This window comes from Microbacterium sp. AK031, from assembly GCF_024807145.1.
Classification (GTDB): Bacteria; Actinomycetota; Actinomycetes; order Actinomycetales; family Microbacteriaceae; genus Microbacterium.
Genome location: NZ_JANUCA010000003.1, coordinates 170772 through 286114, shown reverse-complemented (window position 1 = coordinate 286114; position 115343 = coordinate 170772). Strand labels below are relative to the sequence as shown.

Genomic DNA, 115343 nt, shown 5'->3' with positions numbered 1-115343 from the left:
GATGTACACGGCACGAACCGTCGCGAGAGCCAGGACGGCGGCGTCGACGGTCAGCAGTGGCTCTCGACCCTCGGCGATCGCCGCGAGAAGGTCGTCGTACTGACGGACATGTCCGAGCGTGAATCGGGTGGCGTCGACTCCGTCTGCGGTTTCAGTATCGCCATAGCGATCCGCCTGATTGCCACCCCCCTGCAGCCCCATATCGGCAGAGCCGTTCTCGTCGGAGATATGGATGTACTCCAGCTTGTCGGCGTCGATGACCGCCGAGCCGCGCGAGCCGAGGATCTGCAGCCGAACCGTGAGTCCGGGATATCCCGCAGTGGTCGCGTGCAGCACGGCGAGCGCACCGCTTTCGAAGGTCAGGGTTGCCACGGCGGTGTCTTCGACCTCGACGCCCTCGTGCGCCAGCAACGCGATCTCGGCGGCGACCGTGACGGGCCGGCCGAGGAACCACAGCAGCAGGTCGACCGTGTGCACGCCCTGGTTCATCAGCGCACCGCCACCGTCGAGCGCCCAGGTACCGCGCCAGTCACCGGAGTCGTAGTAGTCCTGAGAACGCCACCACGGCACGGTTGCGACCCCGGAGGTCACGCGGCCGAACGAACCATCCGCGACTGCGGCGTGGACGATCTGGCTCGACGGATCGAAGCGGTGCTGGCTGATGATGCTGCAGACCTGCCCGTTGGATGCTGCGACCGTGGCGGCGTCTGCCAGACGACGGGCGCGAACGAGATCGACGTCGAGCGGCTTCTCGATGAGGACGTGCGCGCCTGCCTCGAGCGCGACAACGGCCTGCTCGACATGCAGACCGCTGGGGGTGGCGACGACCACCAGCTGCGGAGCATCGACCACGACGAGGTCCTGGACACTGGCGAAGATCGCCGGACGGACACCGGTGCGCTCCTCGACCACTGCGGCGAGCGCTTCGGCACGGTCCGCGCTCACGTCCACGAGAGCGGTCAGGGTGAGCTTGTCGCTCAGGTGGAGGACGGCATCGACATGGGTGCGGCCGATGACGCCGCATCCGACGATGGCGGTGGTGAGGGGAAGGGCGGACGAGGTCATGCGAGTATCACTCCAGCGTGGTCGGTGAGGGTTCGGAAGGCGCGGGCCGCACGGCCGTAACCGGCGGGACCGGTGAACCCGCCCAGCGGATTCGCATCGGTCAGGTGAGGTTCAAGGGAGGCGAAGCCGCGGAACCCGCGATCGCGAAGGGCGGTCACCGTCTGCTGCAGCTCCCCATCACCCTCACCCGCCGGCACGACCTCGCCGGTGGAGAAGGTCGCGTCTTTCACCTGCAGATAGTCGATGTAGGGAGCCAGCGCGGCGAAACCGTCGGCGAACGGCTTGACGCCCACCTGCACGAAGTTCGCGTTGTCCCATGCCAGTCGAAGGCTGGGCGAGTCGACGGACTGCACGATGTCGAGCACACGCTCAGGGGTGTCGCCGTAGATGTCCTTCTCGTTCTCATGCAGTAGAACGACGCCGGCCTTCTCCGCACGTTCGGCGAGCTGCCGCATCCGACTGATCACCTCGTCCCGGATGTCCTCGATCGGCGTTCCTTCGACCTGCCAGAACGAGAAGATCCGGATGTATTTCGCGCCGAGGACGTCGGCGGCCACGATCGCCCGCTCCAGCCGGGCGAGCTCGAACTCGATCGGCTGAGTGAGATCGCTCTTGCCGACCGGTGAAGCGATTGCCGAGACACCGAGGCCCGCGGCACGAATGATCCCGTCGAGTTCGGCGAGCCGTGCATCGTCGAGCTCGACGACGTTGATGTCCCAGGCCGACCTGACCTCGATGTGACTGGCGCCGAGCGCCAGCAGGACAGCGCACTGCAGTCGCGGATCCGGGTCGACTTCGTCGCCGAATCCTGATAGTTCCCAGGTCAGCGTCTCGGTGGAGGCAAGCGTCATCGCAGTCCTTATCTGGTGACCGGGTCGTTCCGGTGGTGACCACGGTAGCGATGCGGCAAACAAATGACAACCGTTTGCCGAAGATTGCCACAAGTCGATGAATGCGGATAGGCTCGCTCGAAAACAGCCCGAGAGCAGGCCGCACCATGACCGACACCGACGTCGTACCTCCCGGTGATGATCGTCCCCGAGGACGCGCCGCGACGATCACCGACGTCGCCCGCCTGGCCGGCGTCGCCGCATCGACCGTTTCGCGCGCGCTCAGCAATCCCGGCAGGGTGAACGTCGTCACCCGCGAGCGCATCGAGGAGGCCGCGGCTTCTCTCTCGTACGTGCCGAGCGCCCATGCGCAGTCGCTCACCTCCGGTCGCACGGGATCGGTCGCACTCCTCGTTCCCGACATCGCGAACCCGTTCTACTTCGACCTGATCCGTGGCTCCCAGCGGCAACTCCGCGCCGCCGGATACACGCAGCTGCTGGTCGACACCGAGGAGTCGCACGACGTCGAAGCCGAGACTCTCGACGCGATGCTGAAGTCGGCGGATGGCGTGATCCTCGCCGCCTCCCGCCTGGATGATGCCCGGCTCACTGCTGCGGCAGGACGCCAGCCGCTGGTCACCGTGAACCGCGACATTCCCGGCGTTCCCAGTGTGATCATCGACACGCCGACCGGTGTGCGCCAGGCGCTCACCCACCTGCACTCGCTCGGTCACCGTCGAGTCGCCTTCGTCGCCGGCCCTTCCGACTCCTGGTCGAGCGCCAGGCGCTGGGAAGCGCTGCAATCCGCCGCTGAGGATCTCGGTGTCGACCTGAGCTTCATCGGGCCGTGGGCACCGAACGCCGCTGCCGGCGGAGCGGCGGCCGACGCGGTCGCCGCGAGCTCGGTCACCGCCTGTGTCGTGTTCAACGACCTGCTGGCGATCGGGATGCTCACCCGCCTCACCGAGCGCGGGATCAAGGTGCCAGACGACCTCTCCATCGTCGGCACTGACGATATCTTCGGTGCCGAGTTCTGCCACCCACCGCTCACGACGGTTGCGGCTCCCATCGAGGAGGCCGGCCGCGTCGCGGTCACCATGCTGCTCACCCAGCTCGAGACACGCGGCACTCCGCGGATGCGCACCACGCTGCCCACCTACCTCCGGACCCGTCAGAGCAGCGGCCAGGCACCGGACTGAACCATCACTGTCGCTGATCCATCACCGTCGACTGGAGCACCTGTGCGTCTCTCTCCCTCCCCCGACCGCCTGTTTCCGTCCGACCCCGCAACGAGGGGCCTGGCTCGCGGCTTCTACGACGCCGTGAAGGATGCACCGATCCTCTCTCCCCACGGACACGTCGACGCTGCCATCCTCAGCGACGACGTGCCCTTCTCCGATCCAGCCGACCTGCTCATCGTCCCGGACCACTACGTCCTCCGCCTGTTGCACGCGCACGGCATCGGCCTCGATCGGCTCGGGCGCGGTGGAAGCACGACTGACGCAAGAGCGATCTGGCGGGAGTTCGCGACGAGCTGGCACCTGTTCGCAGGCACCCCTGTGCGGGCCTGGTTCGAGGACACGCTGCACTCCGTCTTCGGGTTGACGGAGCATCCGAGCGCGGCCAATTCCGACGAGCAGTTCGACCAGATCTCGACGTGGATCGCGCAGCCCGCTTCCCGCCCTCGGGCGCTCTTCGATCGCTTCGGCATCGAGGTGCTCGCGACCACAGACGATCCGGCGGACAATCTGGCAGCGCATCGTTCGCTGCACGATGACCCCGCGTTCAGCGGTCGAGTAGTGCCGACATTCCGACCGGACAGGTACATGGACCCGGCGAATCCGAACTGGACGGCAGCTCTCGAAGCCCTGCACGCCGCGAGCGGCATCGATTGCGGCACGGCCGGCGGACTCATTCGTGCCCTGGAGGATCGCCGGTCGTTCTTCCGCTTGCGGGGTGCGACCGCGACAGACACCGGGGTCGTCGATGCCTGGGCGACGCGCTTGGGTGCAGGGGAACTGGAGCGGATCCATCGAGCGGGTCTCGACGGATCCGTATCGCCCAAGGAGGCGATGGCCTACCGCGCGCACATGCTGTGGGAACTGGCCAGGATGTCGAGCGAAGACGGCCTGGTCATGCAGTTGCACCCCGGCGTGCTGCGAGGCCACCACAGGCCGACATCGGAGAGGTTCGGTGCGGATTCCGGCCACGACCTGCCGTTGACGACCCATTACACGGAGCCGCTGCGTGAAGTGCTGAACGACTTCGGCACCAACGAGACCTTCCGACTCGTGCTTTTCACCGTTGACGAGACCTCGTTCGCGCGAGACCTCGCCCCGCTCGCCGGCTTCTACCCATCTGTTTTCGTCGGGGCACCATGGTGGTTCCTGGACAGCCCAGACGGCATCCGTCGCTTCCGCGAAGCGGTGACCGACTCTGCCGGGTTCTACAAGACGAGCGGCTTCATCGACGACACCCGCGCGTACCTGTCGATTCCCGCCCGCCACGACGTCTCTCGCCGGATGGATGCCGGGTGGCTGGCGACGCTCGTCGTGACAGGGCGTCTGGGTGAGGAGGAAGCCGCGATGATCGCGCGCGACCTCGTCGACAGCATCCCCCGGCACGTCTTCCGGCTCTGATCTGATATCGACCAGCGCGGCATCAGCCGCGCCCGTGCCCCGCGATCTTCGTGAACATGTCCTCCAGCAGGAACCGCACGTCGACGCTCTCGACGACGAGGATCTCGCGCTCCGGATCCGCTGCCTCGTAGTGCCCGTCCGCGGTGAACCGCACGCCGCTCTGCCGCCGCATCACTCCGCTGAACGGCTCCAGCATGAGCCCGATCGCCGGTGAGTCACCCAGCGATCGCGACTCGATGGCCACTCGGTGATACTCGGTGTTGAAGTCGACCACCTGCTGGGCGAGGTATCGTCCGAGCTCTCCGTGCGGCTCGACACGCGCCTCCAACTCGGCATAACCGACATTGACCAGTCGGTACACGTTCGATGGCACCTGCCACAGGCGGATGCCGGAAGCGAAGACCACGTTCGCCGAGGCGATGTCGTTCTTCAGATTGAACTCCGGCCATGAACCCACCGAGACGAGGTCGCCGTAAGGCGGCCCGCCGATCCAGATCACCGTCGTGTCGGTGTCGGCGATGTCCGGCGCGAGCAGCAGCGCGGATGCCATGTCGGTGAGCGGCCCGAGGAACGCGATGAACAGCGACCCCGCAGCCGCGCGTCTGGCCTCATCGATGATCAGTCGTGCGCCGGGGCTGTCGACCGGCGTCTGCTCGTCGACCAGGGCGTGCGGCGCACCATCGGCAATGGGCACATCGCGGCCGAGAGAGAGCATCTCCAGCAGCAGATCGAGCTCCGCGCGCGAAGCCGCCAATGAATCGGCGATACGATGCGAACCGAAGTGCGCGGGGATGATGCCGCGGACATCGAGCGTCGGAGACAGCAGCGCGTGCACGACGGCGAACTGATCGTCTGCCTCGTTCTTCACATCCGAATTGATGATCACCCGGCGGGTTCGTCGATCCTCGTTGATCATTTCTCTCCTTCTGCAGTTCGTCCGGCCTGCGAATCGGCGAGCAGGCGCGCGGTGGCCGTGGACATGTGAACAGCCATGGCGGATGCCGCGGCATCCCCATCGCCGGCGCGGACTGCGGCGAGCACCGCCTCGTGCTCGGCGACGGCCCGCTCCGCTTCGGCGGGATCGTGGACGGCACGGTCGGCATAGACCTGCAGGAGCGAACGGACGACGTGCACATGGTCGGTCAGGGTCTCGTTGCCGGCGGCTTCGGCGAGCGCATGGTGGAAGTCCAGGTCGGCCTTCGCGAATGCCGGAAGATCGGCGATGGTCTCACGCATCCGCTTCACGCTGTTGTCGAGCCGGGCGATGACATCGGCATCCGCACGCGCAGCGGCAAGACGGGCGACGTAGATCTCCAGCCCCTCGCGCAGCTCGAGCAGCTGTGCGGTGTTGCGTTCGCCGATGAGCAGTCCCCAACGCAGCGTCTGCGGCAGGAGCTCGCTTGCCAGGCCCCGCAGATATGTGCCCGAGCCCGGCCGAACGTCGACGATGCCGAGGATCTCTAGGGCCGCGAGGGCTTCGCGCACGGCGGAGCGGCCGACGCCGAGTGCGGCTGACAGCTGCCGCTCCGGGGGCAGCCTGGTACCGGCAGGGACCGACCCGCTGGTGAAGAGGTCCAGCAGGCGACGTGCGACCTCGGACACCGGCGTTCCGGAGGGCAGCGCACTCAGAGCGGCGGTGATGTCGTCAACCGGTTCACCGGGGAAGGCGGGCATGACTTCAACATACCCGGGCTCGGATCCCAGAGCTGTCGCAGTCCGCGGGCGGCGGTGCGTCATCCCAGAACCACCACGGGCTGTCCACCTCTCGCGAAGGATTTCGTGCCTTGTAAGACTCGCCGCATGGTGTTCATCGGTTTTCATGCTTCGCACGAGCAGATCCCACCGAGCGCGCTCCTGGATGCCGTCATCGCAGCCGAGCGCGCAGGATTCGACGGTGCGATGTGCTCCGATCACCTCGCTCCATGGACTCCGGCCCAAGGCCATTCGGGTTTCGCTCTGAGCTGGGTCGCCGCTGCGCTCGCCCGCACCCGCTTCTCAATCGGCATGGTCAATGCGCCGGGGCAGCGCTATCACCCGGTGATGATCGCTCAGGCATTCTCCACGTTGGCGGAGATGTTCCCCGGGCGCTTCTGGGCGGCGATGGGGAGTGGCGAGGCGATCAATGAGCACGTGACAGGCGACGGCTGGCCCGCCAAACACATCCGCAACCAGCGACTGCGTGAGAGCGTCGACGTCATCCACCGCCTGATGGACGGTGAAGAAGTCGACCACGACGGTCTGGTGCGTGTTCACCGCGCCAGAGTATGGAGCCTGCCGGCGGAGCCGCCTCCGCTGTTCGCGACCGCGGTGAGCGCCGAGACCGCGGCGTGGGCCGCTGCCTGGGCGCAGGGCCTTACGACCGTCGCTCAGGAACCGGCCGCGTTGCGCCGAGTCGTCGACAGCTACCGTGATGCGGGAGGCGCGGGTCCCTGCATCCTGCAGGTGCATGTCAGCCTGGCGGAGAGCGACGAGGCGGCGTTCGCCACCGCCTGCGACCAATGGCGCAACGGTCTGCTGTCACCCCCGATCACCTGGGACCTCGAGCAGCCGGAGGACTTCGAGGCAGCGGTGGCCGGGCTCGACGACGAGCAGTTGAGAAAAGCCGTCCTGGTCGACCACGACGCTTCCTCGTTGGCAGGCCGCATCGCGGAATTGGCGGAGATCGGATTCGATCGGGTGTACCTGCACCACGTCGGCACCGAGCAAACGCGATTCCTGGACGTCTCAGCATCCGAGCTGATCCCTGCACTGAAGGAGCGACTGTGAAGATCACCGATACCAGCGACCTCTGGTGGAAGACCGCAGTGGTCTACTGTCTGGACGTCGAGACCTTCCTCGATTCGAACGGCGACGGCGTCGGCGACCTGCAAGGACTCGCGCAGCGGATCGACTACCTCTCGCAACTGGGCGTCACCTGCCTGTGGCTGATGCCGTTCTATCCGACCCCGGATCGTGACGACGGCTACGACGTCAGCGACTTCTACGGAGTCGATTCCCGTCTGGGCAACCACGGCGACCTCGTCGAAGTGATCCGCACCGCGCGCGACCGAGGGATGAGGGTGATCGTCGATCTGGTCATCAATCACACCTCCGATCGGCATCCGTGGTTCCTCGCCGCCAAGCGCAGCGTCAACTCTCCCTTCAGGGACTACTACGTCTGGCGCGACGATCCGCCTCCGAAGGGTCAGAAGAATGCAGTCTTCCCCGGACAGGCGAATGGCATCTGGGGCAAGGATGAGAAATCCGGACAGTGGTATCAGCACAGTTTCTACGAGCACCAGCCCGACCTGAACATCGCCAACCCCCGCGTACGCGATGAGATCGCAAAGGTCATCGGGTTCTGGCTGCAGCTGGGCATCTCCGGCTTCCGCGTCGACGCAGTGCCGTTCTTCCTCGAGATCCCCGAGGGAGCCGGCATCCCCGAGCCGCACGATCTGCTGCGCGACATCCGCCGGTTCCTGCAGCGTCGTTCGAGCGAGGCGATCCTGCTCGGCGAAGTGAACCTGCCGTACGAGAAGCAGGTGCAGTACTTCGGTGGCGACGACGGTGACGAGCTCACCATGCAGTTCGATTTCGTCGGGATGCAGGCACTGTACTTGTCGTTCGCTCGCAAGGACCCCGCCCCTCTGATCGCTGCCCTGCGCGCGCGCCCCGTGCTCGGATCAGAGGCGCAGTGGGCGAACTTCCTGCGCAACCACGACGAACTGACCCTCGACAAGCTCAGCGACAGCGAACGGCAAGAGGTGTTCGATGCGTTCGCGCCGGACGAACGGCAGCGGGTGTTCGGCCGTGGGATCACGCGGCGCGTTCCGCCGATGCTCGACGGCGATCCGCGCCGGATCCGCATGGCCTACAGCCTGCTCTTCACTCTGCCGGGCACTCCGGTGCTGTTCTACGGCGAAGAGATCGGCATGGGGGAGAACGTCGAGGTCGACGGACGCGAAGCCGTGCGGACCCCGATGCAGTGGTCTGCGGACCGCAACGGAGGATTCTCGGATGCCGCGCCGGGCAGACTCGTGGCCCGGCCGCCGTCCGACGGGTACGCCCCGGAGCACGTCAACGTCGCAGCCCAGTTGGAGGACAAAGAGTCGCTGCTGTACTTCATCCGCGATCTCACGTCGCGCTACCGCATCTCTCCGGAACTCGGGTGGGGCAGTCTCGAGGTGATGGACCAGCCCGCACAATCGCTGCTCGTGCACTCCCTCACCGCTGACGTCGGCCGTGTCATCGCCCTCCATAACTTCGCGGAAGTGCCCGTGACCACCACTTTCCGCGTGACCGGGGAGCCGGAGGGTACGACCCTCCTCGACCTGCTCGAGCCGTCGCACACCGCACTCGGTTCCAGGACGGTCGAACTGGAGGTCCCGGGCTACGGTTATCGCTGGCTCCGGGTCGCGCGCCCCGGCGATGGTCGTGTGACCTGAGCGGCGGGACCGGCGTCGACCGGTGAGATGATCCGGCAGAACCCCTGCCGGGCCTCACGTGCACGGACTTGCGATTGGTCAACCGGTTTGTCAAAATGAGGATCACGTAACTCGTCACCACCCGTGATCATCGTCGATTCAGGAGTCACCGTGGACAACACCCAGACCGAAAGCCCGGTCGCGAAATCCGCGATCCGCAAGGTCGCCATCCGGCTCGTACCCTTCGTGGCCCTGATGTTCTTCATCAACTACCTCGACCGCACCGCCATCGGCTTCGCCTCCCCCAACGGCATGAACGACGACCTCGCGCTGAGCGCCGCGCAGTTCGGCTTCGCCTCCGGCGTCTTCTTCATCGGCTACATCCTGCTCGAGGTGCCCTCGAACCTCGCCCTGCACAAATTCGGCGCCCGCCGCTGGCTGGCTCGCATCATGGTCAGCTGGGGCATCGTCGCGCTCCTGTTCACCTGGGTCCAGAACTTCGAGCAGCTCGTCGTTCTGCGATTCCTGCTCGGTGTCGCCGAAGCAGGATTCTTCCCCGGTGCGATCCTGTTCCTCAGCCTCTGGGTTCCGGCGCGCTACCGCGGCCGCATCCTCATGCTCTTCTACCTGGCACAGCCCCTGACCACGGTCATCGGTGCTCCGCTGGCCGGTGCACTCATCCAGCAGCACGGTGTCTTCTTCGGCCTCGAGGGCTGGCGCTTCATGTTCATGGGTGTGGCGCTCCCGGCCATCGTGGTCGGCGTCATCGCCTGGTTCTATCTGAAGGACAAGCCGGCCGATGCGAAGTGGCTCACCCCGGAGGAGCAGACCTGGCTCACCGGTGCACTGGAAGCAGAGCGTAAGACGACCGAGTCCTCCGAGAAGCACGTCTCCGCGCGATTCGCCTTCTCCAGCGGGCGCGTGTGGATGCTGTCTTTCATCTATTTCGGCTTCATCTACGGACTCTACGCACTGGCATTCTTCCTCCCGACGATCATCGAGGGATTCCAGACCGAGACCGGCGGAGCGTTCGACGTGTTTCAGAAGGGGCTCATCACTGCGATCCCGTATCTCCCCGCAGCGATCGTGATGTACTTCTGGTCGCAGGATGCCGGACGCCGTGGTCTCAAGACGTGGCACATCGCCGTTCCCGCACTCGCGGGCGCCGTCTCCATCCCCCTGGCGCTGTTCATGGGATCCCCCGTGGCCACGATGGCAGTTATCACCGTCACCGCGTGTGCGATCTTCGCGGCGCTGCCGAACTTCTGGACTCTGCCGACGCAGTTCCTCACCGGTGTCGCTGCAGCGGCCGGAGTCGCTCTGATCAACACCATCGGAAACCTCGCCGGCTTCAGCGCGCCGTACATCACCGGCGCGGTGCATGACTGGACCGGCGGCTACGAGGTGCCGATGTTCATCGTCGGCGGGTTCATGCTGCTGTCCGCCGTGCTGATGGTCATCCTGTCGCGGCAGAATCGCAGCACGTCGGATGCCGTGGCAGCCGAGCAGGCCGAATCGGTGGCAGGCGAAGGATGATCGGCCTCGGCACGTACGCCTACTTCTGGCAGCACTCCGACCGCGCACCGCAGCCGCTGAGCCTGATCGACGCGTTCGAAGACACCCGCGCCCAAGACGTCGATCTCTTCCAGATCTGCGACTACGCGCCTCTGGCGCAGATGAGCGACGCCGCGTTGCGCGATGCGGCGAGAGCCGCACGCGACCTCGGCCTCACGATCGAGCTGGGCACGAAGGGCATCGTCCCCGAACATCTGAACCGCTTCCTGAAGCTCGCCGAGGTCTTCGATGCGCACCTGGTGCGCAGCATGCTCTACGGTCCCGACTCGCGGCCGTCGCTCGCCGAGGCCGAGAGCTGGCTGCGCCACGCACTCCCCGCATACGAGGCGGCAGGCGTCACCCTCGCCCTGGAGACCTACGAGCAGCTCGCCACCGCCGACCTGCTCGCCGTGATCGAGCGAGTGGACAGCGAGCATCTCGGCATCTGCCTCGACCCCGCGAACGTCGTCGCACGCCTCGAATCACCGCGCGCCTGCGTCGAGCAGACAGCCGCGTTCACCAAGAACGTGCACGTGAAGGACTTCGCCTTTGCGCGCCAGCCCGGCTGGGTCGGCTTCACGTACAGCGGCGCACCGATGGGATCGGGGCTGCACGATTACGCGCACCTTCTGGCGACCGTGCACCCGCGTGAACGCGGAATCAACGAGATCGTCGAGCATTGGCTGCCGTGGCAGGACGACGCGGCGACCACGATCCGAACCGAGCGGGAATGGACCCGCATCACCCTGGAACACCTGAGGAGCACACTGTGAGCGAGAACTACAAGATCGCCGTCATCGGCGCGGGCGGCAAGATGGGCATGCGCGTGTCCAACAACCTCGTGAAGACGGGCCACACCGTCTGGTACGTGGAGAACTCCCCTGCCGGCAGGGAACGCACCGTCGAGGCCGGCCGCGAGCTGACCGAAGCATCCGCTGCGGTCGCCGACGCCGACATCGTCGTGCTCGCCGTCCCCGACCTGGCGCTCGGGCCGGTCACGGCAGACCTCGTCCCGCAGCTGCGCTCCGGTGCCATCGTGCTGACCCTCGACCCCGCCGCTGCCTACGCCGGCCTCCTCACCACTCGCGAGGATGTCATCCAGGCGGTCGCGCACCCGTGCCACCCGTCGATCTTCCTGCAGCGCGAGACGCCGGAGCAGTGGGCCGACACCTTCGGTGGCATCGCCGCACCCCAGGACGCGATCGCTGCGATCGAGAGCGACGACGAGGCCAAGAAGGCCATCGTCGAGGCCACCGTCCGTGCGATCTACGCGCCCGTGATCGACGTGCACTGGGTCACGATCAAGCAGCTCGCCCAGCTCGAGCCGACCCTCGTGGAGACAGTCGCCTGCATGATCGGCGATCTGCTCAACGAGGCGTTGCAGGAGACGGTGAACACGATGGGCGTTCCGGAGGCGGCTGCGCGCAGCATCCTGTACGGTCACACCCAGGTGGCACTGGCCAACGGGCTGCGCGGCGACAACCCGTTCTCCGACGCCTGCCTCATCGCGATGGACTACGGCAGGGAGAGCATCATCAAGGACGATTGGAAGAAGATCTTCCGCGACGACGAGCTCGACAAGAACCTCGCCCGGATGCTGCATCTCGACAAGATCGAGCGCTGAGATGACTCGTCTCCTGGGAAAGACGGCGCTCGTCACGGGAGCCGGAGCCGGGATCGGACGCGCGGTGGCCGAGCGCTTCGCCCGTGAGGGCGCGCGCGTGATCATCGCCGACCGGGATGCGGATGCTGCGGCATCCGTCGCCGCGAAGATCGGCGATGCCGCACGCCCGGCAGTGGTCGACATCTCCGATGAGGCGTCCGTCGAGGCGGCGTACGCCGACCTCGTCGCTGCCGGATGGAGTCCCGACGTCGTCGTGGCGAACGCGGGGGTGCAGCTGTTCGGGCAAGACGCCAAGGCTGCCGATCTCGACCTCGACGTGTGGCGTCGCACGATCGACGTCAACCTGACCGGCACGTTCCTCACGGTCAAGCACTCTGTAAGGGCGATGCGCGCCTCCGGCGGCGGCTCGATCATCCTGACCGGAAGCCCCACCGGCCTCAACGGCGAAGGGCAGGACTTCACTGCGTACTCCGCCTCGAAGGCCGGCATCCATGGCCTTGCCCGCACCGTCGCCGCGGCATATGCCAGTGACGGCATCCGAGTGAACACCGTCGTCCCCGCCTACACCGAGACCGGACTCGTCTCCACGATCTCGGACGACCCGGAGTCGCGCGCGGCGATCGTCGGGCGCATCCCGCTCGGTCGCGCCGGCAGCCCGGCTGATGTGGAAGGCATCATGGTGTTCCTCGCCAGCGCCGACGGCGAGTTCGCGACCGGTGCATTGTTCGCCGTCGACGGAGGAATGACGACTCTCTGACGATCGACCGAACGGCCGCCGCATCGATGTCATGGATGCGGCGGCCGCTCGGCTGCGCGCGCACGCCTTACGATGACGTGAACGCGCATGCCGGGAGGAAAACGATGTCGGCGTCACCCAAAGGTCACATGAATCCGACCATCCACGCCGTGGCGCGGGCGGCCGGCGTGTCCAGTGGCACCGTGTCGAACGCCCTGAATCATCCCGCGCGGCTCGCCCCCGGGACGCTGAAACGCGTCCACCACGCGATCCTCGACCTGGGTTACATCCGCAGTGCCGCAGGACGCACGCTGATCCGCAACCGCTCCGACAGCCTCGGTCTCGTGATGCCCGATCTCGTCAACGTGCTCTTCGTCGAGATCGCCCGCGGCGCGCAACGCAGCGCCACAGAGCAGGGAAAGCGCCTCGTCACGGCGAACAGCGGATTCAACGCGCACGAACTCGCCGCGGGCACAACGCAGCTGGATCAGCAGGACGAGTACCTCGAGTACTTCGCGGAAGCGCGCACCGACGGCGTACTGGTGGCCTCCATGCGCGACCCGAGTCGCGGCATCGAACGCATCCGCAATCATGTGCGACCGATCGTCGTCATCAACTACGACGTGCCGCGGGCCGACTGGTGCACGGTGCTGATGGACAACGAGCAGGTCGGACGGGCGGCCATCGAGCACATCGCCGATCTCGGCATCCGCCGCGCCTACTTCGTCTCGATCCCCGACATCGTCCAGCCGATCGTGGAGCGGCGGCGCGGAGTGCGCGCGGCCGCCGCAGCGCGCGGCGTCGTGCTCACCGAGATCGGCACCGCCGGACTCTTCCCCGAAGACGGAGCGGCGGCGCTCTCCGGCATCCTCCCCGAACCTGGCGGTGAGCGCATCGCGATACTCGGCGCCAATGATCGACTCGCGATCGGCGCCCTGCAGCTCCTGCGGGCGCGCCCTGACCTGCGCGTACCGGAGGATGTCGCCGTGCTCGGCATGGACGGCGACCACCGCGACGACGGCGCGGACTGGATCACGCTCACCTCCATCGTGCTGCCCGGCCAGGCGATGGGCGCCGAGGCGATCCGCCTGATCGATGCGGAGGCGCAACCGGGCCACGAGCATGAGCGGGCTGTGCTGCCGGTGAGCGTCCGGCCGGGGGCCAGTACGATCGGCGGCTGACCTCCATTCATTGGCAGGCCGGTTAGGCTCGATGCGTGACATCGACGACGACATCATGGTGGCGCAGCGACGCTCCGACATGGCAGGCCGACGGCTGGTCCCTGGAACTACGCGGGGACGAACTCGCAGACATCCGCCGTGGAGGCAGCGTGATCCTGCGCGCCGTCCGGGCGGTCGTGCGGGACCACGGCTGGAACACCGTGCCGACGATCGTCGCCGCGACGGAGTCCGAAGAGGGCTCGCTCAGGCTCCGCCTTCGCCACGAGGGACTCGGCGCCCAGCTGCTGTCGACACTCACGATCGAGACGAGCGGGGGCGAACTCCGCATCGTCTGGGACGCAGAGAATCTCCGCGACTTCTCGACCTGTCGCACGGGGCTCGTCGTCCTGCATCCCGCATCCGATGCCGGCCGCCGAGTCACCGTGACGCACTCGGACGGCATGACGGAGCAGACCGCATTCCCCACGCGCATCAGTCCGCATCAGCCCATCATGGACATCCGCGCACTGCAGCTTCACTCCACAGGCGACGCGGCTGCCGCGACGACGCTCCGCTTCGACGGCGACGTGTTCGAGATGGAGGACCAGCGCAATTGGTCGGATGCCTCGTTCAAGACGTACAGTCGCCCGCTCGGTCTCCCCTACCCGTACCCGATGGCGGCGGGTGAGCGTGTGCGCCAGTCGATCACCGTCGACGCCGTTCGGACTCCGGCTGCCGAGCCGACGGTTTCGCATGAGATCGTCCTGGCCGAAGGCGGTATGTTCCCTGCCGTCGGCGTCGAAGCTTCGACGGCTCCGGATCCCGGCCCGCAGCGCACGGACGGCAGCTTCCGCGTCGTCGAACTGAACCTGACCACGCCGACGTGGCCGGCAGCACTGCAAAGGGCTGCTGCGGACGGGCTGCCGCTGGATGTCCGTCTCGTGGTCGGCGAGGACTCGAAGCCCTTGGCGGACGCCGCGAAAGCACTCGCCGATCACCCGGTCATGGCCGTCACGCCATTCGACAGCGTGCTGCACGTGAGCGACGAGCGCACCGTGGCCCGCACCAGAGCGGCACTCGACGCGGCTGGCGTTCGCACGCAGCTCCGAGGCGGCGCGCGATCGCACTTCACGGAGCTCAATCGTGAGAGGGAACGCATCCCGGACGATGTCGACGGCATCGCGCTAACGACCACGCCGCTGTTCCATTCGCTCGATACCGAGCAGCTCGTCGAAGCACTGCCGATGCAGCGACTCATCGCGGCTCAGGCCATCGAAATGGCAGACGGTCGCCCCGTGCACATCGGGCCGGTGACCCTGCGTCCCCGGTTCAACAACGTGGCGACGAGTCCTGAGCCGGCGCCGACCCTGACCGATCTGAGCGAGGGCTACGGAGCGCAGTTCACGGGCGGCGTGGACGGGCGGCAGAATTCGTCAGAGCTCGCCGCCTGGACGATCGCGAGCGCTGCCGCGCTGGCCGTGCCCGGTGTCGCGAGCCTGTCATGGTTCGAGACCTGGGGTCCACGCGGCCTGCACGACGACACCGGAGTGCCCCGCGCCGCCGCCGAGGCGGTCGCCGCGCTCTCTCTGCTCGAGGGGCGGATGCTGCTGTGCGGATCCAGTCCCGATGGGCTGCTCTGGGCGATCGGCGCCAGAGCGGATGACCAAGACGACGTCGTGCTCGTGGCCAATCTGGACCGGACTCCAAGGGAGGTCGTGGTCGCAGTGCCCGGTCGACAGGCACGACGGGCTTCGGTCCTCGCCGGGACCTGGTCGCGCCTCACGACGGGCAGCTGAGCGCCGGTCGAACTGACGTTCAGCGCCAGTCGTACTCCGGCGCGAAGCCGAGTCGCCGCTGAATCTTCCTCACTGAGAACAGAGACTCGAACTCACCCAGGTCACCCGCCACCCGCACACCGGGGAACCAGCGCTCCGCTGCCTCCCGTGACGGCTGCGCAACTCCCGAGAGCGGGTGGGCGACGTGGTAGACCTCGAAGCCCGGCTCCGCATGCTGCAGTGCCAGGGAGACGGCTTGTGCGCCATCCCGAGCATCCACCCAGGAGCCGAGCAGGTCGCGCCGATAGTCCGGCTCCGCAGCGCGTTCGAACGTGCCGTAATCGCCTTCCGCGACGACATTCGTGAAGCGCAGCGTCGTGATCGAGGTTCCATCGGCCCAGGAGACGAACTGCGAGGCCATCGACTCCTCGACGATCTTGCCCAGTGCGTACGTGTTGAACGCCTGCGCGTGACTCTCGTCCAACGGCAGGTGCGGCGGGGGAACCTCGTACGGGAACCCGGTCGCAGTGATGCTGGAGGCCGTGACGACCGTGCGGATGCTGGCCCTGTGCGCGGCGAGAAGCACATGGAAGGATGCCATCACGTTGTTCTCGAAGGTCGTGACATCCGGCACGAGGCCATTCACCGGTATCGCGGCGAGATGTACCAGCGCGTCGAAGCCGGAATGCCTGGCCGTCACTCCGAGGAATGCATCCAGCACCTGACCGTAGTCGCCGAGGTCGAGGCGCGTGAACCCGGGTCCGGCGGGGCCCGCGAGGTCGAAGCCGACGACCTCGTGGCCTTCGTCGCGCAGGCGTGCGACCGTCGCCGTGCCGAGTTTTCCCTCGCTGCCTGTCACACCGATGATCATGCTTGACTCCTCCGTGTCGTGCGACAGAATTGAAACGTGCAAATCGCTTGATCCAGTATCCCAGGAACAGGCGTCGTCCGCAGGATTGCGGGCGCCGAGGACTCCCCGAAGAAGAGGATCGATGATCGCCGTCGCCGCACCCAGGATCGAACACCACCGCGAGCCGATCGGAATCGGCGAACCCCGACCGCGCCTCAGCTGGACGGTGAGCGACGCACCGTCGGGGTGGCTTCAGACGCGATACGCGATCACCGTCGTCCGCGCCGGAGAGGAGCACAGCTTCGAAGTGAACTCCCGCGATCAAGTGCTCCAGTCGTGGCCGACCGTACCCCTGTCTTCGCGCGAACGGGTCGAGATCAGCGTCGCCGTCGGCGGCGAGGATGGGGCGTGGTCGACCCCGAGCCCCTTCGTCACCGTCGAAGCAGGGCTGCTCGATGCTGCCGACTGGTCGGCCCTTCCCGTCGGTGCGAACCTCGATGAGGATCCGGAGAGTGACGACCGCAGGCCCACACTGGTGCGAACATCGTTCATCGTCGACGCGCCCGTCTCTTCCGCTCGGCTGTACGCGACAGCTCACGGCCTGTACGAGGCCGAGCTCAACGGCATCCGCGTCGGCACCGATACCCTCTCGCCAGGCTGGACGGTATACGGTCAGCGCCTGCGCTATCTCACCTACGACATCACCTCATTGATCCGAGAGGGCGAGAACGCCGTCGGCGCGTGGCTCGGCGACGGCTGGTATCGAGGCCGTCTCGGCTGGCGTGGTGGGTTCCGCAATCTGTTCGGCGACGATCTGTCGTTCATCGGCCAGCTAGAGATCGAGTACGCGGATGGACGGCGCCAGACGATCGCGACCGACGGCACCTGGCGCACGTCCCCCTCGCCGATCGTTCGCTCGGGCATCTACGACGGTGAGGACTACGACGCGCGCCTCGAGCAGCACGGCTGGTCGACGCCCGGCTTCGACGACTCGGCCTGGATGCCCGTCGCCGTGCGCGACCGCGACCCCGACACTCTCGTCGCGCCCACCGCACCGCCCATCCGCGTCACCGAAGATGTCGCGCCCGTAGCCGTCCTCACCGCGCCCAGCGGCGCCCGCATCCTCGACTTCGGCCAGAACCTCGTCGGGCGCGTCCGGATCAGTGTCACCGGTCCCGCCGGTGCCACCGTGACCATGCGCACCGCCGAGGTGCTGCAGGACGGCGAGCTGTACACGCGGCCACTCCGCGGGGCACGCTCCGCCGACAGTTACACCCTGGCCGGAAATGCGGACGGCGAGGTCTGGGAGCCTCGGTTCACGTTCCATGGCTTCCGTTATGCGGAGGTCGCCGGATGGCCGGGAGACCTCGACGCGGATCCCGCATCCGGAGCGCTCGTCGCCCGCGTGCTTCACACCGACCTGGAGCGCACCGGCTGGTTCGAGTGCTCCGACCCGCTCGTCGAGCAGCTGCACCGCAACGTGGTGTGGGGCATGCGCGGCAACTTCGTCGGCATTCCCACCGATTGCCCGCAGCGGGATGAGCGCGTCGGGTGGACGGGCGACATTCAGGTGTTCGGCCCGACAGCGTCCGGTCTCTTCGACGTCTCCGGCATGCTCTCGGATTGGCTCCGCGATGTCGAAGCCGATCAGCTCCCCGACGGCACCGTCCCCTGGTACGTCCCCGTCATCCCCTCCCGCCACATGTGGACGCCTATCCGCCCCGGCGCCGCCTGGGGCGACGTCGCGACGCTTCTGCCGTGGACGCTCTACCGGCGTTTCGGCGACGAGGGCGTGCTGGCCGCGCAGTTCGACAGTGCACGGCGCTGGGTCGATCTCGTCGAATCGCTCGCGGGCGAGGATCGACTGTGGAACGAAGGGTTCCAGCTCGGAGACTGGCTCGACCCCGCCGCTCCCCCGCAGGACCCGGCGGATGCCCGTACCGATCGGTACCTCGTCGCCACCGCATACTTCGCCCGCTCCGCGCGTGCCGTCGCGGAGATGGCCGAGGTACTCGGACGCGTCGAGGATGCCGCGCGCTACGGTGCCCTCGCCGACGAGGTCGCAGCCGCTTTCCGAGCGGCGTATGTGACCGACGGCGGTCGGATGACATCCGATGCCCAGACCGCGTACGCGCTGGCGATCATATTCGATCTTCTGGAGGATGACGCACAGCGCGCCCTCGCGGGTGCACGCCTGTCAGAGCTCGTCGCAGAGGCGGGCAACCGGATCGCGACCGGCTTCGTCGGCACCCCGCTCGTCAACGATGCACTGACGGTCACCGGCCACGTCGACGCGGCGTACGACCTGCTGCTGGAACGGGAGTGTCCGTCCTGGCTCTATCAGGTGAAGCAGGGCGCAACGACGGTGTGGGAGCGCTGGGACTCGCTGCTTCCGGACGGCACGGTGAACCCAGGGACGATGACGTCGTTCAACCACTACGCACTCGGTGCCGTCGCCGACTGGTTGCATCGCAGCGTCGCCGGCCTCGCCCCGGCCGAACCCGGCTTCCGCCGCATCCGCTTCGCGCCTCAGCCCGGCGGTGGACTCACACACGCCTCAGTGCGCCACCTCACCCCGTACGGTGAGGCCTCCATCGCCTGGACACTCGAGAACGGGATACTGCGCGCAGAGATCCTGGTGCCTGTCGGCGCATCCGCGGAGCTGCTGCTCCCGGGAGCGGAACCGGAGGACCTAGAGCACGGTCTCCACGAACGGAGCATCCGCTTCGCCTGAACACCTTCGTCGACGACGGACGCGGCGATGATTCTTCCTCCGAATGCTGGCATTGCGCCCGTATCGTGAATATTATTTCGTAAGCGAATCAGAATTTGAATCGCTGTTGATCCCGGGAAGAGGAACCCTTTGCCTTCGAATACTTACAGCCGACCGCTCGACGGGCAAGTGCGGCTGATGACGAAGGTCGCTCGCATGTATCACGAGCGCGGCATCCGGCAGGCGGAGATCGCGGAGGCATTGAACATCTCCCAGGCGAAGGTATCGCGACTTCTGAAGCGCGCCGTCACCGTCGGAATCGTCCGCACGACTGTCACTGTGGCGCCCGGCGTCTACGCCGAGACGGAAGAGCTGCTCGAAGAACGCTTCGGTCTCGCCGAGGCCGTCGTCGTCGACGTGGATCCGGAGGCCGATGCCGCCGAGACCATCGCCGCGCTCGGGGCCGGGGCCGCGGCATACCTCGAGGCCACGCTCTCGGGCACGGACCGGATCGGTGTCTCCTCCTGGAGCCAGACGCTGTTAGCCGTCGTCGAGCGCATGCGCCCGTTCGCGGCGCGCGGGGCGAGTGAGGTCGTGCAGCTGCTGGGCGGGTCCGGCGCGCCGGAAGCACAGGGGCACAGCCATCGCCTTCTCGGCGACCTCGCCAGGATCATCGGCGCCGAGGCCGTCTACGTCCAGGCACCCGGCATCGTGGCGAGCCCGCAGATCCGCGACTCTCTGCTCACCGACCCCGCGATGCAGGAGATCAGCCGTCGTTGGCGAGAACTGACCATGACCATCATGGGCATCGGCAACATCGAACCGAGTGATGTGCTCGCCTCGAGCGGGAACGCTTTCACGGCGGAGGAGCGCACCGAGCTGCTCCGCGATGGCGCCGTCGGCGACATCTGCCACCGCACGTACCGCTTGGACGGCAGCCCTGTACAGGGCGAGTTCGACGAGCGGATCATCGCGATCCCGCTCGACGATCTGCGCCGGATCCCCCGCCGGCTCGGCGTCGCCGGTGGTGCCCACAAAGTCGACGCCATCCGTGGGTCCCTCGCGGGTGGTTGGGTGAACGCGCTCGTCACCGATCTGCGCACCGCGCAGACGCTCCTCGAGAACTGAACCCGGAAGAGATCCGTCCTAGACAGCAGCGAGAGTGTCGCGCAGACGCGTGATACCGGGCTCAAGGCTCGTCAGCACCGGCACCTCGACCGTGACTGCGTTCGCGGCACTGGCCATCGAGGCTTGCGCCAGCACGACGACGTCCGCATCTGCCGCGAGTCGTGTGATCGCCGCGGCGACGAGCTCATCGTGAGCGGAACGGTCGCCGGAGGCGACGGCGGCGAACGCCCCCTCCACGACCTCGCTCGTGATCGTCGGCGACGCTCCGGCGCGCTCAGCGCGTTCCTCGATGAGCGCGATCGTGGGTGCGAGAGTCGTCGGCAGTGTGGCGATGACCGCGATCCGGTCGCCGGCCGCCACGGCCTGATCTGCCATGGCCTCGTCGATGCGCAGCACCGGGATACCGACACGCTCTGACAGTGCGGACGCGTAGCCGGAGATCGACGAGCATGTGAGCATCACCGCATCCGCCCCCGCAGACCGGGCGGCCCGAACGAGATCTTCGAGCCGCTCGTCCACGCTCGCCGCGAGGGTCGAATCTCCGAGGTCGGCGACGACCTTGTCGTCGAGGTAGTTCACCGTCGCCGCATCAGGCAGCAGGCGTCCGGCGAGTTCCATCACGGGAGGGATCACGACGGCTCCGGTGTGCAGGAATGCGATGCGAGTCATGGATCAGCCCTTCACCGAGCCGGCCGCGAGACCGGCCATGATCTTCTTGTTGAGGAACACGAACACGATCAACAGTGCCACGATGTTGATGCTGATCGCGGCGAACAGCGGCCCGTACTGCGTGGAGCCGTATTCGTCGTTCATGCTCAGCAGACCGACCTGGATGGTCGCGAGGTCCTGCTTCGATGTGAACGTCAGCGCGATGAGAAGGTCGTTCCAGACGCTGAAGAACTGCACGAGCGCCACCGTGAGAATGGCGTTCTTCATCAGCGGCAGACCGATGACGAAGAAGGAACGCAGTGGACCGCATCCGTCCACGGTCGCCGCCTCGAAGACCTCGCGCGGCACGGAGCGGAAGTACGTCGCCATGAGGAACGTCGTCAGCGGCAGGCCCATCACGACATAGGTGATGATCAGCGGCCACAAGGAGTTGGTCAGACCGATCTTGAAATACACCGTGAACAGCGGCACGAGCAGCATCTGACCGGGCACCATGATGCCGGCGAGGATCAGCAGCAGGGTCGCATGGCGGCCCTTCCAGATCATCACCTCGAGTGCGTAGCCGGCGGCGACGCCGAGCAGGACGATCAACGCGACCGACGGCAGTGTGACCAGAAGACTGTTGCGGTAGTTCACCGCGACGTTGCCGCGGGTCAGCGCCTGAATGTAGTTGTCGAAGTTGAGCGCCTCCGGCAGCGCCCAGGTGGGATTGGAGAGGAACTCGGTCTGGCTCTTGAACGAGCCGAGCACGACCCACAGCTGTGGATACAGCACGACCACGAGCAGCACGGTCACGATCACCCAGACGGGGATTCGGCGGGCGATGCGCGACGCGCGGCGGTTGAGCTGCCGCCGCGCGGGAGGCGCCGCCTTGCGGGAGATGTCGGCGTGCAGAAGGGTCTGTGTCTCAGTCATCTCAGACCTCCGTCGACTTCTTGGTGGACGAGCGGAACACCGCGAGCGTGAACACCAGGCAGAGCAGTGTCAGCACCACGGCGATCGTGCTGCCGTAGCCGTACTCGGTGTACTCGAAAGCTGTTCGGTACATGTAGAGAGTCAGCGGCGCCGTGGTGGTTCCCGGCCCGCCACCGTTGAGGGCGAGCAGGCTGTCGAACACCTTGAGCGTGGAGTTGAAACTGAAGATGATCGATGAGATGAGGATCGGCAGCGACAGCGGCAGCACGATGTGCCGCACCAGCCGGAGTCCGTTGGCACCGTCGATGCGCGCGGACTCGATGACCTCGTCCGGGATGTCGAGAAGTCCGGTGTAGAGCAGTACCGCGTAGAAGCCCATCGAACTCCACCACGTCATCACGAGGGCGATGCTCATCGTGCCGACTGTGGTCGCGAGGAACTCGACGCTGCCCAGACCGAAGAAGTTCAGCAGGTCGTTCACCGGACCCTGGTTGTCGCCGACGGCAACGAAGCTCTTGAACAGCAGAGCGACCGCGACGGTGGGCAGGACCATGGGGAAGAACACGGCCGTGCGCAGGAACGCCGAGCCCTTGCGGAGCACGAACACGTACAGCAGCGCGAGGAGATAGCCGAAGACGATCTGCCCCACGGTCGCGAGCACCGCGAAGGTGATGCTGACCCAGAGGGATTGGATGCCGGCCGGGTCCTGGAAGAACTTCGCGAAGTTGTCGATGCCGACGAACTCGAATCCACGGAGGGTGTTGCCCTCGAAGAAGGAGAGCCCGAGCGACCAGGCGACCGGCACGAGCTTGAGCAGCACGTACAGGATCAGCGTGGGCGCGAGCAGGATGATGATCGTCTTGCGATCACCGAAGACTCGTTTCATGGCGGGCTTTCGTGACGGGTGACGGCCCGGGTCTGCACGTACTGTCGCGAACCAGTGCGGGTGCAGACCCGGGCCGAGGGATCATTGTCCAGTCTGGACGAGGGCGTCAGCTGTTCTCGTCGATGCTCTGCTGAAGCTGAGCCATGTAGTCCTCGGCGCTCAGCTGACCGGAGACGAGCAGCGACATGTTCGACTGGGCGAGGCTGGTGGACTTCCCGTCCATCAGCGCCTCGAACCAGAGCACGGTCTCCTCGACCTCGGCGACCTTCTCCTGGATCATCTTGGTGGGAGCGGGGAGATCGGCGACCTCGCCGTCGACCTTGAAGCCGGAGATCACACCGGCATCCGACAGCGCCTGCGAACCGTAGTTCTCTGCGATGCACTTGAGCCAGTCGGCCGTCTTCGGCCCGTACGTCTTCGGTGTCATCGCGAACGCGGTTCCGGCGTTGGCCGGCCACTGGTCGATCGAGCCTTCGCCGCCTTCGACGGCCGGGAAGGGCATGAAACCGATGTTGTCGGCGCCGATCTTGTTCTCGTCCTCGCTGTTGATGTTGCTGAGCAGCCAGGTCCCGTCGTACTTCATGGCGGCCTTGCCTGTGAGGAATGCGTTGGTGGCGGCAGCCGGGTCCATGGAGATGAACCCCTCTCCGAATGCGCCGTCGGCGGCCAGATCGGCGACCGCCTGAGCTGCTTCGACGTACTCGGGGTCGGTGAGCTTCGCGTCGCCGTCCTGGATCGCCGACATGGCGTCGGGACCGGCAAGACGGTACGCGTACATCCCGATCAGTCGTGTGACTGGCCATGCCGCCGCACCCGCCTCCGCCATCGGGGTGAATCCCGCAGCGATGAGCTTGTCGTTGGCGTCGAGCAGCTCGTCGAAGGTCTGCGGCTCCCCAATGCCGACCTCGGCGAAGATCTGCTTGTTGTAGAAGATGCCCTCGAGGTTGTACTGATAGGGCAGCGAGACCATCTGTCCGTAGACGTTCTCGATGGTCGAAGCGGCGGCCGGCAGCACCTGCTCCCAGACGCCGAGGTCGGTCAGTGCGTCCTCGTAGTCGAGGACGAGACCGGCAGTGCCGAGGTCGCCGTCCGGACGCACCATCTGGGTGCCGCCGATGAAGTGCGATGGCAAGGAATCCTGGCTCGCGAGGAGCGTGACCTTCTGCACGACGTCGGCCTGTGCGACCGTCTCGTGTTCGAGCGGGAGTGCCTCGTTCTCGGCTTTGCAGGCGCCGGCGGCGAGTGTGTTGAGCACATCAGGCATGGTCTGGTTCTCGTTGGCGCTGAGGACCGTGAAGCTCTCGGGGTCGGATCCTGCGTCGCCACCGGCATCCGCCGATCCGGAGGAGCACGCCACGAGTGACGCGACGGTGAGCAGGGCGAACCCCGATGCGAGCAGAGCCCTGGGTGTGCGGCGGGACTTCATTGATGCGTCCTCCTTGACGACGATTCGTGCTGTGCGGGTGTGGGGGAAACGTTACGGAGAATGGGCGCCCGTGTCAACAATCAGTACTGAAATTATATTCACTTGGTCACCGAAACGTGACATACTGCTGTTCCACGCCCGCTACGAATCAGGTACTGCTCAATGACGATCACGTCTCCCCATGCACTGCTCCATCCCGTCGATGCCGCCGGCGCGCGCTGGTCGAGCGGCTTCTGGGGCGCTGTTCAAGAACGCACGTTCGCTTCGACGGTTCCGACGATCTGGGCTTCTCTCAGCGACGAGGCCGTGAGTCCAGGGCTTCGGAACTTCCGCATAGCGGCCGGCCTCGACGATGGAGAGCACGAGGGTCCGCCGTTCATGGACGGGGACTTCTACAAGTGGCTGGAAGCGGCCATCGCCCAGCTCGAGGTGACGGCCGATCCCGCCCTGGCTGAACGGATCGAAGAGCTCGCCACGCTGATCGCGTCAGTGCAGCGCGATGACGGCTATCTGCACACTCCGGTATTGATCCAGGCGTTGCACGCCGAGCAGGCCGTGGCTCTCGCGGATCGCTTCAACTTCGAGACCTACAACCTCGGCCACCTCATCACGATGGGTGTCAGGCATCACGCAGTCACTGGAAGCACCACGCTGCTCGACGTCGCCAGACGGGCAGCGTCGTTCTTGGAGATGCTGGCGACTGACAAACCGCTCGAGCTTGCGCGCAGCGCGATCTGCCCTTCGCACTACATGGCCGTCATCGAGCTGTACCGCGCGACCGACGACCCGCAGTATCTTGAGCTCGCCGAGGCGTTCCTTCGCGTCCGCGACGACTTCGACGGCGGTGACGACAACCAGGACCGCCTTCCGGTGCGCGAGCAGAAGGTCGCCGCAGGACACGCCGTGCGTGCGAACTATCTGTATGCGGGTTTGGCAGACCTCGTCGCGGAGAACGGTGACGAGGAGCTGCTGAATGTCCTCGAAGGCCTGTGGAACGACGTCGTTGACACCAAGCTCTATGTCACCGGTGGGTGCGGCGCACTCTACGACGGCGCTTCTCCGGACGGTTCCCCCTGGCAGGGCGACATCAGTCGTGTCCATCAGGCATACGGCAGGTCCTTCCAACTGCCGAACACCACCGCGCACAACGAATCCTGCGCCAACATCGGCATGATCCTGTGGAGCGAGCGGATGCTGTCGCTCACCGGTGACGCCCGCTACGCGGACGTGATCGAGCAGATCTCCTACAACAGCCTCCTGGCCAGCATCAGTCTGGACGGCGGCGCGTACTTCTACACGAATCCCCTGCGGCAGGTCCGCGACCTCCCCTTCCCGCTGCGCCGACCCGGCGACACGGCCCTGCATCCGACACCTACACCGCCGCCGTCCGACGAACGACTGCGGGAACGCTACCTCAGTTGCTTCTGCTGCCCGCCCAACATCGCGCGCACCCTCGCGCGCTTCCACGAGCGAGCGGCATCCGTCTCCCCCGACGGCGTGTTCGTGCACCAGTACGGCGGGAGCGAGCTCGCGCTCGGCGACGGCATCCTCAGCCTTCGCGAAGACAGCGACTACCCCTGGAACGAGCGCATCACATTCACGGTGACCGGCGCGTCCGACGGCGGGCTGCCGATTCATCTGCGCATCCCGGGGTGGTCCTCGGATGCCACGCTTGCGGTCAACGGGCAGGCGCAAGCGGTCTCTGAACCCGGCAGCTACACTCGCGTCGAACGCGAGTGGGTCGTCGGCGACGTCATCACCCTCACGCTCCCGATGCCCGTCCGCGTCCTCCGCGGTCACCGTCTGGCCGAGGAGATCACGAATCAGGTCGCGGTCCGCCGGGGACCGGTCGTGTACGCGCTGGAGAGCACCGACCTTCCTGAGGGCGTCATGCTCGAGCAGGCGGCGCTCCGTCGCGGCGCGTCGTTCGAGGTCTCGACCGAAGAGGTCGCCGGGGTCTCTGTGACGATGCTGGCGACTCAGCTCGCCGTGCTTCCGGATTCCCAGGAAGACGCCCTCTATGCCGATATCGAGGACGCCGCGCTCCGATCGGTGCCGGTCCGGTTGATCCCTTATTTCACCTGGGGGAACCGCGGCGCCTCGGAGATGTCGGTCTGGCTTCCGGTGGTCTGGTGATGGCGGTGAGCGCGGCGCATGTCGTCGCGACCTACATCATCGAGACCTCTCTGCCGCTTCGACAGGCTGCGGAGGTGCTCGCCGGCGAGCAGTCGACCGGCACCTTCGTCAGGGTCGAGCGGGAGTCCGACGATGTACGACGGCAGTTCGCCGCGCAGGTGGAGAGTTTGGACGAGATCCCGCTGACGGGCGCGTCGCCGCTGCCCGGTACCGTGGGCGATCCCAGCCTGAGACGCCGCGCCGTCCTGCGACTCCGCTTCCCGCTGGCGAACTTCGGCCCCTCGCTGCCGAACCTGATGGCGGCGGTGGCCGGCAACCTCTTCGAGATCAAGGAGCTCGCCGCGATCAAGCTCGTCGACCTCGATCTTCCGCCTGCTTTCGCCGAGCGCTACAGCGGGCCGAAGTTCGGCGTCGAGGGCAGCCGACGTCTGATGGGTCGCCGCGAAGGGGCGATGATCGGCACGATCGTCAAACCCAGCATCGGCCTCACACCCGACCAACTGGGCGAGCTCGTCGGCGAGCTGGCTGCAGCCGGCGTCGATTTCATCAAGGATGACGAGCTGCAGGCCAACGGCCCGCACGCTCCATTGGAAGCACGTGTGAACGCCGTGATGCCGGTGCTGCAGCGCCACGCCGACCGCACCGGCGTAATGCCGATGTACGCCTTCAACATCACCGACGACATCGGACGCCTCGAGGCGAACCACGATCTCGTCGTCGCCGCCGGGGGCACCTGCGTCATGGCCTGTGTGAACCTCGTCGGGTTCGCCGGCATCGAGTTCCTCAACCGCCACACGGAGGTACCCATCCATGGACACCGAACGATGCTCGGCGGCATCATGCGCTCCGATCAGGTCGGGATAGGGTTCCGAGCATGGCAGAAGATCGCACGGCTGAGCGGAACGGACCACCTGCACACCAACGGCATCAGCAACAAGTTCTACGAGACGGACGCTGAAGTGCTCGATTCGATCTCTGCGGTCCGCGAGCCGCTGCTCGGAATCACGCCGACGGTTCCGGTGCTCTCCAGCGGCCAGTGGGGCGGGCTCGCCCATGCCACCTACGCGGCCGTCGGCACGAGTGACGTGCTCGTGCTCGCCGGCGGAGGAATCCACGGCCATCCGGATGGCGCTGCCGCAGGCGTCGAGAGCATGCGCGCGGCCTGGGCCTCAGCGGAGCGCGGCGAAAGCCTCCACACCGCGCTCGACGAGTCTGCGGCGCTTCGACGCGCGGTCGAGCTCTTCGGGCCCGCACGTGTCTGAGTCAGCCGCGCTCCGCGTCGGGTACTACGGCGACGACTTCACCGGAAGCGTCGACGTGCTGCTCCAGTTCGCCAGGCATGGATGGACCGGGCGCCTCTTCGTCGGGCTGCCCGATGACGCCGAGCTGCGCGCGGCTGCGGCTGAGCATGACGTCGTCGGCATCGCCGGGATCGCCCGCTCGCTGCCGACCGACCGCATCGACGAGGAGCTGCGCCCCGCTCTCGAGGCGCTGCGCGCCCTCGCACCGCAGATCATCCAGTACAAGGCCTGCTCCACGGCGGATTCGTCTCCGACGATCGGAAGCATCGGCCGGGTCATCGAGATCGGTCGCGAGATCATCGGTGCTCGGCCGGTGCCAATATTGTTCGCACAGCCCGACTTCGGTCGCTTCACTGTCTTCGGTCACCACTTCGCGGCCGAGAACGGCATCGTGCACCGACTCGACCGCCAGCCGACGATGTCGTCGCATCCGTCGACTCCGATGGGCGAATCCGACCTCGCTCGGCATCTCGCCGAGCAGACGACGTTGCCCATCGGGGCGATCTCGCGTCTGCGCTTCGACGATCTCGTCACACGACTGGTCTCGTCTCCCGCAGCGGCGGTCGTCCTCGACGCCGTCGACAACGCGGATGCCGCAGCCGTGGGCCGCGCGGTGCTCGCGCTCGACTCCCCGGTCTTCGCGATCGGCTCCGGCGGACTGAGTTGGGGTATCGGCGCGGCCGAACCGGGGGATGCGGTCGCGCTCCCCGCCGGCACACCGGCTCACGGCCCCGTTCTCGCTGTCTCAGGAAGCCGGTCGGCTCAGACACGTCGGCAGATCGAGCAAGCAGCGGCAGCCGGCTGGCTGGTCGCGCCGCTCGATTTCACCGATGCGCCGGCGCAGATCGCGTCCGTGCGGGATAAGCTCGCGCAGGGACGCAGTGTCGTCCTCACCTCAGATGACGCTCCCGGCGGACCGGACACGCTGGAGCGCATCGCCGCGGCGGGTGCGGACGTCATCAGCGCAGTGACCGACCTCACGCGACGGATCATCGTCGCCGGCGGCGACACCTCCGGCCGCGTGACCCGGATGCTCGGTGTGTCTTCGCTGGCGATCGTCGCGAATCCCGTGAGCAACGTGGTGCTGCTGCGCGCAGCATCCGACGCGACGGGGATCGACGGGCTCGAGCTGCTCCTCAAAGGTGGTCAGGTCGGCGCAGACGACCTGTTCGAGAACGTCCGCGCCCTCGACGCATGAGCCTCGAGGGCGCACGCGTCGACAGGCTCAGCGCGCGGCAGCGGTGTCACCCGGCAGAGATCCGCACCCGCCAGGTCGTCGTCTCCCGCGAGATCCGATAGCGCTCAGGGGTGGCCGGTCCGACCGATGCCGACCCGAGCCCGAGCTGGCGATGGTCGATGTTCAGCCAGACCCGGCCGGAGTCGACGAGCTCGTGCGGATGCGCGGCGCGCTCGAGATCATGCGAAGTCCATCGCCGTGCCGTGAAATCGAAGACCTCGCGACCTTCGACGCGCAGCTCCGGGACGCCGTCACCGCGGACGGTGAGCAGGCTCGTGTCGATGTGGTTGCCGTTCTCCTGCGGCACCGGATAGTCCACCTGCAGCCCGTCGATCGACTCGACGTACCGGCCGAGCGGCGACCCCTCCCAGGAATCGACGTATGTCTCCCCCGGACCGCGCCCCTGCCACGCGACATCGGCGTATTCGCCGGGGAGCGCGAACAGCAGCCCCAGGCGAGGCACCCAGATGTCGCGATGCATATACGGCGTGTCCGCCCACGGGCCGACGAAATCCGCGGTGACGGTGAGCTCCAGGCCGTCGTCGTCCTGCTGCCAGAGCATCGTCCAGGCGACACCGTGCGGATGCGTCCGAGGGGCGGTGCGTCCGGTGGCCTCGAGCCATCCATCGCCTGAGCGCACCGCATCTGTCCGGTGCTCCATCCGGTTCATGCCGGTCTGCTGCCAGACCTTGGCGATGTTGTTGTTATCGCCCTGCCCGTGGTCGTTCTCGGTGGGTGCTCGGTGCAGATCCACCCAGGGACCGTCGACCTTCATACCTGCGAGGCTCAGCAGCCGCCCGGTCGCTCCGTCGAAGACTGCGTCGCCGAGGTGCACGTCGCCGCTGTCAACGCGCTCGCCCGCTCCCTGCGCTATGACGGGCGTCGGCACCTGCGCCGGAGCCCGCTCCGCTTCTCCCCACGCCACGATGTGGCCGGCTGGAGCCCAGGTGGTCGCTTCGCGCAGGCGCGCCTGCACCGTGAACACCCGTGCGGCGTCGCCAGCGGAACGCGCAACGGCCGCCGGAAGCGGCACGATCACCGAGCTGCCGGCGGTGAGCGGAGCGATCTCCAGCAGGTCGTCGCGCAGAGTCGCCACGCCGCTCCGCAGCGTCCAGATGAACTCCAGATCCGAGGTGTCGGCGCTGTGGCGGTCATTGCGTATCGTGATCGCGTCACCCGCGACCTCAATCCTGAGGGGCTCATACGCCTTCGCGAGCTGGGCGAGCGCCGGCGTCGGCGTGCGGTCGGCGAAGACGAGTCCGTGCAGGCTGAACCGTCCGCCGTTCGGCTCGTAGTCGACGTCCTGGCCGTGCATGATGTACGGGATGCCGTCGGCCGTCGTCGCCGCGAACCCGTGATCGATCCACTCCCAGACGAAGCCGCCGCAGATGCGGTCGTAATCGCGCATGATGCGCCAGTAATCCGACAGCGAGCCAGGGCCGTTGCCCATGGCATGCGCGTATTCGACGAGCAGGAATGGCAGCCCGCGTCGGCGTTCGTCCACAGGGTCCGGCGCATCGTCGGCATCCGTGTCGGGATCGAAGATCATGCCGTGCATGCTCAACGTGCCGCTGCGGGGCTCCTCCCGACGTCCGATCAGTTCCAGCAGCTCGAGCGACGGGTACATCAGGGAGTAGAAGTCGGAATCCTTGAAGCTGGGATCGCGCTCGTACAGCACGGGCCGAGACGGGTCACGGGTGTCCAGCCAACGCCGCATCGCACCGAACGCATCACCGGTCATGCTCTCGTTGGCCAGCGACCACACGACGATGCTCGGATGGTTCTTGTCGCGCTCCACCGTGCGCTGCAGACGATCGAGGATCGTGTCCTGCCACTCCGGTAGGGCGGGCGGGTTGTGCTCCCACCCCTCGTATATGAATCCGTGCGTCTCGAGGTCGTTCTCGAGGACGACCCACATTCCCAGCTCGTCGCACAGGCGGAGGAACTCCGGATGCGGCGGGTAGTGGCTCGTGCGCACAGCGTCGATGTTCGCGCGCTTCATGAGGACGAGGTCCTCGCGCATCGTGTCGATATCGAGAGTGCGCCCGCGATGCGGGTCGTGCTCGTGGCGATTCACACCGCGGAAGGTCACTGGCCGACCGTTGACGGTGAAGACCCCGTCGATGATCGCCACACGTCGGAAGCCGACGGCCAACTCCACTGTCTCTGCGGCGTCACCGGCAGCGCGCAGCGTGCCGCGGTACAGACGCGGGGACTCGGCGCTCCACGGCTCAACCGCGACGGTGACCGTCTCGCCCGTCCCGATCGAAATTCCGAGCTCGGGGATCTCCACCAGCGCGGGTGCCGTCGCATCCACCCGCAGCGTGCCGAGCCCGGTCAGATGGTCGTAGTCGGCGTGCACGAAGTGGTCGTCGATCGCGTTCTCCGCGCGAGCCAGGAGCTCCACATCGCGGAAGATGCCCGGCAACCACCACATGTCCTGGTCCTCGAGGTAGGTGCCCGTCGACCATCGGTGCACGCGCACCGCCAGAACGTTGCGCCCCGGCCGCACCGGTGCGTCGAACTCGAACGGAAGCCTGCTCCCCATCGACCAGCCCAGCTCTTCGCCGTTCAACCAGACTTTGGCGCACGAATCGACGCCCTGGAATCGCAGCACGCCATCGCCGAAACCCGCAGGCACGTCGAAGACGAGCCGGTAGTCGCCGGTGGGGTTCGCGTCGGAGACATGCGGCGGGTCGAGCGGGATCGGATAGGCGGTGTTCGTGTAGAGCGGCCCTTCGGCCGTGCCGAGCATGGAACGACGTTCGCCGCCCGCGAGCGGCGTGAACTCCTCCAGCACCCAGTGCGAGGGCACGCGCATCGGATCCCAGGCTGTGTCATCGAAATCAGCTCGCGTGAAGTCTTCACCGGAGCCGGCGGCAGTCGGGCTCAATCGGAAGCGCCACGTGCCGTTCAGGCTGAGGACGGGCGCGTCGTTCACGGCGTACGCGCGCGGAGCGCGGCGGCCGGCGCCGGGACGTGTGCTCTCCCAGTAGCGGTCGGTCATCAGGCGCCTTCGTATTCGGTGTCGTCGATCGGGGACGGCACGGGGCCGAGGGCATCGATCGCCGACCAAAGAGCATCAGGAATGTTCTCCGAGTGAGCCGCCAGCAGTTCGGCGATGCGCTGTGGGGACGAGACGCCGACCACGGTGTGATCGACGAGCGGCGAAGTGGTCGAGGGCCGCAGCGCTGCAGCCGCAGCGCTGATGTCATACGAGGTGCACACGCGGAAGAACCCCGCAGTCCACAGCCGCAACGCGTCTCCGATCGGGCGATAGTCGTAACGCGCGTCCGGCCGCGGACCACGCACGAGCAGATCTCCGCCGAAGGGGGCAGCGTTGAAGACAGTCATGCCGAGATCCTTCGCCGCAGCGAACAGATCCGAAGCGCTGCGATCGACGAGCGTGAACCTGTTGTGGCAGAGCACCGCATCGAATGCGCCGCTGTCGACGTAGCGGCGGACCAGGGGCACGGGGCCGGCCGCGATGCCGATGGCATCGACGATCCCCTCCTGCTTCAGCTGCACCAGTCCCTCCACCGCGCCGCCCGGACCGAACGCCTCATCCACCGTCACCGTGTACGGGTCGTGCAGGTGGAGCATGGAGATGTGGTCCACTCCGAGTCGCTCAAGGCTCTCCTCGCACGAGCGACGAACTCGGCTCGCATCGAAGACGCCGGTGTCGGGATCCCGGTCGACCTTGGTGATGACCCGGGATGCCGCGGCATCTCGCTCGGCGGACTCGAGCGTCGCCAGCGCGAGCCCGAGAATCTGCTCCGATCGACCGCCGGCATAGGCGTTGGAGGTGTCGATGCGCAGACCGCTGCCGATCAGCGCTCGCGCCGTCTCCAGCGCCGCTTCATCCAGGCCTCGCGCACCGAGAGACGAGGTGCCGAGCACCAGCGCGCCGTGATCCGATTCATTCGAGAAAGCCACGTTGCATATCCATTCAGCTATGAATTCTAGGCCAAGCCTAGCATGCGCACCCTCGCTGAGACTTGGGAGGCGCTTCAGCCGTCTGTAGACGCCCGGATGACCAACTCGGGGCGGAAGCGCACGTTGCGCTCGTAATCGCCGTCCGGGTCGTCGATGAAGCGCAGCAGCAGGTCCACCGCCGTGTGCCCGATGAGCCGTGCCGGCTGACGGATCGAACTCAGCGGCACGACCGTGGCCGATGCGAAGTCGATGTCGTCGTAGCCGACAATCGCGATGTCTTCCGGCACCCGCACCGTACTGAACATGGAAAACGCCTGCAGCAGGCCCACCGCCAACAGGTCGTTGGCCGCGAAGATCGCCTCTGGCCGAACCGTGCGTCCGACGATCTCCTCTCCGGCAGCGCGACCGTTCAGCACCGTGAGCGCGGGCATCTCGATCAACTCCAGCGTCGCATCCGGCGTCTCCTCGACGGCGCGCCGTGCCCCCCGCAGTCGGTTCGCGACCTGCGCGATCGATGACGGTCCCCCGATGAAGGCGATCCGACGGCGACCGATGTCGATCAGGTGCCGCACGGCGAGGTATCCGCCCTCGACGTCGTCCACCGACACCGAGCAGAACGCACTCCCCGGCAACTCGTGGTCGACGAGCACCACCGGGATGCCGGCACTCTGCACCTTGTCGAGCTTGTCGAGCACATCGGATGCCGGGCTGATCAGCACACCGTTCACACGCTGCTCGCGGAACAACTCGAGATAGCGATTCTCGCGGGACGGATCCTCATCGCTGTTGCCGAGAAGCACAGAAAGCCGTTCCTCTTCGGCCCTCACCTCGGCACCACGAGCGACATCCGCGAAGAACGGGTTGCCCGCATCGGGCACGACGAGGCCGATGCTCCGGCTCCGCCCTGCGCGCAGCTGCCTGGCGGCATCGTTGCGGACGAAGCCGAGGTCGTCGATGACGGCGAGTACGCGTTCGACGGTGTCCGCGGCAACCTTGTCACGCCGATTGAGGACGTTCGACACCGTTCCGACGGACACGCCGGCGGCGGCGGCGACCTCGCGCACACTCACTGCCACCAGCTGCTCCAGTTCTCGGGGGGATCTCCGAGAGTGTACGACATCACTGGTCGCCTCCCCGCTATCCGCGAACCACGGCGGGAATCTCAACCGTCCAGCGATGCGTTCCCGACCCCACCTCGCGCCGCGTACCGTCAGGCAGCACCACCTCGGCATCGGTGTTCGCGGGGACGACGGCCTCGACCGTGACCTCGCCGCCTTCTCGGTCCCACCGCACACCGGCGCGCCCGTACGGCGTGAGGTGCACGGCTTCGGCGAAGTCGAACCCGTGCAGCGGATGGGGCGCGATGCGCAGTCGCGCATACCCGGGTGCCGCCGGTGCGAGCCCGGCCACATCCCTGTGCAGCCAGTCGGCGATGGCGCCGAGCGCGTAGTGGTTGAACGACGTCATCTCACCGGGGTTGATCGTCCCATCCGGAAGCATCGAATCCCACCGCTCCCAGATCGTCGTCGCGCCCATCGTCACGGGGTAGAGCCATGAAGGGTTCTCGGTCTGCGTGAGCAGCAGCCGAGCAGTGTCGAGGTGGCCGGTGCGCGTCAGCGCGTCCTGGATGATCGGCGTTCCCACGAATCCGGTGCCGATGCGGTGATCGCCCAGTCGTGTCAGCTCGGCGAGCCGGTCGCCCAGCACCTGCTGCTGTTCCGGGGCGACGATGTCGAACACGATCGCCAACGAGTACGCCGTCTGCGCATCGGAGAGCATCCGACCGTCGGCCGTGACGTATTCGGCGAGGAACGCCGAACGAACCTCCTCGGCGAGCCGCGCATACTCGGCTGCTTCGGCATCCTTCCCGAGCAGGGTCGCAGCCTTCGCGACGAGATCGGCGGAGCGGAACAGGTACGCGGAAGCCACCAGGTCAGGGGCGGTCTTCGCCTCGGCGGGTCGCTCGGGCGGAGCATCCGGATCGAGCCAGTCGCCGAACTGAAACATCCCCTCCCAGAGTCGCCGGTCCCCCGAGAGCGCGAGGATCGCGTCGGTCCAGTCCTTCATGCTGTCGTACTGGCGTGCCAGGGTGTCGAGGTCGCCGTAACGTTCGTGCAGCACGGTGGGTACGACGGTCGACGCGTCGCCCCACGCTGCCGCCGGACGAGCCTCGCCCAGCACGTTGGGCACCACGAACGGGACGACCCCGTCTACCTGGTCGAGGGACAGGTCCCGCAGCCACGAGTCCAGGAAGCCGCGGACGTCGTACAGGAAGCTCGCCGTCGGCGCGAAGACCTGGATGTCGCCAGTCCAGCCGAGCCGTTCGTCTCGTTGCGGGCAATCGGTCGGCACGGACAGGAAGTTTCCTCTGAGGCCCCACACGACGTTCTCGTGCAGTTGCCGCACCAGCTCATGAGAGGTGTCGAACCAGCCGGTGCGCTCCATGTCGCTGTGAATCACGACTGCGGTGACGTCCGCCGGGTCGAACTCTCCGGGCCAGCCGTCGATCTCGGCATACCGGAATCCGTGGAAGGTGAACTCCGGCTCCCAGATCTCCTCTTCGCCGCCGGCGAGCGTGTACCGATCCGTAGCCGCGGCGGCGCGCAGCGGGCGCGTGCCCAGCTCGCCGTGCTCGAGCACCTCCGCGTGCCGCAGCGTGACGACATCGCCGGCGGCGCCTGTCACACGGATCCGCAGGCGCCCGACGAGGTTCTGCCCGAAGTCGACGACGGTCTTACCCGCCGGCGTGGTGATGACCTCCCGGACTGCGCGCTCTTCGATCCGGCGCACGAACGGAGATATCCGCGCTTCGGGAATGGGAATGTCCGCGACGACGGCGACGGATGCCCAGCTGCGCGCATCGAATCCGACCTCCGAAGGCGAGCGCCCGGCCGAGTCGCGCAGCGCGCGGCGCGCGTCGTGCTCTTCGCCGGCGTAAAGTCCACTGGCCGCGATCGGTCCTGGTGCGCTCACCCAGTCGGCGTCCGTTCGCACGATCGCGCTGCGGCCGTCGGAATACTCGATCAGCAGCTGTGCTGCGAAGCGCGGCTGATCCGTGTACACGATCTCGGCCTGGTCACGGAAACCATAGCGCTCCGTCGCCCATGCGCCGGCGATCCGCACGGCGATCGCGTTCGCACCGTCGACCAGCCCAGCCGTGACGTCGGTGCTCTCGTGCACGGTGCGCCGGTCGAAGGGCGTCCACCCTGGCTTGAGCACCTGGTCGTCGACGTCGGCACCGTTGACGGCTGCCTGATAGACGCCGACCGCTGTGGCGTACAGCGTGGCTCTGCGCACCTCGCCGTCGACGAAGAACTCGCGTCGCAGCACGGCAGCCTCGGCCTCGATGGCCGGCTCGGCGACGGCGATCGTCAGCGCTTCCCACTCGCCGTCGGCGAGGAAGCCGGCGATGATGCGGCGCGGAGCGCTCCATTCGGAGGTGATGCCGTCTTCACCGGTCACCCGCACGCGCAGCTCGACCTCCTCGCGCGGCAGGAGCGCTCGGAACGGCCAGGCGACACGGACGGATTCCCGCCCGGCGACGGCGTGCGTCTGCACATCATCCGGACCCCGCCCCTGGGCGCCGCGCAGTTCGAGCTCCGCGCTCGCCTGCAGCCATCCGCCGCTCTCGCTCTGCGTGACCCAGCCGACCGTCGGCTTCGGGTCGGCGACAGTGTTGCTCCCGTACGGCGCGTCGACACTGACGCGCTCGATGACCGGTGCGGTCATGATTCGTTCTCCTCGTCGTTCATCTCTGCGCGGCGACCGCGGGTGCGGTCACCGTGATCTCATGCGTTCCGCTGTCGAGCACCCCAGGCGCTGGCGCGCCGTCGACCGTGACGACCGATTCCGCGGTCGTCGGAAGATCCAGTTGCGCGCGGACTCCGAACGGCACCTCGACCGAGGCGTGGAAAGCTCCACCGTCCAGATGCCAATCGATCGCCAGCCGACCGTAGGACGTGTCGACGGATGCCGCGGCATGCTCCAGACCGACCGCCGGCCGCGGTGCGATCTTCGTGACGCGATAGCCGGGCTCTGCCGGCGAGAGGCCGGCAACAGTCCGATAGACCCAGTCGATCATCGCGCCGTAGGCGTAGTGGTTGAACGACAGCATGCTGCCGCCGCCCTCGGTGGATCCGGCATCCATGTCACCGCCGTGGATCCGTCCGTCCGGCAGGATCGCGTCCCAGCGCTCCCAGACGGTCGTCGCGCCCCGGTCGACCTGGTAGAGCCAGCTCGGCGCCTCCCGGCGCAGCAGCATCAGGAACGCTTCATCGAGGTGACCGGAGTTCGACAGGGCGAAGAGCACGAGGGGTGTGCCGAGGAAGCCGGTCGAGATGCGGCCCGCCTCGGACCGTACGTTCTCCGCCAGTCGGTCAGCGATCGCAGCACGCTCATCGTCCGGTGCGATCCGGAATTCCAGTGCGAGCGCGGCACCCGTCTGGCTGCCGATCGCCTCAGCACCCCACCTCTGCCAGGTGGCCTCGGCAACGCGATCGCCGAGCGCGTCGTACTCGGCCGCGCGGACCCGATCGCCGACGAGACGTTCCGCGCGAGCAAGGAGCCGCGCGGAGTGGACGTAGAAGGCGTTCGCCACGTAGTCGCTGGAGACCTTCGCCTTCCACGGCTGCGCCCCCGGAGCATCCGGATCGAGCCAGTCGCCGTACTGGAACGGCTCTGTGGGCAGCACGATGTCCGCGCCCGCCCGGCGTCGGAGGTGATCCACCCAGCGACGCATGCTGTCGAGCTGCTGCACGAGCGCCTCGGCGCTGCCGGTGGACTCGTAGACGGCCCACGGCACGATGGTCGCGGCATCCGCCCAGCCGGCGCGCCCCATGTTGTCGACCGTCGGGCCGCCCATACGCATGTCTTCACGGCGGATGATGTCCGGAACGACGGATGCCACTCCCCCCTCATCTGTCTGGTCGGCTTCCAGGTCGCGCAGCCAGTTGAGCCAGAAGGCCTCCGAGTCCATCAGCGTGCTCGCGGTGGCGGCGAACGCCTGGGCGTCGCCTGTCCAGCCGAGACGCTCATCGCGCTGCGGGCAATCGGTGGGCACGGAGAGGAAGTTGTCGCGCTGCGACCAGAACACATTCGAGTGGAACTGGTCGAGCGCCGGCGACGCCGAACGGAACGTCGAACGCGCAGGCAGGTCGCTGGAGACCGCGACCGCCGTGGCCGATACGACAGCTGCCGCGCCCGTGACTTCTGCGTACTGGAAGCCGTGGAAGGTGAACTGCGGCTCGAGGGTGTGTTCCCCCTCGCGGTCGAGCGTGTAGACGTCGGTCGCCTTGGCGCTGCGCAGAGCCGCGGTGTGCAGGTCGCCCGAGGGCTCGAGGATCTCGGCGTGCTTCACGGTGATGATGTCTCCGGCGGATCCCCGGACGACCAGTCGCACCCAACCGGAGACGTTCTGGCCGGCGTTGAACTGCACGGCGCCATCTCGTTCTGTCCGCGTCATCTCCCGTTCGGCGACGACGCGGATCGGCGGTGCCGAGCGCGGCTCGAACCGCGACAGGTCTGACTCGATCACCTCGGTCGTCTGCCACAGGCTGTCGTCGAAGTCGGTGTTGTGCACCCCGACCGGGGCCTCGCGGAGATCGGTGGTCGTGCCGTCGTAGATGCTTGCAGAACGGATCGCTCCGAATCCACCTCGCCACGTCTCGTCGGTCGCCACATGGATGCCGAGCTCGGAGTCGATCTGTGCGATCGCGCCCGAGCGCTCGCCGTAGATCTCGGTGCGGTTCGCGAAGCCCATCCGGCCGCGGTACCAGCCATCGCCGACGACGAGCACGATCGTGTTCTCGCCGTCGTGGAGCAGGGCGGTGACATCGACCGTGTCGAGGAGCACCCGCTGCTTGTACGAGGTCCACCCCGGAGTGAGGACGGCGTCGGTGGCGCGCCGGCCGTTGATCCAGGCATCCACCACGCCGAGCGCGCTCAGGCGCAGCCTTGCGCGCTCCGGAACGGTGTCGATCGCGAAGGTGGTGCGCAGCACGGCGCTCGGACCCTCCACCTCGGTCGGGATGCCGATGACCACGGCGCGGATGTCGTCAGTGGCGAGTCCGGTCTCGACTGTGAGCGGTTCGCTCCACTCGGTCCACCCGGCATCCGTCGCCACGCGCACCGCGAAACTGCGCCGCTCTCCCGCCGGGAGGTCTCCGGCCGATACCGCGACCGAATCTGCGCCGACGATGATGTCGCCCTGGACGAGTTCTTCACCCGGCCGTCCTGTCGCGAGCTGATGCGCGACCTGGCTTGCACCGGGACGAGTGCTCGAGGAGCGCCAGGTCAGGCGGAGCCCGTGCTCCGGAACCCCCAGCAGTCCGTCGCCGTGTTGAGTGCGCAGGCCGGTGACGACAGTCTCGATGTCGCGTCGCGTGGTGTCTGGGGTGGCCGTCATGGCGTGGTCCTTTCGTGCGTGCGTCATCGCAACACGCGTTTTCACATCCTGAAAGGATTCACAACGTGATGTCAAGCACGAATTTGAACGCTTCAATCAAATGCGGTCGATGCCCACCCGACTGAGATGACATTTCGGGAGCACCTTGGTTGCCACCGTTGACTCTCAGTCGAGATCGTCGTACGTTACGGGGGAGTTGAATGGATTCAATACATCACGTTCAACCGTACATGGCCTCAACGCCGAGGCCATGCAATCAGGAGTCAGCTTTTACATGGAGGTAAAAGAATGAACAGCACCCGCACCCCAAGGGTCCTCCTCGCCGCAGCCGGCGTCGCAGCCCTCGCACTTCCTCTCGCCGCGTGCAGCACCGGCGGCGGCGACAGCGGCGATGGGAAGGTCGAGATCTCGTTCCTTACCCAGAACACAGGCTCCAACATCGAAGTCGCCGAGGCACTCATCGAAGCTTTCGAGGCAGAGAACCCCGACATCACCGTGAAGCTGGAGTCCCAACCGGCCGGCACCGAGGGCGACAACCTCATGAAGACGAAGCTGGCGACCGGCGAGATGGAGGACGTCTTCGGATACAACTCGGGATCGCTGTTCCAGGCGCTGAACCCCGACCAGAACCTCGTGCCGCTCGACGATCAGCCGTGGGTCGGTGACCTCATCGACACGATGACCCCCGTCGTGTCCACTGAGAACGGCATCTATGGGGCGCCGTTCGGCTCCGCGCAGGCCGGCGCGATCGTCTACAACAAGAAGGTCTACGAAGACCTCGGCCTCGAGGTGCCGACCAGCTGGGACGAGTTCGCCGCCAACAACGAGGCGATCAAGGCCGCAGGCATCGCACCGGTGATTCAGACCTATGGCGACACCTGGACCAGTCAGCTGTTCGTGCTCGGAGACTTCGGGAACGTGCTAGCCCAGGATCCGGACTGGGCCGAGGAGTACACCGGCGGCGAGCGCAAGTATGTCGACGAGCCGGCCCTCGCAGGCTTCGCCAACCAGCAGGAGGGCTACGAGGCCGACTGGTGGAACGAGGACTTCGCATCGGCGGTGTATGACGACGGCGCCCGCATGGTCGCCACTGGAGAAGGCGCGCACTACCCGATCCTGACCGGCATCGTGACGACGTTCCAGCAGAACTTCCCGGACGAGATCGAGGATCTCGGCGTCTTCGCGCTGCCGGCACACGACGCCGCCGACACGAAGTTGACCGTGTGGCTGCCCAACGCGGTGTACATCCCGAAGACCACCGAAGGCGACAAACTCGAGGCTGCGAAGACCTTCGTCGCGTTCATCAACTCCCCCGGAGGATGTGAGATCCAGACGACCGTGATGGTACCCAGCGGACCGTTCGCAACGAGCGCATGCGAGCTCCCGGATGACGTGCCGGGCCTGCTCAAGGACATGCAGCCGTACTTCGACGAGGGGAACACCAACCCCGCCCTCGAGTTCCTCTCCCCCATCAAGGGCCCGAACCTCGAGAACATCACGGTCGAGGTGGGAAGCGGCATCCGCCCGGCCGAGGACGGCGCTGCGCTCTACGACGAGGACGTGAAGAAGCAGGCGCAGCAGCTGGGTCTCGACGGCTGGTGATCGCCCATTGATCCGAGGTGCGGGCGCATGACACGCGCCCGCACCCCGCAATCCCTTCACCGATCGGAGAGACCCATGACAGCAATCGCGACGCCACCCGCGACCAAGACGACCGCGCCGCGCGGCCGACAGGGCATCAAGAGCTCCTACCCGACGTGGTTCTACATCCCGTCGGCCGTGCTCTACATCGTCCTCTTCGCCGTCCCGACCTTCGCCTCGTTCTACTTCAGCCTCACTCGCTGGTCGCTGTTCGACATCGAGTTCATCGGGTTCGACAACTACGTCCAGTTCTTCACCGAGCCCATGCTCATCCAGGGCTTCGTGAACACCTTCGTCTACGGCTTCGTGACCTCGGCACTGAAGGTGGTGTTCGGGCTCGCACTGGCGCTCCTGCTCACCGGCTCGATCCTCGGACGCGGATACCTCCGCTCGACGATCTTCTTTCCCGTGCTCGTCTCGACGGTCGGCATCGGCATCGCCTTCAAGGTGCTGATGGATCCGTTCGACGGACTCATCAACCAGACACTGGCGACGCTCGGCATCCAGGGCCCTGGTTGGCTGACCGATCCTGCGTGGGCTCTGCTGTCCGTCGCGCTCGTGGATGTGTGGAAGGGCGTCGGTATCGCGACGCTGATCTTCATCGCCGGGCTCGTGGCGATTCCGCAGGAGTACTTCGAAGCCGCCAAGGTCGACGGCGCGACCGCCTGGCAGCGTTTCCGGAACATCACGTTGCCACTCGTGCAGCCGGCCACCGCAACAGTCGTCCTGCTCTCGCTCATCGGCGGCCTGCGCTCGTTCGAGCTCATCTGGGCCATGACGAGGGGCGGCCCGGGCTTCACCAGTGACGTGATCGCGTCGGTGATCTACAAGCAGTACCAAGCCGGATTCTACGGACTGTCCACTGCCGGCAACGTCGTGCTGTTCCTGGTCGTGACCGCGATCATCGTGCCCATCCAGTACACCCTGAACAAGAGGCAGGTGGAGCAATGACCCTCACCAGAGCGATCACCACGGCCGGCTCGTCGAGAACGAAGATCCGTCGCGACGGACACCGACCGATGACGCCACGACGGTTCTTCACCCGCTATGTGGTCGGCATCATCGCGATTCTCGCGTCGATCGTCGTCTTCATCGTTCCGTTCGCGTTCATCTTCCTCACCGCTGTGAAGAATCCGGCCGAGGCTTCCCTGTTCGAGTTCTCGCTCCCGGCTCAGGGGTGGTTCCTCTGGGAGAACATCGTCACGGTCCTCCAGACACGCGACTGGATGCTGGTGACGGCGTTCATCAACTCCACAGTGCTGACCGTCGCCAGCGTGGCGATCATGGTCGTGTTCGCCGCCATGGTGGGCTACATCCTCCAGCGCCGCAAGTCCCGCTGGAATCACGTGATCAACGTCTTCGTCCTGGCAGGCCTCATCGTCCCGCCTGCGGTCGTGCCGACGATCTGGGTTCTGCAGGGCATCGGATTGTTCAAGACGATGCCGGGCATGATCCTCATCGAGGCGACGTTCGGTCTGAGCTTCTGCATTCTGCTGTTCCGCGCGTTCATCTCCACGATCCCTCGCGAGCTCGACGAGGCAGCCGTGATCGATGGCGCCGGGCCGCTGCGACTGTTCTTCACCGTGGTGATGCCGCTGCTCAAGCCCGTCGCGATCACGGTGATCGTCGTGCAGTCGGTCGCGGTCTTCAACGACTTCACCGGGCCCCTGTACTTCCTCCCGGGAGACGCGAACGCCACGGTGCAGCTGACGCTCTACAACTTCCAGAGCCAGGCCGTCAGTCAGTGGAACCTGCTGTTCATGAACATCCTGCTCATCACGATTCCCCCGCTGGTGATGTACATCTTCTTCAACCGGCAGATCGTCGCAGGCATGACCAGCGGAGCAGTCAAGGGCTGAGCCGTGTCAGAAGTACTCGGCCGGGATCGTACCGCGCAGCCACGCCAGTTCGTTGTCGCGGATGAAGATCGAGAGAGATTCGTCACGGGACTGGCCCCGGCCGAGCCACTCGTCGAGGATGGCGAGGAGTGGGTTCGCGGTCACGATGCCCGGCTTCTCCAGAGCTTCATCCCATGCCGCGACGAATCCCTCCGGACTCGGCACCTCGCGGATCAGCTTGTAGACGTATTTGGGTCCGGGCATCAGGCGATGCGCCGACGCCAGCGCGGCACGCGCCGCAGCAAGCGTGAGGTGCAGCCCTGCGTGCTGGAGAAGGAACGGATCACCGTGCTCCTCCGCCTGGCGGAGGAAGTAGCCACCGTGCAGGTGCGCCTGGGCGATGTGGGAGCGGATGCGACCGCGCCAGGCCGCATCATCGAGAACGCTGATCGCGGCGACGAGGTCGGCGATCTCCTCGGTGCGGCTGAACACGACTCTGGCTCCGGCGAACGAGGCACGAGTCGGATCGTCGGCCTTCTCGACGGCGGTGCGGAGGTAGGAGAGGTCGCAGAGCTTCACGTCGATGTACGAGCCGGGGTAGTCGAGTCCCTGACGATCGATCCATGCCCATCGATCAATGACCGTCGCGCGCGCGAACGCCTCAGCGGTCACGACGAGGTACACATCGACATCGGAGTCCTCGCGCTCGACGCCGCGGGCGAGCGAGCCGATCACGACGACACCGAGCGTCTCCGGATCGGCGGCGACCTGCTCCACGTATGCGGCAAGCGCCCGCTCCTGATGTTCCACGCCCGCTCCTTCGCATCGGCTCGAGGACGAGAGGAATCCGCCCTTCGGACTGAAACCGTACCGCGCCGACGAGCGATGTTGCGGCCGACGGCTCACCGCCATATCATTGAAACGATTCACGCATTTCATTCCGACCAAGGAGCACGTCGCCGATGACTTCCACCACCCGCGTCTGCTTCCGGCTCCAGGTCCGTCCTGAGATGCTCGCCGAGTACCTCACCCGTCACACACCCGTGTGGCCCGAGATGCTTGCTGAGATCGCGGCGGCAGGTCGCCGGAACTACTCGCTCTTCCTCGGCGAAGGCGGCATGCTGGTCGGCTACTACGAGACGGACGACGATCAGGCCGCGCAGGCGTACCTCGCGCAGTCCGACGTCGCCACCCGTTGGGAAGCCGAGATGGCGCCGTTCTTCATCGGTCTCGAGGGTCGGCCCGACCAGGCTGCGTCTCCCCTCACCGAAGTCTTCAACCTCGCGGAGCAGCTCTCCGCCGTAGCATCCGACAAAGAAAGCAGTGCATCGTGACCAGGCTCACCCCCGCCATCCTCTCGGAACTCGAGAAGCAGTCGATCGAACTCCCCTCGTGGGCCTTCGGCAACTCCGGCACCCGCTTCAAGGTGTTCGGCACCCCCGGCACCCCGCGCGATCCGTGGGAGAAGATCGCGGATGCCGCGCAGGTGAACGAGTACACGGCTCTCGCCCCGACCGTCGCGCTGCACATCCCGTGGGATCTCGTCGATTCGTTCGACGACCTGCGCAAGCACGCCGAGGACCACGGCGTCGCCCTCGGCACGATCAACTCGAACACGTTCCAGGACGACGAGTACAAGTTCGGTGCCCTCACCCATGAGGACGCCGCGATTCGACAGAAGGCGATCGACCACCACCTCGCCTGCATCGACGTGATGGATGCCACCGGCAGCCGCGACCTGAAGATCTGGCTGGCAGAGGGCTCGAACTACCCGGGTCAGGCAGACCTGCGGGGCCGTCAGGATCGCCTGAACGAGTCACTGCAGAAGATCTACGCGCGCTTCGGCGATGACCAGCGGCTGGTGCTCGAGTACAAGTTCTTCGAGCCGGCTTTCTACCACACCGACGTTCCCGACTGGGGTACCTCTTACGCGCAGGTGAGCACTCTCGGCGACAAGGCCATGGTGTGCCTGGACACCGGCCACCACGCGCCAGGCACGAACATCGAGTTCATCGTCATGCAGCTGCTGCGTCTCGGCAAGCTCGGATCGTTCGACTTCAACTCGCGCTTCTACGCGGACGATGACCTCATCGTGGGCGCGGCCGATCCGTTCCAGCTGTTCCGCATCCTCTTCGAGGTCATCCGCGGCGGTGGCCTGAACAACCCCGACGTGGCGTTCATGCTCGATCAGTGCCACAACGTCGAGGAAAAGATCCCCGGTCAGATCCGCTCGGTCCTCAATGTGCAGGAGATGACCGCTCGCGCGCTGCTCGTCGACAAGGATGCTCTCACCGCAGCCCAGAAGTCGGGCGACGTGCTCGCTGCCAATGCCGTGTTCATGGACGCGTTCTACACCGACGTCCGCCCCGCTCTCGCCGAGTGGCGCGAGTCGCGCGGCCTCGCCGGCGATCCGATGGCGGCGTACGCGGCATCCGGTTACCAGCAGAAGATCGCAGCTGACCGCGTCGGCGGCGTCCAGGCCGGCTGGGGCGCGTGAAGCGCACACGGAACTCCGGGAAGGAATGGATGCTGTGACGCAGCCGTACTCCGCCGCCGATGGACTCGTGCGCGTGTACCCGGCCGAAGCGCCCGACGGCACAGGACTCGTCTGGGCGCACGGCGGCGGCTTCCTGTTCGGCGACATCGACATGCCCGAGTCCGATTGGGTCGCCAGGCAGCTCGCGGATCGCGGAACGACCGTCGTCTCGGTCGAGTACCGGCTCGCACCGGTTCCGGACGGGTTCCATGAGGGAGTGCCAGCCCAGCCGGGCCACCCCTACCCGGCCGGCTCCGACGACATGGTGACGGCGTGGCGATGGACGCTGACGCACGCCAACGAGCTCGGAATCTCGCCGTCCGCCCTCGCGATCGGCGGAACCAGCGCCGGCGGAAACCTCGCGGCCGGCGCTGCGCTCCGCCTTGCCGGCACCGATGAGTCTCCCGCGCTCGTGCTGCTCGCGTACCCGACGCTGCTCGCGGTGCAGCCCGCTCCGGATGCCGAGCTGCGCGCAGCACTCGATGCCAACCCCGATGCTGATCGGTTCGGCCCGGCGTCGGTGCTGAAGATGTACGAGAACTATCTCGCCGGTCCGGTCGACGACGCACCGCTGCCGGCTGTTCCCGGACGCGCCACGGCATCCGACCTGGCGCAGTTCCCACCGACCTTCATCGTCAACGGCGACGTCGACGAGCTGCGGGTCTCCGCCGAGCACTTCGCGACGACCCTCGCGGCCGCCGGGCGCGATGTCGAGATCATCACCGAACACGGAACCCAGCACGGCCACCTCAACCGCCCGGAGGAGCCGGCAGCAACCCGATCGATCGAGCGGATGGCCAGACGCCTCGCCGCCCTGTCGCCCCTTCTCTCCCCCACACCCTCCGAAGGAATCGCCTCATGACGAACCCCACCGCAGCCGCGCTCATCGCGCGCAGCAACCGCCTCGGCGCGGATCCGAAGAACACGAACTACGCCGGTGGCAACACCTCGGCCAAGGGCACCGAGACCGATCCCGTCACGGGGCAACCGGTCGAGCTGCTGTGGGTCAAGGGCTCCGGTGGAGACCTCGGCACGCTCAAGGAGCAGGGCCTCGCTGTTCTGCGCCTCGACCGCTTCCGCGCGCTCACAGGCGTGTACCCCGGCATCGACCGCGAGGACGAGATGGTCGCCGCGTTCGACTACTGCCTGCACGGCAAGGGCGGGGCTGCACCCTCGATCGACACCGCCATGCACGGCCTGGTGGATGCTGCGCACGTCGACCACCTGCATCCCGACTCCGGCATCGCGATCGCCACCGCCGTCGACGGCGAAGCGCTGACCACGAAGATCTTCGGCGAGAAGGTCGTCTGGGTGCCGTGGCGTCGCCCCGGATTCCAGCTCGGGCTCGACATCGCGGAGATCAAGAAGCAGAACCCTGCTGCGATCGGCTGCATCCTCGGCGGCCACGGAATCACCGCCTGGGGCGACACCTCAGAAGAGGCCGAGTCGAACTCGCTGTGGATCATCGACACCGCCGCCGCCTACATCGAGGCGAACGGCAAGGCCGACCCGTTCGGCAGCGTGCGTGCCGGGTTCGAGGCGCTTTCAGAGGCGGAGCGTCGTGAGCGTGCGGCCGCGCTCGCAGGCACGGTCCGCGCCCTCGCGTCGACGGGCAAGCCGATGGTCGGCCACTTCACCGACTCCGACGTCGTGCTCGATTTCCTGGCATCCGAGCGCGCACCCGAACTCGCGGCTCTCGGCACCAGCTGCCCCGACCACTTCCTGCGCACCAAGGTCAAGCCGCTCATCCTCGACCTGCCGACCACGGCGTCCGTCGACGATCAGATCGCGCGCCTGCACGAGCTGCACGCCGAGTACCGTGCCGACTACCAGGCGTACTACGACGCGCATGCGACAGCCGAGAGCCCGGCGATCCGCGGGGCGGATCCACTCATCGTCCTGATCCCCGGCGTCGGCATGTTCTCGTACGGCGCGAACAAGCAGACCGCACGCGTGGCCGGCGAGTTCTACGTCAACGCGATCAATGTCATGCGCGGCGCGGAGGCGCTCTCGACGTACTCCCCCATCTCGGATGCGGAGAAGTTCAACATCGAGTACTGGGCGCTGGAGGAGGCGAAGCTGCAGCGGATGCCGAAGCCGAAGTCGCACCAGGGCCGCATCGCGTTCGTCACCGGCGCGGCATCCGGCATCGGCAAGGCGATCGCTGTCCGTCTTGCCGATGAGGGCGCGTGCGTCGTCGTCGCCGACCTCGATCTTGAGAAGGCACAGGCCGCCGCGGCTGAGCTCGGAAACACGGATGTCGCGATCGGCGTCGCCGCCAACGTCGCGGATGCTGACGCCGTGCAGGCTGCGCTGAACGACGCCGTGCTCGCCTTCGGCGGCGTCGACCTCGTCGTCAACAACGCCGGCCTCTCGCTCTCGAAACCGCTGCTGGAGACCACCGAGAAGGACTGGGATCTGCAGCACGACGTCATGGCCAAGGGCTCTTTCCTCGTGTCGAAGGCCGCGGCCAAGGTACTCATCGACCAGAAGCTCGGTGGCGACATCATCTACATCTCGTCGAAGAACTCCGTCTTCGCCGGCCCGAACAACATCGCCTACTCGGCGACCAAGGCCGACCAGGCCCACCAGGTGCGACTGCTGGCCGTGGAGCTCGGCGAGCACGGCATCCGCGTCAACGGCATCAACCCCGACGGCGTCGTGCGCGGATCCGGTATCTTCGCCTCGGGCTGGGGCGCGAACCGTGCCGCGACCTACGGCGTCGAAGAGAAGGACCTCGGCCAGTTCTACGCGAACCGCACGATCCTCAAGCGCGAGGTCGTGCCGGAGAACGTCGCGGATGCCGTCTACGTCCTGACCGGCCCCGAGCTCAGCCGCACCACCGGTCTGCACATCCCGGTCGATTCGGGCGTCGCGGCAGCCTTCCTGCGATGACGAATACCCGGGCGGTCGCCGCCGTCGATCTCGGGGCCACGTCAGGACGCGTGATGATCGGCCGCGTCAGCCAGGACACTCTTGAGCTCGAACTCGTCACACGCTTCCCGAACGGCCCCGTCGAACGCGAAGACGGGCTGCACTGGGACTTCGATGCGCTCTACGGCCACATCGTCGACGGACTCGCCGAGGCGGTGCGCCGCGAACCCTCGATCGAGAGCATCGGCATCGACTCCTGGGCCGTGGACTACGGCCTGCTGCGAGGCGGCGAACTGGTGGCGCAGCCGTTCCACTACCGTGATTCGCGTTCTGAGCGGGGCGTTGCCGAAGTTCACGAGATCGTGCCGTTCAGCGAGCTGTACGAGCGCAACGGGCTGCAGTTCCTGCCGTTCAACACGCTGTATCAGTACCGCGTCGATGAGCGGCTCGCGGATGCGGACTCTGCTCTGCTCATCCCGGATCTGATCGCCTATCTTCTGACGGGCACCGGAGTCGCGGAGCGCACGAACGCCTCGACCACCGGGCTCCTCGGGGTGCGCTCGGGTGAATGGGACACAGACCTGGCGGATCGCCTCGGCATCGGGGCGGCCGCGCTCCCCAGCCTGGTCGACCCCGGTTCGACGATCGGGATGCTGCGCCCCGAACTCGCTACACGCATCGGCAAGGATCTCCCAGTGATCGCGGTCGGCTCGCACGACACGGCATCCGCCGTCGTCGCCGTCCCGCTCTCCTCGCCGAACTCGGCGTACATCTCCTGCGGTACCTGGGGTCTCGTCGGTGTGGAACTCGCGGAGCCGGTACTGACGGATGCTGCGCGCGAGGCGAACTTCACGCACGAGCTCGGGGTCGATGGACGCTACCGGTTCCTGCACAACGTCACCGGACTCTGGCTGCTCAGTGAGACGGTGCGGGCGTGGGAGGCGGAGGACGGCGCGGCGATCGACCTGCCCGAACTGCTGGATGCCGCATCCGCCGTTGTCAGCGAGAACGCACTGTTCGACGCCAACGATGCGTCGTTGAGCGCTCCAGGTGACATGCCGGCACGCATCGCCGCCCTGTTGCGCGCGCAGGGCTCCCCGGTGCCGAACGATCGTCCGGAGTTCGCCCGCATGATCGTCGAGTCGATCGCCGCGGCGTTCGCCTCGGCTGTTCGTACGGCGGCGAGTCTGTCCGGGCGCGAGCTCGACAGCATCCACCTCGTCGGCGGCGGCTCCCTCAACCGACTGCTGTGCCAGGCTACGGCCGACCGCTCTGGTCTTCCGGTGCTTGGCGGGCCGGTCGAGGCGACCGCTCTCGGCAACGTGCTCGTGCAGGCCCGCGCGCTCGGTGCCGCGGCCGGCACGCTCGAAGACCTGCGCACGTTCGTCGCGCGAACGCACGATCCGGTGCGGTACGACCCGCGCTGAGCCGACCTCACCGACACACTTGTCAGCCGAAGTCACGGATGTCGGTCGAGGAACCGTATTCTCGACCGACATCTGTGTCCTCACCTGACAACTGTGCGCGCAAAGGGCGCCCCAGGCTGGAACCCGAGGCGCCCTCTGTGTGAAGCGTCCAGCGTCGCGACTCGGAAGTCGAAGTCGGCGATGTTCGCTGACGCCGAGAGCACGGCGATCTCACCGGCTCCGCCGACCTGCTCGGCGATCAGGTCGAAGTGATCCCCACTGCGGCCATGACGGTCGAAGAAGGCGCGGTTGCGGGCAGCCGCATCCTCGCCCGACCGCGCCGGGAGTGGCCAGAGGCGCTGTTCGCAGCGAACGATCTGCTGGCGCTCGGACTCGTGCAGTCACTCGTCACCAGCGGTCGGATGCTGGTGCCAGATGAGATCGCGATCATCGGGTTCGACGACATCCCGTTCGCGGCCGCAGCCGCAGTGCCGCTGTCGTCGATCCGCCAGTCCAGTCGGATGATCGGGCGCACAGCCCTGCGGATCGTTCTGGAGGAGGCGGCCGATGCCACCAGCATCCCTCGTCAGACGGTGTTCCCGCCTGGACTCGTGATCCGGCGGTCGACGACCGGGTGACACTAGCCCCGGCTTCTCCGTCGAGCGTACCTACTAGCGGACGTTGCCGTTCGAGCAAGTCTGCTGCGCGGCAGAGTTGCCCTTGATCGAGTCGGGCAGCGCGACGGCTGTGTCCGTCGGCGCGGGCGCCTCCTCGGTCGCGGTCTCACCGTCAGCAGGTGCCGGCGCTACCGGTTCCTGCACGACGACGCCGTCGTTCTCGGTGTTCTCGTGCGTGATATGCAGTTGCTGGTTCGCGTTGATCGCGTCCCACATGATCTGCGCGGACTCCGCGTCCGCCACGACCTTGTTGGCGTCGTACGGGTCCTCATAGGTCGGATACTGCAGGAAGACGATGTCCTCGAACGGCACGTCCTTCACCGCGAGAGCGACCTGGACGATCGTCGTCGGGTTGGTGAGCGACTGGCTCGGCTGGAGGTTGCTCAGCGCGGTGTTCGCCAATCGGAGCATGGTCGGCACGTTGCCGAGCACCTCGCCGCTGATGAGCTTGCGCGAGAGGCTCGACATGTACTGCTGCTGGTTACCGATCCGACCCAGGTCGCTGCCGTCGCCGACACCGTGGCGAGTCCGCAGGAACTGCAGCGCCTCGAGTCCCATGACCGTGTGCGTTCCGGCGGCCATGTCGAGTCCGGTGTAGCGGTCCTTGATGGGAGTCGCGAGGCAGACGTCGACGCCGCCGATGGCGTTGGAGATCTCTATCACGCCGCCGAAAGTGACGGATGCCGCGAACTCGATGTCCTGACCGGTCTCTTCCGCGATCGTCTTGGCGACGCAGTTCAGGCCACCCTCCATGTACGCACTGTTGAGCGGCTGCTTGCTCATCGCCGGCGTCGTGCTGCCATCCTCACGCGTGCACTCCGGAATCGGGAGCATGAGATCGCGCGGGAAGCTCACAGCCGTGATTCGACGCGGCTCTTCCGAGACGTGCAGGAGGATGTTGACGTCGTTCAGGTTGCCTTCGGCGTCATCACCCGAGCACCGGTCTCCGAACAGGTACGCGTATGCGTCTTCGCAGGAGTCGGTACCGACGAGCAGCATGTCGAAGCCGCCCTCGTACTCACCGATGTCCGGAGGAACCGGCTTCTGGCCCTCGAGCTCGACGGCATCCGCAGTGGCAGTGCCGTACAGATCGCTCACGACGAAGGCGCTGACGCTCACACCGCTCACCAGAACGACGGCGAGCGCGACGCCGATGATCTTGAGGAGTTGGCTGATCGGGCCCGGGGACCGCAGCTGACCGTGGCGGGCCACAGTCCTGCGGCGACGGATCTTCTCGCTCACTCAATGCCCTTTCGATGCGGAGGGTGTGGGATTCGAACCCACGAGACATCTCTGCCCACTGGTTTTCAAGACCAGCTCCATCGGCCACTCGGACAACCCTCCATCGACGGACGAATCCGTCGATCAGTGGTCGAGTCTAGCCGGTTTCATTCTCCCGTCCCCACCTGAGGGACCGCTGGACGGCCCAGCAGCGTGTCCAGCGCGAGCGCCAGCCCGCCGTCCGCGACGTCGGCAGTGACCTCGCCGGCGGCATCCTTGACCTCGTCGACCGCCTGTCCCATCGCCACCGCGCGTCCGCCGACACCGAGTGCCCAGCCGAACATGCCGAGATCGTTGCGGCCGTCACCGGCGACGAAGACGTTGCCATCCTGCATGCCGAGCTCTGCATGAACGCGCTCCAGAGCGGTACCCTTGTCGACGCCCTGTGGGGCGATGTCGAGCCACGCGGTCCAGCCGATCGCATACGAGACCTCGTTGAGTCCGGCATCCGCCACCAGACGATGGAAGTCGTCTTCGCTGTGCCCTGGCGAGACCACCACCACACGCGAAACCGGCTCGGCACCGAGCTCATCGAGCTCGACCAAGCGGCCGTCGTTCAATGTCCAGTCATCGAGTTCGCCGGTGAACAGCCGCTGGCCTGTCGCGAGCTCGACCATGTAGTGGGCCTCGGGCAGTCGCTCGGTGAGCAGCTCGAGCACCGCCGTCGGGTCGAATGTCTCGACGTGCCACCGCTCCCATGCGTCTCCGACGCGGCGCATCGTGACGGCGCCGTTCGAGCAGACCACGAACTCCGGGGTGATCTCGAGCGCGTCGACCCAGCGCTCCGTGCCCATCCAGCTGCGCCCGGTGGCGATCGTGACGAAATGACCCGCGTCGCGCACCCGCGCGACGGCCTCCGGCACGCCGGGACTCATGGTCTCGTCCTGCAGGATGATCGTGCCGTCGACGTCGAGGCCGACGAGCCAGGCAGCCGTCACTTCGCCGCCTGCCGAATCGAACCCTGAGCCAGCCGCAGCGTCGGCTCAAGCACTTCCAGCCCGCCGAGATACGGCCGCAGCGCCTCGGGCACGATCACCGAGCCGTCCGGCTGCTGGTGCGTCTCGAGCAGGGCGACGATCCACCGGGTCGTGGCCAGGGTGCCGTTCAAGGTCGCGACGTGCTGCGTCTTCGCGGTGGTGCCGTCCTCCGCCGCCGGACGGTGCCGCACATCGAGACGGCGCGCCTGGAAGGTGGTGCAGTTCGAGGTCGAGGTGAGCTCGCGGAACGCCTCCTGCGTCGGCACCCACGCCTCGATGTCGTACTTGCGCGCGGCGCTCGATCCGAGGTCACCGGCGGCGACGTCGATGACCCGGTACGACAGCCCGAGCGCGGTGAGCATCTCCTCCTGAAGGCCGACGAGACGCAGGTGCTCCGCCTCGGCATCTTCCGGGTCCGTGTAGACGAACATCTCGAGCTTGTTGAACTGGTGCACGCGGATGATGCCGCGGGTGTCCTTGCCATACGAGCCCGCCTCACGGCGGTAACAGGTCGACCAGCCTGCGTAGCGCAGCGCACCGTCGGACAGATCGACGATCTCGTCCTTGTGATAGCCGGCGAGCGCGACCTCGCTGGTACCGACCAGGTACAGGTCGTCGTCCTTGTCGAGGTGGTAGACCTCGTCGGCGTGCTCCCCGAGGAATCCGGTGCCCTGCATGATCTCCGGGCGCACGAGAGTCGGGGTGATCATCGGCACGAAGTCGTTCTGCAGCGCCTTGTCGAGCGCCATGTTCATCAGCGCGATCTCGAGGCGTGCGCCTATGCCGCGGAGGAAGTAGAAGCGCGAGCCCGACACCTTCACACCGCGCTCCATGTCGATCGCGCCGAGCAGCTCGCCGATCTCGAGATGGTCGCGCGGACCGTTCGGGAAGGATGCCGCATCGAAGGTCGGCGCGTCGCCGACGCGTCGCAGCTCGACGAAGTTCTCCTCGCCGCCGGCCGGCACGCCCTCGATCACGACGTTCTCGATGAGCGCGAGGGCGGATGCCGCGGCATCCGCCGCCTCGTTCGCCGCTTGCTGCGCCTGCTTCACCCGCTCGGCGAGTTCCTTCACCTGGGCAACCAGGGCGGCCTTCTCCTCCTTGGGTGCCTTCGCGACCTTCTTGCCGAACGCGTTCTGCTCGGCGCGCAGCTCTTCGAATGCGCTCAGGGCAGCCCGCCGCGATCGGTCGGCCCCGATCGCCTGATCGACAGTGGTGGCGTCGTGACCACGCGCGATCTGCGAGCGGCGGACGACGTCAGGATTGTCGCGGAGGAGAGCGAGGTCGATCATTCAGCAAGTCTATCGGGGGGGGTGTGCCCGGGCGCCGAGGCGGGGACGTAGAGTGAACGACATGCGGAAGAGCGCCTCTCGCGAGAGCCGGGCCGCCCTCGTCTACAACCCCACCAAGGTCGATGAGAAGCGCCTGCGCGCCGCTGTGCGCGAATTGTCGAAGGATGCGGGGTGGTCGCCGCCATCGTTTCATCCGACCACGATCGAGGATGCCGGCCAGGAGGCCGCGAGAGACGCCATAGCTCATGGAGCCGATGTGGTGCTCGTCGCCGGCGGCGACGGCACGGTGCGCGCTGTCGCCGAAGCCATGGCCGGCACCGGCATCCCCCTGGCGATCGTCCCGAGCGGTACCGGCAATCTGCTGGCACGCAACCTGGGCCTGCCGCTCGCCGCACCAGAGGCGATGATCCGGGCCGCGCTCGGTGGGTTCCGGTATCCGATCGACATCGGATGGGCCGCCCTCACGAGGGAGACCGGTGAGACGAGCGAGCACGCCTTCGTCGTGCTCGCCGGCATCGGCCTCGACGCCGACATGATCGCGAACACGCGACCCGACCTGAAGAAGTCGGTCGGCTGGGTGGCGTACGTCGACGGCGCCGCACGATCTCTCCCGAACGCCAAGCCGTTTCGCATCGTCTATCAGATGGATGAGTCGAGACTTCACTCGACCAAGGTGCACAGCGTGCTGTTCGCGAACTGCGGCACGCTGCCGGCCCGGATCGCGCTGATCCCGTCGGCCTCGATCGCCGACGGCGAGATGGATGTCGCGATCATCCAGCCGAGCGGCCCGTTCGGATGGCTCGGCGTCTGGCGCAAGATCTGGTGGGACAACTCGGTGCTGCGCAGGTTCCGTGCCGGACGACTGGTGCTGCAGCGCCGTGGGCGAGATGCGTCAGTGCGCTATCTGCGCGGGAAGGTCGCCGAAGCGGCCGCCACGCAGCCGACGTCGATCGAACTCGACGGCGACGAGTTCGGGGAGGCCGTGCGGATCCGCTGCCGCATCGCCCCTGGCGCGCTCCTGCTGGCTCTGCCGGAGGGCCACCCGGTGGAGTCGCTCTAGCAGGCGATAAGCAGCTCGTCGGTGTCAGCCCTTGAGCATCGGCACCGTCGCGTCGAGGTTGCCTCCGACAAGGGTCAGGACGAACTCGCCGTCATCATCGTCATCGCCATCATCGTCGTCGCTGAAGGCGAGCACGATCGCACGCGGCGCCATGTCCATGGTGCACATCCCGTCCTCGGTGGCGAACGTGACAGTGGCGCCGCCCGTCTGCTCTTCGACGCTCTCCACGATCGGCGGGCAGCTCGACGAGCCCCAGGTGAGCAGCACTGCGCCCTCGTCATCGAACCAGCCGGCGCTCGGAGCATAATCGGTCGAGCTGTCGGGAGTCCCGGCGAGAATCGCGTTCCCATCGAGGTCGACATCGTCGGTGATGTCGCCGACCGTGACGATGAACTCGACGTCCTGGGTCGGATCCACGCCCTCGGGAATGCCCCCGACGCTCGCCCGCGGGGCGAGGTCGGCCGTGCAGGCCTTCTCCGCGTCATCCGAACTCGGCGGGTCGACCAGAGACACCGTCACCGTCTGTCCGTCGCCGGTGACTTCATCCACGATCGGCACGCACGTCGAAGATCCCCAAGTCACGATGGCGAACATGCGGCCATCGTCGAGCCAGGCCGCCTCGATGTCGTCGCCGGTCGGTGCGCTCGAGCTGCCCGAGTCGTCTGACGTCGAGGTGCTCGTCGGCGCGGACGAACCCGGCGACGGTGCGCAGCCGGCGACGAGCAGTGCAGCAGCGAGTCCGGTCGATGCGGCCAGGATGAGACGCAGTGGCTTGGTCATGCCCTCAGATTAGCCAAGGACAGCACTCACTGCAGGGCGGAGGTGAGCCGCGCGAGGTTGTCGAGCACGGTGGAGCGCAACGGCTGCTGCAGCCACTCCTCAAGCGTGAGTTCACGGCTGAAGGCGCGGTACTCGTCTTCGACCGTGCGCATCTCGGCAACGAACTCCTCACCACGCACCAACATCGAGATCTCGAGGTTCAGACCGAACGAGCGCATGTCCATGTTGCTCGAACCGATCACGGCGACCTCGTCGTCGATCGTGAGGCTCTTGGTGTGCAGGATGTACGGCTTGCGGTACATCCAGATGCGTACGCCCGCGCGCAGCAACGCCTCGTAGTAGCTGCGCTGCGCGTGGTACACGACCGCCTGATCGCCCTCCTCAGACACGAACAGCTCGACAGCGACGCCGCGGTCGCTGGCCGCGCTGACCGCGAGCAGCAATGCTTCGTCCGGAACGAAGTAGGGGCTGACGATCATGATCTTCTCGCGGGCCGCGTAGAGCAGTGCGAGGAAGAGTCGCAGATTGTTCTCGACCTCGAAGCCGGGTCCAGACGGCACGATCTGGCAGTCCAGGTCACCGCTGCCGATCTCGGCCTGCGTGATGTCGATCTCGCTGAGCACCTCGTCGGTCTCGCTGTACCAGTCGCTGAGGAAGATGGCGTTGACGGCGAGCACGATCGGACCGTCGATACGCACCATCAGGTCGACCCAGTGCAGCCCGCGCTTGATGTTCTTCGGCAGGTTGTAGGTGGAGTCGGTGACGTTCTGCGACCCGACGAAGGCGACTGTCCCATCGACGACGAGGAGTTTGCGGTGATTGCGCAGATCGGGGCGCTGCATTCTGCCCTTGAGGGGCTGCATCGGCAGCATCAGGTGCCAGTCGGCCCCCATCGCATCGAGTCGCTTGATCGTCTGGCGATAGCGGGGCTTCCAGCGATTCGCCCAGTGGTCGAGCAGCACCCGCACAGTGACTTCCCTGGCTGCGACCTCTTCGAGAGCACGGAAGAAGTTGTCGGTCGCGGCGTCCGACTGCAGAATGTAGAACTCGACATGCACATAGTCGTCTGCGGTGCGGATCGCATCCGCCATCTCATCCAGTGATCGCTGATAGTCGCTGATCAGATGTGCACCGTTGTCTCCCGAGATCGGAAGAGCGCCCAGCTTCTGGTTCATCTCGACGAGAGGCGTGAGCCACTCGGGAGCGTTCGGTCGCAGCGTTCCGAAGTGCAACTGATCGCTCGTCTCGGCGATATAGGCGTTGATCTGATCCTGCTTGCGCCGCCGCGCGCGAGGAAGGCGCGGATTGCCGATCACCAGGAAGAGGATCACGCCGATGTAAGGGATGAAGAACACCGCGAGCAGCCACGCCATCGCAGCGGTCGGACGACGATTGCGCGGGATGACGATGATGGCGGTGATGCGGATCGCGAGGTCGATGACGAAGGCGACGCCGAGAACCCACCACGACCATTGCTCCATGCGATTCACCCCCGGACCTTCACCGCGTGCTTCGCCGAATACGGCGTCAGGCTCAGCGTAGTCTGTGCGAGCGACACAGCCCGGAGGCACGATCGGATGCCGTCATTCCACGGGCGCGAGCGATGCGCGGCTGTCAGGGTGTGCGGGGCGGAAGACCGCGCGCCGCGCGTTCCTCTGCCTCGACCCGCGCATGCGCCTTCCGCTCGGTGCGATCGGAGCGGATGATGCTGCGGATGACGATGAAGAAGACCAGGCTCACTCCGATGGTCGGCAGAAGCGACCATGCGGCGGCGATCCAGAATTCGTCCATTCCTCCATCGTACGCCGCTGCCGCAGCACCACACTCTCCCTGCACATCTGGCCGGAGCCGCTGCAGCTGTGAACAGCCGTTCTCGCGCCTCTCGATACGCGACACTCACGGCATGAACACAGTCCTTCGTGCCACAGATTCCGCCGACTTCCTCGGCCTCGTCCCTGCCCTCGCCGGATTCACGCCGCGGCAGAGCATCGTGCTGCTGCCGTTCCAGCGCTCACGCGCCCACGGTGCGATGCGCATAGATCTGCCACGCGACGACGTCGATCTGGACGACTACGTGGACAGGGCGATCGGCCTGCTGTCGCAGGTCGGCGGGACGGATGCCGTCGCTGTGGTGGTCTACACCGACGAGGTGTCGCAGCACACCCCGGACGGGATCGTGCTGCCGTCGAGCGTCGTCGTCGACGAGCTGCTCGCACTCGCGGCCGACCTCGGCCTGCACATCGTCGACGCGCTCTGCGTCACCCCCGAGGGATGGGCGAGCTACCTGCACGACGACCCCGCGCTGCGCCCGTTGGATGAGATCCCCGCCGTCCCTTCGATTCCCGGGCTCGCCGATGTCGCCGGCGACCAGAACTCCGGCAGCGCGTTGCCGTCGGTCGACCTCGTCGAGAAAGAACGCGTCGGCCGCGCTCTGATCGAGCTCTCCGATCTGCTCGGGAACGACCCTCTCACCGGCACCGACGGAGCACGCATGAATCCGCAGGCCATCGCGGCCGTGATGCTGCTCGATGACCTGCCGCTCTTCTTCGAAGGCCTGCTCGATGCACCGGAGAATCTGCCACCGTTCGCGACGGCCGCATTGCTCTGGTGCATGCAGCGACCGCCGTTTCGCGACGTGGCGCTGCTGCAATGGGCGACGGATCTAGCTACCGGCCATCGGGTGCTCACGGCGCAGCTGGCCTACGCCGAAGACACGACGAACGTGCCGGACGAGCTGGGCGGAGTGTTCCTCGGGCGGGGCGCTCGGCCCGACATCGACCGACTCACGGTCGCGTTGACGATCGTGCGAGGAGCCGCTGCTCGTGCTCCGCGCGCAGCCAGGCCCGCACCGCTCGCCGTCGCAGCCTGGCTGTCGTGGGCACTTGGCCGCTCGTCACACGCCGCGCACTATCTGCGGCTGGTCAGCGAGATCGATCCCGGTTACTCGCTCGCGTGCCTGATCAGCAGCATGATCGATGCGGCCGTGCTGCCGGCATGGTCCTTCCAGCGGGGCAACCCCTCCGAACGCGACGAGTGACCCGTGACTGCTTTATTTGACCAGCGGGAAGAGGATCGTCTCGCGGATGCCGAGGCCGGTGATCGCCATGAGCAGACGGTCGATGCCCATGCCCATGCCTCCCGACGGCGGCATGCCGTGCTCGAGGGCCCGCAGGAACTCCTCGTCGACGCGCATCGCCTCGACGTCTCCGGATGCTGCGAGCTTCGCCTGCTCGACGAAGCGCTCACGCTGGATGACGGGGTCGACGAGCTCGGAGTATCCGGTCGCCAGCTCGAAGCCGCGGATGTACAGGTCCCACTTCTCGACGACGCCAGCGATCGACCGGTGCTCTCGCACGAGCGGCGAGGTGTCGACCGGGAAGTCCATCACGAACGTCGGGCGCACGAGGTCGCCCTTCACGAAGTGCTCCCACAGCTCCTCGATGAGCTTGCCGTGAATCGCGTGCGACGGAACATCCACGCCGTTCGCCTCCGCGAAGGCGATGAGGTCCTCGACGGAATCCTCGACGGTGAACGTCCGCCCTGCGGCCTCGGAGAGCGATTCGTACATGGAGACGCGGTCCCACTCGCCGCCGAGGTCGTACTCGGTGCCGTCGGCCCATGTGACGGTGGTGGAACCGGCCACGGCGATCGCCGCCTGCTGCACGAGTTCCTGTGTGAGCTCGGCCATCTGGTTGTAGTCGCCGTACGCCTGATACGCCTCGAGCATCGCGAACTCGGGACTGTGCGTGGAGTCGGCGCCCTCGTTGCGGAAGTTGCGGTTGATCTCGAACACCCGCTCGATGCCGCCGACGACGGCGCGCTTCAGGTAGAGCTCCGGCGCGATGCGCAGGTACAGTTCCGTGTCGAATGCGTTGGAGTGCGTGATGAACGGACGAGCGGATGCTCCGCCGTGCTGCACCTGCAGCATCGGCGTCTCCACTTCGAGGTAGTCGTGTGCGCCGAAGGTCGAGCGGAGGCTCGCGTTCACGGCGGCGCGGGCGCGCACCGTGTTGCGCGCCTGCTCGCGGACGATCAGGTCGAGGTAGCGACTGCGCACTCGTCCTTCCTCGCTCAGCTCGGAGTAGGCGTTCGGCAGCGGAAGGATCGCCTTGGACGCGATCGCCCAATCATCGGCCATGATCGACAGTTCGCCGCGGCGGCTGGAGATGACCTGACCGTGCACGAAGACGTGATCGCCGAGGTCGACGAACTCCTTCCACCGGGCAAGCGACTCGTCGCCGACCTCTGCGAGTGAGACCATCGCCTGGATGCGCGTGCCGTCGCCGGCCTGCAGGGTGGCGAAGCAGAGCTTGCCGGTGTTGCGGCTGAAGACCACGCGCCCGGCCACACCCACCACGACACCTGTCTCCGCGCCGGCCTCGAGCTCGCCGTACTCGGCGCGCAGCGCCGGGATGGCGTGCGTCACCGGCACCGCGACGGGGAACGCCCCGCCCGCGGCATCCACTCGCTGCGCGATCAGACGCTCGCGCTTGGCAAGGCGCACGGCCTTCTGCTCGTGTACGTCTTCGGCGTCGTCGGGGGCGGATGCAGGCGCGTCAGGCGCGGTGGTCATAAGAGCTCCTTGAAAGTCCCGCTCAGTTTACCGGTCGGCCCTGCACGCCCCCGCCGCGTGCTCGCGCACCGAGAAGTGTTCATGCGGCCCTCGATACGCTCGAAGAATGATCCGGAGAACGCTCCCCCGACTCATCGCTCTGCTCGTGGGCGTCACCGCCCTGACATTCGCCGCTTCCACGGCCGCGGCATCCGCTGCCGAACCCGCGGCCGGCGTCGACGATTTCGGCTTCTCATCCTGGGACGCGACATACGAGGTCGGTGTGGACCACGAAGGCCGAGCGACGCTTCATGTGGAGGAGACCAGGGTCGCCGAGTTCCCCGACTTCGATCAGAACCGCGGGATCGTCGCGGGCTATCCCGACAGCTATGAAGGCGCCGGGCTCGGCACCAGGATCATCTCCGTGCGCGACGAGAAAGGCGACGACGTCCCGTACGAGATCGAGAAGGACGACGGCATCGTCTACGTCCTCACGGGCGACGACGATTACGTGCACGGCGCGACGACCTATATCATCGAGTACGAGATGCGCGATGTGATCATCGCAGCCGAACGCACGAACGTCGACGAGCTCTACTGGGATCTGCTGCCACTGGACAGCACCCAGAACATCGACGCGTTCCATGCCGAGGTCGTCTTCGACGACGCTCTGCGCCCGCACCTCACGGGCGCGTCCTCCTGCTATCAGGGCCCCCAGGGCTCCACCGCGACCTGCGATCTGACAGAGGATGCCGGCGTGTTCACGGTGTCGGCGAAAGATCTGTCCGCGGGCGAAGGCGTCACCGTCGCGATCGCGCTGGAGCCGGGCACGATCACCCAGCCGTCAGCGCGGCAGCCCAACGCCGCCACCGACGTGCTGCCCTATGCGATCGGTGGCGGCGCCGCGCTGCTGTCAGTCGGCGGATGGGTTGCCACCAGCGCCATGATCCGTTCCCGCCGACGGGGCACCGGCATCGTGGTCGCCCAGTACGACGTGCCGGACTCGATGCCGCCGCTCCTCGCGAGCGCCATCGTCCCGAAGGCGAAGAACTCGCTCACCGCCCAGATCGTGCACCTCGCGGTGCGCGGGCTCCTTCGCCTGGAAGATCTCCCCGAGGAGGGCGCGACGAAGAAGCGACGCCCTCGCCTGCGCCGGATCGACGGCCCGATCCCCGATCCGCTTGATGAGCGCGCTCTCAAAGCGCTGTTCAACAACACCGAGACCGACATCGTCATGAAGATGCCGAAGAACAGCGCGGCGTTCGCGAAGCGCATGGTGGCGCTCCTCAAGGCCGGCCCGAAGGCCGCGGAGGAACGAGGGCTGACCACGAGAGCCCGCAGCAGGTCGGCGCAGGTGATCCAGATGCTCTCGCTCGTGGCCCTCGTCGTGATGATCGGCCTGCTTGGCTGGGGCCTCTTCACCGGGAGGGCATCGGCCGGCCCTGTGTTCCTGGCGACGCTGCTCTGCGCCATCGTCGTGATCGTGTCCAGCGTCGTGGCGTTCAAGAAGCACACCGTGCTCACCGATGAGGGTGCGCTTCAGCTCGAGTATCTGGAAGGCGTGCGCGAGTTCATCCGCGTCGCGGAGGCCGATCGGCTGCGCATGCTGCAGTCGTACTCGGGTGCAGAACGGCGCAGTGACGGTTCGGTCGACGTCATCCACGTGTACGAGAAGCTGCTCCCCTATGCGATCCTGTTCGGGCAGGAACGAGAATGGGGCGAGGTGCTCGAGGTCTCGTACGCGCGCGAGCAGCAGTCACCCGGATGGATCGACGGCTCATCGGCTGGGCTGGTCGTTCGCATGGCCGCTTTCTCGGCAGCCACCAGGTCATCGTCGACATACTCCGCCCCGAGCACCGGCAGCTCGTCGAGCTTCGGCGGATCAGCTGGCGGCGGGTTCTCCGGTGGTGGCGGCGGCGGAGGGTTCTCCGGCGGGCGGTGACGCCCCGGATCCGCGCCTGGATCCGGGTCCGCTCTGGAAACCGGGACCATCTGGCGTGTCGACGGCGTGTCGGGACGCGAATCGCCGAGGACACGCCAAGTCGTCTCTGTTTCCCGGATGCGGTGTCGCAGAGGGGCGCGGCGGCCGTGTCAGATGACCGGCGGATCGGATGCTTCGCGCAGAGCACGCTCGACGGTCGACTGCACGAGCGCGGAGAGGTAGCCGCCAGGGTTCTCCACGCCGATTCCGCGCAGCAACGCGGTGGACTGTCCGATGATCGCCCTGGAGAACTCGGATGCCGTCGCGATCGCCTCGGCGTATGCCGCCCGGTCGTCGTCGACGATGACGACCGGCTCGCACCCGAGTTCGACCGCGAGCGCCTGCGCGATCGGCAGCACCGCTGCTGGTGCGGTGACGGCGGCGAAGGCCGCATGCAACTGACGCAGATCGATCGACGTGCCCGTGAACGAGATCGCCGGGTGCACGGCGAGCGGAATGGCGCCCGCGCGCTGAGCCGGCTCCAGCACGCCGATGCCGTAGGCCGGATCCGTGTGCAGCACGAGCTGTCCCAGTTGCCATGCACCCAGCTCGGCCAGTCCGCTGACCAGCGCGGGGAGCTCGTCGTGCGGCACCGCCAGGATCACGAGTTCGCTGCGACGGAGCACCTCGGCGGCATCGAGCACCGGCACGCCGGGCAGCACACCTGCGACACGGTCATCGTCGGATCCGCTCGTGATCCCCGTGATGGCGTGCCCGGCCCCGGCGAGCGCAGCACCGACGACTGGTCCGACCCTTCCGGCGCCGATGATGCCGACGCCGAGTCGTCCGTCACGATTCATGCAGAAGTCTCGTGCGCAGCATCCTGAGCCCAGCGATGGCTGTGATCGCGGCCGGCGGCTGCCGCTGCACGCCGTGAGATGTCGTCGACGGCTGCCGTCAGCTCGACGCTTTCGATGCCGACGACGTCGCCGAGGACAGGACCGGTGACGCTGTGCACCTTGAGCGCGGCGAGACGCTGCGCGCGATCGATCGGCCCCTGCGCCGCCGAGACGCCCTGTTGCCTGGCCAGCGGGAACACCGCGAGCTTCTGCCAGAAGTTGCCGCGCCGCATGATGACGGCGAAGTCGGTGACGGCGAAACCGTGCCGCTTCCACGAGAACGGCCGACGCCACCAGCCGCGCTTCTGCAGCACCTGATAGGGGTCGCCGCTCTGAGGTCCGAGGATCCCGTGCTCCCAGACGAGCGGATGATCGTCCGCCGGCATGTCGGGCAGGATCAGTCCGAGCACCCGCTCGACGTCAGCGCGCTTGCCAACGGGCAGCACGATGTTGAACTGCTGGGCCGAGCCGGACTGCTGCTGCGACAGGCTCTTGCCGCTCATCCGGTTGATCTTGATGGTCCACCAGCCGAACGGCCGCCACAGCAACGACTGCGTCACCTCGACCGCGAAGATGCGGCCGGGGGGGATTGTCTCTGTGACCGTGGTGAACAGGCCGTAGGTGATGCGCACACCGTCGGGCGTCGGAGCGATCGAGTAGCGCAGCGATTTCGAGATCTGCGCCCACGTGATGGCGACTGCAGCGATGACGAACGGCACTCCCACGCCGAGCACGATCGCGAGGACGCCGATCCAAGAATCGGGCTCGCCGTCCGAGAGGATGGCGGGGACGGCGAACGCGAGCGTAACGGCGAGGATTGCCATGAAGAACACGAGCCACAGCACGCCGGCGAGCAGCTGCGAGCCGACCAGTCGTCCGGTGGGGATCTTCACGACGCTCTCCGGTGCCACGTCGTTGAGGTCGACTCCGCCGATCAGGCCGTTCACTCCCCCGTTCATCGAGTCGACCAGCTGCGACCGCATCGTGGTCGCCCTGGTTCCCTGCGGCGAAGAATCACCGCGCTGTCGAGCCTCACGCGCAGCACGGGCGCCGGAGGCGAGCCGGAGGATGTCGGCACGCACCGTCTCGGCTTTCGTGGTCGACAGGTACTCGAGCGGCACGTTCGCGTCGGTGCCGGCACCGACGACCTCCAGCTTGGCCATGCCGATCAACCGTGCGGGGAACGGCCTCGTGAGGTTGACGCCCTGCACCCGATCCAGCGGCGCCCGCCGCTGCGAGCGGAAGATGATTCCCTTGCGCACTTCGACATGCTCATCGGAGATGCGAAACTCCTGGAACCGCCAGACCAGCCAGAACGCCACGAGCAGCACGATCAGCACACCAAGGACGACGAGAAGTGCGACCAGGATCAGGTTGTTCGAGAGGACCCAGTCGACCGGGTCTGCTGCGGCGTAATCGATCGCGTCGTCGTCGAGCTCGCGCGGTGCGACGAGGCTCACGGCCCAGTAGATGAGCCGGTCGCGGAAGCTGTTCAGCACCAGTCCGGCGACGATGATCAGAACCAGGCCGCCCTTGAACAGGGGTGTCAGCGGATGCAGCCGATGCCACTCCCCGTCGGCGAGTGACTCACTGCCCGCAGGTGCGGGTGGGATCTGCGACAGCGGCGGCTGCCCAGCCTGCGGGTCCGGGTACTGAGGCGTGCTCACAGGCCGGTCCGCCGGGTCTCGGCGACCTCGATCAGGGTGTCGCGCAGCGCCTCTGCGGCCGCCTGAGTGAGTCCAGGAATCTGCACGCCCGTCGTCGCGGCGGCGGTGACCATCTTGAGCTGGGAGACGCCGAAGGCGCGATCCAGCGGCCCGTGCGTGATGTCGACGAGCTGCATGCGCCCGTACGGCACGGCGATGATCCGCTGCCAGAGGATGCCCTTGCGGAACACGATGTCGTCAGCGCGCAGCATGAAGCCGATCGCCCTGGCCTGTCGCGGAAGGATCACCAGCGTGACGAGGATCATGATCGTGATGATGCCGGCGGGGATCCAGACCCAGTGCTGATCGAGCACCAGTCCGACGATCAGCGCCGCGATCACCACCAGCGCCAAGACGATGCCGTTCTGCAGGAACTGCGACACGACATAGCGCGGCGAGATCTGATGCCATTTCCCGTCGAGGTCGATGCGGCCTGCGTTGCGCGGTTCACGGAGCTTCTCATACGTGCCCTCATCGAGAACCGGCGGCGAGGCGGCGGGCGCCGGAGCCTGCGGTGTCGACACAGGCCTCGGAGGCGCCGGCGGACCCGCCGGAATGTTCGGCATCTGATGCGGTGGTGTCGGCTCAGCGCCCGGCGTCGGCTCCGGTGGCGGGGTCGTCTGGCTGTCGGTCATCAGGATCCTTCGGCAGAGTGCAGAACTGTTCGGCGACGAGAGCGGCGATCACGAGTACGAGCGCACTCGCCATGAGAGCCGCCATCGCCACAATCGACCCTACCTGTGGATCGACGGGACGCGACAAGAGGAAGACCAGAAGCCCTCCGCCGAATCCTGTCATGATCGCACCGAGCAGGCTCGAGGCCCGCGCGAGCGTCGCAGCGCGCATCGCGCGGAAGGGATCGATGCGCCCCTGCGAAGTGCCGCGCACGCTGCGCCGCACCGGCCACGCGACCGCGAGAACCGCGGTGGCGAGCAGCAGCAGGAGCACCGGCAGGAAGCCCGACGGAGCGAATGTCGCTCGGCCGGAGACCGTCAGCAGATGGTCGACGAGGTAGCCCACCCCACCGCCCATCAGGGCGAGGAGGATGAGGATCGGGGCCGAGGTGCGCTTCATCCGTGCTCCGAGTCATCGCCGGCGCTGTCGCCCGCGGCATCCGCTCTGAGACCTGCCGCGAGGTCGGCGATCCTACCGCGCCCGGGGATCTCACCGGCGGGATCGAGACTCAACCACGGATCGAGTACGAACAGCCTCTCCGCGGCCCGCGGATGCGGCAGCAGCAGGTGCGGATCTTCCGAGACGATGTCGCCGTAGGTGATCAGATCGAGATCGAGTGTGCGGTCGCCCCAGCGGTCACGGCGCTCACGGCCGTACTCCTCCTCGATCGCGTGCAGCATGCCCAGCAGCACCTCCGGCGCGAGGCGCGTGGACACCATCGCGACCGCATTGACATAGCCGGGCGCATCGGGATCGGGACCGTCGAGACGCACCGCTACGGTCTCGTACAGCTCGGACAGCCGCACATCATCCACGAGCGGAAGCCGCGAGATGCGCTCGACCGCCTGCCGGATCGTCTCGCGACGGTCGCCGAGGTTCGCGCCGAGCGCGATGACAGCGGTCGCGGCGTCGCGGCCGGGGCGCGGGTCGGGCCGAGCGGGTGGTGGTTTGCGGATCACTGCGATGCATCCTTCCGCGAGCGGCTGACCGTGACAGACACATCGGAGAAGGTCAGCGGGATGGGCGCGTGCGGCTTGTGCACCGTGACATCGACCACGTTCACGCGAGCGTCGGCGAGCACGACATCGGCGATGCGTTGAGCGAGAGTCTCGATCAGGTCGACCGGCTCGCCCGCCACGACGTCGGCGACCTGCTGCGCCAGCTCGCCGTAGTGAACAGTGTCGGTCACCTCGTCGGATGCCGCGGCACCTGCCAAGTCGAGATGCAGTCGCAGGTCGATCACGAACTCCTGACCGTTCTCGCGCTCGTGCTCGAAGACGCCGTGGCGTCCGAACACGGTGAGCCCGGTGAGCCGGATCTCGTCGCCGCTGTGCATCGTCATCCTTCCCAGGCGTGCGCGATCGCGAGGGCGTCGCGGGTGGCGGCGACATCGTGCACGCGCACCGCCCACGCACCATAGCGAACCGCGAGCGCGCTGGTCACGGCCGTGGCGAGGTCTCGTCGCGACTCGTCGACTTCGGCGGCTCCATCGAGGGATTCTGCCAGGAACCGCTTGCGTGACGTGCCGATCAGCACGCGATGTCCCAGTGCGGTGATGTCGTCGAGACCGCGCAGCAGTTCCCAGTTCTGTACACCGGCTTTCGCGAATCCGATGCCGGGGTCGACGATCAGTCGGGCCGGGGCGATCCCGGCTGCCGCCGCTTCGCTGACGCGCTCGCGCAGCTCTCCGGCCACCTCGCGCGAGACCCGGCGGTACTCGGCGTGCGCATACATGTCGAATGAAGGGCCTCGCCAGTGCCCGATCGCGACGTCGGCGGAGGTTTCGGCGATGGCACCGAACATCTCAGGATCGGCGAGGCCGCCGGAGACATCGTTGACGATGCGGGCGCCGACACGCACGGCGGCGACCGCCGTCGATGCGTTATGCGTGTCGATGCTCACCGGGATGCCGCGAGCGGCGAGCTGCTCGATCACCGGGAGCACCCGCTGCTGTTCGACGGAGGCGTCGACGCGCTCCGCACCGGGCCTGGTCGACTCGCCGCCGACGTCGAGCACTGTCGCACCGGCGGCGCGCAGCGCGATGCCATGAGCGATCGCACGCTCGGGGTCGACGTAGCGGCCACCGTCGCTGAACGAGTCGGGAGTGACGTTGACGATGCCCCAGATGCCGGTCATCGCTGGGCCCTGACCGTGCTCGCCGCAGACACGGAGCCCGCACTGATCAGTGCGATGATCTCCTGTCGAGCCACCGGCTCGCTGTACTCGCCGCGCGCGGCGATGGTGAGCGTGGAGGCCTCGCTCTGACGTCCGCCGCGCATCGTGACGCAGCCGTGCGACGCATCGAGCACGACGAGCACCCCACGCGTATCCAGGTGCTCTGCGATGGAGTCGGCGATCTGCTCGCCGAGACGTTCCTGCACCTGCGGTCGGGCGGCGAGGATCTCGACGACGCGCACCAGCGCACCGAGTCCGACGACCTGCTCGCCGGGCAGATAGGCGATATGCGCGTGCCCGGCGAACGGCAGCAGGTGGTGTTCGCAGACGGAGCGGAAGCGGATGTCGCGCAACAGCACTGCACCGGAGGGCAGGGTCTCGGGCGCCGGCCCCCGCGTGACACTGATCGTGCGGGCGAGAGGCGCCGCGGCGTCCTCACCGACTCCGGCGAAGAACTCGGCGTACAGCTCAGCCATTCGCGCCGGTGTCTGTCGGAGTCCAGGACGCTCCGGGTCTTCGCCGATCGCCTCGAGGAGCTCGCGGGTCAGCCGCTCGACACGCGCCCCGTCGACGGCCACGATCAGGCCGTCGCCGGCCGGGCCTGCCCGGATGCGGGAGCGCCGCCGACCTGGCCGCGGGATGCCGTGGCATCCGCCGATCCATCAACCGAGGCCGCGGCATCCACCGGGATCACGCGCGTGGGCACGTCGATCGGCGGACGATCCGACACTGGGCGCTCATTGCTGGAGAGCCAGAGCGGACGCTCGGGAAGCTTGCGGATCTCGGTGAAGATCTCAGCGATCTGGTTGTGATCGAGGGTCTCCTGCTCGAGCAGTGCGAGGGCGAGACGGTCGAGGATGTCGCGGTTGTCGCTGATCACCTGGTAGGCCTCGTCGTGGGCCTGCTCGATCAGGGCGCGCACCTGGACGTCGACGCGCTCGGCGATCGACTCCGAGTACTCACGTCCGCGGCCCATGTCGCGGCCGGCGAACGGCTCGCCGCCCTCGGACCCGAGCTTGACCGGACCGAGGTCGGTGGTCATGCCGTACTCGATGACCATCTTGCGGGCGATGCTCGTCGCCTTCTCGATGTCGTTCGAGGCACCGGTGGTCGGGTCGTGGAAGACGAGCTCCTCGGCGACGCGGCCGCCCATGGCGTAGGTCAGCTGATCCTGCAGCTCGTTGCGCGTGACGGAGTACTTGTCATCGAGCGGCATCACCATCGTGTAGCCGAGGGCCTTGCCGCGGGGAAGGATCGTGATCTTGGTCACCGGGTCGGTGTAGTTCATCGCCGCGGCCGCAAGCGCATGACCGCCCTCGTGGTAGGCGGTGATGAGCTTCTCGCGGTCCTTCATGACGCGCGTGCGTCGCTGCGGACCCGCGATGACGCGGTCGATGGCCTCATCGAGGGCGCGGTTGTCGACGAGCTGCGCGTTCGAGCGCGCAGTGAGCAGAGCCGCCTCGTTGAGGACGTTCGCGAGGTCGGCACCGGTGAATCCGGGAGTCTTGCGGGCGACGACCTCGAGGTCGACGCTCTTCGCGAGCGGCTTGCCCTTGGCATGCACCTGCAGGATGTGCAGGCGACCCTTGAGATCGGGGGCGTCCACCCCGATCTGACGGTCGAAGCGCCCGGGGCGCAGCAGTGCGGGGTCGAGGATGTCGGGGCGGTTCGTCGCCGCGATCACGATGACGTTCGCGTTCGGGTCGAAGCCGTCCATCTCGACGAGCATCTGGTTCAGCGTCTGCTCGCGCTCGTCGTTTCCGCCGCCCATGCCGGCACCGCGGTGGCGGCCGACGGCGTCGATCTCGTCGATGAAGATGATGGCCGGGGCGTTCTCCTTGGCCTGGTTGAACAGGTCGCGCACACGTGAGGCACCGACACCGACGAACATCTCGACGAAATCCGAACCGGAGATCGAGTAGAACGGAGCACCGGCCTCGCCGGCGACGGCGCGGGCGAGGAGCGTCTTACCGGTTCCTGGAGGGCCGTACAGCAGCACGCCCTTCGGGATGCGAGCGCCGATCGCCTGGAACTTGGCTGGATCCTGCAGGAACTCCTTGATCTCCTCGAGTTCCTCGATGGCCTCGTCGGCACCGGCGACGTCGGCGAAGGTGACCGTCGGGGTCTCCTTGTTGACGAGCTTCGCCTTGGACTTGCCGAACTGCATGACCTTTCCGCCGCCGCCCTGCATCGACGAGAGCAGCCACCAGAACAGCAGGCCGAGCAGTACCAGCGGAAGCAGGAGGGAGAGGAATCCGTCGAACCAGGTGGCACGAGGGACGACGTCGTTGAAGCCGTCCTTCGGATCCGCCGTGGTGACGGCCTCGACGACCTCGCCGGCGCGCGCGTCCACGTAGTAGAACTGCACCGATTTGGAGTCCTCGAAGGCCTTCGACAGCGTCATGTCGACGCGCTGATCACCATCGGTGTTCGTCACTTCTGTGACGGTCTCGCCCGCGAGCAGGTCGAGTCCCTGCTGGGTGGTGATCGTCTTGGGTGCACCGAGGTTCGAGATCAGCAGGAAACCGCCGAACAGCAAAACACCGATCAGCACCACATATACCAGTGGATTCCGGGTGATCTTCTTCACGTCCATGATGCGTTCAGCGTATCGCGCCGTAGTTTACGGTCCGCTGGGATTCGCCCACGGCGTACGCCGCGATTCGGAATCAGGAATAAACGTGCGGCGCGAGCACGGCGACGTCGCGCAGATTGCGATAGCGCTCGTCGAAGTCGAGGCCGTATCCGACGACGAATTCGGTCGGGATGTCGAAGCCGACGTACTTGCAGTCGATCTCGACCTTCGCGGCATCCGGCTTGCGCAGGAGGGCGAGCACTTCGATCGACTCAGGACCGCGGGATTCGAAGTTCTCCAGCAGCCAGCTCAGCGTGAGGCCCGAGTCGATGATGTCCTCGACGATGAGCACATGCTTGCCGTGCAGATCGGTGTCGAGATCCTTGCGGATCTGCACCACGCCGCTGGATTTCGTGCTGGAGCCATAGCTGGAGACCGCCATCCAGTCCATCGGAGCATGGAACGGCAGTTCGCGCGCGAAATCGGCCATCACCATGATGGCGCCCTTCAGCACGCCGACGAGCAGCAGATCCTTGCCCTCGTAGTCTTTCGCGACCTGGGCGGCGAGCTCGGTGAGCTTGGCTTTGATCTCCTCCTCGGTGACGAGGATGTCGGAAAGGTCGTCCTGTATCTCCGCGGCACGCATGCGTCGATTTTAGTGACATGAGACTGTGCTCGCGCACTACTGTGATCGGGGAGGCACGCGGACGCGCGCCGAAGGAAGGAATCTCATGGCCCTTGACGACATTCTCAAGCAGGTGCCGATCGATGACATCGCAGCGAAACTCAACGTCTCGCCCGACGTCGCAAAGGCTGCGGTCGAGCAGGGCGGCGCGGTGCTGCTCGGTGGTCTGGCCAAGAACGCCGCGAGCGAAGAGGGCTCTGCGGCGATCCAGAACGCGCTGAAGAAGCATGAGGGCAAGGCCGGCGTCTCCGCGGTGGATGAGGTCGACCAGGCCGACGGCGACAAGATCGTCACGCATGTGCTCGGTGATCAGAAGCAGGCGGTCACCTCGAAGCTGAACGAGTCGGACAAGACCGCAGGAATCGATTTCGGCAAGCTCCTCCCGATCCTCGCGCCGATCATCATGGGGCTGATCGCGAACAAGAACGAGGAGAAGTCGACGACCTCGGACGGTGCGGAATCCGGCGGCGGAATCGGCGACCTCATCGGCGGGCTGATCGGAGGTGGCGACAAGAGCGGTTCCGGCGGCGGAATCGGCGATCTTCTTGGAGGAATCCTCGGCGGCGGTTCATCCTCCGGCGGTGGCATCGACCTCGGCGGCATCATCGGCAGCATCTTCGGCGGTAAGAAGTAACACCGCCGGTCATGGAGCGAGCGGAGCGACACGAAGCGCGTTGAGCGAGCTCCAGGCGAGTCGAAACGTCAGCCGCGCGCCGTGAACACGATCTGCCCGCCCTGTCTCTTGGCCGAGCAGCCGGGCAGATCGATCGGCCCTTGACCCGACCAGTCGGTGACGAGGCGCGCGACCTCCAGTGTCTGAGTGCGGGTGAGGCTCGCGCCGAATTCACTGTGCGCAACGAGGCGGATGATGCGGTTGCGCAGCGCCGCAGGGTTCGCGGCGAGCGCTGCGACGCTGACGGAGATGCCGGCTTCGGCGTGCTCGACGATGTCCTCGATCGTCTCGCGGATCATCTCGTCGAACGCCTCGGTGTCCTCCCGAAGCTGCGCCGCCGTGCGCGCGAGCGCCTCGGCGATACCGGGGCCGAGTTCTGTCTCCAGCACCGGGAGCACACGGTCTCGCACCCGGATCCGCGCGAAGCGGTCTTCGAGATTGTGCGGGTCGTCCCACGGGACGAGATCGGATGCCGCGCACAACGCACGGGTCGTCTCTCGCCGCACTCCGAGCATGGGACGAAGCCAGATCAGTCCGTCATCGTCGACGCGGTCGGGCGCCATGCCCTGCAGGCTGGCCGCGCCGGCGCCGCGAGCAAGCCCGAGCAGCACAGTCTCGGCCTGGTCGTCGAGCGTGTGGCCGAGAAGAACCGCGGCGGCACGTTCTTCCGCAGCGATCCGGCGGAGCGCAGCGTAGCGCGCGCCGCGCGCGGCCGCCTCAGGGCCGTCCGCATCATGACGCACCTGGACCCGCTCGATCAATGCGCGGATGCCGAGAGCTTCTGCTTTCGCGGTGGCTGCAGCTGCAGCATCCGCCGATCCGTCTTGCAGTCCGTGGTCGATGGTCACGCTCGCCACCTGCATCCCCCTGGCGCGCGCCTCGAACGCCGTCGCAGCGGCAAGGGCCAGGGAATCCGCACCTCCAGAGAGCGCGACAATGAGGGTCGAGCCCTCAGGCAGCGAGACGAGCGCGGTGCGCACAGCGAGTCGGATCTCGGCGATGGCGGGCGACAGTGAAGGCACACGACAACGGTACGGCACCGAGAAACACCTACCCGTGGCATCCGCACGGCAATAGTCTGACCCTGTGACGGAACAGACCACGTTCGCTCCGGAGCGCCTGAGGGCGTTCGTGGATGCGGTCGTGGCGATCGCGATGACGCTGCTGATCCTGCCACTGTTGGAGTCGGTGTCTGACGCCGCCACCGATGGCACCGCCACGGGGGCGTTCCTGGTCGAGCACCGCGGTCAGATCGTCAGCTTCGTGCTCAGTTTCGTTCTGATCGCCCTGTTCTGGATGGAGCATCATCGACAGTACGAGCGGGTGCTTCGCGTTTCGACTCCATTGCTGTACATCAACGTCGCGTGGATGCTGACGATCGTGTGGCTGCCGGTGCCGACGGCGATGCTCGGTCAGATGGACACCGATCCGCTGCAGGCGGTCCTCTACATCGGCACGCTGATCCTGACGCAGGTGACGACCCTTGCGGGCAAGCTGTATCTGATTCGGCATTCGGGGCTCATCGATCTCACCCCCGAACGGCTCCGGCGCGGAGCGATCGGAGACATCGCCGCGATCATCCTGTTCTGCGTCGCACTGCCGATCGCCGCGTGGGTGCACGTCGTCGGATACTTCGCTCTTCTCCTCCTCGCGTTCTCGAGTCCGCTGGAGAAGCTGCTCGATGGACTGCGCAGGTAGGCTGGTTCCCGGCATCCAACCGTCTTTTCCTGAGGAGCACACGCATGGGCGCACACGACGCCGTCATCGAGATCCCGCGCGGCAGCCGCGTGAAGTACGAGGTCGACCACGAGACCGGGCGAGTACACCTCGACCGTGTGCTCTACACGACTTTCGGCTACCCGGCCGACTACGGGTACTTCGACAACACTCTTGGCGAGGACGGCGACCCGCTCGACGTGCTCGTACTCCTCGACCACGCCATCTACCCTGGCGTCGTCGTCGAGGTGCGTCCCGTGGCCGTGCTCAAGATGAGCGACGAGGCCGGCGGAGATGACAAGCTGATCGCCGTGCTGTCGAAGGACCCGCGCTGGGCGCACATCCAGGACATCGGCGACCTCGCCGAGTACACGAAGAAGGAGATCGAGCACTTCTTCGAGCACTACAAGGATCTCGAGCCCAACAAGTGGGTCAAGGTCGACGCATGGGGCGACGCTGCCGAGGCGCAGCGCATCCTCGACGAGGCGATCGTTCGCGCAGGCGAACAGAGCCACTGACCCGAGCTGAAGTCAGAAGCCCTCGGCCCGCCTCGCGGCGGTCGAGGGCTTCTTCGTGCTCGCTGGCTCTCAGACCGAGACGCCTCGTGCGGCCATGAAGTCGATGGGATTGGTGTACCCGCCCCAGATGTAGACCTCGAAATGCAGGTGGCATCCGAACGAGTTCCCGGTGTCGCCCGCATATGCGATGACCTGACCGGATTCCACCCACTGGCCACTGCGCACAGCGAATGAGCTGATGTGTCCGTAGCCGGTGCCGACGCCGCTTCCGTGCTGAATGCGCACGTAGTTGCCGTACCCGCCATTCCAGCCGGCGTAATCGACGGTCCCGGAGTTGGCGGCGTAGATGGCCGCCCCGCACCCGTTGGCGAGGTCGACGCCGTAGTGGAATCCGCTGGAGCAGTAGCCGTTGCCGCACTGCACGAGACGCTCGCCGTAGCCGGAGCTGCGCCATCCGCCGTGGGGACGACGCCAGCCGCCGGTTCCTCCGCCACCGCCACCGCCGCCGCCGCCGCCGCCGCCACCGCCACCGCCGCCGCCGCCGTTGTTGTTGTTGTTGGCGGCTGCTGCTGCTGCTGCAGCCGCGGCCGCTGCAGCGGCTGCTTCTTCTGCGGCTTTCTTCTCGCGGGCCTTGCGCGCTTCTTCGGCGACGCGGAGGCCCTCCTGGTAGTCGGCGACGGTCTTCGCCGTCGTGTCCTGAAGTGCCGCCAGCTGCGCCTCGAGCGTCGAGAGGTACTTGGTCTGTTCGTCGAGCGCGGCCTGTGCGGCATCTGCTGCCGCTTGCGCCGCGACCATCTTCTCTTCAGCGATCTTCTGCAGACGGTCCCGCTCGGTGCGCGCGACCTGAGCCTGGTCGCTGATCGACTGCGCCGAGTTGCGAGCCGCGACAGCGTCGTCGTAGACCGACCGGTTGTATCCGAGGAGCTTGTCCATCGTGCCGAGGCGGGAGAGCAACTGGTCGGCGTTGGCCGCAGAGCCTGCGAAGAACAGTTCAAGCGCGGTGTCATCGCCACCGTTGCGGTAGAGCTGAGCGGCGACCTGCCCGGCCTTCGTCGCCGACTCCTCTGCGATCTTCGCTTGGGCATCGGCCTGCGACTGAAGTTGCTCAGCCTTCGCGATCGCTTCGAAGAACGCCTGCTGCGCGGCGTAGTACTCATCGCCGGCGGCTTTCGCCGCTGCCTGCGTATCTGCGACCTTCTGCGTGAGCGCGTTGATGAGGTTCTGGATGCGTGTGACTTCGGCAGCCTTCGCCGCCTCATTGTTCTTCGCCCGCTGGACATCGTCCCAGCTCGGGTAAGAGGCGGCATAGGCGGCGTTGACGCCGGAGCCGATGCCGAAGGCGCTCAGTGCTGCGACGCTGAGGGCGCCGAGGCCGAGCGCGTTGCGCCGGGTGAGAGTGTTCTTCTGCCAGAAGGTACTCCGCTCAGCGGTGCTCGGCGCGCATCCGCAGGAGTCCCCCGCTTCGCGCGCAGCATCCATAGCGGACTGCTCGTCGTTCACACGGCCCCTTCCACAGGTTTCACTCATGCCACAGTAACAACATCTTTAACATCCGCAACAGCGAGTTCCTGATACTGCGACATGGCAGGTGCAACCCATCGTCCTCCCGAAACGCCCGGGCGGAAAGATGACGCGCCCTCGATTCGCGTTTTGGTCAAAACATCCTTTATGCTTGAGCGTCGGCAAGGAAGTCCCCCGGGACGCCCTTCGGCCCCATCGTTTAGCGGCCTAGGACGCCGCCCTTTCACGGCGGTAGCACGGGTTCGAATCCCGTTGGGGTCACTCGTCCGGCATACAATTTAAAAGCATGGCCCTGTAGCGCAGTTGGTTAGCGTGCCGCCCTGTCACGGCGGAGGTCGCGGGTTCAAGTCCCGTCAGGGTCGCTCTAAGCGACGGGCCCTTTTTTCGAAGAGGGCCTTTCGTCTAGGTTGCGGCAGATCTACGATGTGCCGCATGGCTCTGTAGCTCAGTTGGTAGAGCGCACGACTGAAAATCGTGAGGTCACGGGATCGACGCCCGTCGGAGCCACAAGGTGACCGTTACAGTCACCCTAGAAACCCTCGCCTAGCTTCTAACATGGCGGGGGTTTTGCTTTTCCCTGGTGAGAGCTGATTTTTGCTCGGCTCCCCTAGGCTGTTCCGACTCGGTCGTTGAACGAGTGGAACTCCCGATCGTTGAGCGAGCGCAGCGAGACGAAACACGCTCTCCGGGAGCTTGTGCCGGTTTGGTGCCGGTCGTCACGCTTTCCAGCCACGCGACGACGCATACTCATGGATGCTGTCGACCATCCGCCCGACGAACGGGTCGTCGCCGAGTTGCGCTCGCGCAGCATCCGCCGCCGCCGCGTAGGCGATGACGATGCCGTTCGTGATCTCATGGGCGCGCGCCTCAGCCCAATCACGGTCGAGGCCGACCCGCGCCGCCATCCTGACCAGCGAATCGAGGCTGATCCGTCCGACGCTGTACGCCCCCTCGATCGACATGGCGAGCTTCGGGTTACCGCCGTCGGCGGCGAGGTACGGTGCGTGGCTGCCGAGGTCATAGAGCGGGGCAAGCTTGGCACGATCACGCTGCAGCAGAAGCGAGTAGTTCTTCGCGTGCGCGTCGGTGCCGAGAGACGCTACCGAGAATACAAGGGCCTCATAGAACTGTCTTGCGTTGCCTCGCCGGTCTTCGGCGTCAGGCAGGGAGTTGATGAGGCGCGCAATCGCGGCGATACCTGGTCCGCCCTCGGACTGATACTTCATGTCCGGCGGTACGCTCAGCGCCTGACAGAGGTCTTCTTGATGGAGCCGATGCCAACGCCCGCCTTCGAACCGGCGGTCGTAGCGCGTGGAAACGAACACGGCGTCACCTCGTTCGGTGGTCACCAAGAAGTCGTCAGCGACGTGGAGCCGCAGCGTACGCGCCGCGGCCATCGTCATGAACTCGTTGATGTGATGGTCCGGATAGGGCGCGACCGCTGGCTTCAGTATGTGCGTGGTCGGTGTGGAATCCTGTGGCACCGCCCATCGCCCCTCCCCGGTCCGGAACAGGGCAACTTTGGGCTGCGCACCGGGAAGACTCCAGCGTGCATCATCCGTACGCCTCCCCCAGGTGTCACTATTGCGGACAAGATCTGCCACGAGTTCCGCGAACTCAGTGTCGGAGAGTTCTCTCACATCGCCTTGACGCTCAGCCGCGTCAGCGCTCGCCTCGCCAGGAGGAAGCAGCTGCACCGCACCCGCCGCATCCCGACCTATGTGCGAAAGCAGAGCAAAGGGGTTACTGGCGCTGACGCGATACTCGCGAGCGAGCTCGGCGAGCCTGCCCGGACTGTCCGGAAGTAACCCCTGCAGGAAAGCGCGCACAGGCTTGTTCTTGTGCCCGGCGCGCACAAGCGGCATGGAGAGTGAGAGCGGGGTCGCATCGCGCCGGGATCGGTAGTCAGCCTCGTAGGCAAACGACAAGGCGCCGCCGGCCGACTGCTCGACAACGCCGATCGCTTCGCCATCGAGGTACGCGAACAGTTCACTCGACATCGTCGACCTCGCTGACGTCGACGACGAGGCCGAGCTCTCGGAGGACGCGCATGAGCCGGAAGAGCGTGACGGCAGTAGAGCCGTTCTCCAATCGCACGACCCACTCGCGAGTGACCCCGGCGCGGCGCGCGAGCTCAGCTTGGGACAGGCTCAAACCCTCGCGGCGCTCAGCAACGAGGGCCCCGAAGTCGGATGCAGCACGTACTTCCATCTCCACCTCGCAAGTGACTTATATCGCACAACCCTACATGTGACTTATAACGCACACAAGGGGAAGTGACTTATAACGCACACTCCTGTGTCGCCGAGCCACGCGACCACCCATCACTCGATCTTGCGTGGTGTCCGCGAGCGACCCACCAGCTGCCGGGATGGTCGGCTCAGAACTCACGGGCGAGAGCTGTGAGAACTTTCTTTACTCATTCAAGGCCGACCTCCGGCCGGCTACGCCCTCGTGAGTGAGGCCTGCGGTACGTCCGGTCCTCGCTCCGCTGCGGTCCGGGCGCTCCTCGGCATCACTCACGAGGGCACCGTCTGCCAGAATTCGAGTATCGATCGAAAGGGCTGGACGTGGCGTATCAGGAGAACCCCATCGAGCATGTCTCGGTACAGGACCTACATCTCGATGTAACAAACTATCGATTCGCCAACGCGATGCCCTCAGAGAGCGCTGCGATGAACTATCTCTGGGCTGAGCAGAAAGTCGACGAAGTCGCTCGGCTCATTCTCCGCGACGGTTACGTCGATAACGAGCTACCTATCGTCGTGCGGGAGAACAACCAATGGATCTTACTTGAGGGTAATCGTCGAGTCTCAGCGCTCCTCGTCCTTCACACGCCGACCCTCGCACCCGCACATCAGACCGAGGTCGAGCAGCTCAAGAAGCGCTTCGCAATTGAAGCGGCTTCGTTGCCGTCCTCGATTCGAGTGATGGTGTTCGCGAACCGCGAAGCCGCCGCCCCAGTCTTGGCGCGACTACACATCGGGCAGCCTAAGAAGGCTTGGAATCTCGACGAACAGGCGAAGTTCGTTCTCGCGCAGCTGACACACGGGACGAGCATCGACCAGCTTCGTGCCCAGCTACCGGCCATCAAAGATATTCCGCGCGTGGTTCGAATGGGAAGAGTTCGCGAAAGACTGCTCACCACAACCTTCTCATCAGCGGAAGTCACCTCGTTCGTCCAAGGCACCAAGCTTGCGATGTCTTCATTCGAGTATGCATATCGAAACCCCCAGATCCAGAAACTGATCGGCCTCGAGTTCGACTCTGAAGCACGAGTTGCCAAGTGGGCGACGTCGGACTCTGAAATCAGAGCGCTCGAAAAGCTGTTGGATGCGTTTCGCACGGGCGAAATCAACACGCGACGCGGCCTGAAGGCGGGCACGCCAGAATATGACGAACTGATTCGTGCGATGAAGGGCTCTTCTGCATCGTCGGCACCTGACGACGCAGGCGAGAGCGACTCTTCGAACGATAAGCCAAAGCCTGGGGACTCGAGCCCCGCTAAGGAGACCACAGACTCTGAGAACAGTCACGAGCCGCCGACGAGCCCAGTTGAAGAGGACGACTCCGGAGAGAGCGAGCGCGGCGGTGGCACAGACGGTGGACTAAGCACTCAGCCCAGTGATCCGGCGTCCGATGACACGAGCGATGCACACGAGGCAATCAACGCACCGTCGGAAGACGACGGCGAGAGTACCCGTCGCGGACCGAACGCTCCTGATACGAAGGCCAACGTTTCGCTGAACGGGATCGACGAGAGCACCTTGCCCTTGCCTCTGCAACATCGAATGCGCGAACTGCGGCGTATCAACGTGGTCGAGTTTCCCGCCGCTGCTGCGATGCTTGTCCGCTCAGTCGTCGAAGCATCAATCAAGGAGCATTATGGCTCGAGCAACGGACTCCTGGCGACCGGAACTCTTGGCGACGTTATGCAAATCGTCACGGCTGATCAGAAGGGCAACGGGCAGCTCGCCCATGCCATCTCCCAACTCAACCGAACCAAGAAGGAAGCCAGCCATGCGCCGGGAACTGGGCAGTGGTTCAACCTAGTCACGCACAGCGTCAATCTCGATATCTCGGGCCAAGACGTACACACGGCCTGGCGGGTTGTCTATCCGCTTGTGCGATTTATGCTGACTGAGCGATCGACGTCGCACTCATCGCCTCCACTAGGTGCTCCGAAACAATCATGAGCTCAGACGCCTTTCCGGGATGCCTCGCGGAGTAGTTCAGTTCGTATGGAAAGAAGAGGAAGTCGCGGTAGAGGCGCTCGATCAGATCCGACCGATCATAAGTCATGATCCAGTGCGCGTCAGTGACGGTCGACATCACGGCCGCAAGATCAGCGTGGTCTCGCGCATCGAAGGCGTTAAGGTACAACCGAGATCCCGCGGCGACGTATGGCGGGTCGACGTACAAGAACGCATTCGCGTCGGTAGCGAACTCGCGGATGACCGATCGTCCGTCGTCGTCTCTCACAGTGATTTGGTCGGACATGGCTCCGATTGCACGCAATCTCGAGACGAGCGTCGCGCGATTGAACCTGGCGTCCATCTTGTAGTTGCCGGTCTGGTCCAGGCCACCGATAACTCCACCAGTGAGCACACCCGATCGATTCGTTCTGTTCAAGTAGAAGAACGCGAACCCTAGGCCAAGCGGATCGCCTGCGTCGGCCGCGCGATAGATCTCCCGCTGTCTCCTCCACTCGGGCACTGTGAGCGTCGCGGTTTCAACGAGGCGGACAAACTCAGCGTTATCATGCACAATGCTCTGCCAAAACGCATGCACAGCAGGATCGAAGTCATTAACAACTAGACGACTGACGATGCCTTCGCGCAGAAGCGCGATACCCGCACCAGCACCCCCGGCATACGGCTCGACGTACGTGGCGTCAGCCAGCTCGAGTTCACGAAGAAGATCTTCGAACAGGCCAGCGAGTGCCGCCTTTCCCCCGGGGTAGCGGAGCGGTGAGAGTGCCCCATACCTTCTGCTAGCGCGAATCGCGAGGGACCGTACAGTCATGTCGGGGAGGACCCTTCTGTTCGTAGGTCGAGACTCGACTCTCTACTCTAAGGCCCGCCGACATACGCGACGCTCACCCCCGGCTGGTTGGGCTCCTTTTCAGAGCTCTTCGTAGTCAAGCAGGCCGTGCTCCAACACGTGGTTTCGAAATCCGCCCTTCTCAAAGGGAAGGTAGTAGTCACCACTGAGCAGGTCGTCGGCGAGAGACTCGACCATCACCGTGGTCAGCTGACTCGCGCGTATCCCCGAACAAAGCAACGGAACCGTGGCGGTGACGCTGAGCCCAAGCTCTTCCGCAATTGTCCGTGGCACATTATCGTCAATCACCATCTCACACCCATAAGCAGCACCCATTGCGAGCACACCACACTCGCCGAGGTTCTTGCCGTCTACCACGAGCCTGTCATAGAACCGAGCGAAATGACCTTGATAGTCGATGTCAGTTGTCCGAAATACCGTAATCCACTCTGCATCAAGAACCCCTCGAAGCAACGGTCGATCGGCGACAGCATTCAACAGTTCCCGCTCGACGGTATCCGGTATGTACACGTCCCGACCGGTTGCCAAGAACTTAAGCGCTCCGAGCCAGCCTTGAAGCGCGAAGTGTCGCATCGGTCCGGCGTCGAATACCCAAGAATCCGGGGACGGGTTCACGCGACAAAATTCCAGATCTCGTCCGCTCGACGTTGGCGCACATCTGGCAAATCCGCTTCCGGGAATGTTCCCCTCATTAGGTCGAGGGCTCGTTCACGACTAATCCGTTCTTCGCGGACGAGCCGAAGTACCGCAAGTGCGTAGATTCGTGGTATGGAGGTGCCCGTCAGTTCTTCGATCGGAACGTGAAGACCAAAGTCGATCATGTCAGCATGAGTCGTACGAGCTATGCGGATTTGCGCGGCCGCGTCTCCATCGACTACTCCGAGCTCACGCAACCGGCGAGCGAGTGTTGCCATGTCCACGCGAAACTTGCTCGCGATGCGGATGGCGGCGCTACGTGCATCGCCAGCGCTGCTGAATTCATCCCAGAGTGCCGTTACCGCCTTCCCGGGGAGCAGCAATGCCCTCGCAAAAAAGTCAAGACGCGACTCAAGCGGGACGGACTGGTCTGAATGATTGTCTACCCGCCAATCGATCGTGTACTCATCCGCGATCAAATAGTGACCCAGTTCGTGAGCAAGAGCGAGTCTTCGCCGTCCGACCTTTGCATGACTGTTGACCAGACAAGCGCCGCCGTGGCGAAGCAGAATCGTGCCAGCGTCCGCTGTGTCTGGTCCAATGTCCTCGGAGAACGCCAGCAGGCCGAGCCGCGAGACGCTATCCACAAGATCGTTGATTGGCTCGTCCAGCGGAAGGTTCATCAACTCGCGTGCGTGGCGAGCAAGATCTTCAGCGTCCTTGATTGTTGTCGGCGGAGTCCTAGAAGCGGGAAGATCGTTGAACGTAAGTTCATTGACTTCCAGAGACTGCACGAACTCGACATCGCTCGCGATGCTAGCCAGAATCGAGTCGATCCGAGAGTCGGCGGTGTCAAGCCCTTGGCTCGAACGATGCGAGACCAACGCGGGGGTGGGGTCCTCAAAGAACTGGGTCATCCTGGCATCGAGAGCGAGGGCGATGTCAGCTAGTTCAAGTGCCGTCACCTTACGTAAGCCATTCTCGATCTTGTTGACCACGGTGCGATCGAGTCGAATCGCGGAAGCGAGGTCTTCTTGACTCAATCCAGATCGTTTGCGGAGCTCTCGGATACGGTCTCCCAACGAGGACTCAGATCTCACACTCATACGTGCGATTCTCGCACACTTCGGCTACGCGGGGTAGCGTAGGCCGTCGCTGCGCGAGGGTCTCCGTGCCGGTTCTGTGCCGGTAGCTCCGCTGAAACCACCCTCAACCAGACGCGACCAACCATGATGGCTCCCGCGGATTCACGAGGCGAACGGCGACCAACGAGCACCCGTTGCCCCGCCGCATCCAACTGAAAATCGTGAGGTCACGGGATCGACGCCCGTCGGAGCCACTGTCCCTCAAGAGGCTTCTGCTCTTGGGGACTTTTGCGTTCAGCAGTTGCGTACTGGTCGGGCCGAGTACGCGCTCGCTGGTGAAAGAGGAGCTTCCGGCTTCCCGTAGCGCTGAAGCCCGGAAAGTGTTCTTCGCTCAAGGTCCGGGCTGCCCGCTGAGTCCCGGTCTCCGCCTGCATCACTCAGCGCAGATGCACAACGTACTTGAGATGCGTCGTCTTAGGCGAAGCCTCCGCAGCGACCTGCGCCAAGGCAACCCGACTCGCGTCGATCCCCTCGAACAGGCGGATGCCGGAACCGAAGAGCACCGGTGACAGCGACACCGTGAACTCGTCGACCAGACCGGCGTTCAGATGTTCCACGATCGTCTCGGCGCCGCCTGCGATCCGGACGTCTCGACTGCCCGCGGCTGTACGCGCCTGATCGAGCGCGGCCTCAATGCCGTCGTTGACGAAGTGGAAGGTAGTCCCGCCCGGCCGCCGCCACGGCTCGCGCTCCTCGTGAGTGACGACGAAGACCGGCGTGTGGAAGGGCGCCTCATCCGGCCACATCGTCTCGCCGGCGTCGAACATCCGCTTGCCCATCACGCTCGCGCCGGTGCGCTCGAATGTCTCCCGCAAGATGTCGTTGTCGCGACCCTCCTCCCCGCCCGTTCCGAGCTGGAGGTTCTCACGGAAGTGCCGCTGTCGGAAGACCCACTGCTGCAGCTCCATCCACTGCTTCCCCATCAACTCCTCCGACGACTCCGGAGCGATGAACCCGTCCAGCGACATCGACACGCTGAAGAACACCATGCCGGACATCAGACGTCGCCACCTCCCCGAACGAGCCCCTCGACGTAGGAGGCCAGGCTGCCCAGCGTCTGCTTGCCGCCCTCGATCGCGCCGAACTTCTCGATCGCCTCATCGCGCAGCTGCGAGGTCGGGAACACGGCGAGCATCTCGACCCGCGTCGCCGCTCCCTCAGGTGAGAAGGTGAGGACCGACTCGAACGCGTTCGGGTCATCGAGGTGCTCGCCGTGGAGCATGGCGATCCGCTCCGGTGCGACGATCTCGGTCCAGGTGATCCACTCCTGATAGTCCGTTCCGTCCGGGCCGCGCATCGCGAAGTCCCACACGCCGCCGACCCGGAACTCGAACGCCCTCGTGGTCGTGGTGAACCCATTCGGTCCCCACCACTGCGACAGATGCCGCACCTCGGTGAACGCCTCGAACACCAGCTCGCGCGGAGCGTCGATATGACGCGAGACCACGATCTCACGGTCGGCAGTGCCGGCCGGCGACGAAGAAGCCGTCGAATCCATCCCTATTCCTCTCGTTCCTGCTTGAGTTCCTGCACGTAAGCGTCCAGCCGATCGAAGCTCTCGTTCCAGAACTGCTCGAACCCGCCGGTCCACTCGTGGACCGTTCGAAGCCCTTGGGCGTCGATCGCATACAGGCGTTGCTTCCCCGCCCTGCGCTCCCGCACCAGTCCGACCTCTCGAAGCACCCGAAGATGCTTCGACGCGCCCGGCTGAGGCAGTCCCAGCTCCTGTGCCAGCTCGGTCACCGGTCGCTCGCCGGCACGAAGCAGCACAAGGATCTGCCTGCGGCGCGGTTCAGCGATCGCGTTGAACACATCCGAGGTGGTCGCTGCACGTGCCATATTCCATCTCATATACCCATATAGGCAAGTGTTTCAAGATCCGTCTTCGGAAGTTCACGTGGAGCAACGGGCTATGTTCTCGGCCGGGGCCGGCATCCGGCACGATGGAGACATGACAGACGGGTACGACGCCGGGTTCCTGGCCACGCCACTTCCGATGCCCCTGCCCGCGCCCGAAGTTCGAGAACTCACCTACCCGCGGTTCTCCGTTTTGCTCGAACCGCAGCGCAGACTCGCGGCCGTCACCGCCGTCAACATCGACGGCGCACACCTGCGCGAAGTGCCGCGCGCCGGCGATTGGCGACTCGATCCGCGGATCCCCGCTGAGCAACAGACGGGTCCGGACGTCTACGCCCGAAACGATCTCGATCGAGGCCACCTCGTGCGTCGCCGCGACCCGGGGTGGGGTGCGCCGGACGAGGCGCGCGACGCCACCGAAGCAACCTTCTTCTATCCGAATGCGGCACCACAGGCGGCCGGCTTCAATCAGTCGAAAGACCTCTGGCTCGGCCTCGAGGACCACGTGCTCGCGTACGCCGAGACGACCGACCAGCGCGTGTCGGTCTTCACCGCGCCGGTGCTCGCAGATGGCGATCCGCCCTACCGCGGCATCCGAATTCCCCTGCGCTTCTGGAAGGTCGCCGTGTGGCAGGGACCGAACGGTCTCGCATCGACCGGTTTCATTCTCGACCAGTCAGAACTCGTCGACACGTCCGAAGACCTTCTCGCCTCACCACCACTGGGGGCGTTCCGCACGTTCCAAGCACCCATCGCAGACATCGCAGACCTGACCGGGATCGACTTCGGACCCTTGTCGGATGCAGACGTGCTGAAAGCGCAGACCCTTCGCACCGATGTCTGGCGCGCACTCGTCACTGCACACGAGATCATCCTCTGACCCGCTGGCGACCCCAACACACGCTGATCAGACTCCACCTCACCGAACGCAGGAGCCCATGCCCGACAACCGAGACCAACCACCCCGAGCGCGCGCGACGGCGAACTCCCGCGCAACCCGCCGTATTGAACTGACCATGCACAAGCCGTGGTTTGCGATGTACGCAGCCGTCAGGCCGACGCTCGTCATCGCCGGGCGCGGTCAGCCGACGCAGTGGGGCCTCGGCACGTGGCAGGTTCCAGCTGAGGAGACCGTGACGATCGGCGTTTTCCTTTTCAACCGAGTGTGGCGCTTCGGTCAGGCAGAGTTCACGCTCGAATCTCGCCACGCGGCGTCACTCACGTATCGTGCACCGGCGCTGCCCTTCCTCCCCGGCCGGATCCACCTCGATACGGAGGAACACGCGCCCCGGTGATTGCGCAGGTGCCGCTACGCGATGACACCGACCTCAGCATCCGGCGGGGCGAGCTTGCGGTCTTGCGTGGGGAACAGCACCTTCTGAATGATGATGATGATGCTGGCCGTAACGGGGATCGCGACGAGAGCACCGAGAATGCCTCCGAGCGTGCCGCCGCCGACTGCCGCGATCACGACGATCGCGCCTGGCACCGACACTGCGCGACTCATGATGCGCGGGCTGAGCACATACGCCTCGATCTGCATGTAGATGAGGTAGTAGATGGCCGCGATCAGCGCGGTGAGCGGTGCATCGACCAGACAGATCAGCGAGATGACGATCGATGCGCTGAGGGTTCCGACGAGCGGGATGAGTGAGCCGATGAACGCGATCAACGCCAGCAACGCCGGCACCGGCGCTCCGATAATGCTCATGAGGATTATCGTCAGCACTCCGTTGATCGAGGCGAGACTGGCCTGACCGATCACATAGCGACCCACGGCAGTCGACACATCCTCGAGCAACTCGCTGAAGCCCGGGCGACGGTACGCCGGAACAAAGCGCGTCGCGATCCTCTTCATTCCCCGCAGCGATGCCATGAAATACAAAGTCAGGATGAGCACGATCGTCACGCCGGTGACCGCGCTCGCGATCCCCGACCCGACCGCGATCAGCCCGCCGCCGATCTGACCCAGATTGTCAGGGTCTTGAACGAACTCCAACGCCCCATTCGCCGCATCCTCGATCTCCGCACCGTACTGACCGGTCAACTGCGTGAACCAGTCGCTGTTCATCACATCGTCGATCATCTTCGGGGCGTCTTCGATGAGGTTGGCGATCTGACGCACCAGCATCGGCACGATCGCGAGAAGGATGCCGGCGAAGATGATCAGCACTCCGGAGACGACCACGCTCACAGCCGCCGCGCGCGGCATCCGCTTCTCCAAGAAGACCACAACAGGATCCAGCCCGAGAGCGAGGAACAGCGCCACGCCGATGTAGATCAACACGGTCGCGAGCTGTCCGATGATCGCGCCGATCAAGAGCGCGAGGAGCACACCGAGCGCTCCGACCAGACCGAAGGTGAACGGATCGATTCGGTTCAGGCGGCTGCTGTCCGTTCCCGATCCCCCACCACCGCTCTGCCTGACGCGATGCCACATGCTGCCCCCTGTTCTCAGTTGCGGAGTCACATTCGAGCACCGTCACCGCGTCAGGTCAAGGGGGATGACGGCCGGGTCACGTCGTGCGAAGACCGATCTCCGACCGCGTGGCGGATCGCGCCCGCATCGGTGTTCGATACCGGCCGGGGATGACGTCCACCCGCCACCTCGACACAATGGAAGTATGTCCCCCGAACGCCACTGGAGGTTGTTGACTTCCGTCCGCCGCGCCATCAGTACCGACCCGTCGAAGGTCGCGCTCACCGAGGCGTACCCGGTGCTGAGCGAGACCATCGTTGTGAAGATCCTCGACCTCGCCCTGCGGATCGGCGAGTCGATGTTCGCAGTCGGTGCTTCTGCGCACGACGTCACCTTCGCGATCACCCGCGTCGCCCAAGTGTATGGACTCGCCGGCGTTCAGGTGGACGTCACGTTCAACGCGATCGGTGTCTCGTACCATCGCGGCGAAGAGGACTGGCCGACGACGCTGCTCCGCGTGGTGCGCGCAGCCTCGCCTGATCACGCGAAACTGCAGCGACTGCAGGCACTGCTCGTCGACATCACTGAGGGCATGGAACTCACCGAGGCGCGCATAGCCTTCCGGATCATTCGTCGCACTCCGTTTCTGTATCGGCCCATCGTCGTGATCTTCGCCCGCGCGCTGCTGACCGTCGGCGTCGCGCTGCTCTTCAGCGCGTCGCCGCTCGTCATCCTGCTCACCTTCGTCGCAGCGCTCTGTGCGGCATTCACCCAGGCCGGTCTCGCGCGTCTGCAGGTGCCGTCCTTCTTCAGCCAGATCGCCGGCGCCTTCGTCATCACCGCATTCGCGACCATTACTTCCGCATTCGGTACGGCCGGCATCACGCCGTTCGATCACGTACAGCCCTCGGTCATCGTCGCCTCAGGCATCGTGCTGATGCTCTCCGGGCTCACCGTGGTCGGCGCGGCACAGGACGCGATCGACGGATTCGCGCTCACCGCGGGCGGCCGCATCCTCGACCTCACGATGCAGACCGTCGGCGTGGTCCTCGGCATCCTCATCGGCCTCGAACTCGCTCGCCTGGTCGGATACAGCATGGCGCTGCCCGATGACGCCCTGCCGTTCGGCCCGCTGCCCGCGCAGATCGCCGGCGCCATGATCATCGCAGTCGCCGTCGCGCTGTTCAACGGCGCGGGGATGCGGATCATCCTTGTCAGCGCCGTGTTGAGCGTAATCGCGATCATCGGCTACAGCTTCACTATTCTGCTCGATGTCCACGAAGGTGCGGCAAGTGCTGTCGGGGCACTCCTCGCCAGCTTCATCGGCATCCTGATCTCGCGCAATCTGCACGTCCCGTCCGTCGCCGTCACGACGGCAGCGATCGTCCCCCTCGTGCCAGGCTCGGCTGTGTTCAGAGGCCTGCTCGGCCTCGTCGACTCCGACGGGACGGCCGAGGGGATGCTGGTGAGCATCAGTCCCCTTGTGCTCGCAGCCTCGATCGGCGTCGGCCTGGCTGCCGGCGCATCTCTCGGCCTCTACCTCGGCACTCCTCTGCGCGTGACGCTCGCCAGCGTTGCGAAGTCGCGCGCCCGCGTTCGGCGCTGAGACGGCTTCTGCACACCGCGCACGGAACGACGATTCTTCACAACGTTGGAAATTGGCATTGACCTTGCCCCTCTCCGCCTGCAAGAGTATCCGCGTACGGGTTTACGACGTTGTAAATGCAGTCACGGCGAATTGATCCGTATTCCCCCATCCGGCCCGGTACGAGCCGCGCTCGCGCGTCTCACCCGAGTCGGCCGAGTCACACGAGATGAGGAATCGATGGAGATCACATCCGAGAGTCGGTATTCGAGCCGACTCGGAAGAACGAGGCGCGCGGCTGCACTGCTCACCGCAGCCATGGTCGCATTTGCTGGACTGGCATTCGCCGCTCCGGCGGCTGCCGCCACCCCCTGGGTCAATGTCCAGGATGACGGTTACCTGAGGATCAGCGTGCCCAACGCCTCGGTCGAAGAGGCAGTCGGGCCAGTGTCGCAGGTGGTCGTCGAAGGCAACTTCGGGCCTTCGTTCAACTGGGCCCAGATCGGCCTGCAGCGCAGCGGTGCCAATTGGACCGCGACCTACGGCCCGTTCGAGCCCGGCCTGTACTATTACCAGGTCACCGGCGACGACAGCAAGGTTCTCAAGGATGCCAGCAACCCCACGAGCGTCGCATCCGAGCCCGAGTGGAGCACATTCTTCATTCCCGGTGAGTCCGCAGCACTGCTGGCGGATGCCCCTGAGGATGCCGGCACGATCGAGACGCTGACTTACGACAGCTCTATCGCGAACGAAGAACGCGAAGCGCTCGTCTGGGTGCCTCCGACGTACAAGCCCAAGGGCAAGAAGCTTCCCGTGCTCTACCTGCAGCATGGCGGCGGACAGAGCTACCGCGATTGGGTCGAGGTCGGTCGCGCAGAGCAGATCCTCGACAACCTGTGGCTGTCCGGCCAGCTCGAGGACATGCTCGTCGTAATGGGCAACGGCAACGTGCCGGACTTCTCCGCGGAGCTGATGGACAACATCGTTCCTGCAGTGGAGGGTCAGTACAACGTCTCGCCATCGAGGAACAAGCGGGCGTTGGCCGGTCTGTCGATGGGCGGCGGCCAGACGTTCGAGGTCTTCAGCGAGCACCCGGGCGAGTTCACGGCGGTCGGCACCTTCGGCGCCGGGCGTTTCGGTGACCTCGATGGCATTCCGGTCAAGAAGATGAACAACAAGACCGACCTGTTCCGCGTCTACGTCGGCAACGCGACGGATGCCGCGCACAATGACGTCTTCGACTCGTTCCAGAAGTTCGACGAGCTCGGCCTCGAGTACCAGTTCGACGGCGTCAACCCTGATGCCGGTCACAACTGGAACGCGTGGCAGGAGAACCTGATCGACTTCGCGCCGCGGCTGTTCACCGGCAACTCATCCGATCCGGCGATGAGCGACGGGCACACCGCGCTCACCGAGCGCTTCGAGACGCCGGCATCCGGCACGACGCCGACGCCGTGGATCAGCGAGGACGGATTCGTCACGTTCGAGACGACGACCGAGTTCGCGGATGCCGAGTACGCCTCAGTGTGGGCGAACATCGCCCCGGGCGGCAGCTGGCTGCGCGTGGAGATGAACAAGGTCGACGATCGCTGGCAGGCGACCATCGGACCGCTGGATCCGTGGTTCTACCACTACCGCCTCATCGTCGACCGGCAGGCCGTCAAGGACACGTCGAACCCGACATCCGTGACGTCCGAACCCATGTGGAGCACCTTCCTCGTCGAGGGCGAGGAGTCGCGTCTGCTGACCGACGTGCCGGAGGGACAGGGCGGCGATCTGGACGTCATGACGTACCAGAGCACCGTGGCCGGACAGGAACGCAGCGCCTATGTGTGGACGCCCCCGGGCTACGACGCAGACCGTGCTGAGGGCTATCCGCTGTTCGTGCTCAATCACGGTGGCGGGCAGAGCTGGACGGATTGGGTGGAGGTCGGACGCACGCGTCAGATACTCGACAACCTCTTCCTGGACGGCGCCATCGAGCCGATGGTCGTGGTGATGCCGAACGGCAACGTCAACGACTATCCGAAGGAGCTGCTGGAGAACGTGGTCCCGGCGACGGAGCAGAACTACAACGTCAGCAGTGATCCGCACCAGCGCGCACTCGCCGGCCTCTCGGCCGGTGGCGCGCGCACCCTGTCGGTCATGAAAGCGCATCCGGACCAGTTCTCCTGGATCGGTGTCTTCTCTGCCGGCTTCGGCAGCGGCAACGGAGTGGACGTCGAGGCGATCAACGCCAACACCGACATGATCCGTTTCTACATCGGCGACATCACCGACTTCGTCTATCAGGGGATGATGACCTCTCTTGCGACCATGGACGCGATCGGCCTCGAGTACGAGTTCGACGGCGTGACGCCCGGCCCGCACGGGTGGGACGTCTGGCAGAAGAACCTCATCGACTTCGCTCCTCGGCTGTTCCAGGAGTGAATGACGACGTCTGACTGAACCGCATACGGTGGCGCCGTCGCCTCTTCGACATGGAGAGGCGACGGCGCCACTCGCGTGTGCGCCTCGAGACTGTCAGCTGCGGCTGCGCCCGAGGTAGACCGTGTTCGACGACACCCCGCCCGTGACCGGGTTGTCGAAGTCGACCACGTGCGCCGCGGTGTCGTCGAAGACGGCATTCATCCGGGCCATGAAGTCGTCGTCGGGCGGGTCATCCGACCACAGCACGAAGACGCCCCGCGGCGCGAGATGGCGATCGAGCGCGCGCAACCCGGCGGCGCTGTATAGATCAGCGTGCGTCGGGTCGAGTTGATGGCGCGGGGAGTGATCCACATCGAGCAGAATGGCAGAGTACCCACTGCGGTCTTCCGCGGGCGCGGCCCGCATCACGGCGAAGAAGTCGTCCTCCACCAGGTTCGTTCGCGCATCGCCGACCAACTCGGACGACACCGGCAGCAGCATCCGCTCGTGCCAGCCGATCACGGCGGCGAGCCGATCGATCACCGTGAGTGCACGCACGCGCTCGTCCCGCAACGCGGCGACAGCGGTGTAACCCAGCCCGAGGCCCCCGACCAGCACCGAGAGCTCGTCGCCCTCGACTGCGGCAAGCCCCAGGTGGGCGAGTTCTTCTTCGGCCACCGTGAACAGGCTCGACATGAGGTACTCGTCGCCGAGCTTGACCTCGTAGATCTCCTGGCCGACGGCAGGCTCCGTGCGGCGCCGCAGCATGAGGTCGCCGATCGGTGTGGGCTGCCAGTCAAGTTCTTCGAACCGAGTGATCACTGCGGCGTCCCTCCGTCACAGCTCACACTACCCGCGCCAGACAACAGGCCTCGGCAGAGGCCCGACAAGGCGCTCCAGTTCTGCTGCCAGCGCAATGATCCGCGCTTCCCCACCCGGCCGGCCGATCAGCTGCACGCTGACCGGATGGCCTGCACCGCTCAACGTCACCGGCACCACGATCGCGGGCAGCCCAGCGACGTTCACGAAGCTCGAGTACGGCGCGTACCGCACCTGCTGGGAGAAGTTCTCGGCGGCATCCGTCGGATGGAACCAGCCGACGGGCTGAGGCGGCAGCGCGAGCGCCGGCGTCAGCACGGCGTCGAACGGAGCGAAGGCCGTGATGGTCTCCCGCTCGAAAGTCGTCGCGGCCGCGAGAGCGTCGAGCACCTGCGTGCCGGTCAGCGCCCGTCCCTCACGCGCGAGCCACGCCGTGATCGGCTCCACGAGCTGGAGTTCCGCATCCGACAGATTCATTCGCGCGGCGCTCGTGCGCCAGATCGTCGTGAACATCTCCGCATAGCCCCTCGGACGCCACTCGAACAGATCGACGCCGTGTCCGGCATCCGCCAGCAATGCAGTCGCAATGTCCACCGCGCGCGCAGCATCGGGATCGAGCCGGATGTCCTCGGCCTCATCCCACGGCGACACGGTCGTGACACCGACGCGAACGGATGCCGGTGCCGACGTCGCAGTATCGAGGAACGACGCCCCACCGGGCGCCGACGTCGCGTACGAGTACGCGCGTCCGCGCACCTGAACGTCGAGCAGCAGCGCAGCATCCGCCACATTCCGCGCGATCGGGCCGGCCACCGGCAGACCGCCGGGACTGTCGAGGCCGGAGGCGAACGGAACCCTCCCCCGCGATGGTTTGAGCCCCACGACGCCCACCGTCGCGGCGGGAATGCGGATCGAGCCACCACCATCGGATGCCGGGGCGAGCGGGAGCAGTCCCGCAGCCACCGCCGTCGCCGCACCGCCGCTCGATCCTCCCGCACCGTTGATCGGGTTCCACGGGTCGCGCGCGGGCGGGGCGATCTGCGTCTCGGTGTAGCCGGTGAGGCCGAACTCCGGGGTGTTCGTCTTGCCGAGACTGATGCCACCGGCTTCATCGAGCACCGCAGCCTGATCGGCCGTGGTATCCGGAACGAAATCCTGGTGCAGACGGGAGCCGAAACGTGTCGGCACTCCGGCACGCGGCACGAGGTCCTTGTCGCCGAACGGCAGTCCCCACAACGCGCCCTCCGGCGCCGCGTCTGCGAGTGAAACGGCGCGCGCGAGCGCAGCATCCGCCGTCACCTCGACGAACGCGCCGAGACCGTCGTCCAGACGCGCGATGCGGTCGAGATAGTGCCGGGTGAGCTCGACGGGACCAACCTCGCGCGCGCGGAGCGCCGCCAACTGTTCGATCGCCGTCAGGTCGTGGAGCTCAGCCATGCCTCGAGCCTACGGGCGGCACACGATTCACTGCCTGGGCGGCATCCCCTGCTGCTGAGTGCTCGGCGGCCCCGCATACGGGTCTCCGGGTCGCTGACCCGCACGCTCCGCATCGGCACGAAGGATGCCGTTCTTCACTGCAGTGCGCATGAGCAGGTATCCGATCCACAGCATCAGCGCGATGGTTCCGAGATAGATCACCAGTCCGAAGATGATGGCGCCGATTCCGAGGCCTGCGGCCATTCCTGAATAGTCATTGTCCATGCCCACAAAGTAGCGAATGGGCTGCGCCGCCGAAAGGGCATCCTCTACCGGTGAGGTCTCCTACGCCCGTCCGAACTGCGCCACTGCGGGGCAGTCGAACGGATCGCCCGCGGCGAGGCCGACGCGGTTCAGATACTCGATGACGATCGCGTACGACTTGAGAAGGCTGGTCTCGGTGTACGGCACGTCGTTGGCGAGGCAGTAGTCGCGCACGATCTCCCTGGCCTTCGCCAGGTGCGGGCGCGGCATGTTCGGGAAGAGGTGGTGCTCGACCTGGTAGTTGAGGCCGCCCATGAACATGGTCACCCACCAGCCACCGGAGATGTTGCGCGAGGTGCGCACCTGCTTGGTGAAGAAGTCCAGTCGGGCGCCCGGCTCGATGATCGGCATGCCCTTGTGGTTCGGCGCGAACGCTGCGCCCATGTAAACGCCGAAGACGGCGAGCTGCACGCCCATGAAGGCGAACGCCATCCCGAGCGGGAGCATGAGGAAAACGGGAACCAGAACAGCCGCTAGGCGCGCGGTGATCAGCGCCAGCTCGATCCAGCGACCCTTGACGTCCTTCTTCGTGAGCAGGTACTTCAGGCCGAGGTAGTGGAGATTCAGGCCCTCGAGCGTCAGCAGCGGGAAGAACAGCCACCCCTGCTTGCGCGTGATCAGACGGATGAGGCCGCGAGACTTGGCAGCGTCCTCTTCGAGGAACGAGACCGTGTCGACTTCGATGTCGGGGTCCTTGCCCACCTGGTTGGGGTTGCCATGGTGCTTGGTGTGCTTGTTGTCCCACCAGGAATAGCTCATCCCGACGAGTCCTACGAGGACGCGCGCAAGCCGGAAGTTCGCCGGGCCCGAAGTGAGGACCTGCCGGTGCGCCGCCTCGTGCGCGACGAAGGCGATCTGCGTGAAGATGATGCCGAGAGCTCCGGCGATGAGCAGCTGGAACCAGCTGTCACCGAGCAGGATGAAGCCCGTGACCGCTCCGCCGAGCGCGAGCGCGATGCCCAGCGCGTTGAGCAGATAGAACCACTTGGTGCGCTGCAGCAGGCCCATCTCGCGGACGACCTGCGACACGTTCTTGAACGCGCGTGCCATAGGCGGGAAATCGGCATTGCCGGAGTACGTCTGACGTACCGGTCCGAGGGTGCTGGTCGTTTCGACGACCGTTGAGGTGGAGATGTTGCTTCTCCTGTCGATCGGAGCCCTTGAGCTGTGAAAGCCAAAGGCAGCTGCCGATCGCTTACCTTAGGCTAACGCGACCCGTATGCGCCCCGACGTATACATACCAGGCGCGCCGACCACCGTCAGGAGCGAGCGCGGCTGAGGTGGCGACGCAGCGTCCGCCGAATCGAGCGGGAGTTCCGGCGCGGTTTGCCGTCCAGCGCGCGCCGCGCGTCGGCGAGGGTCACGAATGCGCCGAGTTCGGTGCCATGGCTGTCGTGCGTGAGATGCCTTGTGCCGTCGAACTCGACGAAACCGGCGAATTCTCCGTCTCGGGTCGCGACGTGCACGTTGTCGTCTGCTTGCTTCCAACTCAGTGGTGTCGGTGAATGGATGGAGGTACTGGTCATTGTGATGCTCATTGCTTTTGTCCGTGCGCGCGCAGGCGCGCCTCATGTTCTTCGAGATCGAGCGGATGCCGCGCGCGTCGGTGCGTGCGGTCCTTTACGGCCCTGATCAGTGGCGACGTGATGCGCCGAAATCGCGGCGAATCCTTCACGTTGCAGGATCAGTGTACCCGATATCGGTCGGAGCCGTCGGTTCGGGGCTCTTACGCCGCAGGAATGTTCCGCTGCTGGACCGGGGGACGGATCACCAGCACCACGACGAGAACGATCATGATGCCCGCGGTCAGCGTGATCGGAACCGGGATGAGCGGATCCAGCAGCACGACGAACGCGCCGATCGGGAAGACCGTGTTCACGATGCGATCCGCATGGTCGCGGATCGCGATCCACCAGATTCCGATGAGGAACACAGCGATCGGCACCGTGACCGTGAACGAGGCTGTGAGCGGGCTGAGTTCGCTGTGCCCGGTGAGCACGTCGATCTCGACCTCGATGCCGGCGGAGAAGGCGGCGGCAGCGGCGAACACGAAGTAATGCGTGTAGCCGTAGCGGAGCGACCGTCCGAAGGACGTGATCGCACGGTGGTGCGGCGGCCAGAAATAGATCCACCACAGGGATGCCGTCACGATGAGCGTCAGCACGGCGATCGCGATGAGCGGACCGAGCGATTCGACCTCATGCAGTGCTTCGATGATGGCGTTCGCCGAGGCGAGCAGGCTTTCGCCCAGCACGATGATCGTGAACAGGCCGTATCGCTCGGTGATGTGGTGCGGATGCCACGGCGTCTGCTGCCTGTACTCCGCGAAGACAGGGATCGAGATCTCGACGAGCGCGAAGACGACGAAGGCGGGGACGCGAAGCTCCGACGGCAGGAAGAGGAAGGCCACCCAGAGAACTTGAGCGACCCCGATGCCGAGCGCATAACGCCGGGTGGCCGTGCGAAGTGGGCGAGAGCCACGAGATGCACGCAGCCACTGGGCGATCATCGCGATGCGCATGATGATGTAGCCGACGACCGCGATCAGGAAATCGCCTTCGGAGAAGGCGCTCGGGACCCCCGCCGCGAGCACCAGCACACCACCCATCTGCACGAACGTCAGCACCCGGTAGAGCCAGTCGTCCGTGTCGTAGCTGGTGGCGAACCAGGTGAAGTTCATCCACGCCCACCAGATGGCGAAGAACACCATCGCATAGCTGGTGACTCCGTGCAGGAAATCGCCCTCCGCGAGCGCGTGGTGCAGTTCGGCGGAGGCGATACTGACCGCGACGACGAAGACGAGATCGAAGAACAACTCCAGCATGCTGGCGCTGCGGTGCGGTTGGTTCGGGTCTCGCGGCAGCATCCGGTTCAGTCGATACCGGGCGGGTGCGGTCTGTCCATTCACCGGGACATCGTAGCCCGATTCGTCAGAGTTCCCCCGGCCGCATCGCCTCAGCGTCGATCGCGCGGATGATGCGCTGGGCGGCGGTGTCCGGTTTCGATTCGGACACCGCCGACGCGGCATCCGTTCGTCCCCTTGCCCGGCGAGGCGCGTAGACGAACAGCGAGTGGAACAGGAAGCGTGCGAAGAACGCGACGATCAGCGAGAGCCCGGTCGCCAGCACACTGGAGATGTGCCAGGTCTCGACCATCAACGCCATTATCGGGATGCGCAGGGCGGCCTCGATGTTGTTGAACGTGAAGGAGGCAGCGAAACGGGTTCCGACGCCGCGGGCATCAGGGCGCATGTCGCCGAAGACGAACCGCTCCTGAAGGAAGAAGTTGCCGACGATGGTGACCTCTGCGCCGATGATCGCGGCCCAGATGTACGGCATCCCCATCGTCGTCAGAGCCCACATGATGGCGAGATTCGCGACCGCGCCGATGCCGCCGATCACTGCGAACAGCGACATCTTGCCGAACCGCAGCCGCGCGAGGTGAGCGATGAACGTCGCCCCCTGGCGCAGCGTGGCCTTCGATGTGCCGTTGCGGCGCTCGGAGAACTCCATCGGCACCTCAGCGATGCGCACATCCGATCTCGCGAGGATCTCGAGCAGGATCTTGAAGCCCTGCGGGCGTAGTGCCGGCACGTCGAGGCGACGGCGGTCGACCAGGAAGAAGCCGGTCATCGGATCGGTGCTGCGCGCCAGTCGCCGGGGGAACATCGCCTTCGTGAGCAAGGTCGCGGCCCGCGAGACACCGAATCGCACGGCGGTGCCGAGACCTCGAGAGTGGCCACCGCCGACATAGCGGGACGCCGCGACGACGTCGACATCACCCCGCTCGAAACGAGAGAGCATCTCGGGAATCAACTCGGGCGGATGCTGAAGGTCGCCGTCCATGACGATGCAGATGTCGGCGGCAGCCTCTGCCAAGCCGAGCGCGACAGCTCCGCCGAGTCCTCCGGTGTTCTCCGCACGATGGATCACCCGCACCGGAAGCGCTGCGTCGGCCGAGACGCGTTCGACCTCGCCGGCCGTGCCGTCTGTGCTGTCGTCGATGACGAGGATCTCGGCGTCTCGATCGGCCAAGACCGCGCCAGCACGGACGACGAGCTCGGCGATGTTCTCGCGTTCGTTGAAGGTGGGGACGATGATCGTGACAGCAGTGCGCATTCTCGTCCCCTCTGATCGCGCCGGTCAGCAAGACCCATCGTTTCATGTTCCACTATGAACTTTCGCTGTCTCCCCGAGCCTGTGCACAGCGCTTCAGCGATGATCCCGTTTCAGCGCCTGCCCATCCGCACTCCCATATCCTGGATTCATGACTTCTCCCGCCTCTGACTCCATTACCCTGTTCGGCGCCGACTGGTGCCGCGACTGCGTCCGCACCAAGAAGCAGCTCGATGAGCTCGGCATCGAGTACACCTATGTCGACCTTGTGGCAGAGCCTGCGGCGGCGGACGTCGCCAAGGAGATCTCGGGCCGTACGAACATTCCCGTCGTCGTCTACCCGGACGCGTCGCACCACGTCGAGCCCCGCAACGAGGACGTCGAGTCGAAGCTCCGCGAGCTGTCGCTGATCTGAGACCGCATCGCGCCGCTACACTGGCGCGATGAGCACTGACGCTCGACCCGAACGAGCATCCGTCCGCCTTTCCGCGCGAACGATCGTCACCTATTCGATCGGATCCCTCGGCACCGGCGGCTATGCCACGCTGCCCGGGCTCGTACTGACTTACTTCCTCACCGACAATCTCGGTGTCGCGGCCCTCGCCGCCGGGATCATCGTCACATCGGCGAAGGTGTGGGACGTGGTGATCGATCCGCTGATCGGCGCAGCATCCGACCGTCATCTCGCCCGCACCGGCTCTCGACGCGGGTTCATGCTGATCGGCGGTCTGACACTGCCGATATTCTTCACCCTCACCTTCGCCGTGCCGCCGTCGTGGGGACCGGTCGCGAGCGCGATCTGCGTGCTGCTCGCCTTCCTCGGCACAGCGACGTCCTTCAGCCTGTTCCAGGTTCCGTATGTCGCACTGCCGGCCGAGCTCACCCGCAGCTACGACGAGCGCACGCGCCTGCTGGGCTGGCGTGTGGTCGTGCTGACCGCCGCCATCCTGCTGTTCGGCGCCGGCGGCCCGATGCTCCGCCGCGCGACCGGCGATCCGGTCACCGGCTACCTGCTGATGGGGATCATTGCGGGTGTCGCGATCGGCATCGGCATGCTGATCGCGAGTCGCACGGCGGATGCCGCGGCGAATGCCGTCGCCCCTTCGGCGGACTCGGGGAAGAGCGAGTCCGCGCCTGGCCTGCGCGCCCAGTACCTCTCCGGCTTCCGGGCGCTGCGGCGCAGCCTCCCGTTCCGCGCACTGCTCGGCACCTTCCTCCTGCAGGCTCTCGCCACGGGCACGATGCTCGCCGGTGCGCAGTATGTCGCGACGTGGGTGCTGCGCGACGAGGCGGCCGTCGAGGTGCTCTTCGTCGCTCTCGTCGGCCCTGCTCTCATCGCGACCCCCGCGTGGACCGTGATCGCGAACCGCATCGGCAAGGAACGCTCGTTCCTCGGCGCCAGCATCCTGTTCCTCGTCGCGTCAGCGACGATCACGCTCGCGGTGTGGGCACCCGGGCCGTGGATCTTTGCCTCCGTCGCCGTCGCCGGCGTCGCCTATGCGGGGTTGCAGTCGCTGCCGATGGCGATGCTGCCCGATGTCATCTCGCACGACGAGCGCACGACAGGCCCCGGCCAGGCCGGGACGTTCACGGGGATCTGGACCGCCGGCGAGACGATCGGCTTCGCCCTCGGGGCGACAGCCGTCGCACTCATGCTCGCCTCGACGGGGTATGTCTCCAGCGTGGCGGGGGCCAGCGCCGTCCAACCGGATGCAGCAGTCATGGGCATCGTGCTCAGCTTCAGCATCCTGCCCGCCGCGCTCATGGCGCTCAGCCTCATTCCGCTGTCGCGTTACAGCCTGCGCCGACACGACGTCGAGGCCGCACCGATACAGCCCGCATAAGCTGGGCGCGTTACCCCGTACGAAGGAGATGCCGATGACGTCAGCGCCCCCCTTGGCCCCCGCAAGAGGGCTCGACGAGTCCGACCGCGAGCGGCTGGATGCCGCGATCGAAGAACTCGAGACCGGCGCGCGCACCTGGTCTGCTCTCACCGTCGGGCAGAGGGCGACGCTGCTGGGTGCCGTCCGCACCGCTGTCGCAGCATCCGGCGAGGAGTGGGCCCACACGGCGGCCGTGTCCAAGGGGCTGAACGGCAGTCATCCGCTGCGCGGCGAGGAGTGGCTGTCGGGTCCGTACAGCACTCTCGGCGCACTCGATGCCTACATCGAGACTCTGTCCAGGCTGGCCGAAGGCCGCAATCCGCTCGAAGGAATCCGCGTCGACCGGGCGCCTGGAGGGCGCACCCGTGTGCACGCATTCCCGCTGACAGGTGTCGACAAGGCGCTGCTCTCGGGATTCACCGGCGAGGTCTGGCTCGATCCCGGCGTCACGCCGCGTGCGGCTCGTGCGGGCGCCGGTCTTGCTCAACGCACCCCAGGAGAATCCGGCGGTGTGGGACTCGTGCTCGGCGCGGGCAACGTCACATCGATCCCGGTCCTGGATGTGCTGTACGAGCTGCTCGCCCACAATCGCACGGTTCTGCTGAAGGTGAATCCGACCCAGGACGCGCTCGTGTCGGTCTTCGAGCACGCGTTCGCTCCCCTGATCGAGCCGGGACTCCTGCGCATCGTCCGCGGGGGCGGCGACGTCGGTGCGTATCTCACCGCCCATCCGAGGCTCGCGCACGTGCACATCACCGGGTCCGCAGCGACGTTCGATGCCATCACCTGGGGCACAGGCGCCGCGGCGAAACGTCGCCGTCGCGAGAATCGTCCGCTTCTGAAGAAACCGATCACCGCGGAACTCGGCGGCGTCTCGCCGATCATCGTCGTGCCGGGCGAGTGGACCGCTGCCGACCTCACCTTCCAAGCCGAGCACATCGCGACGATGCGACTGCAGAACTGCGGCCACAACTGCATCGCCGGTCAGGTCGTGATCATGTCATCCGATTGGGATCAGGCAGACGCCTTCCGCGCCGCGTTGCGCCGCGCCTATGCCAAGGCTCCTGAGCGCTCGAACTGGTATCCGGGATCGGACGATCGGATGCAGCGCGCCGGCGACGACTACCCGGATGCCCTCGTGCTCGGTGACCGGCTCCTCGTCGAGATCGGCGAGGGCGAGGATGCGACCGCGCTGGAGAACACCGAGTATTTCGCCCCGGTGCTGGGCGTGGTCGAGGTCGGCGGCACCGGGCAGGAGTTCCTGGATGCGGCCATCGCGCATGCGAACGACCGCCTGCAGGGCACGCTGGGTGCGAACCTGCTGATCGACCCCGCGACGCAGAAGTCTCTCGGCAGCGGCTTCGAACGCGCGATCACCCAGCTGCGATACGGATCGATCGCGATCAATGCCTGGACCGCGTTCGGGTTCATCACGCCGACGCTCACCTGGGGCGCCTTCCCCGGCAACACGCTCGCGGATGTGGGAAGCGGCATCGGCGTCGTGCACAACGCGCTGCTTCTGGACCGCGTCGAGCGATCCGTCGTGCACGGACCGTTCCGCCCGTTCCCGCGGTCGCTGCCGGGCGCGAACGGCGGTGGACGGTTCACGATCCTCCCGAAGCCGCCGTGGTTCGTCACGGCGGCGACCGGGGCGCAGGTCTCGGAGGGACTCACGCGGTTCCGAGCGGACGGCGGAGTCCTCGGTCTCGTGAAGACTCTGCTCCGGGCGCTCCGCGCCTGACGGCGCTCCCCCGAGCCCGTCTATGTGGCGCGAACCTACGCTTCAGACCGAGAATGCGGAGGTTAGCGCCACATAGACGGGCGGAGAACGCCTGAGTTAGTCGTCGGCGAAGAGATCCGCCGCGTCGCGCAGCGCCTGCTGGATGCCGGGTTCGGATGCTGCGTGCCCGGCATCGTCGATGACCACGAACTCGGCCTCTGGCCACGCCCGGTGAAGGTCCCACGCCGTCATCATCGGCGTGCCGACGTCATAGCGGCCCTGCACGATCACGGCGGGGATGTGCCGGATCGTGTCGATGCCCGCGATCAGCTGCCCTTCGGCGAGCCAACCGCGGTGCAGGAAGAAATGGTTCTCGATCCGGGCGAGCGCAACGGCAGCGGCGGGCTCGGTCATCGAGGCGATCACGTCCGCATCAGGTCGAAGCGTGACGATCGACGCCTCCCATTTCGCCCAGGCCAGCGCCGCCGGTACATGCACTGCGGGGTCTGGATCGCTCAGCCGGCGATGGTACGCCTCTGTCATCCGGCTTCTCTCGAGCACGGGGATCGGAGCGATGAACTCCTCCCACAGGTCGGGGAAGAACACCGCGGCCCCGCCATCGCAGAACCATTCCAGCTCGACACGCCTCAGCGTGAACACGCCGCGCAGGATCAGCTCGCTCACCGCATCCGGATGCGCCTGCGCGTAGGCCAGTGCAAGAGCGCTCCCCCACGAACCGCCGAAGACCAGCCATTTCGCGATGCCGAGGTTCTTGCGCAGCAATTCGGTGTCTGCGATCAGGTGCGCGGTGGTATTGAAACGCAGGTCGGCATCAGGCTCGCTGACATGCGGGAGGCTCTTGCCGCACCCGCGCTGATCGAACAGCACGATGCGGTACTTCTCCGGATCGAAGAACTGCCGCTGCCACGCCGAAACGCCGCTGCCGGGACCGCCGTGCAGGAAGACGACCGGCTTCCCCTCAGGGTTCCCGCTGACTTCCCACGCGATGCGCTGACCGTCTCCGACGATCAGCATTCCGCTGTCGTATGGTTCGATCGGCGGATACAGTGCATCCAGGTTCATCGCGTACTGCCCCCGGTCGGTGAAATCGGCCACCTTCTGGCGGTCATCCCACCGTATCTTGGAGCCGCCGGAAGGGCCGGCAGGCGCCTCGCGGTTCAGGAGACCAGTTCGACGCCGACCGCGGGATCGAACGTATCGCACACTCCAAGTCCATTCTGGTAACCGTTGGCGAACCAGTACTGCCGGTTGCTACTGGATCCGTGCGTGAACGACTCAGGGTTCGAGAACCCAGACATCTCCTGGATGTGGTCGTCTCCAACCGCGAGCGCGGCGTTCAGCGCGTCCTGCAGCTGCGCCTCAGTCGGCGTCTCCAGATACTGTTTTCCTTCTGGATCGGTCTGCTCTGCCGCATCCTTGAGCCAGGCGCCGGCGTAGCAGTCGGCCTGCAGCTCCGTGCGGACGCCATTACTGCCTGGGCCGGTGCCGTTGTTCGGATACTGCGTCATCGTCCCGGTGATGTTCTGGATGTGATGGCCCCACTCGTGGCCGACGATGTACAGCTGCGCCAGGTCGCCCGCCGATGCGTCGAACTGCTGACGCATGATCTGGAAGAAATCGGGGTCGATGTACACGCCCTGCTCCGGCGGGCAGTAGAAGGGCCCCACGGAATTGGATGCTGTGCCGCATTGCGTCGACGTCTGACCGTGGAAGACGTACAGCTGCGGTGGCGTGTAGCCCTCGAGATGCTGCTCCCAATAGTCGTCCAACAGCACTTGGGACCCGGCCATGCGGCAGTCGTCCTGAGTATTCGCATCTTCGCCCGTCTCGCAGGCGAGCGTGGTGCCGCCTGACTCCGGCGACGTGTCGCCCTGCGAACCGCCGCCGACGAGCCCTGTCAGGTCGACACCGAGCAGAGGTCCGGCGATCAGCGCGAGGATGCCGAGAATACCTACGCCGCCGCCGGCGATCGCTGCCGTCCGTCCGGGGCGACGCGTGCGGTGGCCCGAGATGTCGGAGTCAGGGTTGAACGTCATGGGATGAGAATACCGCTCCATTGGGGCGTGCACCCGCAGCAGACGTAGGCTCGTGCCATGGCTACCACGATCACGATCACAGGTGCAGGCGGACAGATCGGATACGCGCTGCTGTTCCGCATTGCGGCTGGAAATCTGCTCGGCCCCAACGAGAAGGTGCGTCTTCGGCTGCTCGAGATCCCCCAGGGACTCCGAGCCGCTGAAGGCGCGGCGCTGGAGCTGGACGACGGCGCCTTCGACCTGCTCGAGCACGTCGAGGTGACCGATGATCCGGCCATCGGCTTCCACGGAGCGAACCTCGCGCTGCTGGTCGGCGCGCGGCCTCGCGGTCCCGGTATGGAACGCGGGGATCTGCTGGCCGCCAATGCCGGGATCTTCGGTCCGCAGGGCAGGGCGATCGCCGAGCACGCCGCAGCGGATGTGCGCGTCACCGTGGTCGGAAACCCGGCGAACACGAATGCACTGATCGCCGCAGCATCCGCCGAAGGCCTTCCGACCGAGCGCTTCACCGCGCTCACCAGACTCGACGAGAACCGTGCCCGCGCGCAGGTCGCCGCCGCACTGGATGCGCCGGTGTCGAGCATCCGCCGCGTGCCGATCTGGGGCAACCACTCGGCGACGCAGTTCCCCGACATCTCGTACGCCACCGTCGACGGACGACCCGTGGTCGATGCGCTCGCGGAACGCGTCGGAGATGTGCGGGAGTGGCTCGAGCAGACGTTCATCCCCCGCGTCGCGAAGCGCGGCGCCGAGATCATCGAGGTGCGCGGGTCATCGTCGGTGGCATCCGCCGCGAACGCCGCGATCGAGCACAGCCGCGACTGGGTGCGCGGCACGGATGACTGGACGAGCGCCGGCGTCGTGTCGCACGGCGAGTACGGTGTGCCGGAGGGGCTCATATCGTCGTTCCCGGTGCGTTCGGTCGACGGAGAATGGCAGATCGTCGAGGGCCTCGAGCTCAACGATTGGGCGCGCGCGAGGGTGGATGCCTCGGTCGCCGAACTCGTCGAGGAGCGAGAAGCGGTGCGGACGCTGGGGGCCCTGTAGCCCGATCTTCCGGTGCAGGTATCCGCATGTCCCAGGCGCAGGGCAGAATGGATGCTGGAGGGGCGCCGATGAACGATGCGACTGATCTGACGACCGGGAACCGTGACATCGGTGAGCCGTTGACGAGTCCGCTGCATCTGCCGCACGCGGCCACCGAATGCGAGAAATGCTTCACCGAGCTTCAGCATGATCACGACTGGTGGCACGCCCGACCGCAGGGCTCACGCCTCGTCGGATTGGTCATCTCGCGCGACGGCATGCCGAGCGTCGTCAAGCAACGCGATGAACTCACGCGCTTCGGCGTGCCGATCGAAGGGTTCCGCCACCCGGCGCCCGAGATCCTCGAGAGCTGGAGCGATCGCCTCGCTCGATTCGTCTCGTCTCTGAACAAGGGCGATGTGCTGGTCGTCGCCAATGCGCGTGCGCTCGGCCGGGATCGCGACGAGGAGACGCGGACGATCACCGAGCTGCGTCAGCGCGGCATCATGGTGAAGGTGCTGAGCCACGATTCCCGGCACCTCGCCGACGCGGTGCGCTGATCATCCATCGGCGCTGACCCGTCGCCGATCAGGAGTGCGTGCGAGGGTCAGGGGTGCGTGCGAGCGACGCGTCCGAGCGCGCTCGCGAGCGCGACGATCTGCTCGGCGTCATCGGCTGCGACGGCGACCAGTGGATACGCGTCGGGTTCTTCCTCGAGGTACACGAGCGCAAGCCCATGCGCATCGATGATCTCGTTCGCGACAGCAACGGCGATCGGCAGATCTGTCTCGACATCTCCGACCGGGTCGAGATCCGCACCGGTAGCGACGATGCGCGGCAGTGCGGCCAGCGCATCCGCGAGCTGCGCCCCGCTGTCCTTCCGGTCCAGGTAGGCGAGCGCACCGGCGTCGTCGAGGCCGTCGATCATGACGAGCCACGGGTCGACATCGTGTGCGGATTCGATGCCACGGGAGCGGAGCTCATCGGCGTGCGTCGCGAAATACTCCGCGGGGTGGTCGACGGCCAGTCGCACTGATGGCGCGAGTTCAACGTCATCGTCGAGCAGCGTGCACAGACGGGTCCATTCCTCGTTCATGTGTCTCCCTTCGGCTCCGTACGTGCCGCGGCTCAATCGCCGTCCGAGTCCTGCTGACTCCGCAGACTCTCGTCATCGAGGAGAGGCAGATCCGCGCGGGTGACGACCTGCGAGGTCACGGCGTACTCGACCAATCTGGCGCGGCGGTTGGTGGCGAGCTTGCCCGGTCCACCGCGAAGTCCCTGCACTCCCATGCGGTCGAGTTTGTCGCAGACGTTGTCGAGTTTGCGGTTGAACTTGCTCATCGTCCATCCGAGGCGCTTGGCCGCGTCGCTCGACGAGGGCAGCTCGTTCATGCTGACGCCCTCACGGCGCAGCATGGGCTCTGCGAGTGCGACCATGAGCTGCTTCTGCAGTGCCGTGAAGCTTGCCGGCATGACGGTCGTCTCACCGCTCATCGACCACTCCACCTGGTGTGACACCTCGTATGGAGCCTGCTCGGTGTGAAGGCTCAATTCGTAGGTCACGGGTCCGGCGGTGAACACGATCACGCTGCGTTCGAAGACGAGGGGCATCCGCGCGCCCGGCGACAGCCACGACTGCACTGCTCCTCCGGCACTGGAGATCGTGGCAGCCAGACGCACTCCGACGTTCGCGAGCCACCACAGCCCGTCGCGATGCTGCAGCTCCAGGAAGTGCCTGTGCAGGTAGGGATTGTCATCGACCTCGAGGTCGCCTTCGCGTCCGATGATGAACGGCCTGTCCGCCGGCAGGTCATGCCATTCTCCGGCGAACTCGAGACGCAGTGGCGCGGGTTCGCGCACAGCACCCCTCCCGGCATCCTCATCCAGCGTCGTCGCACGATTCAACTCGGTCACGTATCGACCCCCTCCGCGAACATCTTGCCACGGGAATGCCGTCGGCGAACTCCAGGATCATCGACAGGGAGCCCAGCCGGGTCACGTGCACATCATCGTCGTCGTGCTTCTGAGGTCTCCACTACACACGAACGGCGAGACCGAGCGGCGACCTCGTCGCTAGCGCTGCACGGACTGATCGTGCGAAAGATCGAGCTCGCGGAGTTCATACTTCTCAGAAACGGCCTCAGCGCGGTAGAAGTCGGCGAAGATCGCCGCCGCCTCCTCCTTGTCGAAAAGCTCGTTCGGTGCGACCCGCACCGCGCGCTCATCGCTGATGGGCACGAGTACGCGATCACCTTCGGCAGCCTCGCGACGCCCGACAGTGTAAAGACGTCCTGTTGCGTCGGAATCCAGGAGGCGAACCTCAACCGTCATCGCGTCTGCCGAGCCGGCTGCCTGAATGAACGTGTCACCCGCATCCTGTCGCCGGACGACGATGCTCTCAGGATTCTTCGCGCGCCAGATGCTGTACGTGTACTTGCCCGCACCGTCGAGGTGGCCGAGCATGAGACGAAGATGGTCGAGAATGGGTCGGCGCCGTTCGTCGATCCACCCGGTCTGTCCACGCGCAGTCGTCTCTGCAAAAGGTCCGTAGCTTGTCATGATTCCTCCCGGACGATCACCCTCGTGACCAGGATGTCGTTGCCGTTCAACTTGCCCGCGGCTGGTGTTCCCGCATTGACGGCATTGTCGAACTGATACTGGGTGTTACCAGGCTGCGCGTATTTCTCCAATGCATTGCCCGATTTAATCTCGATGCCATCATATGTGTTCGGGCCTTCGCCGTTTTGCACGAGGCCATCGTATTTGCGGCCATTCTGAGGAGAGCCGTCGTAGTCGACAACCACTTGATCGGTGATGACATCGACGTCGTTGTCCTCCCCATACCGCTGGAGACCAAGCTTCTCCTTGTCCAGCCACGGTTTGTTGTCCTGGCCGTTTGCATAGTGGCCGAGATGGTCACGACCATCTCCCCTGTCCACTCCGCGACCAGTCGGCGAGGGCGAGGACGGGACGTTAGGCGCGTCCGAAGCGTCGAAGTGGTCGTTGCCACGCACTTTGGTCTTCATCTCTTCGAGAGCATCATCAACTTTGCGGGTGACGCCCGGAAGTCTGACCTCGGCATCCTTGCCCGCTTTGAGACCCGCCTCCGCCACGTCATCCCACATGCGCCGCAACGACACCATCAGGCATCCCCTCCGAAGCTGAGCGCGGAGAATTCCGCATAGAACGTCGACGTCAACGTCGAGATGTCTTCACCACGCAGCTTCATCTCCGACTGCGTATCCTCCAACGCCTGCAGATCCGCATAGAACTCATCCGAATCCCCCACAACGCCCTCCACCACCGGCGCATCCAGAATCGCATCGATGATCGCAGGGACTTGCTCCGCCAACGGCTGAATCACCATCGGCGCCAACTGCTCCAGCAGTTGTTCCAAGGCGATGTCCACCGCTGCGTTCAGCAGCTTCTTCTTTAGCAGCAGCATCGGCCCCGCACCCAACGCGGTCACCGGATTCGTCAACATTCCCACCAACGCGATCATCGTCGTCGTCACATCGAAGATCACCTTCATCTTCAATCCGAAGACGACTTCCGCACCGACATCCATGGCTGTCGACGCAGGAGGCATGATGTCGACCAACTGCTGCAGATTCTGCGAACGGGTCGTATTCCACGCACTCAGCATCGCCGGACCGGTCTTGCCCCGCAACGCAACGCTCAGATCGCCATTGACCTTCCGATCGACCGCCTGGATCACCGTCTCCAGATCAGTCCCGAGATTGCGCACCAGGACAGCACCCTTACGGACCTCATCCTCATCAATGTCCGGCCACTCGAACCCCAGCTTCTCCATCACCCAGACAAGCTCATTCGGCAACATCATTCCCACGATCGCACCTCCTCCTGCACTGACTGTAGGCAGATGAGGCGAAGATCACGATGGGCAGCACTTCCCACCCCATGGCCCCTCGCGCTCAGTCACGTCCTGGATAGTCGATGTCGACGCTGACGAATCGCGAATCCGGAACCGGCTTCACCGCGATGCTCGCGCCCTCCAGTGCACCGGGCTCCAAGCCGAATCGGACCTCGAGTTCACCCTGGCTGAGCGCAGTGAGATCGCGGGATTCGCCTGCCGGCGCAAGGAAACGCATGTCGCCGTTCTTCTGTCCGTATTTGTCGGGATCGTCCTGCCCGATGGCATCCTCGTACAGTTCCTCGACGAGCTGCTTCGGAACCGTCTTGGGCACACCCTTGACCTCGTCGACGATGTCGCCCGGAATATCGCGGACGCTCTTGCCCACCGAGCGGCCGAGGTCCTGTACCAGGTTGTAGTCCGGGTTCGCGTGCCGCGGAACGTGCCCGTGCGATTCGATGCCACGGCTGACGTCCTCGAGGACGTGGTACTTCTTCGCGTGTGAGGTCGCAGGCTCCTTACGGTGCTTCGGTACGCTGTTCCCGCCTCTTCTATCAAGCGCGCGGATGGCATCGGCATCCGCGCGGTGCCGGCCCCCGCGCTTGCGGAACGCCCCCGCGAAGCCGGTCTTGAATTCGCGTCCAGCGCCGTCGACGGCATCCACGAGATCCTTCATCAGCGACTTCAATTGCATGCGCTCACTCCCCCGAGATCTGAAGATTGGCCAGGTCCGCCAGCAGGCGGTCAGTGAGATCCTCGACGTCGACCGCGTGCGCATCCATGTCGTCTGCGGCCTGATCGAGTGCCGCCAGGTCTGCGTAGAACTCATCGACATCACCGAGGTTGTCTTCGACGACCGGCGCCTCCAGGAGCGCCATCACCAGGCCGGGCACCTGTTCGGCGAGAGGCTCGAGCGCGAGAGGCAGCACCTGATTGATGACCTGCTCGAGCGTCGCCTCCATCGCCATCGAGAAGAGCTTCTTGCGGGCGATGATCAGCACCGCAGCGCCGCCCGCTCCCAGCGGACCGGCCATCAGCAGCGGAACGAGTTGAATCACCGTCAACGTGATCTCGGCGATCACTTTGATCTTCAGTGCGAGCACGACGTCGGCTGCGATGTCGATTCCAGTGGACGCCGGACCGAGGATGTCGAGCAGCCGCTGCACGTTCTCAGAGCGGTTCCGATTCCACGCCGTGACGTGGCCGGTGCCGATCTTGCCTTTCATGGCAGCCGCGATGTCGCCGTTGATGCGTCGATCGGCGGCCTGGACGAGCGTCTCCATGTCGTCGCGGTAACCGCGCACGAAGGCAGCCGCCTTTCGCACCTCGTCCTCATCGATGTCGGGCCATTCCAGACCCAGCTTGTCCATGATCCAGATCAGATCGTTCGGCAGCATCATTCCCACGGCGACCACCTCCGCAACTGAAGCTATCGATCGCGAAGCCGAATGCGCGATGGGCAGATCAACCCATCAAGACCGATCAGTCCGTGCGCTCCGGCGTCGGATCTCCTCGTTCTCGCGCACGGAGTGTCAGCTCGCCCCGTAGACCCGGTCGGCCTCGGCGCGCTGCAGGGCGACAGTGGTGACCGTTTCCGGGTCCACGGGCTCGAAAGTGTCCACCAGCTCTCCGGCCCGCTCGGTCGCTATCCGATAGGCACGCAGGCCACCGCCCTGATCGCGCGCCATGCCGCTGGGCCACACATCGGCCTGCGCACCGGCAACGCCGATGCGCCACCCGAACGGTTCGAGCTCTTCTCGTATGATGCAGAGCGCTTCGAACGCGTCATCGGCTTGTGCTTCTGCCCTGCCGAAGGCGGCTGATTCGATCGACACCGTCCAGCTGCGGTAGTCGGCGGACTGCTGCCAAGTCACCGTCGCATCGCGCGCGATGCCGGCTCGGGAGACCTGAATCGTCTGCGGGCTCTGCGTCATTGGGCAGCGATGTCGGCCGGTTCAAGGATCGCCGATACCTCGTGACCGGGATTGAGCGCGATCCGCACGCCCTCCGGCAGCGCCGTGGCCAGCTCCGAGCCGAGGGTTCCGCGGTTCTCGGTATGTCCCGAAGCCGCCGCCTTGTCAGCGTCGGTGAACGCGTAGACGAGCTGGCCGCCGTCCTCAGCGGGAGCGAGGAAGAGCCCGCCTTCCGGCCTGCTGAAGACGAACACCTCAGCCGACGCGAACTCGCGCGCCATCTGCTCATCGGAGATGTATCCGGACAGGAGCAGCTGCAGCGCGCGCTCCAGTGGTGTCGTCGGACGCGTCCAGCCTCGAGCCTGCGGAGTGGGAAGGTAACGAGGATTGGGAGTGAACTCGGCGATCAACTCGCCCTTTTCATCGACCTGCCACGCCCCCACGATTCCCTGTGGCGGCACATCGGCCGATCCCTTGTATCCCTGATCGATGGCGTAGATCCACCCGCCGGGATTCGCCCGCGCCTCAGCACGAAGTGCGTCCGTGATAGGGGGAGCAACGGGAGACGTGCTCATGCGCCGGTCCTCCTTCTCCTGTTCAGGCTCCATCATCTTCCACCACTGTAGTTCGGATTAGAAATCCAATCCCCCAGGCTCTTATCCGGGAGCACGGGGTGCGCACCGACGATGTGCTCCGCGGGAATGCCACCTTGGAAGGCGATCTCATGTTCAGGATTCGGCTTGTGCGGGGCATACGGACCGTCAGGCATCGTGGCATCGACATCGATCCCGCCAGGCGCATCGACCGTGTAGCGGTAGTCCGCCGGCCAGTTCTGGTAGAGATTCTCGTCTCTGGACGTGCTGACGAAGTTAGCCGGCGCGTTGGTGTGCACGAAGTGACTGAGATCGTTGTTCGATGCATCCCTCACCTGGAAGCCTTCGTCGAAGATCACGCTCGATGGCCGGTTGTCCGATCGGTACAGCACCTCCGTGCTCGTCCGATCGATGCGCGTCGTGCTGTTGCCCGTCAGATCGGGGGCATCCGTCCCGTCGAGAAGCTTCACCTTCTGCTTGATCTCCTCAAGATGGTCGTCCATCTTGCGCGTGACCTCAGGAAGTCTGACATTGGCGTCCTTGCCGCCTTTGACCATTGCTTGCCACAGATCAGCGAACGCGCGTCCGATTGTGCCCATCAGGCGTCTCCTCCGAAATCAAGAGCCGAGAACTCCGTGAAGAACGTCGACGTCAGCGTTGAGATATCTTCACCGCGCAGCTTCATCTCGGACTGCGCATCCTCCAATGCCTGCAGGTCCGCGTAGAACTCATCCGAATCCCCCGCGGCACCCTCGACCATCGGCGCATTCAGCACCGCATCGATCACCGCAGGCAACTGCTCCGACATCGGCTCGATCGCCATCGGCAGAAGCTGCTCCAACAACTGCTCCACCGCGATGTCCACCGCCGCGTTCAGCAGCTTCTTCTTGATCAGCAGCATCGGTCCTGCACCCAACGCCGTGACCGGATTCGTCAACATCGCCACCAACGCGATCATCGTCGTCGTCACATCGAAGACCACCTTCATCTTCAACGCAAAGATCGCATCAGCGCCCACATCCATCGCCGTCGCGGCCGGCGGCATGATGTCGACCAGCTTCTGCAGATTCTGCGAACGATTCGTGTTCCACGCGCTCACCGTCGCAGGCCCCGTCTGCCCCCGCAACGCCACACCCAGATCACCGTTGATCTTGCGGTCGACCGACTGAATCACCGACTCCAGATCCGTTCCCAAGTTCCGCACCAGAACGGCACCCCTGCGGACCTCGTCCTCGTCGATATCCGGCCACTCGAAACCGAGCTTCTCCATCACCCAGACGAGCTCATTCGGCAACATCATTCCCACGGCACAACCTCCACAGATGACCTTACGGGTCGAGTCGTGCCGCGTGCGATGGGGAGAACAGCCCAGGACGCAGCGAGCACGATCCGATGGCTCACGGAACGACCGCCCACTGAGTGGCGCCCGAGGTCAGCATCGCCATGGTTCCATTGCGCGTCGCGACTCCTGTCGTACCGCGGTCGACGACCGTCAAGACGGGGTTCGCCGCGAGCGGCAGCGCCACCGCTGCCCGCACGATCGTGGCCTCGATCTGCGCTTGGATCTCCCGTGCCTCATAGACGTCGGTGGTCTGAGCGAGTTTAGCGATCAGGGCGTCGCGGTCGGGATCCGTCTGACCGGTGATCGGCTCTGCACCGCCGCTTCCCCATTGCGCGGCGATCTGCTCGGGCGTGCGGGGGATGGGCACCCGTGCGATCGCGGCGTCCCACCCGCGCTGTTCGAACGCAGCGCCGAAATCGTCTGAACCGCAGTCGACCACGTTCCAGCCGGCTTCGGCTGCGGCCTCCCGCATCGCGGCGAACGCGCCGACGGCGAACTCGCTGCCCCGGTCGTAGAGCACGCACACGCTCGTACCCGGGGCGAAACCGGCGTGCTCGCGCTCCAGATCCGGCTCGGTGTCGGTTGCTCCGAGCGTCTGCAGAAAGCCGGAGTCCTCATTCACGACGTCGTAGGCGCGCGACCCTGGAGCCGTGATCATGGACGTGGTCGGCGCGAAGGATGCCGCCCAAGCTCCCCCGCCCCGATCCGTCAGGTCCCGCTGCGGCACGGCGTGAATGAACGCGGTGCGTGCGGGAACGCCACTGAACACCCCGGCGGGTTTGAGCAGCATCGCCCAGACAGTGCCGTCGTTCGTGGTGTTGACCGTGAAGTCCTTGCGCTCGAGTTCACGCACCGCGTCATGATTCGCCGCCGTAGGAGACACCTGGACCACGTCCAGCTCGGCGCCGACGAGGCCGAGAGGATCATCGCCGGGCGGCACGAGCTCGACCCTGGCGACCTGCGGTGTGACCGGGCCACGATATGCCGGGTTCGGGACGAGCACCATGCCCTCTCCCTCACCGGAGCCGGCCGAATCGACGAGGAAGGGACCGCTCGAGAGCAGCAGCTCTCCTGCGGGCTCCGCGTCTTCGCCGAACTCGAACCCCTCGTTCCAGACCGCACCCATCTCTTCAATCGCCGCGTCATCCGATGTCCGGATCGCGGTGATGACTGCCTGCTTCGCCTCCATCGGATCGTCGATGCCGAAGGCGAGGGCGCCGAGGACATGCGCGGGAACCGGCACCGTCACCGCGCTCTGCCAGTCGTCGATCGGTTGCGCGAAGGTCACGTCCATCGAGCGCGCGAACTCGTCGACGACCGGGACCTTCGGCGCCACGGCATCCGTCTCGGAATCCTCGGCCTGCGGGAAGTAGCCCGCGGCACCTGCCCAGCCCAGCAGCAGGTCGGCGGCGTCGAGCGGGATCCCATCCGACCACGCGGGCTCGGTGACGTCGTACCGCACCGTGAAGGGATCGTCGCTGACGATCTCGACTGTGCCGAAGCCTTCGTCGGGAACGAAGTCGCCGTCGACCACGTCACCGAAGCGGCCCCTGGTCATCGCAGCGATGTCGATGTTGCCCGTGGTGGGAGAAGCCGCTGCGTTCGCGGATGTGAATTCTCCTGACCAGCCCACGACGACCGTCGTCCCCAGCACGACCGTTTCCGGCAGCGCAGGCGTGCACGCGGTCAGGCCGACTACGAGCGCGCCGGCTGTCAGAGCCGCGACGCGGCGCCTCCCCCTCATGCCGCCGTCACACGTAATCGGCGTCGTGGCCGCTCTCCTCGGCCATCGCACGGAACGGCTCGCTCTCTTCGCTCTCGAGCCACGCGCGCGCGTGCTCCAACAGCACGGCCGGCGAGTCCGCTGCTTCCTCAGCCGTGGCGAACGGACCGATGGTGTCCTCTGACGGCCGCTCGTCGGCCTGCACCACTGACTGGGTCGACAGGTTGTACCAGTAGCTCTGTGCTCCGCTCATGTTCCCGATTCTATTCGTCGTTTACCGCAGGGTCCGAAACAGCGAAGGCCGGGGGACCAGCCCCTCGGGACTGGCGCCACGGCCTTCGCTGCGGACGCTCAGAGCTGGTCGGTATCGCGGATCTTGTCAGCCATCTGGTCGAGCGCGGTCGCCATGTCGTTCACGGCCTCAGCCGCGTCGTCCAGCGAGCTCGTGAGGTCGTTGTACGACGAGGAGTACTGCTCCGACGCGTTCTCGGTCTTGAACCCGTCCTGGACCAGGTCATCGATGATGCCCTGGAGTTCCTTCAGAGTGTCAGTGACGGTCTGACGTCCGTCGCGCAGACGCTGAGCAGCGCCCTCCATCTCGCTATATGTTGCACCAAAGTCATGTGCCATGAGAACTGCCTCCCGCGTTCGTCTTCCGGCCCGTATGGCCTTCTTCAGGCCCCTGCGGCCTCGTGAATGAGACTAGTCAACGATTCCTCTCCCGCAAACGGGGAGCGGTACCCATGGCACCGCTGCCCATCGCGGGCGCCTCGGGAACGAGCGGCATCTGCATCGTGATCATGCGACCCGCCTGCACGAATATGCCGCGCCCGACCGGGAAGTCCGAGCGCTTGACGCGACCGAACGCCGTCTTGAAGATCGATTCCCCGTCGTACGTGTCCGGCTTGAGGACGATGCCCTGACGACCGGTCTTCCACTCGCCGAGCACGCCGATGCTGCCGCTGGCGCGACTGATCTCGGCCTCGCCGATCAGCATGTGGTCGCTGTTGTTCATCGCCTGCAGCAGTGTGCGCATCGGCCGGTCAGCCGGTCCATCCGCGAGGTGTGGCATGTCTTCGATGACGATCAGGATCCGGCCGTCAGCCGTGTCACCGGCGACCAGCTCGATCAGCTCGGTGGCCAGCTCCTTCTCATCCTCAGGTTTGATCGCGCTGCGCACCCACGGCCGGAAGTCCTTTAGCTGCGAACGCCGGCTGCCGAAGTGGTACATGCGAACGCTGGGATCGAAGCGCTCCATGGCCACCACCAGCGCCCTGAGCGCATTCGTCCGACCCGACGCTGGAGGACCGGAGATCACGAACGACCCGATCGGCTCGAAGCCGTGCGGGGCGAGCGAGTCGTCGGCCACACCGAACACCGGCATCCCGTCGACGGTCGCCGGCATCTCCGTGGCCGGCACCATGGTGGGCAGCGCGCCGATCTCGGGAAGGTCGCGCACACCCTCGGATCTCAGCTGAGCAGCCAGCGCACTGAGCGCCTTGGTCTGTTCCACGACGTTCGTCGTGCCGCCCAGCACTGCGATCTGCGTCTCGTGGCCGTCGATGATCGCCCGTCCTGGAGCAGACTGCTCGTCGAGGATGTCCCTCGGTGCGTTCAGCAGCATGTACTGGCTCGGGTCACCGAGGCGCAGCACGACTCGACGCGAGATGTTCGAGGCCACCGCACTGGGGACCGCGTTCCCGCGATCCGCCGTGATCACCGTGTGAATCCCGAGCGTGCGCCCCTCGCCGAGGATGCGCATGAAGGTGCGATAGAACGCGGCGCGCCCCGGCGCGTACTCCCAGTCCTTCTTGAACTCGGGGAAGTTGTCCATCAGCAGCAGGATGCGCGGCATGTTCGGATCCGCGATCTCCCGATACTCCTGGACGGTCGCCGCGCTGGCGGCTGAGAACGCGGCCGAGCGACGATCCATCTCGCGATCGAGCGTGCGGAACAGCCGTTGGATGCGCTCGGCGTCGGATCCGTCCACGACAGAGCCGACGTGCGGCAGGTCAGCCAGCGGCCCGAGTGCTCCGGAGGCGAAATCGAGGCAGTACAC

At 65.9% G+C, this 115343-nt stretch carries 107 protein-coding genes and 4 tRNA genes (2 of these 111 cut by a window edge); 43 read left to right on the top strand and 68 right to left on the bottom strand.

The genetic code is table 11. The annotated features are described in order from the left end of the window. Positions 1–1065, bottom strand: the 5' portion of a protein-coding gene (locus HDC95_RS09330) for a Gfo/Idh/MocA family protein (RefSeq protein WP_259063136.1). 99 nt of this gene lie to the left of the window's left edge; only the first 1065 of its 1164 coding nucleotides appear in the window; it begins with the start codon at positions 1063–1065; its stop codon lies beyond the left edge, outside the window. Further along, positions 1062–1916 (bottom strand): sugar phosphate isomerase/epimerase, encoded by an 855-nt coding sequence (locus HDC95_RS09325; protein ID WP_259063134.1) that lies wholly within the window; start codon positions 1914–1916, stop codon positions 1062–1064. Before HDC95_RS09325 ends, HDC95_RS09330 begins: the two co-directional genes overlap by 4 nt. 146 nt (positions 1917–2062) lie before the next feature. Here HDC95_RS09325 and HDC95_RS09320 point away from each other — a divergent pair, with 146 nt between their 5' ends. Next, the gene (locus tag HDC95_RS09320) at positions 2063–3094 is read left to right on the top strand and encodes a LacI family DNA-binding transcriptional regulator (protein WP_259063133.1); all 1032 of its coding nucleotides are present in this window, start codon (positions 2063–2065) and stop codon (positions 3092–3094) included. A 42-nt stretch (positions 3095–3136) separates the two neighbouring features. Then, entirely contained in the window at positions 3137–4534 is a 1398-nt protein-coding gene (uxaC, locus tag HDC95_RS09315; RefSeq protein ID WP_259063132.1) for a glucuronate isomerase, read from the top strand. A gap of 22 nt (positions 4535–4556) precedes the next feature. Here the strand turns inward: uxaC and HDC95_RS09310 are convergent, their stop codons facing one another. Together HDC95_RS09310 and HDC95_RS09305 are read right to left on the bottom strand one after the other, a co-directional pair. Beyond that, a complete protein-coding gene (locus HDC95_RS09310) occupies positions 4557–5450 on the bottom strand; it encodes a nucleoside hydrolase (protein WP_259063131.1) in 894 nt (297 codons plus the stop codon). Next, complete coding sequence (locus HDC95_RS09305) at positions 5447–6208, bottom strand: FadR/GntR family transcriptional regulator (RefSeq protein ID WP_259063130.1); 762 nt, start codon at positions 6206–6208, stop codon at positions 5447–5449. Before HDC95_RS09305 ends, HDC95_RS09310 begins: the two co-directional genes overlap by 4 nt. Positions 6209–6334: 126 nt before the next feature. Between HDC95_RS09305 and HDC95_RS09300 the strand changes: the two genes are divergently transcribed. From HDC95_RS09300 to HDC95_RS09265, 8 genes are all read left to right on the top strand, one after another. Next, a complete protein-coding gene (locus HDC95_RS09300; RefSeq protein WP_259063129.1) occupies positions 6335–7300 on the top strand; it encodes a TIGR03885 family FMN-dependent LLM class oxidoreductase in 966 nt (321 codons plus the stop codon). Beyond that, complete coding sequence (locus HDC95_RS09295) at positions 7297–8958, top strand: alpha-amylase family protein (RefSeq protein ID WP_259063128.1); 1662 nt, start codon at positions 7297–7299, stop codon at positions 8956–8958. The genes HDC95_RS09300 and HDC95_RS09295 overlap by 4 nt, the downstream gene beginning before the upstream one ends. Positions 8959–9108: 150 nt before the next feature. Then, entirely contained in the window at positions 9109–10473 is a 1365-nt protein-coding gene (locus tag HDC95_RS09290; RefSeq protein ID WP_259063127.1) for an MFS transporter, read from the top strand. Continuing rightward, a complete protein-coding gene (locus tag HDC95_RS09285; RefSeq protein ID WP_259063126.1) occupies positions 10470–11264 on the top strand; it encodes a sugar phosphate isomerase/epimerase in 795 nt (264 codons plus the stop codon). Before HDC95_RS09290 ends, HDC95_RS09285 begins: the two co-directional genes overlap by 4 nt. After that, complete coding sequence (locus tag HDC95_RS09280) at positions 11222–12115, top strand: phosphogluconate dehydrogenase C-terminal domain-containing protein (protein ID WP_259063174.1); 894 nt, start codon at positions 11222–11224, stop codon at positions 12113–12115. Before HDC95_RS09285 ends, HDC95_RS09280 begins: the two co-directional genes overlap by 43 nt. 1 nt (position 12116) lies before the next feature. Next, a complete protein-coding gene (locus HDC95_RS09275; protein ID WP_259063125.1) occupies positions 12117–12872 on the top strand; it encodes an SDR family NAD(P)-dependent oxidoreductase in 756 nt (251 codons plus the stop codon). 128 nt (positions 12873–13000) lie between these two features. Beyond that, on the top strand, positions 13001–14032 hold the full coding sequence (locus tag HDC95_RS09270) for a LacI family DNA-binding transcriptional regulator (RefSeq protein WP_259063124.1): 1032 nt from the start codon (positions 13001–13003) through the stop codon (positions 14030–14032). Between the two features lie 35 nt (positions 14033–14067). After that, positions 14068–15807 carry a hypothetical protein gene (locus tag HDC95_RS09265; RefSeq protein WP_259063122.1) on the top strand — a complete coding sequence of 580 codons (1740 nt, stop codon included), beginning with the start codon at positions 14068–14070 and terminating at the stop codon, positions 15805–15807. Between the two features lie 19 nt (positions 15808–15826). On the opposite strand, the gene HDC95_RS09260 is transcribed toward HDC95_RS09265, so the two are convergent. Further along, positions 15827–16657 carry an NAD(P)-dependent oxidoreductase gene (locus tag HDC95_RS09260; protein WP_259063121.1) on the bottom strand — a complete coding sequence of 277 codons (831 nt, stop codon included), beginning with the start codon at positions 16655–16657 and terminating at the stop codon, positions 15827–15829. A gap of 121 nt (positions 16658–16778) precedes the next feature. Here HDC95_RS09260 and HDC95_RS09255 point away from each other — a divergent pair, with 121 nt between their 5' ends. Both HDC95_RS09255 and HDC95_RS09250 read left to right on the top strand, forming a co-directional pair. Then, a complete protein-coding gene (locus HDC95_RS09255; RefSeq protein ID WP_259063120.1) occupies positions 16779–19370 on the top strand; it encodes an alpha-L-rhamnosidase in 2592 nt (863 codons plus the stop codon). Between the two features lie 177 nt (positions 19371–19547). Further along, positions 19548–20477: a sugar-binding transcriptional regulator gene (locus HDC95_RS09250; RefSeq protein WP_259063119.1), complete on the top strand. Its 930-nt coding sequence runs from the start codon at positions 19548–19550 to the stop codon at positions 20475–20477. Positions 20478–20495: 18 nt separating this feature from the next. Here the strand turns inward: HDC95_RS09250 and HDC95_RS09245 are convergent, their stop codons facing one another. The 4 genes from HDC95_RS09245 to HDC95_RS09230 form a co-directional block, all read right to left on the bottom strand. After that, positions 20496–21146: an aspartate/glutamate racemase family protein gene (locus HDC95_RS09245; RefSeq protein ID WP_259063118.1), complete on the bottom strand. Its 651-nt coding sequence runs from the start codon at positions 21144–21146 to the stop codon at positions 20496–20498. Between the two features lie 3 nt (positions 21147–21149). After that, a complete protein-coding gene (locus HDC95_RS09240; protein WP_259063117.1) occupies positions 21150–22061 on the bottom strand; it encodes a carbohydrate ABC transporter permease in 912 nt (303 codons plus the stop codon). Between the two features lies 1 nt (position 22062). After that, the gene (locus HDC95_RS09235) at positions 22063–22947 is read right to left on the bottom strand and encodes a carbohydrate ABC transporter permease (protein ID WP_259063116.1); all 885 of its coding nucleotides are present in this window, start codon (positions 22945–22947) and stop codon (positions 22063–22065) included. Between the two features lie 106 nt (positions 22948–23053). Beyond that, the gene (locus HDC95_RS09230) at positions 23054–24373 is read right to left on the bottom strand and encodes an ABC transporter substrate-binding protein (RefSeq protein ID WP_259063115.1); all 1320 of its coding nucleotides are present in this window, start codon (positions 24371–24373) and stop codon (positions 23054–23056) included. 162 nt (positions 24374–24535) lie between these two features. Here HDC95_RS09230 and HDC95_RS09225 point away from each other — a divergent pair, with 162 nt between their 5' ends. From HDC95_RS09225 to HDC95_RS09215, 3 genes are read left to right on the top strand one after another with little or no spacing between them, the layout of a single operon-like run. Further along, positions 24536–26509, top strand: coding sequence for a glycoside hydrolase family 127 protein (locus HDC95_RS09225; RefSeq protein WP_259063114.1), 1974 nt, complete (start codon positions 24536–24538; stop codon positions 26507–26509). Positions 26510–26514: 5 nt separating this feature from the next. Continuing rightward, positions 26515–27771 carry a RuBisCO large subunit C-terminal-like domain-containing protein gene (locus HDC95_RS09220; RefSeq protein WP_259063113.1) on the top strand — a complete coding sequence of 419 codons (1257 nt, stop codon included), beginning with the start codon at positions 26515–26517 and terminating at the stop codon, positions 27769–27771. Further along, a complete protein-coding gene (locus HDC95_RS09215; protein ID WP_259063111.1) occupies positions 27764–29008 on the top strand; it encodes a four-carbon acid sugar kinase family protein in 1245 nt (414 codons plus the stop codon). The genes HDC95_RS09220 and HDC95_RS09215 overlap by 8 nt, the downstream gene beginning before the upstream one ends. A 46-nt stretch (positions 29009–29054) precedes the next feature. Here the strand turns inward: HDC95_RS09215 and HDC95_RS09210 are convergent, their stop codons facing one another. The 5 genes from HDC95_RS09210 to HDC95_RS09190 all read right to left on the bottom strand — a co-directional run bounded on the left by HDC95_RS09210 (position 29055) and on the right by HDC95_RS09190 (position 39386). Beyond that, a complete protein-coding gene (locus HDC95_RS09210; RefSeq protein ID WP_259063110.1) occupies positions 29055–32054 on the bottom strand; it encodes a glycoside hydrolase family 2 TIM barrel-domain containing protein in 3000 nt (999 codons plus the stop codon). Next, positions 32054–32983 carry an aldo/keto reductase gene (locus tag HDC95_RS09205; RefSeq protein WP_259063108.1) on the bottom strand — a complete coding sequence of 310 codons (930 nt, stop codon included), beginning with the start codon at positions 32981–32983 and terminating at the stop codon, positions 32054–32056. Before HDC95_RS09205 ends, HDC95_RS09210 begins: the two co-directional genes overlap by 1 nt. Before the next feature lie 74 nt (positions 32984–33057). Further along, on the bottom strand, positions 33058–34059 hold the full coding sequence (locus HDC95_RS09200) for a LacI family DNA-binding transcriptional regulator (protein WP_259063106.1): 1002 nt from the start codon (positions 34057–34059) through the stop codon (positions 33058–33060). A 61-nt stretch (positions 34060–34120) separates the two neighbouring features. Then, the gene (locus tag HDC95_RS09195) at positions 34121–36712 is read right to left on the bottom strand and encodes an alpha-L-rhamnosidase (RefSeq protein ID WP_259063105.1); all 2592 of its coding nucleotides are present in this window, start codon (positions 36710–36712) and stop codon (positions 34121–34123) included. A gap of 19 nt (positions 36713–36731) precedes the next feature. Next, the gene (locus HDC95_RS09190) at positions 36732–39386 is read right to left on the bottom strand and encodes an alpha-L-rhamnosidase (RefSeq protein WP_259063104.1); all 2655 of its coding nucleotides are present in this window, start codon (positions 39384–39386) and stop codon (positions 36732–36734) included. 288 nt (positions 39387–39674) lie between these two features. Between HDC95_RS09190 and HDC95_RS09185 the strand changes: the two genes are divergently transcribed. The 3 genes from HDC95_RS09185 to HDC95_RS09175 all read left to right on the top strand — a co-directional run bounded on the left by HDC95_RS09185 (position 39675) and on the right by HDC95_RS09175 (position 42886). Further along, complete coding sequence (locus HDC95_RS09185; protein WP_259063103.1) at positions 39675–40988, top strand: ABC transporter substrate-binding protein; 1314 nt, start codon at positions 39675–39677, stop codon at positions 40986–40988. Positions 40989–41063: 75 nt separating this feature from the next. Further along, positions 41064–41978 (top strand): carbohydrate ABC transporter permease, encoded by a 915-nt coding sequence (locus HDC95_RS09180; protein WP_259063102.1) that lies wholly within the window; start codon positions 41064–41066, stop codon positions 41976–41978. A gap of 68 nt (positions 41979–42046) precedes the next feature. Then, positions 42047–42886 carry a carbohydrate ABC transporter permease gene (locus tag HDC95_RS09175; protein WP_259063172.1) on the top strand — a complete coding sequence of 280 codons (840 nt, stop codon included), beginning with the start codon at positions 42047–42049 and terminating at the stop codon, positions 42884–42886. Positions 42887–42892: 6 nt separating this feature from the next. Here the strand turns inward: HDC95_RS09175 and HDC95_RS09170 are convergent, their stop codons facing one another. Continuing rightward, complete coding sequence (locus HDC95_RS09170) at positions 42893–43675, bottom strand: nucleotidyltransferase domain-containing protein (protein WP_259063100.1); 783 nt, start codon at positions 43673–43675, stop codon at positions 42893–42895. Positions 43676–43827: 152 nt separating this feature from the next. On the opposite strand from HDC95_RS09170, the gene HDC95_RS09165 reads away from it, so the two are divergent. The 6 genes from HDC95_RS09165 (at position 43828) to HDC95_RS09140 (ending at position 50319) form a co-directional block, all read left to right on the top strand. Continuing rightward, positions 43828–44199, top strand: a complete 372-nt coding sequence (locus tag HDC95_RS09165) for an L-rhamnose mutarotase (protein WP_259063099.1) — start codon at positions 43828–43830, stop codon at positions 44197–44199. Further along, a complete protein-coding gene (rhaI, locus tag HDC95_RS09160; RefSeq protein ID WP_259063098.1) occupies positions 44196–45362 on the top strand; it encodes an L-rhamnose isomerase in 1167 nt (388 codons plus the stop codon). Before HDC95_RS09165 ends, rhaI begins: the two co-directional genes overlap by 4 nt. A 25-nt stretch (positions 45363–45387) precedes the next feature. Then, positions 45388–46263, top strand: coding sequence for an alpha/beta hydrolase (locus HDC95_RS09155; protein ID WP_259063096.1), 876 nt, complete (start codon positions 45388–45390; stop codon positions 46261–46263). Further along, on the top strand, positions 46260–48296 hold the full coding sequence (locus tag HDC95_RS09150) for a bifunctional aldolase/short-chain dehydrogenase (RefSeq protein ID WP_259063095.1): 2037 nt from the start codon (positions 46260–46262) through the stop codon (positions 48294–48296). The genes HDC95_RS09155 and HDC95_RS09150 overlap by 4 nt, the downstream gene beginning before the upstream one ends. Then, positions 48293–49702 carry a rhamnulokinase family protein gene (locus HDC95_RS09145; RefSeq protein WP_259063094.1) on the top strand — a complete coding sequence of 470 codons (1410 nt, stop codon included), beginning with the start codon at positions 48293–48295 and terminating at the stop codon, positions 49700–49702. The genes HDC95_RS09150 and HDC95_RS09145 overlap by 4 nt, the downstream gene beginning before the upstream one ends. Before the next feature lie 266 nt (positions 49703–49968). After that, entirely contained in the window at positions 49969–50319 is a 351-nt protein-coding gene (locus HDC95_RS09140; protein ID WP_259063093.1) for a substrate-binding domain-containing protein, read from the top strand. Between the two features lie 33 nt (positions 50320–50352). Here the strand turns inward: HDC95_RS09140 and HDC95_RS09135 are convergent, their stop codons facing one another. The 4 genes from HDC95_RS09135 to serS all read right to left on the bottom strand — a co-directional run bounded on the left by HDC95_RS09135 (position 50353) and on the right by serS (position 53908). Beyond that, complete coding sequence (locus HDC95_RS09135; RefSeq protein ID WP_259063092.1) at positions 50353–51600, bottom strand: LCP family protein; 1248 nt, start codon at positions 51598–51600, stop codon at positions 50353–50355. 17 nt (positions 51601–51617) lie between these two features. After that, positions 51618–51702: transfer RNA gene (locus HDC95_RS09130), tRNA-Ser, on the bottom strand. A 44-nt stretch (positions 51703–51746) separates the two neighbouring features. Further along, the gene (locus HDC95_RS09125; protein WP_259063091.1) at positions 51747–52577 is read right to left on the bottom strand and encodes an HAD family hydrolase; all 831 of its coding nucleotides are present in this window, start codon (positions 52575–52577) and stop codon (positions 51747–51749) included. Then, positions 52574–53908: a serine--tRNA ligase gene (serS, locus tag HDC95_RS09120; RefSeq protein WP_259063090.1), complete on the bottom strand. Its 1335-nt coding sequence runs from the start codon at positions 53906–53908 to the stop codon at positions 52574–52576. Before serS ends, HDC95_RS09125 begins: the two co-directional genes overlap by 4 nt. A 61-nt stretch (positions 53909–53969) precedes the next feature. On the opposite strand from serS, the gene HDC95_RS09115 reads away from it, so the two are divergent. Then, positions 53970–54968 carry a diacylglycerol kinase family protein gene (locus tag HDC95_RS09115; protein ID WP_259063089.1) on the top strand — a complete coding sequence of 333 codons (999 nt, stop codon included), beginning with the start codon at positions 53970–53972 and terminating at the stop codon, positions 54966–54968. Between the two features lie 24 nt (positions 54969–54992). Here the strand turns inward: HDC95_RS09115 and HDC95_RS09110 are convergent, their stop codons facing one another. From HDC95_RS09110 to HDC95_RS09100, 3 genes are all read right to left on the bottom strand, one after another. Then, positions 54993–55748 (bottom strand): hypothetical protein, encoded by a 756-nt coding sequence (locus HDC95_RS09110; protein ID WP_259063088.1) that lies wholly within the window; start codon positions 55746–55748, stop codon positions 54993–54995. A 26-nt stretch (positions 55749–55774) separates the two neighbouring features. Next, positions 55775–57229, bottom strand: a complete 1455-nt coding sequence (cls, locus tag HDC95_RS09105) for a cardiolipin synthase (RefSeq protein ID WP_259063086.1) — start codon at positions 57227–57229, stop codon at positions 55775–55777. 133 nt (positions 57230–57362) lie between these two features. Beyond that, entirely contained in the window at positions 57363–57539 is a 177-nt protein-coding gene (locus HDC95_RS09100; protein WP_259063085.1) for a hypothetical protein, read from the bottom strand. A gap of 112 nt (positions 57540–57651) precedes the next feature. Here HDC95_RS09100 and HDC95_RS09095 point away from each other — a divergent pair, with 112 nt between their 5' ends. Then, positions 57652–58785 carry a DUF4192 domain-containing protein gene (locus tag HDC95_RS09095; RefSeq protein ID WP_259063084.1) on the top strand — a complete coding sequence of 378 codons (1134 nt, stop codon included), beginning with the start codon at positions 57652–57654 and terminating at the stop codon, positions 58783–58785. 12 nt (positions 58786–58797) lie between these two features. Here HDC95_RS09095 and lysS read toward each other — a convergent pair whose 3' ends face one another. Next, complete coding sequence (gene lysS, locus HDC95_RS09090; RefSeq protein ID WP_259063083.1) at positions 58798–60321, bottom strand: lysine--tRNA ligase; 1524 nt, start codon at positions 60319–60321, stop codon at positions 58798–58800. 106 nt (positions 60322–60427) lie between these two features. On the opposite strand from lysS, the gene HDC95_RS09085 reads away from it, so the two are divergent. Further along, positions 60428–62242, top strand: a complete 1815-nt coding sequence (locus tag HDC95_RS09085) for a DUF2207 domain-containing protein (protein WP_259063082.1) — start codon at positions 60428–60430, stop codon at positions 62240–62242. A gap of 149 nt (positions 62243–62391) precedes the next feature. Here the strand turns inward: HDC95_RS09085 and HDC95_RS09080 are convergent, their stop codons facing one another. The 10 genes from HDC95_RS09080 to hpt form a co-directional block, all read right to left on the bottom strand. Further along, entirely contained in the window at positions 62392–63081 is a 690-nt protein-coding gene (locus HDC95_RS09080) for a DUF2520 domain-containing protein (protein ID WP_259063081.1), read from the bottom strand. Next, positions 63078–64787, bottom strand: coding sequence for a PH domain-containing protein (locus tag HDC95_RS09075; RefSeq protein ID WP_259063080.1), 1710 nt, complete (start codon positions 64785–64787; stop codon positions 63078–63080). Before HDC95_RS09075 ends, HDC95_RS09080 begins: the two co-directional genes overlap by 4 nt. Then, positions 64784–65461, bottom strand: a complete 678-nt coding sequence (locus HDC95_RS09070) for a PH domain-containing protein (protein WP_259063079.1) — start codon at positions 65459–65461, stop codon at positions 64784–64786. The genes HDC95_RS09075 and HDC95_RS09070 overlap by 4 nt, the downstream gene beginning before the upstream one ends. Beyond that, entirely contained in the window at positions 65412–65900 is a 489-nt protein-coding gene (locus HDC95_RS09065; protein ID WP_259063078.1) for a DUF3180 domain-containing protein, read from the bottom strand. The genes HDC95_RS09070 and HDC95_RS09065 overlap by 50 nt, the downstream gene beginning before the upstream one ends. Then, entirely contained in the window at positions 65897–66460 is a 564-nt protein-coding gene (gene folK / locus HDC95_RS09060) for a 2-amino-4-hydroxy-6-hydroxymethyldihydropteridine diphosphokinase (RefSeq protein ID WP_259063076.1), read from the bottom strand. The genes HDC95_RS09065 and folK overlap by 4 nt, the downstream gene beginning before the upstream one ends. Further along, positions 66457–66837 carry a dihydroneopterin aldolase gene (folB, locus tag HDC95_RS09055; protein ID WP_259063170.1) on the bottom strand — a complete coding sequence of 127 codons (381 nt, stop codon included), beginning with the start codon at positions 66835–66837 and terminating at the stop codon, positions 66457–66459. Before folB ends, folK begins: the two co-directional genes overlap by 4 nt. Positions 66838–66839: 2 nt before the next feature. Beyond that, complete coding sequence (folP, locus tag HDC95_RS09050) at positions 66840–67637, bottom strand: dihydropteroate synthase (protein WP_259063075.1); 798 nt, start codon at positions 67635–67637, stop codon at positions 66840–66842. Continuing rightward, complete coding sequence (gene folE / locus HDC95_RS09045) at positions 67634–68254, bottom strand: GTP cyclohydrolase I (RefSeq protein WP_259063074.1); 621 nt, start codon at positions 68252–68254, stop codon at positions 67634–67636. Before folE ends, folP begins: the two co-directional genes overlap by 4 nt. 2 nt (positions 68255–68256) lie before the next feature. Continuing rightward, positions 68257–70272 carry an ATP-dependent zinc metalloprotease FtsH gene (gene ftsH / locus HDC95_RS09040; protein ID WP_259063073.1) on the bottom strand — a complete coding sequence of 672 codons (2016 nt, stop codon included), beginning with the start codon at positions 70270–70272 and terminating at the stop codon, positions 68257–68259. Between the two features lie 73 nt (positions 70273–70345). Continuing rightward, entirely contained in the window at positions 70346–70897 is a 552-nt protein-coding gene (gene hpt, locus HDC95_RS09035) for a hypoxanthine phosphoribosyltransferase (protein WP_259063072.1), read from the bottom strand. Between the two features lie 85 nt (positions 70898–70982). Here hpt and HDC95_RS09030 point away from each other — a divergent pair, with 85 nt between their 5' ends. After that, a complete protein-coding gene (locus tag HDC95_RS09030) occupies positions 70983–71570 on the top strand; it encodes a DUF937 domain-containing protein (protein WP_259063071.1) in 588 nt (195 codons plus the stop codon). Between the two features lie 68 nt (positions 71571–71638). On the opposite strand, the gene tilS is transcribed toward HDC95_RS09030, so the two are convergent. Next, positions 71639–72631, bottom strand: a complete 993-nt coding sequence (gene tilS, locus HDC95_RS09025) for a tRNA lysidine(34) synthetase TilS (RefSeq protein ID WP_259063070.1) — start codon at positions 72629–72631, stop codon at positions 71639–71641. A 64-nt stretch (positions 72632–72695) separates the two neighbouring features. Between tilS and HDC95_RS09020 the strand changes: the two genes are divergently transcribed. Both HDC95_RS09020 and HDC95_RS09015 read left to right on the top strand, forming a co-directional pair. Continuing rightward, on the top strand, positions 72696–73307 hold the full coding sequence (locus HDC95_RS09020) for a TMEM175 family protein (RefSeq protein WP_259063069.1): 612 nt from the start codon (positions 72696–72698) through the stop codon (positions 73305–73307). A gap of 44 nt (positions 73308–73351) precedes the next feature. After that, entirely contained in the window at positions 73352–73843 is a 492-nt protein-coding gene (locus HDC95_RS09015) for an inorganic diphosphatase (protein WP_259063068.1), read from the top strand. A gap of 69 nt (positions 73844–73912) precedes the next feature. Here HDC95_RS09015 and HDC95_RS09010 read toward each other — a convergent pair whose 3' ends face one another. Further along, positions 73913–75343, bottom strand: coding sequence for a M23 family metallopeptidase (locus HDC95_RS09010; protein WP_396652687.1), 1431 nt, complete (start codon positions 75341–75343; stop codon positions 73913–73915). Positions 75344–75552: 209 nt separating this feature from the next. Here HDC95_RS09010 and HDC95_RS09005 point away from each other — a divergent pair. From HDC95_RS09005 to HDC95_RS08995, 3 genes are all read left to right on the top strand, one after another. Continuing rightward, positions 75553–75625, top strand: a tRNA-Glu gene (locus HDC95_RS09005). A gap of 27 nt (positions 75626–75652) precedes the next feature. Further along, positions 75653–75726: transfer RNA gene (locus HDC95_RS09000), tRNA-Asp, on the top strand. Between the two features lie 72 nt (positions 75727–75798). Then, positions 75799–75871, top strand: a tRNA-Phe gene (locus HDC95_RS08995). A 209-nt stretch (positions 75872–76080) separates the two neighbouring features. Here HDC95_RS08995 and HDC95_RS08990 read toward each other — a convergent pair. Then, positions 76081–77364, bottom strand: a complete 1284-nt coding sequence (locus tag HDC95_RS08990; protein WP_259063067.1) for a HipA domain-containing protein — start codon at positions 77362–77364, stop codon at positions 76081–76083. After that, the gene (locus HDC95_RS08985) at positions 77354–77575 is read right to left on the bottom strand and encodes a helix-turn-helix domain-containing protein (RefSeq protein ID WP_259063066.1); all 222 of its coding nucleotides are present in this window, start codon (positions 77573–77575) and stop codon (positions 77354–77356) included. Before HDC95_RS08985 ends, HDC95_RS08990 begins: the two co-directional genes overlap by 11 nt. Before the next feature lie 359 nt (positions 77576–77934). Between HDC95_RS08985 and HDC95_RS08980 the strand changes: the two genes are divergently transcribed. Then, positions 77935–79560 (top strand): hypothetical protein, encoded by a 1626-nt coding sequence (locus HDC95_RS08980; RefSeq protein ID WP_259063065.1) that lies wholly within the window; start codon positions 77935–77937, stop codon positions 79558–79560. On the opposite strand, the gene HDC95_RS08975 is transcribed toward HDC95_RS08980, so the two are convergent. The 6 genes from HDC95_RS08975 to HDC95_RS08950 form a co-directional block, all read right to left on the bottom strand. Continuing rightward, positions 79496–80389 carry a DNA adenine methylase gene (locus HDC95_RS08975; protein ID WP_259063064.1) on the bottom strand — a complete coding sequence of 298 codons (894 nt, stop codon included), beginning with the start codon at positions 80387–80389 and terminating at the stop codon, positions 79496–79498. The genes HDC95_RS08980 and HDC95_RS08975 overlap by 65 nt on opposite strands. A 99-nt stretch (positions 80390–80488) precedes the next feature. Continuing rightward, positions 80489–81043 carry a nucleotide-binding protein gene (locus HDC95_RS08970; RefSeq protein ID WP_259063063.1) on the bottom strand — a complete coding sequence of 185 codons (555 nt, stop codon included), beginning with the start codon at positions 81041–81043 and terminating at the stop codon, positions 80489–80491. Then, entirely contained in the window at positions 81040–82107 is a 1068-nt protein-coding gene (locus HDC95_RS08965; protein WP_396652686.1) for a helix-turn-helix domain-containing protein, read from the bottom strand. Before HDC95_RS08965 ends, HDC95_RS08970 begins: the two co-directional genes overlap by 4 nt. A 479-nt stretch (positions 82108–82586) precedes the next feature. After that, entirely contained in the window at positions 82587–83198 is a 612-nt protein-coding gene (locus tag HDC95_RS08960; protein WP_259063061.1) for a dihydrofolate reductase family protein, read from the bottom strand. Between the two features lie 8 nt (positions 83199–83206). Continuing rightward, on the bottom strand, positions 83207–83707 hold the full coding sequence (locus tag HDC95_RS08955) for an SRPBCC family protein (protein ID WP_259063060.1): 501 nt from the start codon (positions 83705–83707) through the stop codon (positions 83207–83209). Between the two features lie 2 nt (positions 83708–83709). Further along, a complete protein-coding gene (locus HDC95_RS08950; RefSeq protein ID WP_259063058.1) occupies positions 83710–84048 on the bottom strand; it encodes a helix-turn-helix transcriptional regulator in 339 nt (112 codons plus the stop codon). 112 nt (positions 84049–84160) lie between these two features. On the opposite strand from HDC95_RS08950, the gene HDC95_RS08945 reads away from it, so the two are divergent. Together HDC95_RS08945 and HDC95_RS08940 are read left to right on the top strand one after the other, a co-directional pair. Beyond that, the gene (locus HDC95_RS08945) at positions 84161–84946 is read left to right on the top strand and encodes a DNA/RNA non-specific endonuclease (protein WP_259063056.1); all 786 of its coding nucleotides are present in this window, start codon (positions 84161–84163) and stop codon (positions 84944–84946) included. A 58-nt stretch (positions 84947–85004) separates the two neighbouring features. After that, positions 85005–85361, top strand: coding sequence for a hypothetical protein (locus tag HDC95_RS08940; protein WP_259063055.1), 357 nt, complete (start codon positions 85005–85007; stop codon positions 85359–85361). A gap of 14 nt (positions 85362–85375) precedes the next feature. On the opposite strand, the gene HDC95_RS08935 is transcribed toward HDC95_RS08940, so the two are convergent. After that, positions 85376–86506, bottom strand: coding sequence for an AI-2E family transporter (locus HDC95_RS08935; protein WP_259063054.1), 1131 nt, complete (start codon positions 86504–86506; stop codon positions 85376–85378). Between the two features lie 184 nt (positions 86507–86690). On the opposite strand from HDC95_RS08935, the gene HDC95_RS08930 reads away from it, so the two are divergent. Next, on the top strand, positions 86691–88091 hold the full coding sequence (locus HDC95_RS08930; RefSeq protein WP_259063053.1) for a threonine/serine exporter ThrE family protein: 1401 nt from the start codon (positions 86691–86693) through the stop codon (positions 88089–88091). A gap of 219 nt (positions 88092–88310) precedes the next feature. Then, positions 88311–90500: an esterase family protein gene (locus HDC95_RS08925; protein ID WP_259063052.1), complete on the top strand. Its 2190-nt coding sequence runs from the start codon at positions 88311–88313 to the stop codon at positions 90498–90500. 93 nt (positions 90501–90593) lie between these two features. On the opposite strand, the gene HDC95_RS08920 is transcribed toward HDC95_RS08925, so the two are convergent. The 7 genes from HDC95_RS08920 to HDC95_RS08890 form a co-directional block, all read right to left on the bottom strand. Next, positions 90594–91301: a spermidine synthase gene (locus HDC95_RS08920; protein WP_259063051.1), complete on the bottom strand. Its 708-nt coding sequence runs from the start codon at positions 91299–91301 to the stop codon at positions 90594–90596. A gap of 27 nt (positions 91302–91328) precedes the next feature. Beyond that, positions 91329–92735, bottom strand: coding sequence for an amidase (locus tag HDC95_RS08915; protein ID WP_259063050.1), 1407 nt, complete (start codon positions 92733–92735; stop codon positions 91329–91331). A 27-nt stretch (positions 92736–92762) separates the two neighbouring features. Continuing rightward, positions 92763–92999, bottom strand: coding sequence for a hypothetical protein (locus tag HDC95_RS08910; protein WP_259063049.1), 237 nt, complete (start codon positions 92997–92999; stop codon positions 92763–92765). A gap of 60 nt (positions 93000–93059) precedes the next feature. Continuing rightward, complete coding sequence (locus HDC95_RS08905) at positions 93060–94088, bottom strand: acyl-CoA desaturase (protein WP_259063048.1); 1029 nt, start codon at positions 94086–94088, stop codon at positions 93060–93062. Between the two features lie 209 nt (positions 94089–94297). Further along, positions 94298–94564 carry a hypothetical protein gene (locus HDC95_RS08900; RefSeq protein ID WP_259063047.1) on the bottom strand — a complete coding sequence of 89 codons (267 nt, stop codon included), beginning with the start codon at positions 94562–94564 and terminating at the stop codon, positions 94298–94300. Between the two features lie 200 nt (positions 94565–94764). Then, positions 94765–95904: a low temperature requirement protein A gene (locus tag HDC95_RS08895; RefSeq protein WP_259063166.1), complete on the bottom strand. Its 1140-nt coding sequence runs from the start codon at positions 95902–95904 to the stop codon at positions 94765–94767. 64 nt (positions 95905–95968) lie between these two features. Then, positions 95969–97156 (bottom strand): glycosyltransferase, encoded by a 1188-nt coding sequence (locus HDC95_RS08890; RefSeq protein ID WP_259063046.1) that lies wholly within the window; start codon positions 97154–97156, stop codon positions 95969–95971. A gap of 148 nt (positions 97157–97304) precedes the next feature. On the opposite strand from HDC95_RS08890, the gene HDC95_RS08885 reads away from it, so the two are divergent. The 3 genes from HDC95_RS08885 to HDC95_RS08875 are packed head-to-tail and all read left to right on the top strand — an operon-like array spanning position 97305 to position 100777. Then, complete coding sequence (locus tag HDC95_RS08885) at positions 97305–97568, top strand: glutaredoxin family protein (RefSeq protein WP_259063045.1); 264 nt, start codon at positions 97305–97307, stop codon at positions 97566–97568. A 28-nt stretch (positions 97569–97596) separates the two neighbouring features. Further along, positions 97597–98997: an MFS transporter gene (locus HDC95_RS08880; RefSeq protein WP_259063044.1), complete on the top strand. Its 1401-nt coding sequence runs from the start codon at positions 97597–97599 to the stop codon at positions 98995–98997. 34 nt (positions 98998–99031) lie between these two features. Next, positions 99032–100777, top strand: a complete 1746-nt coding sequence (locus HDC95_RS08875) for an aldehyde dehydrogenase family protein (RefSeq protein WP_259063043.1) — start codon at positions 99032–99034, stop codon at positions 100775–100777. A gap of 96 nt (positions 100778–100873) precedes the next feature. Here HDC95_RS08875 and pip read toward each other — a convergent pair whose 3' ends face one another. Together pip and HDC95_RS08865 are read right to left on the bottom strand one after the other, a co-directional pair. Next, positions 100874–101839 (bottom strand): prolyl aminopeptidase, encoded by a 966-nt coding sequence (pip, locus tag HDC95_RS08870; RefSeq protein ID WP_259063164.1) that lies wholly within the window; start codon positions 101837–101839, stop codon positions 100874–100876. 95 nt (positions 101840–101934) lie between these two features. Next, a complete protein-coding gene (locus HDC95_RS08865; protein WP_259063042.1) occupies positions 101935–102813 on the bottom strand; it encodes a neutral zinc metallopeptidase in 879 nt (292 codons plus the stop codon). A 57-nt stretch (positions 102814–102870) separates the two neighbouring features. Between HDC95_RS08865 and HDC95_RS08860 the strand changes: the two genes are divergently transcribed. Together HDC95_RS08860 and HDC95_RS08855 are read left to right on the top strand one after the other, a co-directional pair. Then, positions 102871–103860 carry a malate dehydrogenase gene (locus HDC95_RS08860; protein WP_259063041.1) on the top strand — a complete coding sequence of 330 codons (990 nt, stop codon included), beginning with the start codon at positions 102871–102873 and terminating at the stop codon, positions 103858–103860. A 68-nt stretch (positions 103861–103928) separates the two neighbouring features. Continuing rightward, entirely contained in the window at positions 103929–104399 is a 471-nt protein-coding gene (locus HDC95_RS08855; RefSeq protein WP_259063040.1) for a dehydrogenase, read from the top strand. A 47-nt stretch (positions 104400–104446) separates the two neighbouring features. Here HDC95_RS08855 and HDC95_RS08850 read toward each other — a convergent pair whose 3' ends face one another. The 15 genes from HDC95_RS08850 to HDC95_RS08780 form a co-directional block, all read right to left on the bottom strand. Next, positions 104447–104935, bottom strand: coding sequence for a hypothetical protein (locus HDC95_RS08850; protein WP_259063038.1), 489 nt, complete (start codon positions 104933–104935; stop codon positions 104447–104449). A 32-nt stretch (positions 104936–104967) separates the two neighbouring features. Then, positions 104968–105681 (bottom strand): hypothetical protein, encoded by a 714-nt coding sequence (locus HDC95_RS08845; RefSeq protein ID WP_259063162.1) that lies wholly within the window; start codon positions 105679–105681, stop codon positions 104968–104970. 231 nt (positions 105682–105912) lie between these two features. After that, on the bottom strand, positions 105913–106398 hold the full coding sequence (locus HDC95_RS08840; RefSeq protein WP_259063037.1) for a hypothetical protein: 486 nt from the start codon (positions 106396–106398) through the stop codon (positions 105913–105915). Continuing rightward, complete coding sequence (locus HDC95_RS08835) at positions 106395–106982, bottom strand: hypothetical protein (protein ID WP_259063036.1); 588 nt, start codon at positions 106980–106982, stop codon at positions 106395–106397. Before HDC95_RS08835 ends, HDC95_RS08840 begins: the two co-directional genes overlap by 4 nt. Further along, positions 106982–107683, bottom strand: coding sequence for a hypothetical protein (locus HDC95_RS08830; RefSeq protein ID WP_259063160.1), 702 nt, complete (start codon positions 107681–107683; stop codon positions 106982–106984). The genes HDC95_RS08835 and HDC95_RS08830 overlap by 1 nt, the downstream gene beginning before the upstream one ends. 91 nt (positions 107684–107774) lie before the next feature. Next, on the bottom strand, positions 107775–108407 hold the full coding sequence (locus HDC95_RS08825; RefSeq protein WP_259063035.1) for a hypothetical protein: 633 nt from the start codon (positions 108405–108407) through the stop codon (positions 107775–107777). 4 nt (positions 108408–108411) lie between these two features. Continuing rightward, positions 108412–109113, bottom strand: a complete 702-nt coding sequence (locus HDC95_RS08820; RefSeq protein ID WP_259063159.1) for a hypothetical protein — start codon at positions 109111–109113, stop codon at positions 108412–108414. Positions 109114–109245: 132 nt separating this feature from the next. Continuing rightward, a complete protein-coding gene (locus HDC95_RS08815) occupies positions 109246–109647 on the bottom strand; it encodes a hypothetical protein (protein ID WP_259063034.1) in 402 nt (133 codons plus the stop codon). Beyond that, positions 109644–110201 carry a type VII secretion system-associated protein gene (locus HDC95_RS08810; RefSeq protein WP_259063033.1) on the bottom strand — a complete coding sequence of 186 codons (558 nt, stop codon included), beginning with the start codon at positions 110199–110201 and terminating at the stop codon, positions 109644–109646. The genes HDC95_RS08815 and HDC95_RS08810 overlap by 4 nt, the downstream gene beginning before the upstream one ends. 32 nt (positions 110202–110233) lie before the next feature. Beyond that, positions 110234–110818 (bottom strand): hypothetical protein, encoded by a 585-nt coding sequence (locus HDC95_RS08805; RefSeq protein WP_259063032.1) that lies wholly within the window; start codon positions 110816–110818, stop codon positions 110234–110236. Beyond that, positions 110818–111519 (bottom strand): hypothetical protein, encoded by a 702-nt coding sequence (locus tag HDC95_RS08800; RefSeq protein WP_259063031.1) that lies wholly within the window; start codon positions 111517–111519, stop codon positions 110818–110820. Before HDC95_RS08800 ends, HDC95_RS08805 begins: the two co-directional genes overlap by 1 nt. Positions 111520–111616: 97 nt before the next feature. Continuing rightward, entirely contained in the window at positions 111617–113305 is a 1689-nt protein-coding gene (locus HDC95_RS08795) for a hypothetical protein (protein WP_259063030.1), read from the bottom strand. 7 nt (positions 113306–113312) lie between these two features. Then, the gene (locus HDC95_RS08790) at positions 113313–113537 is read right to left on the bottom strand and encodes a hypothetical protein (protein WP_259063029.1); all 225 of its coding nucleotides are present in this window, start codon (positions 113535–113537) and stop codon (positions 113313–113315) included. Between the two features lie 98 nt (positions 113538–113635). After that, positions 113636–113914 carry a WXG100 family type VII secretion target gene (locus HDC95_RS08785; protein ID WP_259063027.1) on the bottom strand — a complete coding sequence of 93 codons (279 nt, stop codon included), beginning with the start codon at positions 113912–113914 and terminating at the stop codon, positions 113636–113638. 76 nt (positions 113915–113990) lie between these two features. Next, positions 113991–115343 carry the final stretch of an FtsK/SpoIIIE domain-containing protein gene (locus HDC95_RS08780; protein WP_259063025.1) on the bottom strand. The gene runs 3210 nt beyond the window's last position, so 1353 of the gene's 4563 nt are visible here — the last part of the coding sequence; its start codon lies beyond the right edge, outside the window; its stop codon occupies positions 113991–113993.

Coding starts and splice junctions, on each gene's coding strand:
- pip (WP_259063164.1), bottom strand. CDS start 101,839: ATGAACCTGGATGCACTGTATCCGCCGATCGAACCATACGACAGCGGA.
- HDC95_RS09240 (WP_259063117.1), bottom strand. CDS start 22,061: ATGACTGAGACACAGACCCTTCTGCACGCCGACATCTCCCGCAAGGCG.
- HDC95_RS09140 (WP_259063093.1), top strand. CDS start 49,969: ATGACGGTCGAAGAAGGCGCGGTTGCGGGCAGCCGCATCCTCGCCCGA.
- HDC95_RS09325 (WP_259063134.1), bottom strand. CDS start 1,916: ATGACGCTTGCCTCCACCGAGACGCTGACCTGGGAACTATCAGGATTC.
- HDC95_RS08930 (WP_259063053.1), top strand. CDS start 86,691: ATGTCCCCCGAACGCCACTGGAGGTTGTTGACTTCCGTCCGCCGCGCC.
- lysS (WP_259063083.1), bottom strand. CDS start 60,321: ATGACCACCGCGCCTGACGCGCCTGCATCCGCCCCCGACGACGCCGAA.
- HDC95_RS08945 (WP_259063056.1), top strand. CDS start 84,161: ATGACAGACGGGTACGACGCCGGGTTCCTGGCCACGCCACTTCCGATG.
- HDC95_RS08825 (WP_259063035.1), bottom strand. CDS start 108,407: ATGCAATTGAAGTCGCTGATGAAGGATCTCGTGGATGCCGTCGACGGC.
- HDC95_RS08925 (WP_259063052.1), top strand. CDS start 88,311: ATGGAGATCACATCCGAGAGTCGGTATTCGAGCCGACTCGGAAGAACG.
- HDC95_RS08875 (WP_259063043.1), top strand. CDS start 99,032: ATGACGTCAGCGCCCCCCTTGGCCCCCGCAAGAGGGCTCGACGAGTCC.
- HDC95_RS09185 (WP_259063103.1), top strand. CDS start 39,675: ATGAACAGCACCCGCACCCCAAGGGTCCTCCTCGCCGCAGCCGGCGTC.
- HDC95_RS08820 (WP_259063159.1), bottom strand. CDS start 109,113: ATGATGCTGCCGAACGATCTGATCTGGATCATGGACAAGCTGGGTCTG.
- HDC95_RS08850 (WP_259063038.1), bottom strand. CDS start 104,935: ATGAACGAGGAATGGACCCGTCTGTGCACGCTGCTCGACGATGACGTT.
- HDC95_RS09260 (WP_259063121.1), bottom strand. CDS start 16,657: ATGATCATCGGTGTGACAGGCAGCGAGGGAAAACTCGGCACGGCGACG.
- HDC95_RS09180 (WP_259063102.1), top strand. CDS start 41,064: ATGACAGCAATCGCGACGCCACCCGCGACCAAGACGACCGCGCCGCGC.
- HDC95_RS09300 (WP_259063129.1), top strand. CDS start 6,335: ATGGTGTTCATCGGTTTTCATGCTTCGCACGAGCAGATCCCACCGAGC.
- HDC95_RS09115 (WP_259063089.1), top strand. CDS start 53,970: ATGCGGAAGAGCGCCTCTCGCGAGAGCCGGGCCGCCCTCGTCTACAAC.
- HDC95_RS08890 (WP_259063046.1), bottom strand. CDS start 97,156: ATGCGCACTGCTGTCACGATCATCGTCCCCACCTTCAACGAACGCGAG.
- HDC95_RS08915 (WP_259063050.1), bottom strand. CDS start 92,735: ATGGCTGAGCTCCACGACCTGACGGCGATCGAACAGTTGGCGGCGCTC.
- HDC95_RS08785 (WP_259063027.1), bottom strand. CDS start 113,914: ATGGCACATGACTTTGGTGCAACATATAGCGAGATGGAGGGCGCTGCT.
- folB (WP_259063170.1), bottom strand. CDS start 66,837: ATGCACAGCGGCGACGAGATCCGGCTCACCGGGCTCACCGTGTTCGGA.
- HDC95_RS09085 (WP_259063082.1), top strand. CDS start 60,428: ATGATCCGGAGAACGCTCCCCCGACTCATCGCTCTGCTCGTGGGCGTC.
- HDC95_RS08865 (WP_259063042.1), bottom strand. CDS start 102,813: ATGACGTTCAACCCTGACTCCGACATCTCGGGCCACCGCACGCGTCGC.
- HDC95_RS09250 (WP_259063119.1), top strand. CDS start 19,548: ATGACGAAGGTCGCTCGCATGTATCACGAGCGCGGCATCCGGCAGGCG.
- HDC95_RS09235 (WP_259063116.1), bottom strand. CDS start 22,947: ATGAAACGAGTCTTCGGTGATCGCAAGACGATCATCATCCTGCTCGCG.
- HDC95_RS08975 (WP_259063064.1), bottom strand. CDS start 80,389: ATGACTGTACGGTCCCTCGCGATTCGCGCTAGCAGAAGGTATGGGGCA.
- HDC95_RS09175 (WP_259063172.1), top strand. CDS start 42,047: ATGACGCCACGACGGTTCTTCACCCGCTATGTGGTCGGCATCATCGCG.
- HDC95_RS09100 (WP_259063085.1), bottom strand. CDS start 57,539: ATGGACGAATTCTGGATCGCCGCCGCATGGTCGCTTCTGCCGACCATC.
- HDC95_RS08940 (WP_259063055.1), top strand. CDS start 85,005: ATGCCCGACAACCGAGACCAACCACCCCGAGCGCGCGCGACGGCGAAC.
- hpt (WP_259063072.1), bottom strand. CDS start 70,897: ATGCGTGCCGCGGAGATACAGGACGACCTTTCCGACATCCTCGTCACC.
- folP (WP_259063075.1), bottom strand. CDS start 67,637: ATGACCGGCATCTGGGGCATCGTCAACGTCACTCCCGACTCGTTCAGC.
- HDC95_RS09285 (WP_259063126.1), top strand. CDS start 10,470: ATGATCGGCCTCGGCACGTACGCCTACTTCTGGCAGCACTCCGACCGC.
- HDC95_RS09280 (WP_259063174.1), top strand. CDS start 11,222: ATGGACCCGCATCACCCTGGAACACCTGAGGAGCACACTGTGAGCGAG.
- HDC95_RS08880 (WP_259063044.1), top strand. CDS start 97,597: ATGAGCACTGACGCTCGACCCGAACGAGCATCCGTCCGCCTTTCCGCG.
- HDC95_RS09110 (WP_259063088.1), bottom strand. CDS start 55,748: ATGACCAAGCCACTGCGTCTCATCCTGGCCGCATCGACCGGACTCGCT.
- HDC95_RS08830 (WP_259063160.1), bottom strand. CDS start 107,683: ATGATGTTGCCGAATGAGCTTGTCTGGGTGATGGAGAAGCTGGGGTTC.
- HDC95_RS08810 (WP_259063033.1), bottom strand. CDS start 110,201: ATGAGCACGTCTCCCGTTGCTCCCCCTATCACGGACGCACTTCGTGCT.
- HDC95_RS09165 (WP_259063099.1), top strand. CDS start 43,828: ATGACTTCCACCACCCGCGTCTGCTTCCGGCTCCAGGTCCGTCCTGAG.
- HDC95_RS09015 (WP_259063068.1), top strand. CDS start 73,352: ATGGGCGCACACGACGCCGTCATCGAGATCCCGCGCGGCAGCCGCGTG.
- HDC95_RS09310 (WP_259063131.1), bottom strand. CDS start 5,450: ATGATCAACGAGGATCGACGAACCCGCCGGGTGATCATCAATTCGGAT.
- HDC95_RS09320 (WP_259063133.1), top strand. CDS start 2,063: ATGACCGACACCGACGTCGTACCTCCCGGTGATGATCGTCCCCGAGGA.
- HDC95_RS08985 (WP_259063066.1), bottom strand. CDS start 77,575: ATGGAAGTACGTGCTGCATCCGACTTCGGGGCCCTCGTTGCTGAGCGC.
- HDC95_RS09030 (WP_259063071.1), top strand. CDS start 70,983: ATGGCCCTTGACGACATTCTCAAGCAGGTGCCGATCGATGACATCGCA.
- ftsH (WP_259063073.1), bottom strand. CDS start 70,272: ATGGACGTGAAGAAGATCACCCGGAATCCACTGGTATATGTGGTGCTG.
- HDC95_RS08860 (WP_259063041.1), top strand. CDS start 102,871: ATGGCTACCACGATCACGATCACAGGTGCAGGCGGACAGATCGGATAC.
- HDC95_RS09245 (WP_259063118.1), bottom strand. CDS start 21,146: ATGACTCGCATCGCATTCCTGCACACCGGAGCCGTCGTGATCCCTCCC.
- HDC95_RS08955 (WP_259063060.1), bottom strand. CDS start 83,707: ATGGATTCGACGGCTTCTTCGTCGCCGGCCGGCACTGCCGACCGTGAG.
- HDC95_RS09065 (WP_259063078.1), bottom strand. CDS start 65,900: ATGAAGCGCACCTCGGCCCCGATCCTCATCCTCCTCGCCCTGATGGGC.
- HDC95_RS08855 (WP_259063040.1), top strand. CDS start 103,929: ATGAACGATGCGACTGATCTGACGACCGGGAACCGTGACATCGGTGAG.
- HDC95_RS09255 (WP_259063120.1), top strand. CDS start 16,779: ATGATCGCCGTCGCCGCACCCAGGATCGAACACCACCGCGAGCCGATC.
- HDC95_RS08895 (WP_259063166.1), bottom strand. CDS start 95,904: ATGCTGCCGCGAGACCCGAACCAACCGCACCGCAGCGCCAGCATGCTG.
- HDC95_RS08950 (WP_259063058.1), bottom strand. CDS start 84,048: ATGGCACGTGCAGCGACCACCTCGGATGTGTTCAACGCGATCGCTGAA.
- HDC95_RS08795 (WP_259063030.1), bottom strand. CDS start 113,305: ATGAGGGGGAGGCGCCGCGTCGCGGCTCTGACAGCCGGCGCGCTCGTA.
- HDC95_RS08935 (WP_259063054.1), bottom strand. CDS start 86,506: ATGTGGCATCGCGTCAGGCAGAGCGGTGGTGGGGGATCGGGAACGGAC.
- HDC95_RS09150 (WP_259063095.1), top strand. CDS start 46,260: ATGACGAACCCCACCGCAGCCGCGCTCATCGCGCGCAGCAACCGCCTC.
- HDC95_RS09305 (WP_259063130.1), bottom strand. CDS start 6,208: ATGCCCGCCTTCCCCGGTGAACCGGTTGACGACATCACCGCCGCTCTG.
- HDC95_RS08960 (WP_259063061.1), bottom strand. CDS start 83,198: ATGGTGTTCTTCAGCGTGTCGATGTCGCTGGACGGGTTCATCGCTCCG.
- HDC95_RS08900 (WP_259063047.1), bottom strand. CDS start 94,564: ATGACCAGTACCTCCATCCATTCACCGACACCACTGAGTTGGAAGCAA.
- HDC95_RS09230 (WP_259063115.1), bottom strand. CDS start 24,373: ATGAAGTCCCGCCGCACACCCAGGGCTCTGCTCGCATCGGGGTTCGCC.
- HDC95_RS09195 (WP_259063105.1), bottom strand. CDS start 36,712: ATGACCGCACCGGTCATCGAGCGCGTCAGTGTCGACGCGCCGTACGGG.
- HDC95_RS08840 (WP_259063037.1), bottom strand. CDS start 106,398: ATGACAAGCTACGGACCTTTTGCAGAGACGACTGCGCGTGGACAGACC.
- HDC95_RS09225 (WP_259063114.1), top strand. CDS start 24,536: ATGACGATCACGTCTCCCCATGCACTGCTCCATCCCGTCGATGCCGCC.
- HDC95_RS08835 (WP_259063036.1), bottom strand. CDS start 106,982: ATGGTGTCGTTGCGGCGCATGTGGGATGACGTGGCGGAGGCGGGTCTC.
- HDC95_RS09275 (WP_259063125.1), top strand. CDS start 12,117: ATGACTCGTCTCCTGGGAAAGACGGCGCTCGTCACGGGAGCCGGAGCC.
- serS (WP_259063090.1), bottom strand. CDS start 53,908: ATGATCGACCTCGCTCTCCTCCGCGACAATCCTGACGTCGTCCGCCGC.
- HDC95_RS08790 (WP_259063029.1), bottom strand. CDS start 113,537: ATGAGCGGAGCACAGAGCTACTGGTACAACCTGTCGACCCAGTCAGTG.
- HDC95_RS09155 (WP_259063096.1), top strand. CDS start 45,388: ATGGATGCTGTGACGCAGCCGTACTCCGCCGCCGATGGACTCGTGCGC.
- HDC95_RS09270 (WP_259063124.1), top strand. CDS start 13,001: ATGAATCCGACCATCCACGCCGTGGCGCGGGCGGCCGGCGTGTCCAGT.
- HDC95_RS08990 (WP_259063067.1), bottom strand. CDS start 77,364: ATGTCGAGTGAACTGTTCGCGTACCTCGATGGCGAAGCGATCGGCGTT.
- HDC95_RS09210 (WP_259063110.1), bottom strand. CDS start 32,054: ATGACCGACCGCTACTGGGAGAGCACACGTCCCGGCGCCGGCCGCCGC.
- HDC95_RS08910 (WP_259063049.1), bottom strand. CDS start 92,999: ATGGACAATGACTATTCAGGAATGGCCGCAGGCCTCGGAATCGGCGCC.
- HDC95_RS08905 (WP_259063048.1), bottom strand. CDS start 94,088: ATGGCACGCGCGTTCAAGAACGTGTCGCAGGTCGTCCGCGAGATGGGC.
- HDC95_RS09145 (WP_259063094.1), top strand. CDS start 48,293: ATGACGAATACCCGGGCGGTCGCCGCCGTCGATCTCGGGGCCACGTCA.
- HDC95_RS08885 (WP_259063045.1), top strand. CDS start 97,305: ATGACTTCTCCCGCCTCTGACTCCATTACCCTGTTCGGCGCCGACTGG.
- HDC95_RS09095 (WP_259063084.1), top strand. CDS start 57,652: ATGAACACAGTCCTTCGTGCCACAGATTCCGCCGACTTCCTCGGCCTC.
- cls (WP_259063086.1), bottom strand. CDS start 57,229: ATGGAGCAATGGTCGTGGTGGGTTCTCGGCGTCGCCTTCGTCATCGAC.
- HDC95_RS09080 (WP_259063081.1), bottom strand. CDS start 63,081: ATGAATCGTGACGGACGACTCGGCGTCGGCATCATCGGCGCCGGAAGG.
- HDC95_RS08800 (WP_259063031.1), bottom strand. CDS start 111,519: ATGATGTTGCCGAATGAGCTCGTCTGGGTGATGGAGAAGCTCGGTTTC.
- HDC95_RS08805 (WP_259063032.1), bottom strand. CDS start 110,818: ATGGGCACAATCGGACGCGCGTTCGCTGATCTGTGGCAAGCAATGGTC.
- HDC95_RS08815 (WP_259063034.1), bottom strand. CDS start 109,647: ATGACGCAGAGCCCGCAGACGATTCAGGTCTCCCGAGCCGGCATCGCG.
- HDC95_RS09070 (WP_259063079.1), bottom strand. CDS start 65,461: ATGACCGACAGCCAGACGACCCCGCCACCGGAGCCGACGCCGGGCGCT.
- HDC95_RS09190 (WP_259063104.1), bottom strand. CDS start 39,386: ATGACGGCCACCCCAGACACCACGCGACGCGACATCGAGACTGTCGTC.